The sequence below is a fragment of the Xenorhabdus japonica genome (assembly GCF_900115195.1).
GTDB lineage: Bacteria > Pseudomonadota > Gammaproteobacteria > Enterobacterales > Enterobacteriaceae > Xenorhabdus > Xenorhabdus japonica.
Genome location: NZ_FOVO01000006.1, coordinates 1 through 115,343 on the forward strand (window position 1 = coordinate 1; position 115,343 = coordinate 115,343).

At 43.1% G+C, this 115,343-nt stretch carries 85 protein-coding genes, 8 tRNA genes and 3 pseudogenes (1 of these 96 running past the window's edge); 54 read left to right on the top strand and 42 right to left on the bottom strand.

Features of this window, described 5'->3' with window-relative positions:
- Nucleotides 1-115: 115 nt before the first annotated feature.
- On the bottom strand, nucleotides 116-1,102 hold the full coding sequence (pgl, locus tag BM135_RS03760) for a 6-phosphogluconolactonase (protein ID WP_092517968.1): 987 nt from the start codon (nucleotides 1,100-1,102) through the stop codon (nucleotides 116-118).
- 149 nt (nucleotides 1,103-1,251) lie between these two features.
- On the opposite strand from pgl, the gene BM135_RS03765 reads away from it, so the two are divergent.
- A complete protein-coding gene (locus BM135_RS03765; RefSeq protein WP_092517970.1) occupies nucleotides 1,252-2,067 on the top strand; it encodes a pyridoxal phosphatase in 816 nt (271 codons plus the stop codon).
- Between the two features lie 143 nt (nucleotides 2,068-2,210).
- Here BM135_RS03765 and modC read toward each other — a convergent pair whose 3' ends face one another.
- The 4 genes from modC to BM135_RS03785 all read right to left on the bottom strand — a co-directional run bounded on the left by modC (nucleotide 2,211) and on the right by BM135_RS03785 (nucleotide 5,134).
- Entirely contained in the window at nucleotides 2,211-3,275 is a 1,065-nt protein-coding gene (gene modC / locus BM135_RS03770) for a molybdenum ABC transporter ATP-binding protein ModC (RefSeq protein WP_175485951.1), read from the bottom strand.
- Nucleotides 3,269-3,961 carry a molybdate ABC transporter permease subunit gene (gene modB / locus BM135_RS03775; RefSeq protein WP_092517974.1) on the bottom strand — a complete coding sequence of 231 codons (693 nt, stop codon included), beginning with the start codon at nucleotides 3,959-3,961 and terminating at the stop codon, nucleotides 3,269-3,271. Before modB ends, modC begins: the two co-directional genes overlap by 7 nt.
- A 17-nt stretch (nucleotides 3,962-3,978) precedes the next feature.
- Complete coding sequence (gene modA, locus BM135_RS03780) at nucleotides 3,979-4,749, bottom strand: molybdate ABC transporter substrate-binding protein (RefSeq protein WP_092517976.1); 771 nt, start codon at nucleotides 4,747-4,749, stop codon at nucleotides 3,979-3,981.
- Between the two features lie 244 nt (nucleotides 4,750-4,993).
- Nucleotides 4,994-5,134 (bottom strand): AcrZ family multidrug efflux pump-associated protein, encoded by a 141-nt coding sequence (locus tag BM135_RS03785; protein WP_092517978.1) that lies wholly within the window; start codon nucleotides 5,132-5,134, stop codon nucleotides 4,994-4,996.
- 210 nt (nucleotides 5,135-5,344) lie between these two features.
- On the opposite strand from BM135_RS03785, the pseudogene BM135_RS03790 reads away from it, so the two are divergent.
- The 4 genes and pseudogenes from BM135_RS03790 to gpmA form a co-directional block, all read left to right on the top strand.
- Nucleotides 5,345-5,533: pseudogene (locus tag BM135_RS03790) on the top strand (molybdenum-dependent transcriptional regulator); the annotation flags it as partial.
- 142 nt (nucleotides 5,534-5,675) lie between these two features.
- Nucleotides 5,676-7,160 carry a molybdate ABC transporter ATP-binding protein ModF gene (modF, locus tag BM135_RS03795; RefSeq protein WP_092517979.1) on the top strand — a complete coding sequence of 495 codons (1,485 nt, stop codon included), beginning with the start codon at nucleotides 5,676-5,678 and terminating at the stop codon, nucleotides 7,158-7,160.
- A gap of 211 nt (nucleotides 7,161-7,371) precedes the next feature.
- Complete coding sequence (locus BM135_RS03800) at nucleotides 7,372-8,229, top strand: CPBP family intramembrane glutamic endopeptidase (RefSeq protein WP_092517980.1); 858 nt, start codon at nucleotides 7,372-7,374, stop codon at nucleotides 8,227-8,229.
- Between the two features lie 235 nt (nucleotides 8,230-8,464).
- Nucleotides 8,465-9,217 carry a 2,3-diphosphoglycerate-dependent phosphoglycerate mutase gene (gene gpmA / locus BM135_RS03805; protein ID WP_092517981.1) on the top strand — a complete coding sequence of 251 codons (753 nt, stop codon included), beginning with the start codon at nucleotides 8,465-8,467 and terminating at the stop codon, nucleotides 9,215-9,217.
- 75 nt (nucleotides 9,218-9,292) lie between these two features.
- On the opposite strand, the gene aroG is transcribed toward gpmA, so the two are convergent.
- The 23 genes from aroG to sdhC all read right to left on the bottom strand — a co-directional run bounded on the left by aroG (nucleotide 9,293) and on the right by sdhC (nucleotide 31,136).
- Nucleotides 9,293-10,345, bottom strand: a complete 1,053-nt coding sequence (gene aroG / locus BM135_RS03810; protein ID WP_092517982.1) for a 3-deoxy-7-phosphoheptulonate synthase AroG — start codon at nucleotides 10,343-10,345, stop codon at nucleotides 9,293-9,295.
- Between the two features lie 264 nt (nucleotides 10,346-10,609).
- Nucleotides 10,610-11,311 carry a nicotinamide riboside transporter PnuC gene (gene pnuC / locus BM135_RS03820; RefSeq protein ID WP_092517984.1) on the bottom strand — a complete coding sequence of 234 codons (702 nt, stop codon included), beginning with the start codon at nucleotides 11,309-11,311 and terminating at the stop codon, nucleotides 10,610-10,612.
- A 281-nt stretch (nucleotides 11,312-11,592) separates the two neighbouring features.
- Nucleotides 11,593-11,668, bottom strand: a tRNA-Lys gene (locus BM135_RS03830).
- A 31-nt stretch (nucleotides 11,669-11,699) separates the two neighbouring features.
- Nucleotides 11,700-11,775, bottom strand: a tRNA-Lys gene (locus BM135_RS03835).
- A 155-nt stretch (nucleotides 11,776-11,930) separates the two neighbouring features.
- Nucleotides 11,931-12,707 (bottom strand): cell division protein CpoB, encoded by a 777-nt coding sequence (gene cpoB / locus BM135_RS03840; protein WP_092517985.1) that lies wholly within the window; start codon nucleotides 12,705-12,707, stop codon nucleotides 11,931-11,933.
- A 9-nt stretch (nucleotides 12,708-12,716) separates the two neighbouring features.
- A complete protein-coding gene (gene pal, locus BM135_RS03845; protein WP_092517986.1) occupies nucleotides 12,717-13,223 on the bottom strand; it encodes a peptidoglycan-associated lipoprotein Pal in 507 nt (168 codons plus the stop codon).
- A 42-nt stretch (nucleotides 13,224-13,265) separates the two neighbouring features.
- Nucleotides 13,266-14,564, bottom strand: coding sequence for a Tol-Pal system beta propeller repeat protein TolB (gene tolB / locus BM135_RS03850; protein WP_175485953.1), 1,299 nt, complete (start codon nucleotides 14,562-14,564; stop codon nucleotides 13,266-13,268).
- A gap of 190 nt (nucleotides 14,565-14,754) precedes the next feature.
- Nucleotides 14,755-15,834, bottom strand: a complete 1,080-nt coding sequence (gene tolA, locus BM135_RS03855; protein WP_175485939.1) for a cell envelope integrity protein TolA — start codon at nucleotides 15,832-15,834, stop codon at nucleotides 14,755-14,757.
- A 35-nt stretch (nucleotides 15,835-15,869) separates the two neighbouring features.
- Nucleotides 15,870-16,301: a colicin uptake protein TolR gene (gene tolR / locus BM135_RS03860; protein WP_092517999.1), complete on the bottom strand. Its 432-nt coding sequence runs from the start codon at nucleotides 16,299-16,301 to the stop codon at nucleotides 15,870-15,872.
- Nucleotides 16,302-16,325: 24 nt separating this feature from the next.
- Entirely contained in the window at nucleotides 16,326-17,015 is a 690-nt protein-coding gene (tolQ, locus tag BM135_RS03865) for a Tol-Pal system protein TolQ (RefSeq protein ID WP_092518001.1), read from the bottom strand.
- The gene (ybgC, locus tag BM135_RS03870; RefSeq protein WP_092518003.1) at nucleotides 17,012-17,416 is read right to left on the bottom strand and encodes a tol-pal system-associated acyl-CoA thioesterase; all 405 of its coding nucleotides are present in this window, start codon (nucleotides 17,414-17,416) and stop codon (nucleotides 17,012-17,014) included. Before ybgC ends, tolQ begins: the two co-directional genes overlap by 4 nt.
- A gap of 114 nt (nucleotides 17,417-17,530) precedes the next feature.
- Nucleotides 17,531-17,818, bottom strand: a complete 288-nt coding sequence (gene ybgE, locus BM135_RS03875; RefSeq protein ID WP_092518005.1) for a cyd operon protein YbgE — start codon at nucleotides 17,816-17,818, stop codon at nucleotides 17,531-17,533.
- A complete protein-coding gene (gene cydX, locus BM135_RS03880; RefSeq protein WP_092518007.1) occupies nucleotides 17,818-17,934 on the bottom strand; it encodes a cytochrome bd-I oxidase subunit CydX in 117 nt (38 codons plus the stop codon). The genes ybgE and cydX overlap by 1 nt, the downstream gene beginning before the upstream one ends.
- Before the next feature lie 11 nt (nucleotides 17,935-17,945).
- Nucleotides 17,946-19,085, bottom strand: a complete 1,140-nt coding sequence (cydB, locus tag BM135_RS03885; protein ID WP_092518009.1) for a cytochrome d ubiquinol oxidase subunit II — start codon at nucleotides 19,083-19,085, stop codon at nucleotides 17,946-17,948.
- A gap of 14 nt (nucleotides 19,086-19,099) precedes the next feature.
- Nucleotides 19,100-20,671, bottom strand: coding sequence for a cytochrome ubiquinol oxidase subunit I (cydA, locus tag BM135_RS03890; protein ID WP_092518011.1), 1,572 nt, complete (start codon nucleotides 20,669-20,671; stop codon nucleotides 19,100-19,102).
- Nucleotides 20,672-21,321: 650 nt separating this feature from the next.
- Nucleotides 21,322-22,191 carry a succinate--CoA ligase subunit alpha gene (gene sucD / locus BM135_RS03895; RefSeq protein WP_092518013.1) on the bottom strand — a complete coding sequence of 290 codons (870 nt, stop codon included), beginning with the start codon at nucleotides 22,189-22,191 and terminating at the stop codon, nucleotides 21,322-21,324.
- On the bottom strand, nucleotides 22,191-23,357 hold the full coding sequence (gene sucC / locus BM135_RS03900) for an ADP-forming succinate--CoA ligase subunit beta (RefSeq protein WP_092518015.1): 1,167 nt from the start codon (nucleotides 23,355-23,357) through the stop codon (nucleotides 22,191-22,193). Before sucC ends, sucD begins: the two co-directional genes overlap by 1 nt.
- Before the next feature lie 159 nt (nucleotides 23,358-23,516).
- A complete protein-coding gene (odhB, locus tag BM135_RS03905; protein ID WP_092518017.1) occupies nucleotides 23,517-24,728 on the bottom strand; it encodes a 2-oxoglutarate dehydrogenase complex dihydrolipoyllysine-residue succinyltransferase in 1,212 nt (403 codons plus the stop codon).
- 13 nt (nucleotides 24,729-24,741) lie between these two features.
- On the bottom strand, nucleotides 24,742-27,549 hold the full coding sequence (sucA, locus tag BM135_RS03910; RefSeq protein ID WP_092518019.1) for a 2-oxoglutarate dehydrogenase E1 component: 2,808 nt from the start codon (nucleotides 27,547-27,549) through the stop codon (nucleotides 24,742-24,744).
- 335 nt (nucleotides 27,550-27,884) lie between these two features.
- Entirely contained in the window at nucleotides 27,885-28,601 is a 717-nt protein-coding gene (locus BM135_RS03915; protein ID WP_092518021.1) for a succinate dehydrogenase iron-sulfur subunit, read from the bottom strand.
- A gap of 37 nt (nucleotides 28,602-28,638) precedes the next feature.
- Nucleotides 28,639-30,405, bottom strand: a complete 1,767-nt coding sequence (gene sdhA / locus BM135_RS03920; protein ID WP_092518023.1) for a succinate dehydrogenase flavoprotein subunit — start codon at nucleotides 30,403-30,405, stop codon at nucleotides 28,639-28,641.
- Entirely contained in the window at nucleotides 30,406-30,753 is a 348-nt protein-coding gene (gene sdhD / locus BM135_RS03925) for a succinate dehydrogenase membrane anchor subunit (protein ID WP_092518025.1), read from the bottom strand.
- Nucleotides 30,747-31,136: a succinate dehydrogenase cytochrome b556 subunit gene (gene sdhC, locus BM135_RS03930; protein WP_038237426.1), complete on the bottom strand. Its 390-nt coding sequence runs from the start codon at nucleotides 31,134-31,136 to the stop codon at nucleotides 30,747-30,749. The genes sdhD and sdhC overlap by 7 nt, the downstream gene beginning before the upstream one ends.
- Before the next feature lie 621 nt (nucleotides 31,137-31,757).
- Here sdhC and BM135_RS03935 point away from each other — a divergent pair.
- On the top strand, nucleotides 31,758-33,041 hold the full coding sequence (locus BM135_RS03935) for a citrate synthase (RefSeq protein ID WP_092518027.1): 1,284 nt from the start codon (nucleotides 31,758-31,760) through the stop codon (nucleotides 33,039-33,041).
- 214 nt (nucleotides 33,042-33,255) lie between these two features.
- On the opposite strand, the pseudogene BM135_RS03940 reads toward BM135_RS03935, so the two are convergent.
- Nucleotides 33,256-33,936, bottom strand: a pseudogene (locus BM135_RS03940) (helix-turn-helix domain-containing protein).
- 119 nt (nucleotides 33,937-34,055) lie between these two features.
- On the opposite strand from BM135_RS03940, the pseudogene BM135_RS03945 reads away from it, so the two are divergent.
- Nucleotides 34,056-35,193, top strand: a pseudogene (locus BM135_RS03945) (MFS transporter).
- A 48-nt stretch (nucleotides 35,194-35,241) separates the two neighbouring features.
- Here BM135_RS03945 and BM135_RS03950 read toward each other — a convergent pair.
- Nucleotides 35,242-35,985 (bottom strand): type 2 GTP cyclohydrolase I, encoded by a 744-nt coding sequence (locus tag BM135_RS03950; RefSeq protein WP_092518029.1) that lies wholly within the window; start codon nucleotides 35,983-35,985, stop codon nucleotides 35,242-35,244.
- 342 nt (nucleotides 35,986-36,327) lie between these two features.
- Nucleotides 36,328-36,537, bottom strand: a complete 210-nt coding sequence (locus tag BM135_RS03955; RefSeq protein ID WP_092518031.1) for a YbfA family protein — start codon at nucleotides 36,535-36,537, stop codon at nucleotides 36,328-36,330.
- A gap of 349 nt (nucleotides 36,538-36,886) precedes the next feature.
- Here BM135_RS03955 and kdpF point away from each other — a divergent pair, with 349 nt between their 5' ends.
- Genes kdpF through kdpD form a run of 5 tightly spaced genes read left to right on the top strand, consistent with a single transcriptional unit; the run spans nucleotide 36,887 to nucleotide 44,131 of the window.
- Nucleotides 36,887-36,976 (top strand): K(+)-transporting ATPase subunit F, encoded by a 90-nt coding sequence (gene kdpF / locus BM135_RS03960; RefSeq protein ID WP_092518039.1) that lies wholly within the window; start codon nucleotides 36,887-36,889, stop codon nucleotides 36,974-36,976.
- Nucleotides 36,977-38,677: a potassium-transporting ATPase subunit KdpA gene (kdpA, locus tag BM135_RS03965; protein ID WP_092518040.1), complete on the top strand. Its 1,701-nt coding sequence runs from the start codon at nucleotides 36,977-36,979 to the stop codon at nucleotides 38,675-38,677.
- A 31-nt stretch (nucleotides 38,678-38,708) separates the two neighbouring features.
- Nucleotides 38,709-40,775, top strand: a complete 2,067-nt coding sequence (gene kdpB / locus BM135_RS03970) for a potassium-transporting ATPase subunit KdpB (protein WP_092518041.1) — start codon at nucleotides 38,709-38,711, stop codon at nucleotides 40,773-40,775.
- A 56-nt stretch (nucleotides 40,776-40,831) separates the two neighbouring features.
- On the top strand, nucleotides 40,832-41,413 hold the full coding sequence (kdpC, locus tag BM135_RS03975) for a potassium-transporting ATPase subunit KdpC (RefSeq protein ID WP_092518042.1): 582 nt from the start codon (nucleotides 40,832-40,834) through the stop codon (nucleotides 41,411-41,413).
- 3 nt (nucleotides 41,414-41,416) lie between these two features.
- Complete coding sequence (kdpD, locus tag BM135_RS03980; RefSeq protein ID WP_092518043.1) at nucleotides 41,417-44,131, top strand: two-component system sensor histidine kinase KdpD; 2,715 nt, start codon at nucleotides 41,417-41,419, stop codon at nucleotides 44,129-44,131.
- 182 nt (nucleotides 44,132-44,313) lie between these two features.
- On the opposite strand, the gene pulA is transcribed toward kdpD, so the two are convergent.
- From pulA to seqA, 3 genes are all read right to left on the bottom strand, one after another.
- Complete coding sequence (gene pulA, locus BM135_RS03985; protein WP_175485941.1) at nucleotides 44,314-47,262, bottom strand: pullulanase-type alpha-1,6-glucosidase; 2,949 nt, start codon at nucleotides 47,260-47,262, stop codon at nucleotides 44,314-44,316.
- A gap of 232 nt (nucleotides 47,263-47,494) precedes the next feature.
- Nucleotides 47,495-49,135 carry a phosphoglucomutase (alpha-D-glucose-1,6-bisphosphate-dependent) gene (pgm, locus tag BM135_RS03990; RefSeq protein ID WP_092518044.1) on the bottom strand — a complete coding sequence of 547 codons (1,641 nt, stop codon included), beginning with the start codon at nucleotides 49,133-49,135 and terminating at the stop codon, nucleotides 47,495-47,497.
- Nucleotides 49,136-49,269: 134 nt separating this feature from the next.
- Nucleotides 49,270-49,803, bottom strand: a complete 534-nt coding sequence (gene seqA / locus BM135_RS03995; protein ID WP_092518045.1) for a replication initiation negative regulator SeqA — start codon at nucleotides 49,801-49,803, stop codon at nucleotides 49,270-49,272.
- 269 nt (nucleotides 49,804-50,072) lie between these two features.
- Here seqA and ybfF point away from each other — a divergent pair, with 269 nt between their 5' ends.
- Both ybfF and BM135_RS04005 read left to right on the top strand, forming a co-directional pair.
- A complete protein-coding gene (gene ybfF / locus BM135_RS04000) occupies nucleotides 50,073-50,852 on the top strand; it encodes an esterase (RefSeq protein WP_092518047.1) in 780 nt (259 codons plus the stop codon).
- 270 nt (nucleotides 50,853-51,122) lie between these two features.
- Nucleotides 51,123-51,857 (top strand): class I SAM-dependent DNA methyltransferase, encoded by a 735-nt coding sequence (locus BM135_RS04005; RefSeq protein WP_092518049.1) that lies wholly within the window; start codon nucleotides 51,123-51,125, stop codon nucleotides 51,855-51,857.
- A 46-nt stretch (nucleotides 51,858-51,903) separates the two neighbouring features.
- Here BM135_RS04005 and BM135_RS04010 read toward each other — a convergent pair whose 3' ends face one another.
- On the bottom strand, nucleotides 51,904-52,215 hold the full coding sequence (locus BM135_RS04010; RefSeq protein ID WP_092518051.1) for a hypothetical protein: 312 nt from the start codon (nucleotides 52,213-52,215) through the stop codon (nucleotides 51,904-51,906).
- A 97-nt stretch (nucleotides 52,216-52,312) separates the two neighbouring features.
- A complete protein-coding gene (locus BM135_RS04015; protein ID WP_092518053.1) occupies nucleotides 52,313-52,597 on the bottom strand; it encodes a hypothetical protein in 285 nt (94 codons plus the stop codon).
- Nucleotides 52,598-53,142: 545 nt separating this feature from the next.
- On the opposite strand from BM135_RS04015, the gene BM135_RS04020 reads away from it, so the two are divergent.
- Nucleotides 53,143-54,303 carry an alpha/beta fold hydrolase gene (locus tag BM135_RS04020; RefSeq protein ID WP_245737289.1) on the top strand — a complete coding sequence of 387 codons (1,161 nt, stop codon included), beginning with the start codon at nucleotides 53,143-53,145 and terminating at the stop codon, nucleotides 54,301-54,303.
- 339 nt (nucleotides 54,304-54,642) lie between these two features.
- On the opposite strand, the gene rtxA is transcribed toward BM135_RS04020, so the two are convergent.
- The 3 genes from rtxA to rtxH are packed head-to-tail and all read right to left on the bottom strand — an operon-like array spanning nucleotide 54,643 to nucleotide 69,756.
- The gene (gene rtxA, locus BM135_RS17285) at nucleotides 54,643-68,871 is read right to left on the bottom strand and encodes an MARTX multifunctional-autoprocessing repeats-in-toxin holotoxin RtxA (RefSeq protein ID WP_092518055.1); all 14,229 of its coding nucleotides are present in this window, start codon (nucleotides 68,869-68,871) and stop codon (nucleotides 54,643-54,645) included.
- A 26-nt stretch (nucleotides 68,872-68,897) separates the two neighbouring features.
- On the bottom strand, nucleotides 68,898-69,359 hold the full coding sequence (gene rtxC, locus BM135_RS04030) for an RTX toxin-activating lysine-acyltransferase RtxC (protein WP_092518065.1): 462 nt from the start codon (nucleotides 69,357-69,359) through the stop codon (nucleotides 68,898-68,900).
- 34 nt (nucleotides 69,360-69,393) lie between these two features.
- Nucleotides 69,394-69,756 (bottom strand): protein RtxH, encoded by a 363-nt coding sequence (gene rtxH / locus BM135_RS04035; RefSeq protein ID WP_092518066.1) that lies wholly within the window; start codon nucleotides 69,754-69,756, stop codon nucleotides 69,394-69,396.
- 519 nt (nucleotides 69,757-70,275) lie between these two features.
- Between rtxH and BM135_RS04040 the strand changes: the two genes are divergently transcribed.
- From BM135_RS04040 to fur, 9 genes are all read left to right on the top strand, one after another.
- A complete protein-coding gene (locus BM135_RS04040; protein ID WP_092518067.1) occupies nucleotides 70,276-72,408 on the top strand; it encodes a peptidase domain-containing ABC transporter in 2,133 nt (710 codons plus the stop codon).
- The gene (locus BM135_RS04045) at nucleotides 72,401-73,756 is read left to right on the top strand and encodes an HlyD family type I secretion periplasmic adaptor subunit (protein ID WP_092518068.1); all 1,356 of its coding nucleotides are present in this window, start codon (nucleotides 72,401-72,403) and stop codon (nucleotides 73,754-73,756) included. Before BM135_RS04040 ends, BM135_RS04045 begins: the two co-directional genes overlap by 8 nt.
- A gap of 2 nt (nucleotides 73,757-73,758) precedes the next feature.
- Nucleotides 73,759-75,969, top strand: coding sequence for a type I secretion system permease/ATPase (locus BM135_RS04050; protein WP_092518069.1), 2,211 nt, complete (start codon nucleotides 73,759-73,761; stop codon nucleotides 75,967-75,969).
- Between the two features lie 151 nt (nucleotides 75,970-76,120).
- Nucleotides 76,121-77,116, top strand: coding sequence for a GlxA family transcriptional regulator (locus BM135_RS04055; RefSeq protein ID WP_092518176.1), 996 nt, complete (start codon nucleotides 76,121-76,123; stop codon nucleotides 77,114-77,116).
- A 144-nt stretch (nucleotides 77,117-77,260) separates the two neighbouring features.
- Entirely contained in the window at nucleotides 77,261-77,890 is a 630-nt protein-coding gene (locus BM135_RS04060; protein WP_092518071.1) for a tyrosine-type DNA invertase, read from the top strand.
- A 352-nt stretch (nucleotides 77,891-78,242) separates the two neighbouring features.
- Nucleotides 78,243-78,428 carry a hypothetical protein gene (locus BM135_RS04065; RefSeq protein WP_092518073.1) on the top strand — a complete coding sequence of 62 codons (186 nt, stop codon included), beginning with the start codon at nucleotides 78,243-78,245 and terminating at the stop codon, nucleotides 78,426-78,428.
- 513 nt (nucleotides 78,429-78,941) lie between these two features.
- Entirely contained in the window at nucleotides 78,942-79,232 is a 291-nt protein-coding gene (gene ybfE / locus BM135_RS04070) for a LexA regulated protein (protein ID WP_092518075.1), read from the top strand.
- 175 nt (nucleotides 79,233-79,407) lie between these two features.
- Nucleotides 79,408-79,941 carry a flavodoxin FldA gene (gene fldA, locus BM135_RS04075; protein WP_092518077.1) on the top strand — a complete coding sequence of 178 codons (534 nt, stop codon included), beginning with the start codon at nucleotides 79,408-79,410 and terminating at the stop codon, nucleotides 79,939-79,941.
- A 183-nt stretch (nucleotides 79,942-80,124) separates the two neighbouring features.
- Nucleotides 80,125-80,586, top strand: a complete 462-nt coding sequence (gene fur, locus BM135_RS04080; RefSeq protein ID WP_092518079.1) for a ferric iron uptake transcriptional regulator — start codon at nucleotides 80,125-80,127, stop codon at nucleotides 80,584-80,586.
- 98 nt (nucleotides 80,587-80,684) lie between these two features.
- Here fur and BM135_RS04085 read toward each other — a convergent pair whose 3' ends face one another.
- A complete protein-coding gene (locus BM135_RS04085) occupies nucleotides 80,685-83,390 on the bottom strand; it encodes a beta-N-acetylhexosaminidase (protein ID WP_092518081.1) in 2,706 nt (901 codons plus the stop codon).
- Between the two features lie 249 nt (nucleotides 83,391-83,639).
- Entirely contained in the window at nucleotides 83,640-85,307 is a 1,668-nt protein-coding gene (gene glnS / locus BM135_RS04090) for a glutamine--tRNA ligase (protein ID WP_092518083.1), read from the bottom strand.
- A 513-nt stretch (nucleotides 85,308-85,820) separates the two neighbouring features.
- Between glnS and BM135_RS04095 the strand changes: the two genes are divergently transcribed.
- From BM135_RS04095 to BM135_RS04145, 11 genes are all read left to right on the top strand, one after another.
- Entirely contained in the window at nucleotides 85,821-87,107 is a 1,287-nt protein-coding gene (locus tag BM135_RS04095) for a glycosyltransferase (protein WP_175485943.1), read from the top strand.
- Nucleotides 87,108-87,303: 196 nt separating this feature from the next.
- Entirely contained in the window at nucleotides 87,304-88,818 is a 1,515-nt protein-coding gene (nagE, locus tag BM135_RS04100) for an N-acetylglucosamine-specific PTS transporter subunit IIBC (RefSeq protein WP_092518103.1), read from the top strand.
- A 371-nt stretch (nucleotides 88,819-89,189) separates the two neighbouring features.
- Nucleotides 89,190-89,996, top strand: a complete 807-nt coding sequence (nagB, locus tag BM135_RS04105) for a glucosamine-6-phosphate deaminase (protein WP_092518105.1) — start codon at nucleotides 89,190-89,192, stop codon at nucleotides 89,994-89,996.
- Between the two features lie 24 nt (nucleotides 89,997-90,020).
- Complete coding sequence (gene nagA / locus BM135_RS04110) at nucleotides 90,021-91,178, top strand: N-acetylglucosamine-6-phosphate deacetylase (RefSeq protein WP_092518107.1); 1,158 nt, start codon at nucleotides 90,021-90,023, stop codon at nucleotides 91,176-91,178.
- A 12-nt stretch (nucleotides 91,179-91,190) separates the two neighbouring features.
- The gene (gene nagC / locus BM135_RS04115) at nucleotides 91,191-92,414 is read left to right on the top strand and encodes a DNA-binding transcriptional regulator NagC (protein ID WP_092518109.1); all 1,224 of its coding nucleotides are present in this window, start codon (nucleotides 91,191-91,193) and stop codon (nucleotides 92,412-92,414) included.
- A 156-nt stretch (nucleotides 92,415-92,570) separates the two neighbouring features.
- Nucleotides 92,571-92,647, top strand: a tRNA-Met gene (locus tag BM135_RS04120).
- A 5-nt stretch (nucleotides 92,648-92,652) separates the two neighbouring features.
- A tRNA-Leu gene (locus tag BM135_RS04125) sits at nucleotides 92,653-92,737 on the top strand.
- Nucleotides 92,738-92,805: 68 nt separating this feature from the next.
- Nucleotides 92,806-92,880: transfer RNA gene (locus BM135_RS04130), tRNA-Gln, on the top strand.
- 84 nt (nucleotides 92,881-92,964) lie between these two features.
- A tRNA-Gln gene (locus BM135_RS04135) sits at nucleotides 92,965-93,039 on the top strand.
- Nucleotides 93,040-93,083: 44 nt separating this feature from the next.
- Nucleotides 93,084-93,160 (top strand) — tRNA-Met (locus tag BM135_RS04140).
- A 14-nt stretch (nucleotides 93,161-93,174) separates the two neighbouring features.
- Nucleotides 93,175-93,249, top strand: a tRNA-Gln gene (locus BM135_RS04145).
- Between the two features lie 276 nt (nucleotides 93,250-93,525).
- Here BM135_RS04145 and ubiF read toward each other — a convergent pair.
- The gene (gene ubiF, locus BM135_RS04150; protein ID WP_092518178.1) at nucleotides 93,526-94,713 is read right to left on the bottom strand and encodes a 3-demethoxyubiquinol 3-hydroxylase; all 1,188 of its coding nucleotides are present in this window, start codon (nucleotides 94,711-94,713) and stop codon (nucleotides 93,526-93,528) included.
- Nucleotides 94,714-94,918: 205 nt separating this feature from the next.
- Between ubiF and miaB the strand changes: the two genes are divergently transcribed.
- From miaB to dacA, 19 genes are all read left to right on the top strand, one after another.
- Entirely contained in the window at nucleotides 94,919-96,349 is a 1,431-nt protein-coding gene (gene miaB, locus BM135_RS04155) for a tRNA (N6-isopentenyl adenosine(37)-C2)-methylthiotransferase MiaB (protein ID WP_092518111.1), read from the top strand.
- Between the two features lie 93 nt (nucleotides 96,350-96,442).
- A complete protein-coding gene (locus BM135_RS04160) occupies nucleotides 96,443-97,420 on the top strand; it encodes a PhoH family protein (protein WP_092518180.1) in 978 nt (325 codons plus the stop codon).
- The gene (gene ybeY, locus BM135_RS04165) at nucleotides 97,417-97,884 is read left to right on the top strand and encodes an rRNA maturation RNase YbeY (RefSeq protein WP_092518113.1); all 468 of its coding nucleotides are present in this window, start codon (nucleotides 97,417-97,419) and stop codon (nucleotides 97,882-97,884) included. The genes BM135_RS04160 and ybeY overlap by 4 nt, the downstream gene beginning before the upstream one ends.
- Before the next feature lie 72 nt (nucleotides 97,885-97,956).
- On the top strand, nucleotides 97,957-98,835 hold the full coding sequence (gene corC / locus BM135_RS04170) for a CNNM family magnesium/cobalt transport protein CorC (protein ID WP_092518115.1): 879 nt from the start codon (nucleotides 97,957-97,959) through the stop codon (nucleotides 98,833-98,835).
- A 10-nt stretch (nucleotides 98,836-98,845) separates the two neighbouring features.
- A complete protein-coding gene (lnt, locus tag BM135_RS04175) occupies nucleotides 98,846-100,393 on the top strand; it encodes an apolipoprotein N-acyltransferase (RefSeq protein WP_092518116.1) in 1,548 nt (515 codons plus the stop codon).
- Between the two features lie 456 nt (nucleotides 100,394-100,849).
- Complete coding sequence (locus BM135_RS04180; RefSeq protein WP_092518117.1) at nucleotides 100,850-101,737, top strand: glutamate/aspartate ABC transporter substrate-binding protein; 888 nt, start codon at nucleotides 100,850-100,852, stop codon at nucleotides 101,735-101,737.
- Nucleotides 101,738-101,893: 156 nt separating this feature from the next.
- Nucleotides 101,894-102,634 (top strand): amino acid ABC transporter permease, encoded by a 741-nt coding sequence (locus BM135_RS04185; protein WP_092518118.1) that lies wholly within the window; start codon nucleotides 101,894-101,896, stop codon nucleotides 102,632-102,634.
- Nucleotides 102,635-102,638: 4 nt separating this feature from the next.
- Nucleotides 102,639-103,313 (top strand): glutamate/aspartate ABC transporter permease GltK, encoded by a 675-nt coding sequence (gene gltK, locus BM135_RS04190; RefSeq protein WP_092518119.1) that lies wholly within the window; start codon nucleotides 102,639-102,641, stop codon nucleotides 103,311-103,313.
- The gene (locus tag BM135_RS04195) at nucleotides 103,313-104,038 is read left to right on the top strand and encodes an amino acid ABC transporter ATP-binding protein (RefSeq protein ID WP_092518135.1); all 726 of its coding nucleotides are present in this window, start codon (nucleotides 103,313-103,315) and stop codon (nucleotides 104,036-104,038) included. Before gltK ends, BM135_RS04195 begins: the two co-directional genes overlap by 1 nt.
- Nucleotides 104,039-104,236: 198 nt before the next feature.
- Nucleotides 104,237-106,819, top strand: a complete 2,583-nt coding sequence (leuS, locus tag BM135_RS04200; RefSeq protein WP_092518136.1) for a leucine--tRNA ligase — start codon at nucleotides 104,237-104,239, stop codon at nucleotides 106,817-106,819.
- Between the two features lie 26 nt (nucleotides 106,820-106,845).
- Nucleotides 106,846-107,436, top strand: a complete 591-nt coding sequence (gene lptE, locus BM135_RS04205) for an LPS assembly lipoprotein LptE (protein ID WP_175485947.1) — start codon at nucleotides 106,846-106,848, stop codon at nucleotides 107,434-107,436.
- Nucleotides 107,433-108,464: a DNA polymerase III subunit delta gene (gene holA, locus BM135_RS04210; protein ID WP_092518137.1), complete on the top strand. Its 1,032-nt coding sequence runs from the start codon at nucleotides 107,433-107,435 to the stop codon at nucleotides 108,462-108,464. Before lptE ends, holA begins: the two co-directional genes overlap by 4 nt.
- Nucleotides 108,465-108,516: 52 nt before the next feature.
- Nucleotides 108,517-109,200 (top strand): nicotinate-nucleotide adenylyltransferase, encoded by a 684-nt coding sequence (gene nadD / locus BM135_RS04215; protein WP_422646139.1) that lies wholly within the window; start codon nucleotides 108,517-108,519, stop codon nucleotides 109,198-109,200.
- A gap of 95 nt (nucleotides 109,201-109,295) precedes the next feature.
- Nucleotides 109,296-109,622 carry a ribosome silencing factor gene (rsfS, locus tag BM135_RS04220; RefSeq protein WP_074018466.1) on the top strand — a complete coding sequence of 109 codons (327 nt, stop codon included), beginning with the start codon at nucleotides 109,296-109,298 and terminating at the stop codon, nucleotides 109,620-109,622.
- 2 nt (nucleotides 109,623-109,624) lie between these two features.
- Complete coding sequence (gene rlmH / locus BM135_RS04225; protein ID WP_092518139.1) at nucleotides 109,625-110,095, top strand: 23S rRNA (pseudouridine(1915)-N(3))-methyltransferase RlmH; 471 nt, start codon at nucleotides 109,625-109,627, stop codon at nucleotides 110,093-110,095.
- A gap of 36 nt (nucleotides 110,096-110,131) precedes the next feature.
- Complete coding sequence (mrdA, locus tag BM135_RS04230) at nucleotides 110,132-112,030, top strand: peptidoglycan DD-transpeptidase MrdA (RefSeq protein WP_092518140.1); 1,899 nt, start codon at nucleotides 110,132-110,134, stop codon at nucleotides 112,028-112,030.
- An 8-nt stretch (nucleotides 112,031-112,038) separates the two neighbouring features.
- The gene (mrdB, locus tag BM135_RS04235; protein ID WP_092518184.1) at nucleotides 112,039-113,151 is read left to right on the top strand and encodes a peptidoglycan glycosyltransferase MrdB; all 1,113 of its coding nucleotides are present in this window, start codon (nucleotides 112,039-112,041) and stop codon (nucleotides 113,149-113,151) included.
- Nucleotides 113,152-113,163: 12 nt separating this feature from the next.
- Nucleotides 113,164-114,087 carry an endolytic peptidoglycan transglycosylase RlpA gene (rlpA, locus tag BM135_RS04240; protein ID WP_092518141.1) on the top strand — a complete coding sequence of 308 codons (924 nt, stop codon included), beginning with the start codon at nucleotides 113,164-113,166 and terminating at the stop codon, nucleotides 114,085-114,087.
- A 223-nt stretch (nucleotides 114,088-114,310) separates the two neighbouring features.
- A protein-coding gene (gene dacA / locus BM135_RS04245) for a D-alanyl-D-alanine carboxypeptidase DacA (protein WP_245737291.1) crosses the window boundary here: on the top strand, nucleotides 114,311-115,343 show its 5' portion. 251 nt of this gene lie beyond the right edge of the window; 1,033 of the gene's 1,284 nt are visible here — the first part of the coding sequence; its start codon is at nucleotides 114,311-114,313; its stop codon lies off the right edge, out of view.

Here is a 115,343-nt window from a genome sequence, read left to right on the forward strand (position 1 = left end):
CCTGTTATTCGTACAAGTAACAGGCACTAAAAAAGGGGATATGGGCTCAACTTGACACGTTGAAAAAATGACCTCCCCCCTTTTGCGACACCCTCAAAAATAGCGCGGCTCAGGTTTACAATGCCAATACCGTAACCCACATCGGAGATTTTCCAACCGGATAACGTGCCAGTTGAGTCAATTTTCCGGAATATTTATCAATATGTGACACTGAAATATGATCCGATTTCTGCCCTGACGCAATCAGGAAATGACCACTGTGATCAATGGCAAAACCACGAGGCTGGGTTTCTGTCGGATAATGTCCCGCTAATGTCAGATGATAGCCATCTTCTGAAATACGGAAATGGCTGATAAGGCTCTCTGAACGTTCACTGGTATAAAGATGTCGACCATCAGGTGTAATGTGAATATCTGCCGACCAACGAACGTTGGAAAAATCTGTTGGCAACGAATCGATTGATTGCACAATACGGTATTTTTCCCATTTACGCAGAACGTCAACCGCTGAATCCAATTCATTAAGGCAGTAGGTCGCTTGCTTTTTCGGATGAAATGCCATATGGCGTGGGCCTGCATCCGCTGCTGTGGTAATTTTATCTGCTCGGTTTTCTGTCAGATAACCCTGTTCGTCCAAATTGAAAATACGAATATGATCTTCTTTCAGGCATGGAACCAGTAATTGTCGATTTTCACGATCAATATTGGCAGAGTGTGGCGCTTGCAGGCCTTCTACAATTTGGCACGCTGCTTTGACGATTCCAGTTTCATCAATAGGATGGACACTTAAGTTATTGAAGCTGTAAGAAGCAGAAAATAAAAAACGTCCTGTTCTGTCAGTGGATATATGGGTCGGACTACCCGGCAATGGTGCAATGGCCTGCTGTCTAAGGCGTCCATCTTCCTCAATCGCATAAGTCACGATACTGAATTGAGGACGAATTCCTACATATAAATGTTTGCCATCAGGATTAACGACCATTGGCTGTACTTCACCTGGCACGTTCACGGTCTGGAGAAGCGAAAGTTCTCCTGCCACATTAAGCGACCATACGTGAATTTGTCGGCTGCTTGGGCTGGCTGTATAAACCACCTGTTTCATGTTCTCTCCTTAATGCTTCATTGCCATTTCATTGATCTATAAAGATTCTTGAAAAGTTTTGTCTGCTAAACTGCTCATATGACAGTTTAATTATGTTCAACTACTGTATATTATTTTGTTTATATCATAGACAACCCAGAGGCCAACTCATGTCATATCGCGTTATCGCGCTGGATCTAGATGGAACACTACTCGATCCACAAAAACGTATTTTGCCAGAATCACTGGCTGCCCTAAATGAAGCCCGCCAATCAGGTATCAAAGTTCTGATTGTGACTGGACGCCATCATGTCGCCATCCATCCTTTCTATCAAGCGCTGCAACTTGATACTCCTGCCATTTGTTGCAATGGAACTTATTCATATGATTATCATGAAAAGAAAGTCTTGGCCTCTAATCCACTCTCTATCCAAGAAGCCTCTCAAGCACTTTCCTACCTGCAAGATACGGAAATTCAGCATCTGATGTATGTTGATGATGCCATTTTATATCAATTTCCTCACACTGTAGCCCGAACCCTTGCATGGTCGGATTCTCTGCCGGAGCACCAACGCCCTAATATCCAGCAAGCAGAAAACTTTCAAGATGCAATCCACAATGTGAATTTCATTTGGAAATTCGCTACCAGCTCACCCAATTTAGTAAAACTACGTGAGATTAGTGAACAAATTGAGAAAAATATTGGCCTTGAGTGTGAATGGTCATGGTTTGATCAGATAGATATAGCTAAAAAAGGTAATAGCAAAGGTATGCGGTTACAGCAATGGGTGGAGTCGCAAGGTATGAGCATGAAAGATGTGATTGCTTTTGGTGATAATTATAACGATCTCAGCATGCTGGGAAGCGCTGGACTGGGAGTCGCTATGGGAAATGGCGTCGATGCTGTCAAAGACCGGGCAGATATTGTCACACGGGATAATACCCAGCCCGGCATTGCTGAAGTCCTTCGAAAATACGTTCTGTAATTACCTTTGGCATTATTGGGAGTGGGTATAAAATGGGAGTGAATCAGTCATGAGATGGTCACTGCTGCACTCCCTACATACATAACTCTATATACATCATTTCCTACGTATATACTTTCCTATGAATACAGTTTCCTGCGTACTCATAAGTGACGATTTAAGGAAATACTCTTTATCTGCGCATACAGCCATTGTCCTACCCGCAGATTAAGCTCTTCCCGCGCCCAAGGTGTAATTCTCGCCCATAGGCTATGTTCACTCAGTGCCAATTTAACATCAACCTGACCATTTTCTTCAAAAAATTCAATGATTTTTACTTGTAAAGTATTACGGATGCTGCTGTTTTTTGGAGGCTCCAAAACTAAGGAAACGTCTGATGCATCAATGCGGATACGCAAATCAGTTCCCGGAGAGGCATTAGTTTGTGGTAGCCAAAGAATTTTGTCAGCCACCGCAACTGCGGTCATTTGATAACGCTGATAGTGTTCCATGACCGATACTTTCAGTATGCTGCCAAGACTCTCTTTTTGCAGCCACGGACGCAGTGCACTGCTTGACCAAACGTCTTCCAAAGTCCCTGTCGCCCTGATTTTTCCATCGTCCATGACAATGACATTATCTGCCAAGCGTAAAATTTCATCCAAACTATGGCTCACATACAGGATCGGAATTTTGACATCTTCGGACAATTTTTCGAGATAGGGTAATAACTCGCGCTTACGTGGTAAATCTAATGATGCCAATGGCTCATCCATCAGCAAGATTTCAGGTGCAGTCAGTAATGCACGACCAATCGCTACCCGCTGTTTTTCTCCGCCAGATAATGTGATGGGAAAACGTGACAGTAAATGCTCAATCCCCAATAAGCCAATGATGCTGTCAAACTGCGGTTTCATCTCTGGTGCCATACCGTATTGTAAGTTTCCCTTCACACGATAATGCGGGAAAAGGCGTGCATCCTGAAATACATAACCAATCCGGCGCTTTTCTGGCGGCAGAAAGATATTTTGTTCGGTATCCACTAAAGTGGAGCCATTTAAAACAATGCGACCTTTTTGTGGACGGCTCAATCCCGCAATGGCGTTGATTAATGAGGTCTTTCCTGCTCCCGAAAGCCCAAATATGGCGGTAATGCTTTCTGTTGGCAACGTAGTATCAACCTGCATATGCAGCTCACCCAAATGCTGCTCAAAATCCACTTCTAACATGCTGCCCCCAAACGTTTTCTCCCCCAACGTGTCAGCCATTCGGAAAGCATCAATGAAATCAGCGCTAATGCAATTGCAATTACGCACAGACGGGCTGCGGCTGTTTCCGCACCAGGCGTTTCTATCAAGGTATACATGGCAAGGGGAATAGTGCGGGTTTCCCCCGGAATATTCGACACAAAGGTAATGGTTGCCCCAAATTCCCCCAACGATCGGGCGAACGCCAATACCGCACCAACAATGATGCCGGGTAATGACAGCGGCAGGGTAATGGTGAAAAAGACTTTAAGCGAATTCGCCCCCAAAGTACGAGCGGCCTGTTCCAAACGCCGATCTATGCTCTCCAGCGACAACCGAATGGCTCTGACCATCAGCGGAAAAGCCACTACAGCCGAAGCTAACGCAGCGCCTATCCAATTAAATACAAAACTGACACCAAGCCAGTCATAAAGGAATTCACCAATTACTCCACGACGCCCCATGCTGATGAGCAACAGATATCCCACTACCACCGGTGGTAATACCAGTGGCAAATGGATAATGCTGTCAAGCAGGGATTTCCCAAAAAACTGGCAACGAGCCAGCATCCATGCCATTAATATCCCGAATGGCAAACTGAATAACACAGCAATCCCTGAGATTTTTAAGCTCAGTAAAATTGCCTGCCATTCATATTCACTTAACATCTCCAAAAGATCAGTTCCTACAGAGGACTAAAACCGTAGCGTTTAAAAATTGCAGCGGCTTCAGGGGTTTTAAGATAATCATAAAAATCATGAACAGCCTGTTTTTCATGGCCTTTGATTATTGCAACCGGATATTCCACCGGTTTATGGCTTTCCGGTGGGAAAACACCCACAACTTTCACCTTATTGCTGGCAACGGCATCAGAGCCATAAACAATGCCCAGCGGGGCTTCAGCTCGTTCCACCAGCGCCATACCACTACGCACATTGTTAGTGCGTGCCATTAGTGGGTTGACCGTATCCCATGCATTCAAATATTGCAGCGATTCCTTGGCATAAATACCAACTGGCACATGATCAGGATCGCCAACAGCTAAGCGCTCTCCCGTTAGTAAAGATTTCCATTTTGTTTCTCGGTTGATGTCAATTTTGTCTAATTTGCTCCCTTTGGGAGCTATCAGTACAAGCTGATTACCCAATAAGGTATGACGGGTATTCTCAGCAATTAATTGTTTATCAGTAGCATAATTCATCCACTGCTGATCGGCAGAAATAAAAATATCCGCAGGTGCTCCCTGCTCTATCTGACGAGCTAGGGTCGAAGATGAAGCGTAAGAAGCAACAATATCTCCCTGTTTTTCTTTTTTGTACTGTGCCGCAATATCATCAAGTGTGTTAGTTAATGAAGCAGCCGCAAAAACCGTCACTTTATCTGTTGCCCAGACGTTTCCAACAAGCGCAAAAGAGACCACAGCCCCTGTCAGCAACTGATAAACTTTCTTTTTCATTTGACACTCACCTAAGATAACCAATATGGTGCGTTGCATATAACAAAATACAACGTTAAATGAAAATGCTATTCCAAGATTAATCGGCAAGTTGTGAGCCAGTTTTAGCTTTTTATATTAATTAAATGAAAAAACAAACCCTGTTGTTTCAAACGGGGTTTGTCAGCGGGCTGAATCCAGGATATACAGGCCTATGAAGAAGAAACCAGATAGAGATAGAAATAGAGATAAAATTAGACCAAAACTACCGTTCAATACCTTTTGTTTCTCTTTTGGAAATAATATTAAACAATCCTCCAAGCCCGTAAATCAACGCCAAAATAGCAGCCATTACGACGGGAACCATAATCAGTGAAAATCCCATACTTTTAAGCAATTCAAACATGCTAACCTCATTCCTGAATGACTAACAAATTAACTGTGTCATAACTGATTCTGATATACACAGACGCTAATCTAGCTATTCTAGACAATAAAAAAGTAACAGTAACCGACGAAACGTGCGATTCTTAGGGTTCTGTTGTGAAAACTCTCAAATATTTGCCTGAAATGAATCACTATGCAAGCCCAAATATTATTAACACTGAAATTGCAACAACGCCTGTTGCAACTTTATGATCTGCTGTAAAAAATTCAACAAAAAGCGTTTGATGCCCTGAAAGAAGATTCTCTACCCTTGGACAGCTTACTCGCCGCTATATCTCGCTTTTCGTTACAAACCAGTGCCCGAAATCAATTCTTCGGTACGATCATTAAACGTAACCACGAGAATATTCAACAATATGGTATCCCGCTAAAACTATGCTCAATCGATTTCAAAAATTATTAACCCTCAATGAATAACAGACAGCTACGCATTGACATTGAACATTATTCCGCTTATTTCTGATGATCCTTTAGTTGATGTTGCTTAAAAAGGAAGAAGAATGTCTGAATTGCAAATAACGCAAGGTAGTTTCCGTTTAAGTGACACCCGTACCCTACGGCTACCGTCACTAAAAATTATTTCTGAGGAAAATTGGGCTTTTGTTGGCGCAAATGGTAGTGGAAAATCTTCGTTAGCCCGTGCTCTGTCCGATGAGTTAATTCAACTGGTAGGTGAACGTCATTGTTCGTTTCATACACCAATACGTCTATCATTCGAACAATTGCAAAAACTGATTGATGAAGAATGGCAACGCAACAATACAGATTTACTCAGTGAAGGAGAAGAGGATACCGGACGCACGGCTGCGGATATCATTCAACTTCATCATAAAGACAATGAATTGTGCCTTGAATTAAGCGAGTATTTTGGTATTAAGGATTTGCTCTCGCGACGATTCAAGTACCTCTCAACGGGGGAAGTTCGTAAGGTTCTGCTGTGTCAGGCATTGATGGTAAATCCTGACCTGCTTATTCTTGATGAACCTTTTGATGGACTGGATGCTTATGCACGAGATCAACTTGCCCAGTTATTGAATTCTCTGGCTACAAAAGGCATTACTTTAGTTTTGGTGTTGACCCGATTCCATGAAATTCCTGATTTTGTCGAACAAATTGGTGTACTGGCGGATTGCCACCTGACGTTGAGCGGGAAAAAAGAGCGTATTTTGGCAGAATCTCTCGTGGCACAGTTAGCACACAGTGAGGAACTGAAAAATATTCACCTTCCCGAAACAGATGAATTACAGGCTGATGAACAACGCCCGACTAATCAGCCATTGGTGTCAATGCATAATGTTATTGTTCAATACAATGACAAACCCATTTTGCATGGCTTAAGCTGGCAAGTGAATCCCAGTGAACACTGGCAGGTCATCGGTGAAAATGGTGCTGGAAAATCGACACTTCTTAGTCTGATTACAGGCGATCATCCCCAAGGTTACAGCAATGAATTAATATTATTTGGCCGTCAACGAGGAAGCGGGGAAACGATTTGGGACATTAAACGCCACATTGGTTATGTCAGTAACAATGTTCATCTTGAGTATCGTGCCAGTACCAGCGTTCGAAATGTCATTCTTTCAGGTTTCTTCGATTCAATAGGACTTTATCAGGCTGTTTCAGATCGTCAGCAACAGTTAGCTGATAATTGGCTGGACTTATTGGGATTATCTGCTTCAACAGCAATTAGCCCTTTTCATAGTTTGTCATGGGGACAACAGCGGCTTGTTTTAATTGCCCGCGCTCTAGTGAAACATCCCGCATTATTGATTCTGGATGAACCTTTGCAGGGGCTTGATCCCTTAAACCGCCAGTTAGTTCTGCGCTTTATTGATATCATGATTTCCAGCGGTGATACGCAGCTCCTGTTTGTTTCCCATCATCAGGAAGATGCGCCAAAGTGTATTACTCATCGTCTGCGATTTATACCTGATGGTGATATTTATCGATATAAAACCGAGAGTGTTTCCCTAGAATCGCTGTAATCTTCTTTTCTACTTCTGCACGTTACTGTGGTTCCTCTCTTGATAGAGGGGAATCCAGTGTTATCGCTCTTTCCAATCATTCTTTCTAAAATCAAGTAATATTTTTTTGATATTTTTTGTTATTATTTTTGAATTTTTTAACCATTACTATAAAATCACCGCCTATTTTTAGACTATTTCATTGGTTTTTTCAAAGATAACAGGGAATTATATGGCTTGGGCATTACTTGCCGCTTCATTGGCTCTTTTAGATCGTTGCCAGAAAATTGCTTTTTTCATCGCACTCTTCGCTATCATTGCGGGGATCAGCACTAACGTACTTACCTATCCCGCTATCATCACGCTGACAGTGATGACTCTATTAGGTGTGGCACACATTTATTGTAAAAAAAATAGCGGCTGTAAAAAAAACAGCAAAAAATATTTTGCCATCAGAATTATTATCGAGTTGTTATTGCTTACTGGCGGTATTTTGCTATTTATGCATTACATTCCAGGATTTCATAATCTCAAATATCTGGACAAAGTACAGACTGGCTCGCTCAGCGCACCTTTTTCAATGTATTTCAACTTTGATAAGGCATTACTGCCATTTGTCCTAATATTCTGTATGCCTACTCTGTTCACCCGAAAACCTTTGGTTGAGGCACCTCCTCATGGATGGGCACTGTTGATCGTAGCCATCCCGGCATTATTAGGGCTTGCAACAGCATTAGACGGATTATCGGTTGAACTTCATTTACCTAGTTGGTTCCCTGCTTTTGTCATCGCTAATATTTTCTTTGTCTCTTTGGCTGAAGAAGCGCTGTTTCGTGGCTATATTCAGCAAAAGTTAAGTCAATGGATGAACCCTTACTTAGCTCTTGTCATTACCTCTCTGATTTTTGGCGGAGCCCATTTTGCTGGTGGTGGTTTACTGATGATTTTCGCCACTCTGGCAGGGTTAATTTATGGTGTGACATGGATGTGGAGCGGTCGTTTATGGGTGGCTGTTGCTTTCCATTTTTCCCTCAATCTGATACACCTGCTGTTTTTCACCTACCCAATAAAATCAGTAGTCATACATTAAACTGAATTCTATTTGATCTGAATTGTCACACTCTATTACCGGGATACAGTTCAGATCAAACACCGCCTTTCATTCCTTTCTCCTCATCAAATATGTGATCGCCGTAATTATCAGCAAACATGATTTAAAACAGAAGATACGAGACTATTGTTTGCCGTTTTGGTCTATCGCGCCATATAATGCCCGCAGCGATCTTTTCATTTCGTATTAAAAAGTACTGATAGGAGTTTAAGCTATGGCTGTAACTAAACTGGTTCTTGTAAGGCACGGAGAAAGTGAGTGGAACAAAGAGAACCGTTTTACTGGCTGGACTGATGTTGAATTGTCAGACAAAGGCCGCTCTGAAGCACAACAAGCTGGTCAACTGCTGAAAGAAGAAGGCTTCACTTTTGATTTCGCCTACACTTCCGTTTTAAAACGTGCCATTCACACTTTGTGGAATATTCTGGACCAGGTCGATCAGCAATGGCTGTCTGTTGAAAAAAGCTGGAAATTGAATGAACGTCACTACGGTGCATTGCAAGGTCTGGACAAAGCAGAAACCGCAGCTAAGTACGGTGATGATCAAGTTAAATTGTGGCGCCGTGGCTTCGCGATTACTCCTCCTGATTTGACCCAAGATGATGAACGTTACCCAGGCCACGATCCTCGTTACGCAAATCTTAAACCTGAAGAACTCCCAGTAACTGAAAGCCTTGCAACCACTATTGAGCGTGTTGTCCCTTATTGGGAAGAAGTTATCAAGCCACGCGTAGAAAAAGGTGAAAAAGTTATCATCGCTGCTCATGGTAACTCCCTGCGTGCACTGGTGAAGTATCTGGATAATATGAGCGAAGAAGCAATTCTTGAGCTGAATATTCCAACTGCTGTACCACTGGTTTACGAGTTTGATGAGAACATGAAACCTATCAAACACTATTATTTGGGCAACGCTGATGAAATCGCAGCAAAAGCGGCAGCAGTTGCAAATCAGGGTAAAGCGAAGTAATTCTCAAGGATCACGCAAAAGAAATGTTAAAAGCCGGATTGATTTCCGGCTTTTTTATGATGTTATTACAATAAATTAGCTTCTGCGGCTCTTGATAGCCTGAGATAATTGACGCAGTAAGGTTTCTGTATCTTCCCAACCAATACAAGCATCTGTCACACTCTGACCATAAACCAAAGGCTTATTACTCTCCAGATTTTGATTTCCTTCAACTAAGTGGCTTTCAACCATAACACCAATGATCGCATTTTCGCCGCCTGCAATCTGACCACAGACATCCACACCTACATCCATTTGTCGTTTAAACTGCTTTGCACTATTTGCATGGCTAAAGTCAATCATCACGCGAGGAGCTAAACCAGCTTTCTCTAACCCTTCTTTAACCTCACTGACATGCTTGGCGCTGTAATTAGGCTCTTTGCCACCACGCAGAATAATATGGCAATCGTGGTTACCTGTCGTATTAACAATCGCAGAGTGACCCCATTTCGTGACAGACAAGAAACAATGTGATGAGCTGGCTGAATTGATAGCATCAATGGCGACTTTAATTGTTCCATCCGTGCCATTTTTGAATCCAACCGGACAAGACAGCCCAGATGCCAATTCGCGATGAACCTGAGATTCTGTTGTACGTGCTCCTATCGCACCCCAGCTCATGAGATCTGCTAAATATTGGGGGCTAATCATATCAAGGAACTCGCCAGCCGCAGGCAACCCCATATTATTAATATCAAGCAATAGATTACGGGCAGTACATAATCCATCGTTGATATCAAAACTGCAATCCATGTTTGGATCGTTGATCAGTCCTTTCCAGCCTATAGTTGTGCGGGGCTTTTCAAAGTAAACCCGCATAATGATTTCCAAATCATCTTTCAGTTCTTCACGTAATTGATTCAAGCGCCTTGCATATTCTAATGCCGCTTGTGGATCATGAATTGAACATGGACCAATCACTACTAATAGACGATCATCTTCACCAATTAAAATATTATGAATAGATTCACGTGCCTTGCGAACTGTAATAGCACTATCTTCTGTCGCAGGAAATTTTTCGAGTAGCGCTACTGGTGGTAGTAATTCCGTTATTTTTCTTATTCTTATATCGTCATTCTGGTAATTCATTATCCTTTCACCCAATGTATTTACAGTTATTTGAAATAATTTTGTGATTTCAATCTAACTGTTAGGCGTTGTGCTGTAAATAATCTTTGTGAGTAAAAATAGGGTACTTTTTTGATATAAAAAATCATCGAACGTAAAAATGATGTTAATTCAAATAAATAGACTGATAAGAAGAAAATACTTTGCAGCAAAGATGCCAAATAACAGGCCATAGATTAATCCTATGGCCGATGATCAGTGTTAATTTATATTTTATTTTGCTTGTTATCCGTTATGTTTAGCTGCCTTGATCCACAGGTGAGCACCATTTAGTGCGATACCTGTCAAAATAATATATTGCAGCGACATCGCCAGAACACCTTGATAATAATAAATCACTACACTGATAACATTGATGATGACCCAAATCAGCCAGTTTTCTACATGCTTACGAGTCATCAGAATCATAGCTACTATGGATAATACCGTCATTACTGAATCCCAGAATGGGAAAGCATCTGGCTGTAGCTCAGGCATAGTGATATTAGACCCCATTCCCTGTAGAGCAAGCACCACTATTTTTGCCATATAACCAAATACTTGATCGATATTGAATGTCATGATCAATATGGCAAAAATTGAAATCGCGGCAACAGTAGCCATCTGTTTAGGATTAAGCCAACGAATTTTAAGCTCTACTTGTTTTTGCTCATTCACTCGGCTCCATGCATACCAACCATAGATATTGGCCGCGAAGAAAAAGACTTGCAAAATGAGGCTGGCGTAGAGTTGAATTTGGAAGAAGATGACGGCAAACAGTGAAACATTAATTAGCCCAAATAGGTAATTAATGATTTTCTCCTGACTGGCGAGCCAAATACATAATAACCCTGCTATCGTACTAATCGCTTCAATATATGAAAGGTCATAACCGTCTGTTCCTAATGGTATATGTACTAATATGTTATTGATATTGAAAAAATCCATGCTTTCTTATCCTTACCATAAATAATGTTTAGTATATCTATATAACAAACGTGAAATTACGAGACAAATAGGTTATTTTGCTCTTTTTGGTTTTACATACTAAACACGATAGCGAATTTAAATAAAAAAGTCTTTAAGTATTTTAAAGGTCTTAGGCCGATGCTGGCGCATCGTTGTCTCGCTTCGCTCGACTCGAACCTGCGACCTATTGATTAAAATTCAACTACTCTACCGACTGAGCTAACGACCCATCTAAGGAGTGCATGAATTGAGAATTTAAATGGTGGGTCGTGCAGGATTCGAACCTGCGACCAATTGATTAAAAGTCAACTGCTCTACCGACTGAGCTAACGACCCATCTAAGGAGTGCATGAATTGAGGATTTAAATGGTGGGTCGTGCAGGATTCGAACCTGCGACCAATTGATTAAAAGTCAACTGCTCTACCGACTGAGCTAACGACCCATCTAAATCTGTTTGGCAGTTATCCTTGCCAACGGCGGCATATATTACTGATTTCTCAGTAGGGCGCAACATTTATTTTAGAAAAATTGTTTGAATGTCTATTAATCAGACAATTACCCCAAAAAGACCGATATTTGATCTTTTGGGGATAATTATTACATCCCAGAAAGCTTTTTCTCAGCCATTTTTGCTGCATTAGTACCAGGATATTGCTTAACCACCTGCTGATAAACAGCTTTCGCTTTAGCCTTTTGTCCCTTTTCCTGCATGATTACACCAACTTTATACAGGGAGTCACTGCTTTTTTGCGACTTAGGATAATCTTTCACAACAGTGGCAAAATAATAAGCCGCATCGTCTTTTTTGCCTTTGTTGTAATTCAATTGTCCTAACCAATAATTAGTATTCGATAAGTACTTAGACTTAGGATAGATTTTGACAAAATTTTGAAATGCCACAATCGCTTTATCATATTCTTTGGTATTAATAGCCAAAGAAACGGCAGCATCGTAATCACCCTTTTCACTTCCCGTACTCACAGGTGCGGCGGATTGCCTATTATCACCTTGTGCCGAAGGCGCTGCATTACGATTTTCTGAGTCTGAACTTTCCGCACTTGATGGATTGGTTATTTTATCTAACTGTAAATAAAGATTTTTTTGACGTTCAATGACCTGATTTAATTGATACTGACTCTCCTGAATTTGACCACGGAGCATATCAATATCACGTTGGGAATCAGAAAGCTGTTGCTGGAGTTGAGTTAATAATTGACTGTGAGCGTCAGAAATACGCTCTAATTGGGAGAGGCGTTCATCGGTGGAGCCTGAGCCGACATTATTGATTGGCGCTCGGGCAGTAGCGACCCAAGGAGCCGCTACGCCAACCAATAACGACAGACCCAACATATAACGTCTGAAGTTACTGTTCATGCATTACTCTTAGTATACGATTACAGCGCGACGGTTTTTAGAGTACGCTGCTTCGTCATGGCCAAGTACAGCCGGTTTTTCTTTACCGTAAGAAACGATAGCGAGCTGATCAGCAGAAACGCCTTTGCCTTGCAGATACATTTTCACTGCGTTTGCACGGCGCTCACCCAGAGCGATATTGTACTCTGGAGTACCACGCTCATCTGCGTGACCTTCGATAGTAACTTTAACAGATGGGTTAGTGCGCAGGAATGCAGCGTGGGCATCCAGCATCTGAGCAAATTCGCTGTTGATATCATACTTATCGAAACCGAAGTATACGATGCTTTTGTTCTGCAGCTCTTGCATCTGCTGACGTGCTAATTCTTCAGCAGACAGACCTGTTGATTTAGAAGAATTATCAACAGTGCCTACACTAGACTGATCATTGTTGCCATTTTTGTTAGTAGTACACGCTGCTACGGCCATGATTGGTAAAGCTAACATCAGCCCTTTTAGCACTTTGTTCAGTTGCATCTCTTTGATCCTTTTATAGTTTGCCATACATATTATTATGCATCACAGATACGGCGACCAGGCAGGAGATTTTACCTGTCCATTGGTAGCCGGAAGACGCGCTTTGAAACGCCCATCAGTCGAAACTAGCTGCAATATAGTTCCCCACCCTTGAGTAGAGCTATAAATCACCATAGTGCCATTAGGTGCGATACTCGGCGTTTCATCCAGAAACGTATCTGTCAAAATTTGGACAGATCCCGTTGCCAGATCTTGTTTAGCGATATGCTGACTGCCACTTGCCGAGCTAACCATCACGACAAAACTACCGTCAGGGCTAACATCTGCATCTTGGTTCTGTGATCCTTCCCAAGTTAGGCGTTGTGGAGCACCGCCATTAATATCAATTTTGTACAACTGCGGACGACCGCCCTGATCTGAGGTATAGACCAATGTCTGGTTATCCGGCATCCAGCTTGGCTCAGTATTATTACTGCGGCCATCAGTGACCTGACGGATTTGGCCAGAAGCTAAATCCATCACATAAAGATTTAAACTACCTGTTTTAGATAATGCAAAGGCAAGTTTAGTCCCATCCGGGGAAAATGCAGGTGCTCCGTTATGACGAGGGAATGAAGCTACCTGACGTACAGCACTTGTTGCCAAAGTTTGAATAATCAACGCAGAGCGACCACCTTCAAACGTAACATAGGCAAGTTTGGAAGCATCTGGAGACCATGCTGGTGACATCAGTGGTTCCGGTGAACGGTGTATCCGAGTTTGGTTATAGCCATCATAATCAGAAACATACAGCTCATATGGAAATTTACCCTCATTGCTGTTTTTGACGACATAAGCTAGACGGGTACGAAATGCACCTTTAATACCTGTCAGTTTTTCAAATACCTGATCACTGACTGTGTGTGCTGCAAAGCGTAACCATTTTTTATCGATTGTGAACTGATTTTGTTCCAACACAGTTCCCGGTGCACCAGCAACATCAACAAGCTGATAAGAAACAAGAAATTTACCATCCGCACTTGGCTGAATATGTCCGACAACCACTGAGTCGATTCCAAGAGCAGACCAAGCAGCAGGCGTTACTTCTGAGGCAATCGCCGGTTGTTGCGGCATACGATTTGGATCAATCGGATTAAATTTCCCACTGTTTCTTAAATCCGCAGCAATAATTGAACTAATATTTTCAGGGGCGTCTCCTGCACCAGACCATTTAAATGGGACAATCCCAATAGGACGAGCAGAATCAACACCTTGTGTAATTTCAATACGGACTTCTGCATGAGCAAACACAGCCCACATCATCAGAAAGCTCAATATTATTCTAAACTTCTGTTTAAACATTTGTTCAAAAGTTTGCTTCATCATTTCTCCCTTATCGCGATCTTTTATATGCCCGCAATAATCCGCCGGATTCTAACAAACGCCAACAAACAAAACTAGATACCTAAATAAAATCTAATAATTTTGTTTGTACATATAAATAATTCGAAGATTTACCTAACAAATAACACGTTCACACTAAATATTTACTTTACTGTGGCTTAAAGTCTAGAGTGAAACTCTTGAAATGTTCATAAATCTCGTTACTTGGTGGACGTGGCATTTTCTTTGCCTGATTAGCCGCTGCAAGCGCTGCTCTACACAAAGCTGGATCACCAGCCCCTGCTTTGATATCAATCAGCAATCCATCTGGTGCCAGTTTTATATTTAAATCACAAGTACGTCCGATATACAGAGCTGGATCACGAAAATTATGTTGGATCGCAGCCTGAATTTGTCCCTTGTAATTACTAATATCGGAATCAGAAGGACCGCTTTTCTTAGCCCCACCTTTTCCTGCCGCAGCTGCGCCGCCCAGCTTAGGTGTATTGGAGGTCAATCCACCTAATAAATCATCAACTGCTTGAGCCTGTTTCGCTGCTTCTGCTTTCGCCTTAGCTTCTGCTTTCGCCTTAGCCTCTTCTTCTGCTTTCGCTTTAGCTTCCGCCTCAGCCTTTGCTTTAGCTTCTGCTTTAGCTTTTGCCTCAGCCGCTGCTTTACGTTTTGCAGCCTCTTCCGCTTCTTTCTTTGCCTGAGCTTCTGCTTTCTGTCGAGCTTCCGCCTGTTCTTTTAAGATCCTGTCTTTTTCTGCCAGTGCTTTTGCTGCCGCTTCTTCCGCCTGTTTTTGCTCTTCACGGGCTTTAGCAGCAGCGGCATCAGCCTGCTTTTGCTCTTCAAACGCTTTAGCAGCGGCTGCCTCGGACTGTTTTTTCTGCGCTTCAGCCGACTGCTGTGCTTTAATTCGCTCTTCTTCAGCTATTTTCAAACGTTCCTGTTCTTCCGCCTGCTTTGCACGCAATTCAGCAGCCTGCTGTTCAGCCTTTTTCTTCCGCTGTTGTTCCGCTAACTTTGCATTGGCCTGTTGCTGTTGCTGCTGATTATATTGTTGAACTACAGCATTCGGATCAACCATCACAGCATCAATGACAGTACCGTCTTTTCCACCACCACCCATTTCCATTTTTTGCACCAAAGAACCCCAAATCAGAAAACCGATCAGGATAATGTGCAATATTACAGAAATGATAATGGCGCGATTCAGCCTATTGTTTTGTTCGCTTGTCTTTCCCACGCTCGACATCCAGAAACTTTAAGTGACAGCCGCTATCAGGCTCCGATAGGTTGAGTCATTAAACCCACCGATTTTACACCCGCCTGGCGAAGCATATTCAACGCTTTGATAATTTCATCATAAGGAACTTCCTTAGAACCACCAATCAGGAAAATTGTTTTCGGATTAGCTTTAATCAAAGTTTGAGCTTCTGCAACAATTTGCTGTTCAGGTAACAATTCCAAACGCTCCTGGTTAACAACCATGTTGTATTGCCCTACCCCAGAAACTTCCACAATGACCGATGGATTCTCAGTGCTGGAAACTGTTTTTGAATCCACCGCTTCAGGTAAATCGACTTCTACGCTTTGCGTGATAATCGGTGCTGTTGCCATGAAAATAAGCAGCAATACCAGCAACACGTCCAGCAAGGGGACGATATTGATCTCGGATTTTAGCTCACGTCTGCGACTACGAGTGCGCGCCATTCGCTGATTTCCCCTTACGATTTATTACGACTTATTGGTATTGGAAGCAAAAGCCTGACGGTGCAGAATAGCCAAGAATTCTTCCATAAAATTATCGTACATTTGTTCTAGTTTGTTAACACGTTGGTTCAGGCGGTTATAAGCCATCACCGCAGGAATTGCTGCAAACAGACCGATAGCTGTTGCAATCAGGGCTTCAGCAATACCTGGGGCAACCATTTGCAGAGTCGCCTGTTTAACGGCTCCCAAAGCAATAAAGGCATGCATGATCCCCCACACCGTACCAAACAAACCAATATAAGGACTGATAGAACCCACTGTCCCCAAAAACGGGATATGATTTTCCAATGTTTCCAGTTCACGATTGAGTGAAATACGCATCGCACGGGAAGCACCTGTGATAACAGCTTCTGGTGCATGGTTATTTGCCTGGTGTAAACGAGCAAATTCTTTAAACCCGGAATGGAATATCTGCTCAGTACCACTTAACGAATCACGGCGCGACTGACTTTCTTTATAAAGACGAGATAATTCAATACCAGACCAAAACTTATCTTCAAATGCTTCTGCCTCACGGCTCGCAGCATTAAGGAGCTTTGTTCGTTGGATAATGATTGCCCAAGAAACGACAGAGAAGCCAATCAAAATCAACATGATCAGCTGCACTAAGAAACCTGCCTTAAGGAATAAATCAAGGATGTTCATGTCAGTCACTGCTTAAACTCCGCGACAATAGACTTTGGAAGCGCAATAGGCTTCATTTGAGATGAATTCACACAGACAACCAAGCATTCTGCGCTGCTGATAGTTACGCCATTGCAATCAACTATTCGTTGAATAAATGTCAGAGAAGCGCCCCGGATATTTGTAACTTCGCTTTCAACAACCAGCTGATCGTCCAACTTTGCTGGTTTCCGATAGTCAATCGTCATACGACTAACAACAAAACCAACTTGTTCATCTAACATATACTGCTGGTGAAAGCCTTTTTCACGCAACATCTCTGTACGAGCTCTTTCGTAAAAGAACAAATATCGAGCGTGATAAACCACACCACTAGCATCTGTGTCTTCATAGTAAACACGGATAGGCCAACGGAATAACATATTACTCATATAATCCTAATTAGGCGAATTGACGTTGTCACTATACTTAAGACAATAGCGCTTTGGAATGACTTGTTAGTAAAAAAATTTTATCGGCTGTCAGCCGATAAAATCGTAATTAGTTTACTTAAAGAAATGATATAAACCAAAAAGAAGAATGAAAAATGCAGGTAATGGATGAAAAAACAAACGCCAGATAATACGTTTAGGATGAAAACCGACACCAAAAGTGACACCAGAACAAACTGCCCAAATCAATAAGATACCCTGCCATATTTGTAGGGAACTGGTATTCGCAGCAAAACGCGCAGGGTCCCAAAACATACATGCAGCAAGCGTTAAAGCCATGATGAGGATAAGAGCCCTCAATAGGCTCTTATCCATAAGCTGGTAGCATTTATCAACCAACATTATTTTTTGTCACTCTCAGACGCTTTTCGTGATTCATTATGCTCAAGTGCCAAAGCAGCAATGACAGCGAAGCTACAAGCCAAGAGCGTTCCGAGAATCCAAGCAAAATACCACATGCCTATGCTCCTTAGTACAGTGAGTGTTTGTTGTTTTCAATATAGTTCTTATCCAAACGCCCGAATGTTTTGTAATAACACCAAATGGTGTAAGACAACACAATAGGAATGAAGATAAGTGCAACAACGAACATAATTTGCAACGTCCACTGGCTGGATGTTGCATCCCACATGGTCAGACTGACATTCGGATCAAGACTTGATGGCATCACAAACGGGAACATAGCAATACCTGAAGTCAGAATAATGCAAGTTACTGTCAATGATGAGAACAGAAATGCCCAACCACCTTTATCCATCCAAGTAGCCAGCATAGTCAGCAGAGGGAGAAGTACTCCCAGCACAGGTATAGACCACAGAATCGGATAATTATTGAAGTTGGTCAACCATGCACCTGCCTGCTGAACCACTTCCTTATGCAACGGATTAGATGCTGCATTAACATCCAACCCTCCCGTTACAACATAGCCATCAATGCCATAAATCAGCCATATACCTGCCAACAGAAATGCAACTGCCGTTATCGCTGCACAAACATGAGTCGCGGTACGGGAGCGAAGGTGCAATTCACCGATTGTACGCATCTGCAAGTAAGTTGCACCTTGCGTCACAATCATCATCAAACTAATCACACCAGCCAGTAATCCATAAGGATTCAGCAGCCCAAAGAACGAACCTTCATAGGAGACGCGCATGTCAGAATTCACAGCCAGCGGTACGCCTTGCAGTAAATTACCGAATGCAACCCCGATAACCAATGCAGGTACAAAGCTACCGATAACCAGTCCCCAATCCCACATATTTCGCCATTTACTGCTTTCTAGTTTTGAACGGTAATCAAAACCAACCGGACGGAAAAATAATGCAGCCAAGACTAGAATCATTGCCACATAAAAGCCAGAGAAAGCAGCAGCATATACCATTGGCCATGCTGCAAACAAAGCACCACCAGCGGTAATTAACCAAACTTGGTTACCATCCCAGTGCGGGGCAATTGAGTTAATCATGATGCGGCGTTCGGTATCATTTTTACCAATGATTTTCAGCAGGATACCTACTCCCATATCGAAACCATCAGTCACTGTGAAACCGATAAATAACACACCGATCAGCAGCCACCATATAAATCGTAATACATCATAATCAAGCATAAGTGGACTCCTGCTTACCCAATATTATTCGCTGAAGAAGTTGTTTTCTGTTCAAAATGGTAACGTCCGGTCTTGAGGCTACTTGGGCCAAGACGGGCAAATTTGAACATCAAGAACATCTCTACGATCAAGAATAAAGTGTACAGACCACAAATCAGCACCATTGAGAAAATCAGATCGCCTACACTACGTGTTGAAGCCGCAACAGCAGTTGGCAACACCTCACCAATCGCCCACGGCTGACGACCATATTCCGCGACAAACCAACCTGCCTCAACGGCAATCCACGGCAATGGAATACTGAACAATGCAGCACGCAGAAGCCATTTATGCTGACCGATACGGTTTCGGAGCACGCTCAGGAACGACAACCCGATAATCAACAGCATAATAAAGCCTGCTGCCACCATGATACGGAATGCAAAATAGAGCGGAGCTACGCGTGGAATAGAATCTTTCGCTGCGGCTTTAATTTGCTCTTCTGTTGCATCAGTTACACTTTGGGTATAACGCTGCACAAGCATGCCATAGCCAAGATCTTTCTTACTTTCGTTGAATGCACTACGAACATTTGGGTCAATATTGCCCGAACGCAGTTCTTCCAGTAATTCATAAGCCTTGATACCGTTACGGATACGTTGTTCATGCTGGCTCATCAAGTCACGCAGACCAACGACAGGCGTATCTGTGGAGCGGGTAGCAATCAGACCTAAAATATAAGGAATTTGGATGGAATATTTATTTTCCATTTTGTCCTGATCAGGAATACCAATCAGCGTGAATGAGGCTGGAGGCGGCTGAGTTTCCCACTCTGCTTCAATTGCTGCTAATTTAGTTTTTTGCACGTCCCCCATTTCATATCCAGATTCATCACCCAGAACAATGACAGACAATATCGCAGCCATACCAAAACTCGCTGCAACAGCAAAAGAACGTTTGGCAAATGCTAAATCGCGCCCTTTAAGCAGATAGTAAGAACTGATGCCCAATACAAAAATGGCACCTGTCACATAACCGGCAGCGACGGTGTGAACAAATTTGACCTGAGCAACGGGGTTAAGTACCAGTTCGCTGAAGCTCACCATTTCCATTCGCATGGTTTCAAAGTTAAAATCAGACGCAATCGGGTTTTGCATCCAACCATTCGCAATCAGAATCCACAATGCAGAGAAGTTAGAGCCTAATGCAACCAGCCAAGTTGCCGCCAAGTGTTGTTTCTTACTCAGTCGATCCCAGCCAAAGAAAAACAGACCAACAAATGTGGACTCGAGGAAGAATGCCATCAGACCTTCGATGGCCAGAGGCGCACCGAAAATATCACCAACATAATGTGAGAAATATGACCAGTTGGTTCCGAATTGGAACTCCATAGTCAAGCCCGTTGCGACACCCAGAGCAAAGTTAATACCAAATAACTTACCCCAGAATTTTGTCATATCTTTATAGATTTGTTTGCCAGAAAGGACATATACCGTTTCCATGATCGCAAGCAAAAACGCCATACCTAGCGTTAATGGTACAAACAAAAAATGGTACATGGCAGTTAAGGCAAACTGTAATCGTGACAGTTCGACAATATCAAACATCTTGACTCCTTGCTCCCAGCAGGAAGACACCGATTTGCGGCAACCCGACTTCGTAAAACGAAAGTCTCATAACTACCAGCAATAAATGCCTCAAACATAATTAATAAATTATTAACAAAATGGAAAATTCATAGCTACCACAATAATATTACGCCTATATTCACATACAATAAATAGATTTTACGTGACTCAGCTTAGAATTCCTGAATATAAGTCAACAAAGCCATAAACTCTCAGGCTAATATCTATATATACTGGCTCAATTCAATCAAGTTTAGCGAATAAAATCTAGAGTAATAAATTGATTTTAGTCACTTTTTCCTTGTTTTGTTAAGCTTTACATCTATTATTTCATTATGGTTTACCGAGTGTTAATAAATTGTTATTTTCAATAGATCTTAATTTATTTTTTGCTGTAAAAAGCATTAAAAAAATTAACCTTTCATTTTCATTCTTTAAAAAATATATTTTTTTCAATATCTCAGATTTAATTAATCAGATAAATAGATTTTTCTAGAATCCAGTTAAATTAAATTGAAAAGTAACGCATCATTATAAATGAACTAACCTACTGTTAATATTATAAATAAAAAATAAAAGGCCACCCTAAGGCAGCCTTTTTCTATAAAAATAGTTTATTTTTGTGCTTCTTATGCCAATAACGCTTTTACAGCATAGCCAATGTCGGCAAGACTACGAACAGTCTTCACACCCGCAGCTTCCAGTGCAGCAAATTTTTCATCTGCTGTACCTTTACCACCCGCAATAATCGCTCCAGCATGACCCATACGCTTACCTTTAGGTGCAGTCACACCTGCAATATAAGCAACAACAGGTTTAGTCACATGTTCTTTGATATAAGCAGCAGCTTCTTCTTCGGCTGTACCACCAATTTCACCAATCATGACAATTGCTTCTGTCTGTGGATCTTCTTGGAACAGTTTCAGAATATCGATGAAGTTTGAGCCTGGAATCGGGTCGCCACCGATACCAACACAGGTAGATTGCCCTAATCCAGCATCAGTGGTCTGTTTAACGGCTTCATAAGTCAATGTACCTGAACGAGAGACAATGCCCACTTTACCCGATTTGTGAATATGACCAGGCATGATACCAATCTTACATTCATCAGGTGTAATGACTCCCGGACAGTTAGGACCAATCATACGGACACCCGCTTGATCCAGTTTTACCTTAACTGTCAGCATATCGAGTGTCGGGATACCTTCTGTTATAGTGATGATCAGTTTAATGCCTGCCTCAATCGCTTCCAAAATGGAATCTTTACAGAATGGTGCCGGAACATAGATAACAGAAGCAGTTGCGCCAGTTGCTTCAACCGCTTCACGTACGGTATTGAATACAGGTAGCCCCAAATGTTCAGTACCACCTTTACCCGGTGTTACGCCACCAACCATTTGAGTACCGTAAGCAATTGCCTGTTCGGAGTGAAAAGTACCTTGGCTGCCAGTAAAACCCTGACAAATCACTTTGGTGTTTTTATCGATTAAAATAGACATTATTTATTCCCCACTGCTGCTACTGCCTGTTTAGCTGCGTCTGTCAAACTGGTAGCTGCAATGATGTTCAAACCACTGTCTGCCAGTTTTTTAGCGCCCAGTTCAGCATTGTTGCCTTCCAGACGAACGACTACTGGTACGTTAACTCCAACTTCTTCCACCGCACCAATAATGCCGTCAGCAATCAAGTCACAGCGGACGATACCACCAAAGATATTGACCAAAACAGCTTTGACATTTTCATCTGACAAGATGATTTTAAATGCTTCAGTAACACGCTCTTTTGTTGCACCACCACCAACATCAAGGAAGTTTGCCGGTGCACCACCGTGCAGTTTAACAATGTCCATAGTTCCCATTGCCAGACCTGCACCATTCACCATACAACCAATATTGCCATCCAGTGCAACATAGTTCAGTTCCCATTGTGCAGCCTGAGCTTCACGTGGATCTTCCTGTGAAGGATCGTGCATTTCACGCATTTCGGCCTGACGGAACATCGCATTACCATCAGCGCCCAATTTTCCATCCAAACAAACCAGATCACCTTGAGTTGTGATCACCAGAGGGTTGATTTCGACCATTGCCAAATCACGCTCTAAGAACAATTTTGCCAATCCTAAGAAAATCTTGGTGAATTGACCAACTTGCTTACCAGTCAAACCGAGTTTGAACGCCAATTCACGGCCTTGATACGGCATAGGGCCAGACAGTGGGTCGATAATTGCTTTATGAATCAGCTCGGGCGTTTCTTCCGCCACTTTTTCTATTTCGACGCCACCTTCAGTAGAGGCCATGAACACTACACGACGTGTACCGCGGTCAACAACAGCACCGAGATACAGCTCCTTGGCAATATCGGTTGCTCCTTCTACCAAAATCTGATGAACAGGTTGCCCCTGTGCATCTGTCTGGTAAGTGACCAGTCGTTTACCCAGCCATTGTTCAGCAAAAGCACGGATATCTTCCTTGCTGTTGACGACTTTCACGCCACCAGCCTTACCGCGACCACCTGCATGAACCTGACATTTAACGACCCAAGGGCCTGAACCAATCTTGGATGCTGCTTCTTCTGCTTCGCGCGGAGTGGTACAAGCATAGCCAGCTGGTGCTGGTAAACCATACCGTGCAAAAAGTTGTTTTGCCTGATACTCGTGTAAATTCATGATGTTCTATCCATAATTTGATCTAAGAAAGGTAAATTACCTTCTATTTTGTTGCTCTGGATATGACCAGCCCAAAGGGCTGGCCTGCATATACATTTTTACATCAACATCGTACTACTTCAGACTTGGCGGAGTTAACACCCTCCGCCGATAGTGATGCTATACATCCAGCAACAAACGTGTTGGATCTTCCAGCATTTCTTTGATGGTCACCAGAAAGCCGACTGACTCACGGCCGTCAATCAGACGGTGGTCATAGGACAACGCCAGATACATCATAGGAAGGATCTCAACCTGACCATTGACTGCCATTGGACGATCTTTAATGGCATGCATACCAAGGATCGCGCTTTGTGGTGGGTTAATGATCGGGGTGGACATCAGGGAACCGAAAACACCGCCGTTAGTAATCGTGAAATTACCGCCAGTAAGTTCTTCAACGGTCAGTTTACCGTCGCGGCCTTTAATCGCCAGCTCTTTGATATTTTTCTCAATGTCAGCCATGCTCAATGCATCTGCATCACGCAATACAGGTGTAACCAGACCACGTGGTGTAGATACAGCAATACTGATATCAAAATAGTTGTGGTAAACCACATCAGTGCCGTCAATAGAAGCGTTCACTTCTGGGTAGCGTTTCAATGCCTCAACAACTGCTTTCACATAGAAAGACATGAAGCCCAGACGCATACCATGACGTTTCTCAAATACATCGCCATACTGCTTGCGCAATTCCTGAATTGGCTTCATGTTGACTTCATTGAAAGTCGTCAACATCGCAGTATTATTTTTCGCTTCAAGCAAACGTTCTGCAACCCGTTTGCGCAGACGGGTCATTGGGACGCGTTTTTCACTACGATGTGGCAATAAGGATGACTGTTCAGCAGACGCAACAGGTTTACCACTCTCTTTTTTATTCGCAGCGATATATTTTTCTACATCTTCACGAACAATGCGGCCACCAACACCACTGCCTTTAATTGCAGCAGGATCTAAATCATGTTCTGCAATCAGACGACGAACGGCTGGGCTTAATGCATCGTTGCTTTCTTCTTCCAAAGACGCAGTCTGACGTTGTGCTGGCGTTGCTTCTGTTTTTTCTTTTACGTCAGCAGGAATGCCAGTGCTGTTACCCAGACGAATACGGCCCAGCAGTTGCCTGGACAGTACAGTTGCGCCCTCTTCTTCCAAAATAGCTTCCAAGACGCCCGCTTCACTTGCTGGCACTTCCAGAACAACTTTATCGGTTTCAATTTCAACCAGCACTTCATCACGCTCTATGGTGTCACCTGGTTTTTTATGCCATGTGGCAACAGTGGCATCTGCAACAGATTCAGGAAGGTCTGGAACCAGAATTTCTACGCTACTCATTTTCTATCCTTATTTATTCAACGTTCAGTGCGTCATTAACCAGTGCTTGCTGTTGCTGCTGGTGAACAGACGTATATCCCACAGCCGGGGAAGCAGATGCTGGACGACCTGCATAACGTAAAGAAGCCCCAAATGGGATCGCTTCACGGAAATTATGTTGACTACAATACCAAGCCCCTTGGTTCAATGGCTCTTCCTGACACCAGACAAAGTCATGAACATGCGCATACTGCTCAACCTGAGCTTGCAAATGCTGACGTGGGAATGGATACAGCTGTTCAATACGCACGATAGCGACATCGGTTTGTCCATTCTTACGACGCTGTTCCAGCAGATCGTAATAAACTTTACCGGAACACAGTACAACGCGCTTAACACCTTTTGGATCCAAAGCGTCAATCTCACCAATCACTGGCTCGAATTTTCCGTTCGCCAATTCATCCAGATTAGATACTGCCAATGGATGACGCAGCAATGACTTAGGAGACATAACGATGAGTGGACGGCGCATACCACGCAGAGCCTGACGACGCAGCATGTGATAAACCTGAGCCGGAGTCGATGGCACGCAAACCTGCATGTTTTGTTCAGCACACAGTTGTAGATAACGCTCCAGACGTGCCGATGAGTGCTCAGGGCCTTGCCCTTCATAACCATGTGGCAACAGCATAACCAGGCCACACATACGGCCCCATTTCTGTTCGCCAGAGCTGATGAATTGGTCAATTACCACCTGAGCCACGTTGGCGAAGTCACCAAATTGCGCTTCCCAAATCGTCAGGGCACGAGGTTCAGTTGTTGCATAACCGTATTCAAATGCCAGTACAGCTTCTTCTGAAAGTACAGAATCCCATACATTGAATACGCCTTGACTATTGTGAATATTTGCCAAAGGTACGTAAACAGAAGCGTTGGTTTGGTTATGAATAACCGCATGACGATGGAAGAAAGTACCACGACCTGCATCTTCACCAGAAAGGCGCACAGGAATGCCTTCGTCAACCAGAGTCGCGTAAGCCAGTGTTTCCGCACCACCCCAGTCAAGCAATTTATTGCCATTAGCCATTTCTGCACGGTCGCCATAGATTTTCGCAACACGTGAGTGCATTTCTACTTCGGCAGGAATAGTACTGATGCGTTTGCCCAGATCTTGCAGACGTTTCATATCCACTTGATGCGGATACTCTTCATCCCATTCGTGATTCAGGTAAGGTTCCCATGTGAATGAATGCAACCCCATTGGACGCCATTCATCAACAACACACTCACCGTGATCCAATGCGTCACGATACAGATTTACCATCTCAGTAACATCATTGGCAGCTAGCAAGCTTTCTGCTATCAGTTTATCTGCATAGATTTTACGTGCAGTTGGTTGTTTCTTGATTTGCTGGTACATCAGAGGCTGGGTTGCACTTGGTTCATCAGCTTCGTTATGACCATGGCGACGGTAACAAACCAGATCAATCATTACATCACGTTTAAAGGTATTACGGAAGTCAAGCGCCAGCCGAGTAACAAATGCGACAGCTTCCGGATCATCCGCGTTAACGTGGAAAATCGGTGCCTGAACCATTTTCACAATATCAGTACAATATTGTGTTGAACGAGAATCTTTCGGGTTAGATGTGGTGAAACCAATCTGGTTGTTAACTACGATACGAACAGTACCACCGACTTCATAACCGCGAGCCTGAGACATATTCAGCGTTTCCTGAACAATCCCTTGCCCTGTTACTGCAGCATCACCGTGGATGGTGACAGGCAGAACCATGTTACTGCGACCTTCATCAAGGCGATCACGGCGAGCACGTACAGAACCGATAACAACAGGGCTGACAATCTCAAGGTGAGACGGGTTAAAGGCCAATGCCAAATGCACCAAACCACCTTCGGTCTCAAAATCAGAAGAAAAACCTTGATGGTATTTTACGTCACCCGTCCCCAGATGCTCTTTATGTTTACCTGCAAATTCGTCAAACAGATCAACAGGTTTTTTACCCAAGAGATTGACCAGAACGTTGAGGCGGCCACGGTGAGCCATACCCAACACAACTTCGCGGGTATCTTGTTTACCTGCGTGACGGATCAATTCTTTTAACATAAGGATAAGTGCGTCGCCACCTTCGAGGGAGAAACGTTTCGCCCCCGGGAACTTAGCACCTAAATAGCGTTCCAAGCCTTCTGCGGATGTTAATTCTTTCAGGAAACGACGCTTTTCTTCTGCATTAAATTGTGAACCAACTGTCACAGACTCCAGACGTTGCTGAATCCAACGTTTTTCTTCTGTATTGGTGATATGCATATATTCCGCACCAATTGAACCGCAATAAATGCTTTTCAGTGCGTCATATAGATCCGCCAATTTCATTGTCTCTTTACCAACGGCAAAAGAGCCCACATTAAACGTTTCTTCAAAATCCGCTTTTGTTAAATTATGGAAAGCAGGATCGAGATCGGGTACAGGTTCCTGTTTCCATAATCCCAATGGATCAAGGTTTGCATCTTGGTGTCCGCGGAAGCGGAATGCATTGATGAGCTGCAAAACTTTGACTTGTTTTGCATCCATTGCTGGATCGCTGACTGAAGTGTGGTAACGCGTAGTATCTTTTGCCAGACGACGGAAGTAATCGCGTGTCTGTGAGTGAAGTTGTTCCCCGCTAAGTCCTGCTTCCGGTAATTGTTGGAAAATTTCTCTCCAACTTGCATCAACGGAATTAGGATCAGTTATATAGTCTTCATAGATTTGCTCTATGTAAGACTGGTTTGCACCAGCCAGAAAGCTTGAGTCCAGCCAGTCCTTCATTGCGCCGTTCTGCATTGTGATCCCTTAAGCTTTAAAAGCTTTAGTTTTCGCCGTGGTTAACAAATACCGCTTAATTAGCGGTGTTGATAAAAGGTTCATTTGGACGTGCTTAATGCATGTTCTTTTTTGGGTTTTCCTACCCTTCAAGGAACCTTTAAAAACTGCATATTAGTTTTTAAAGGTTCCTTTATTTGGAAACATGTCGTGTCTTTAGCAGTAGGAAATTTATCATTTTTCATTCTTTATGCCCTCCACCGATTTGATATTTATTTCAAAATTGTGGAGGGGCAACATTATATGCATTATTTACACACTATTTATGTGTTATTTATGCACGAAATCTCACTTTATTATGCGCTATGTTTCAACAACATAGACTTAATATGACCAATCGCTTTTGTCGGATTCAGCCCTTTAGGACATACATTGACGCAATTCATGATCCCATGACAACGGAAAACACTGAATGCATCATTAAGATTATCCAATCGTGAAGTTATTTCAGTATCACGGCTGTCAATCAGGAAACGGTATGCTGCCAGAAGACCGGCTGGACCAATAAACTTATCCGGATTCCACCAGAATGATGGGCAGGACGTTGAACAACAGGCACATAAGATACATTCATACAATCCATCCAGTTTTTCTCGCTGTTCCGGTGATTGCAGGTGCTCACGCGCGGGTGGGTTTTTATTGTCATTAATCAGATAAGGACGAATTTTCTCATATTGCGCGTAAAACTGCCCCATATCGACAACCAGATCACGAATCACTGGCAGCCCAGGCAATGGACGAATAACAATTTTCTTATTGCCACGACGCAACGCAGAAACTGGCATAACGCATGCTAATCCGTTTTTACCATTCATATTCACGCCATCAGAGCCACAAACCCCCTCACGACAAGAACGGCGGAATGCCAGAGTTGGATCTTGCTCTTTTAGCTGGATAAGAGCATCCAACAACATCATGTCGCGCCCTTCCTGTGCTTCCAGTGTGTAGTCCTGCATACGGGGTGCGTCATCTACATCTGGATTATAACGATAAATTGAAAATTCAAGTTTCATAATCTATTTCTCCGCAACTGGAATATCAGCAACTCAATTAGTAAGAACGCACTTTCGGCGGGAAAGCTTCACGCAGCGTTGGCTGCATATTCACTTCACGGCGAGTCATACTCTCAGTTTGCGGTAAATACAGGCTATGGCACAGCCAATTAGCATCATCACGTTCTGGATAATCAAAGCGGCTGTGAGCGCCACGACTTTCTGTACGGAAATTCGCAGAAACTGCTGTCGAATAGGCCGTTTCCATCAGATTATCCAACTCCAGGCATTCGATGCGCTGGGTATTGAATTCTGATGAAGTATCATCCAGACGAGCATTTTTCAGACGTTCGCGGATCACTTTCAGCTCTTCCAATCCTTTTGCCATCGCATCACCTTCACGGAATACCGAGAAATTATGCTGCATACAAGATTGCAGGGCTTTGCGGATTTCAACCGGATCTTCACCTGAACGGGTACTATTCCAACGGTTCAGACGTTGAAGTGCTGCATCGATATCAGATTCGCTGGCATCACGGCTAGTACCCTGTTCCATCAAGCACTCTTTCAAATGCAGGCCTGCGGAACGACCAAATACCACCAGATCAAGCAGTGAGTTACCACCCAGACGGTTTGCGCCGTGAACAGATACACAAGCAATTTCACCCACAGCAAACAGACCAGGAATCACTACATCTTCACCTTTTTCATTTAATGTCAATGCCTGACCGGTGATCTTAGTTGGAATTCCCCCCATCATATAGTGACAGGTCGGGATAACAGGAATCGGCTCTTTCACAGGATCTGCGTGAGCGAAAGTACGGGATAATTCAAGAATACCCGGGAGACGAGATTCCAATACATCTTTGCCCAGATGATCCAGTTTCAATTTGACGTGAGGACCCCACGGGCCTTCACAGCCACGACCTTCACGGATCTCAATCATCATAGAACGTGCGACCACATCACGGCCAGCAAGGTCTTTGGCATTTGGAGCATAACGCTCCATAAAGCGCTCACCATCTTTATTCAACAAGTAACCACCTTCACCACGGCAACCTTCTGTGACCAAAACACCTGCTCCGGCAATCCCGGTTGGGTGGAATTGCCACATTTCCATATCCTGAACAGGAACACCTGCACGCAATGCCATGCCCACACCATCACCAGTATTGATATGCGCATTAGTTGTGGATTGGAAGATTCGGCCAGCACCACCGGTTGCCAGAATAGTTGCTTTAGCTTTGAAATAAACGACTTCACCAGTTTCAATGCAAATAGCGGTACAACCAACAATCGCGCCATCCTGATTCTTAACCAGATCTAACGAATACCACTCAGAGAAGATAGTCGTGTGGTTTTTCAAATTCTGTTGATACAGAGTATGCAATAGAGCGTGACCAGTTCGGTCAGCAGCGGCAGCAGTACGAGCGGCCTGCTCACCACCAAAATTTTTGGACTGCCCACCAAATGGACGTTGATAAATGCGGCCATTATCCAGACGAGAGAATGGCAAACCCATGTGCTCCAATTCTAAAATTGCTTCTGGGCCAGTCTTACACATATATTCGATGGCATCTTGGTCACCGATATAATCGGAGCCTTTCACCGTATCATACATGTGCCATTCCCAGTTATCTTCATGGGTATTACCCAGCGCAACAGTGATTCCACCCTGCGCTGAAACAGTATGGGAACGAGTCGGGAACACCTTGGAAATCAAGGCACAGGATAAACCCATTTGTGAAATTTGCAGTGCAGCACGCATACCTGCGCCACCAGCACCAATAACAACAGCGTCAAACTCTCTTACTGGCAGTTTCATTTATGCACCCCACACAACACATGTTCCGTAAATCAAATAAGTTAACAACGCTACAATAATCACCAGTTGCAGAACCAAACGCAGTGCAAGCGGTTTGACATAATCTGTCAATACCTGCCACATGCCAATCCATGCATGAACCAGGATGGAAAGCAGAGTCAACACAGTGAATACTTTAGTGAGGGATGAAGAGAAGAAACCACGCCAGACTTCATAGGTAATATCCGACGTTGTTGCGACGAAACCAACGAGGTAAAGGACATACAAGACAATAATAATTGCGGATGCACGCAGTAGCAGCCAGTCCTGAATACCCGTACGACCCAATGCGGATGCGTTGCTTACCATAATAATACCCCAGCCAGAATAGACAGAATAACCGCGATTACTATTGCTACTTTGGCAGATGCACTACCGGTAGCGAGGTTTTCTTCCAAGAAACCAAAATCCATCAACACATGGCGTATGCCCCCACAGATATGGTAAGCCAGCGCCGTCAATATCCCCCACAGGATAAATTTGGCGAAAAAGCCAGTCATGATTTCAGATGCTTGTAGAAAGCCCTCCTGCGAAGACAGTGACATACCCAATAACCACAGCAAAATACCGACTGCGATAAAGGTGATGACGCCTGAGATACGGTGCAAGATCGATGCTATTGCGGAGACGGGTTGGTTAATCGTCCGCAGATCAAGGTTGACAGGTCTTTGTTTTTTCACAATTTTGCCCACAAAGCTTTTTTTTATTTTCCATCCTCCGGTCCTGGGCGGGAATCAGACAGCGCTAAGAGGATACAAAGACACAACATAATTAACTCAATAATCCTTACTGTTCATCAAAAGTTGTGATTTGGTTACGCTGGGTGCTCCTACATCAGGGTAATCCGGAGACCTCACGGAAGTATAAGTACTTCACATTGTTATTACAATTCCCACACAATATGATTGTTAACATTTAGCTTGAACAGTGAGAAAGATCACGCTTCAAACATTTATCATAAAAACTATTATGTTGTTTGACAAAGATTAAACATTTATCTTACATATATGTCGTTATATATTATTTGGCGTCATCGTATGACGAAGAATTAATCTTCACGAAAAATAAAAGTTATGTGGGAGTATCATACAAGCACAAAATGTTAACATTTTATGTAAATAATACTTCAAACATAATTCCCAAAAACTTTTTAACAACCTGAAAACCATTGTCATCCGTAATGAGATTTCAGCGTTAAATGTGATACCTGCCTGATTTTAAATTCTCTCCGGTAGCACAATGCTTTCGGCACAGTATAAATTGCGCCTATCTGGTTGTTAGGGGTTATAAAAATAAGCGCTAAGGAGATGTAAATGGCTGATAAAAAGGCTACGTTGAACATAAATGGTTCAGCTGCTATCGAACTAGACGTACTAACGCCGACTCTAGGTTATGAAGTGATTGACGTTCGTACCCTCGGCTCAAAAGGCTTCTATACCTACGATCCTGGCTTTACTTCCACTTCTTCCTGTGAGTCAAAAATCACCTATATTGATGGCAATGAAGGCATTTTGCTACACCGTGGTTTTCCCATCGATCAGCTTGCAACGGAATCAACCTATCTGGAAGTCTGTTACATTCTGCTATACAGCGAACCACCAACACCCGAAGAATACGAAAAATTCAAAACAACGGTGACTCGCCACACTATGATCCATGAACAGATCACTCGTCTGTTCCACGGTTTCCGCCGTGATTCTCATCCAATGGCTGTACTTTGTGGTGTTACGGGCGCATTGGCTGCCTTCTATCATGATGCTCTGGATGTCCATAACCCCCGCCACCGTGAAATCACTGCTTATCGCCTGCTGTCCAAAATGCCGACTGTTGCGGCAATGTGTTACAAATATTCTCTTGGTCAGCCTTTTGTTTATCCACGCAACGATCTGTCTTATGCAGCCAACTTCCTGCACATGATGTTCTCAACACCGTGTGAAGAATACAAGGTTAATCCAGTATTAGAACGCGCCATGGATCGCATTTTTATTCTGCATGCGGATCATGAACAAAATGCTTCAACATCAACGGTACGCACTGCGGGCTCTTCTGGTGCCAATCCATTCGCCTGTATTGCTGCGGGTATTGCATCTCTGTGGGGGCCAGCACATGGTGGAGCAAATGAAGCCTGTCTGCGAATGCTGGAAGAGATCCAAACTGTTGACCACATACCTGAATTCATCGCTCGCGCCAAAGACAAAAATGATTCTTTCCGCCTGATGGGCTTTGGTCACCGCGTTTACAAAAACTACGATCCGCGCGCAACAGTGATGCGTGAAACCTGCCATGAAGTTCTGAATGAACTTGGCCTGAATGACAGTCTGCTGGAAGTGGCGATGGAATTAGAACGCATTGCCCTGAACGACCCATACTTCATTGAGAAAAAACTGTATCCAAACGTCGATTTCTATTCTGGTATTATCCTGAAAGCCATGGGTATTCCATCGTCCATGTTCACCGTGATTTTCGCCATTGCCCGTACTATTGGCTGGATTGCGCACTGGAATGAAATGCACGATGAAGGCTTGAAGATCGCACGTCCGCGTCAGCTTTACACTGGCCACAATAAACGTGACTTTAAGAGCCAGTTAAAAAAATAATTTAGTCACTCCAATCACACTATTCATATTTTGAATATGTGTATTTCTACACCTCTCATATCAGTTTTACCCTGATATCAGGGGTGTAGTTTTTTTTATAGCTCGATATCAACTATTTGTTTAAAAACAGTTTTAATAACGAAAAGAATATACGAGTAGTAGGAATTCAAGCGATAGCGGTGTATTTACCTTGATGGAGTACGCACAAATGCCTTTATCTCTCTGAACCCATCATATATTCCCTCGGTGGCCTCCCCATAGCTTTGCGGAAAAACGTCACAAACGCACTATCATTGGCAAAACCGAGTTCCTGTGCAACATAGGACAAGGTTTTGTCCTGTGCCAGTAACTCTATTGCCTTTACCAATCGCCATTGCTGCCGCCATTGTTGGTAATTCATTCCTGTTTCACGTTGAAATATCCGAGTAATCGTTTTCTCGCTGGCACCAATATAAGTCGCTAGTACGTTCAACGATGGTGGAATTGCTCAAATGACAAACGCGCTAAACGCCGATCAGATGGCAACCGTAATAAAGTCGGTTCCCTACGCGCCTCACGGATTTCATCAAAAAAGACTGCCAACAAATTTTTTCCTTTTCCCTGATACCAATCAGAGTCGAAAGAAGATATAGCTACCTACCGAACTACGCATTTCTGCCCGATGCTGTGTTTTCGGAGGTATCCATGCCACTCTGGTTGGCGGCAGAATAGAAATCTGATTAGCCAATGTGATCTTGATACAGCCCCGTTGGGTAAATAGCAATTGCCCCATATTATGCTGATGAAAGCCTGAGTCGTGTTGTCCCGTCTCTGCTGCGATCCCTACCACCGGCACATTCAAACTATCATTCAAACGATCAGGATCAAAATGATCACTTTGTTGCAGCCACGCCATGTGCCCCCCTAATTCAATGTCCGATTAAATAAATAATCTGTCTTTATTATCATAAAAAGACAGCAATCAGAATGCTAACCTTTCGAGCCATTACTCACTTATCATCAGAAGAAAAAATCATGCAAACTAAACCATCACTTTGGCTCGCCATTGCCTTGATGATGTTTCCGCAGATCGTAGAAACTATCTATAGTCCTGCATTAACCAATATTGCTAATGGATTTTTGGTTAGTTCAGAGCAAGCCGCTCAAACATTATCACTCTACTTCTTTGCTTTTGCCCTCGGTGTTGTCGTCTGGGGGCGCATGTGTGATGTGATTGGCAGACACCCGACTATCATTGCTGGCCTGTCACTCTATGGCTTAGTTTCCCTGCTGGTATTGTTAACACAACAATTCTGGTTACTACTCGGCCAGAATGTTGTCTGCTTTCGGCGCAGCAGTTGGCTCTGTCGGTACACAAACTATGATGCATGATACTTATCGTGGAGAAGAATTGGCGCGCGTCTTTTCCATCATGGGTATTGCCTTAGCTGCCAGCCCTGCCATTGGTATGCTTAGCGGCTCAACACTGAACTATTTTGCTGGCTATAAAGCAGTTTTTTCTGGGCTAACCATTTTGGCAATTATCCTGACTGGTTGGTCTATCGCTCGGCTACCAGAAACCCAGCCAATTAACGTGACAAAAGTACCTTTATTCAGCACTGCAATCATGATGCTCAAAGATATCTCAATTTGGCGAAATGTATTCTTGATCGCATTTTTCAATATTTGTTTGTTCAGTTACTACCAATTAGCACCATTCCGTTTTGAACAACTGGGAGTATCACAAGAAACATTTGGTTATACTGGCTTATTAATGACTTTCGGGGCTGGGCTAGGTTCTTTATTAAACAAATACCTATTAAGACAACAATGGATATCTGCCAAATTAGTCACACTCGCTTCATTGATTAGCCTACTGAGTGGGAGCGGTGTATACCTACTCGAAAATAGCTGGCTCTTTATTTTTCCAATGTTGGGGATCGTCATCGCTTATGGACTGGCTATTCCAAATATTCTGGCTTCTGCATTAACCAACTATTCAGAGCAATTAGGCACTGCGGGTGCTTTACTAGGATTGTTTTACTATTTGCTACTGAGCCTTGGTCTAGCATTGGCAGGCTGGAGTCAAGCATTGGGTTGTGTACTGATTTTTTGTGGGATCGGCATGATTGTTTTGTCCCTTGTTCAAACGTCCCTTTTTAAACAAAGATAAAAAGCCCCCAGCTCCCAAAATGGAAATAAAATCTGGGGGCTATATAGATTAAGCCGGATTAGGAATATCGATGAAAGTCACATCCAACCCATAATTATTCGCCAGCCACTCGCCGAGCGCTCTGATACCAAAGCGCTCAGTTGCATGATGCCCCGCAGCAAAAAAATGCAGTCCCATTTCACGGGCAACATGGATAGTCTTTTCTGATACTTCTCCCGTCACAAAGGCATCAACACCAAATTCAGCCGCCTGTTCAATAAAACTTTGGCCGCCACCTGTACACCATGCCAGTGTGCGGATTTCTTCTGGCGCATTATCGCCGCAATACAGAACTTTTCTCTCCAGATTTTTTTCAAGGCGTTCAGTCAATTCTGCGGGCGTAATAGGTTGATCAAAAGCACCATGAGGAAGAAGAGTATCAATCTCACCTATAACCTTCACACCCATCTGACGTGCCAATTGGGCATTGTTACCCAAAGCAGGATGGGTATCTAACGGGAGATGATAGCCATACAGGTTGATATCATTGCAGAGTAGTGTTTGCAAACGACGGCGTTTCATGCCGCGGATAACAGGAGATTCATTCTTCCAAAAATATCCATGATGAACGATGACAGCATCTGCTTCAAGGCGAACAGCTTCATCTAATAATGCCTGACAAGCTGTCACGCCAGTAATCACCCGCTGAACATGGGAACGACCCTCTACCTGTAATCCATTCGGGGCATAGTCTTGAAATTCACGGACTCTCAATTCCGTATTGAGCACATGCTCCAATTCAACATTGTTCATCACATTCCCCTTGTTACTTAGCCTTTTATTCACCATAAAATACATACCTGCCATGAATTAAGTCAATTCACTCGCCAAATTGCCTATACCCGTCATCTTCCAAGCTAGGCTCGAAATAGATTGGATATAAAGATCTTGGGTTATAAATGTACGCCTTAATTACATACAAAACAAAACACCTCGCCAACATAAATCGGCAAGGTGTCAAAACGATATTCAAGGTGCTGTATTCAAGATGCTATATTCAAAGCGCTATATTCAAAATACTCGCTCAAGCAGAAAAAACCAAGAATGGAAACCTGAGAGACGGGAAAGGTTATTAGGCTACGTCATAATGCTGTTCTAGCGATTTCGAGTACCTGAAGCTATTTCTAAACATTCCAGCCACACTGGCTTATCACTGGTTTTTATCCATACTTTATGCAGATAGCTATAAAAACGGGCCCGATCTCGACGAAACAGCATGACAGGAAGCGCAATGACGCCCAATGATACAGCGCCAATACGCCGTAAGAGAATCTGGTGCAAAGAGTATTCACGATATATAGACATTGATATCCTCCTCATGGGCATAACCTGTAAGATGCACAAAATTTTATCTGATAAAGTGAAAATTTACCACTCATCCGACCACTTTTTTAGTGGTATAAATCACCTTTTTTTTTAGTTGCGTAATTTAATTACAAAATAATTCTTAAACAGAAACAAAACCAACAATTTTAAAACAAAAAATTAACTATGAATTGTTTGCTACACTTGCCTTAATGATACTTTATCGATGAATTCCGCAGGTTATTTATACTTTTTTACACTTTTAGGAACTCTTTTAACAGCTTCTTTGTATGGTCATTCCTATGCTGTAACCGACTATTTCTTAAAGAAATAAGCAAGGAGATAAACCATGAATATATACCTAATCCTTGGCATTTTTCTGGTGACGCTATTACTGGGCTATCTAATTTATGCGTTGATGAATGCGGAGGATTTCTAAATGGCAGCATCAGCTTTTTTACTGATTACCAGCTTCTTACTCATACTGGTTCTATTGAGCAAGCCTCTTGGCAATCTGATCGCCAGACTCGTCGAAGGAGAATTGCCTCGCTGGCTGACAAAAACAGAAATCATTCTATGGCGTTGTTGTGGCCTGCAAAAACCCGGCCACGATGTCAAAGAAATGAACTGGTGGCAGTATGCACTTACGATCTTCATATTCAATATAGCGGGGCTATTGCTCCTGTTTACCCTGCTGATCAGCCAAAGTCACTTGCCATTGAATCCACAACATTTTGCTGGTATGAAATGGGATCTGGCACTGAATACCGCAATCAGTTTTATTACTAATACTAATTGGCAGGCTTATAGCGGAGAAAATACCCTCAGTTACCTGAGCCAAATGGCCGGATTGACTGTTCAGAATTTTCTGTCTGCGGCAACTGGCATTTCTGTGGCTTTTGCCTTGATGCGGGCGTTTTATCGCCAAAGCACGAAAACCGTGGGAAATGCGTGGATTGACATCACACGTATTACTTTATATCTTTTACTTCCGCTTGCGATCATCCTTGCCTTGTTCTTTGTCAGTCAAGGTGTTATCCAAAATTTCTCTTCCTATGTACTCACCCACTCGCTTGAAGGACAACAGCAATTAATTCCTATGGGGCCAGTTGCTTCTCAAGAGGCCATAAAACTTCTGGGCACCAATGGCGGAGGATTTTTTGGGGCAAACTCAGCCCACCCATTTGAAAATCCAACTTCACTCAGTAACTTTGTCCAAGTCCTGGCTATTTTCTTGATCCCCTGTGCATTATGTTTCGCATTCGGCCTGGTTGTTGGAGACAATCGCCAGGGATATGCTCTGCTCTGGGCAATGAGCATTGTTTTCATTATTGCCGCCAGTATAGTGATGTATGCCGAAACCGCAGATAACCCTCATCTCATCCAGTCCAATATCAGTAACCACTTTTTTAATATGGAAGGAAAAGAATCCCGCTTTGGTATCCTTGCCTCTTCCCTTTATGGCGTTGTTACGACAGCCGCTTCCTGTGGTGCCGTAAATGCAATGCATGATTCTTTTACTCCGCTAGGCGGCATGATACCGCTCTGGTTGATGCAAATTGGTGAAGTCATATTCGGTGGGGCTGGTTCTGGTCTTTATGGCATATTGTTGTTCGTCCTGCTTGCCGTATTTATTGCAGGTTTGATGATTGGCCGGGCACCAGAATACTTAGGTAAAAAAATTGATATCCATGATATGAAAATGGTCGCACTGGCGATTTTAGTTACCCCTTCGCTTGTTTTATTGGGAACTTCTCTGGCTATTTCAATCGACGCAGGTCGCAACGCTATTGCAAATCCCGGCGCCCACGGCTTCACTGAAGTACTTTATGCTTTCTCATCCGCAGCCAATAACAACGGGAGTGCCTTTGCCGGACTAGATGCCAACAGTGTCTTTTATAACCTGCTGTTGGGGGTAACCATGTTTCTTGGGCGTTTTGGCATCATTCTGCCTGTTCTGGCCATCGCTGGTTCCATGGTTAACAAAAAACGCCAGCCTATTAGCAATGGCAGCTTACCGACCCACGGTTCCCTCTTTATTGGATTATTAATTCTGGTCATTTTACTGATCGGTGCTCTCACGTTTATTCCTGCCCTAGCTCTTGGCCCTATCGCAGAACACCTACAACTTTGGCCATGAGAGTTGAGGTAAAAAGAGTGCGAGGTAAGATATGAAAAATAAACCACAAGTATTATTTGAACCGACTTTGATTCTCCAGGCACTTATCGACTCGTTAAAAAAATGCCATCCGGCTCAACAATGGCGAAATCCGGTCATGTTCGTTGTTTATGTCGGAAGTTGCCTGACCACCGCATTATGGATTGGCATATTAATAGGGCAATTAACGGGCAATATGCTATTTACCGGAGCCATTGTGCTCTGGTTATGGATTACCGTACTGTTTGCCAACTTCGCAGAAGCACTGGCGGAAGGACGTAGTAAAGCCCAAGCATCCAGCCTGAAAAATATAAAAAAAACCAGTTGGGCGATCAAACTAGCATCATCCAGCCGTGAAGCCGTAAAAGAAAAAGTCACTTCTGACACTTTGCGTAAAGGGGACATCGTGCTGGTGGAGGCAGGAGAAACCATTCCTTGTGATGGTGAAATCCTTGAAGGAGGGGCTTCCGTTGATGAAAGCGCCATTACAGGAGAGTCTGCACCAGTTATCCGCGAATCAGGGGGTGATTTTTCCTCTGTCACTGGAGGTACGCGAGTTTTATCAGATTGGCTAATCGTCGAATGTACAGTCAATCCGGGCGAAACCTTTTTAGACAGAATGATTTCAATGGTTGAAGGGGCTAAGCGACGTAAAACACCAAATGAAATAGCCCTCACCATTTTACTTACTGCACTAACCATTATTTTCTTGCTGGTCTGTGTAAGCCTTCTGCCTTTTTCCTTGTTCAGCGTCCAAGCCAATCAATCTGGCGCGCCCATTACACTCACTGTATTGATTGCCTTATTGGTTTGCCTGATCCCCACCACCATTGGCGGATTATTGTCAGCCATTGGTGTTGCCGGTATGAGCCGCATGTTGGGAGCCAATATCATCGTCACCAGCGGACGCGCTATTGAAGCCGCTGGAGATGTGGATGTCCTGCTACTCGATAAAACTGGCACTATCACACTCGGAAACCGTCAGGCATCTCAATTTTTACCTGCTCCGGGCGTAACAGAGCGACAGTTAGCTGATGCTGCCCAACTCTCTTCTTTTGCAGATGAAACACCGGAAGGGCGCAGCATCGTAATCTTGGCAAAACAACGTTTCAATATGCGTGAGCGAGATCTTCGAGAATTAAAAGCCACATTCGTTCCTTTCTCTGCCATGACACGCATGAGCGGAGTCAATATTGATAATCGCATGATCCGCAAAGGCGCTGTCGATGCTATTCGTCGCTATATTGAAGCCAACCACAGTCATTTCCCTGATGAGATTGATCATTTGGTACAGCAAGTCGCATATAAAGGAGGAACACCATTGGTTGTTGCTGAAAATCAGCAGGTCTTGGGGGTCGTCGCCTTAAAAGATATTGTGAAAGGCGGGATTAAAGAACGCTTCACTGAAATGCGCAAAATGGGAATCAAGACCGTCATGATTACAGGTGATAATCACCTTACTGCTGCAGCCATTGCAGCCGAAGCGGGCGTTGATGATTTTCTGGCAGAAGCCACTCCCGAAGCGAAACTCGCCCTGATCCGCCAATATCAGTCTGAAGGGCGTCTGGTTGCCATGACTGGCGATGGTACAAACGATGCACCAGCGCTGGCACAAGCAGATGTTGCCGTTGCTATGAATTCAGGTACACAGGCAGCAAAAGAAGCAGGCAATATGGTTGACTTGGATTCCAACCCTACCAAGTTGATTGAAGTTGTACATATTGGCAAACAGATGCTAATGACCCGCGGTGCTTTGACAACATTCAGTATTGCCAATGATATTGCTAAATATTTCGCCATCATTCCCGCCGCTTTTTCGGTTACGTATCCACAACTTAATGCATTGAACATCATGCACCTTCATTCTTCGGAATCTGCGGTACTGTCTGCTGTTATTTTCAATGCGATAATCATAATCTTTCTACTGCCATTGGCACTGAAAGGCGTCAGCTACCGCCCAATGAACGCATTGTCACTCTTGCGCCGAAACCTATGGATATATGGTCTTGGCGGTTTGCTTATACCTTTTATCGGCATTAAGCTCATTGATATATTGCTCACTGCCTTAATTTTTAACTGACGATCTTTAATTAATCTGCATTTAAATAATCAGGCCTTCAAATAAGGTGATGAAAAATGATCTGGTTACGTTCTTCCATTATTCTGCTGACATTTCTTAGCGTAATCACTGGCATAGCCTATCCATTATTGGTGACAGGAATATCAGGATTTTTATTTCCTCATCAAGCTAAAGGATCGCTAATAGAGCAGAATGGCAAACTCGTTGGCTCTGAATTAATTGGTCAAAATTTTACTAAACCCATCTATTTTCATGGCCGCCCTTCCATGACGACCGAGAAACCGTATAACACTCTGTCATCAGGGGGTAGTAATCTCGCTATGACCAATCCTGAACTGAAAAACAAAATAGACCAAAACATTATCCGGGTAAGTTTATTCAATCATCCGCAAAAATATCCGATCCCCGTTGATTTAATCATGGCATCCGGTAGCGGACTCGATCCCCATATATCCCCAGAAGCCGCTGAATTTCAGGCATCACGTGTAGCGGTAGCCCGTAACATATCACCCGAAGTCATTCATAAACTCATTGAGCAGCATATTCAACATCCCCTGCTGGAATATATGGGAAGGCCTATAGTCAATGTACTGGAGCTGAACCTAGCATTGGATAACCTAGACCCACAAGGCAAATAATATATGGTGCAAAACGAGCCAAAACGCCCCGATCCTGATGACTTACTGATACTGGCAAACGAAAAACCACGTGGCAAACTAAAAATATTTTTCGGTGCTTGTGCGGGTGTCGGTAAAACTTACGCCATGCTGCAAGAAGCTCAACGGTTGCTGGCACAAGGGTTAGATGTCATTGTCGGCATTGTTGAAACCCATGATCGACAAGAAACCGCAGCCCTACTTAAAGGGTTGCCCCAATTACCACCAAAATATTTCCACTACCATCAGCGCAGGATAGCAGCATTTGATATTGATGCAGCCCTTGCCCGCCATCCGGCCATTATTTTGATGGACGAACTGGCATTCAGTAACCCTAAAGACTGCCGCCATCCGAAACGCTGGCAAGATATAGAAGAATTATTGGAAGCCGGCATTGATGTACTGACTACCATCAATGTGCAGCATTTGGAAAGTTTGAATGATGTTGTCGGTGGTATTACCGGTATTCGTGTTCAGGAAACCATTCCCGACCATATATTTGATCAGGCCGATGATGTTGTTCTGGTTGATCTGCCTCCTGATGATCTGCGTCAGCGGCTCAATGATGGCAAGGTTTATATTTCAAGTCAGGCTGAGCGTGCCATTGAACATTTTTTTCGCAAAGGAAATCTGATTGCCCTGCGTGAATTGGCACTACGTTGCACGGCAGATCGCGTAGATGAGCAAATGCGCGCTTTTCGTGATACCAGAGGAAAAGAATCCGTATGGCATACGCGAGAAAATTTGTTGCTATGTATTGGCTATAGCGCAGGTAATGAAAAACTGATTCGGAAAGCCGCTCGCTTGGCAGCAAAACTCAATTGCATCTGGCATGCTGTTTATGTTGAAACTCCCAAATTACACCAACTGCCAGAAAGCAAACGACGTACTATCTTACAAGCCTTGAAACTGGCCCAAGATTTGGGAGCTGAAACCGCAACACTCTCCGATTCCCATGAAGAAAACGCAATCCTGCACTACGCCAGAGAGCATAATCTGGGGAAAATCCTTATTGGCCGCTATTACGATTCCCATTCAACTCTCTTTGGCTTTAAATGGCGCAGTGACTTTTCAGAACGACTGGGAAAACTCGGCCCTGATTTAGATCTGATTATTGTTGCGTTGGAAGATAAAAAACGCGGGGACAAAGAACCAAAAGATAACCGAACATTCTATGACAAATGGCGAGTCCCGACTCAGGGCTTTTTGATGGCAATTGTACTCTGTGCCCTCATTACTCTTTTTTCCCGGACGTTCTTGTTGACTCTTGATAAAGCCAACTTAGTGACACTCTACATGCTCGGCGTTGTCATCATCGCCCTGTTTTATGGTCGTTGGCCATCCGTCTTTGCCGCTTTCATCAATGTCATCAGTTTCGACATTTTCTTTGTCCAGCCACACTGGTCATTGGCAGTCAAGGATATGCAATATTTGCTCACACTGACTGTAATGCTGATTGTCGGGGCTGTTGTCGGAAACCTCACCGCAGGCATACGCTATCAGGCCAGAATAGCCCGTTATCGCGAACAGCGAACACGACATCTATATGAAATAACTCGCGAATTGAGCAAGGCCCTGAACGAAGAAGACATAGCCCGTATCAGCTATCATTTTCTATCCAATAGTTTTCAGGCAAAAACGGGGTTACTGCTGCCAGATAGCGGCCATCATTTATATCAAGTGAAATCCAGCAATGGTGGTCAAATGCAAATTGACGAAGCGATTGCCAAATGGTGTTTTGATAAAAAACAACCGGCTGGGGCAGGCACTGACACATTACCGGGAGTATCTTACCAACTATTGCCGATCGCCACACCTTCGCAGGTCTTTGCCGTTCTTGCCATTGAATCCCCTAACCTGCGCCAATTATTGATACCGGAACAACAAAGGTTATTACAAATTTTCACAGGACTCATCGCCAACGCACTGGAGCGATTACACCTTGCACGCAGCACAGAATCCGCCAAACTGGAAACTGAGCGGGAGCAATTGCGTAATTCATTGTTGGCAGCGTTATCCCACGATTTACGTACTCCGTTAACCGTACTATTCAGGCAATCAGAAATACTGATGTTGGATCTATCCGCCGAAAATTCGCCGCATATACAAAAAGTTAACCAAATTCGCCAGCAAATCCTCAGCACTTCACGACTGGTCAATAACCTGCTTGATATGGCACGGCTCCAATCAGGTGGCATTCAGCTCAATCTTGAATGGTATTCACTGGACGAAATTGTCGGCAATGCCTTGCGTTCTCTGGAATATACCCTCAATCGTTGCACAGTAGAGCTTTCCTTGCCCAACAATTTATTACTACACTGTGATGCCGTTTTACTGGAACGTGTTTTTTTCAATCTGCTGGAAAACGCTATTAAATACACCAATGAACAGACTCCCTTGGGCATACAAGCCACAATAGAGAAGAAAACCCATCAAAAACAGGTGCATATTGAAGTCTGGGATGCGGGAACAGGAATTCCATCAGGGCAAGAAAAACTTATTTTTAATAAATTCTCCCGCGTCAACAAAGAATCAGCTATATCTGGTGTCGGGCTAGAATTGGCGATCTGCCGATCTATTATTGAAATCCACGGCGGAAAGATATGGGCGGCTAACAATAAAAAAGGTGGAGCTAGTTTTCATTTTATTCTTCCGTTGGAAGATCCACCCAAAATTGAAAATGCTTTCAAGGATATGTGAGTACCACTAATGTGAGTACCACTAACGTGAATACAGTTAATATCAATACGATCAAAAACCAGAAACCGACCCCGCTTGTCCTAAGCATTTACTGACAGAAACAGGAATCGGTTATCGATTTATGTCTGACGAGTGAATAACGTATTCAGGCTCAAGAGGATCAAACAATTTGCCTGATTACGTTATTTCCTGCGAACAGGCAAACCTGTTCCACGAATCCCTTCTTGTGGCAAAACCAATACGGCTGCCGACCATGCAGGCATTATTACCTCGCCATTTTCTGTTATTCTCACCCCCGCAGCCAAAGATGCCTTATCCAATTCACGTTGAATATCATTTAATTTCAACCCGTTGATATTAAGATCTTTGACAGTCACAGACCAAGGTGCGGCATTAATAGCAACTACCAAGCCATCAAACCGCCAATCACGATCACTCTGGGTCATATTGCCATCATCAATCGTCATTATCAGTAAACCCATTTGCTGGTGGGGGCCAACATTAACAAAATCGACACGTTGCCTGATAGCAGCACCATCACCAAGAGTCATCAATGGTGAAAATTGACGTAACCGCAATAGCTCCTGATAAAACGCCATCATCTGTAATAATTCATTTTGACTTGGTTTTTTCACCTGATTCTTCACACGATAAATCAATGGATAATTCTTGCCATCATTACTGTATTCGGGTAGCCCTACATCATAATTATTGTCTTTATAGCTATAACTAACACGATTAAACCAATCACCAGCGTCATAGGAATCGCGGGTAAAGGATTTTGAACGCAATAATTCTGAACCCTGTTGATCGAAAGCCAAACCTTGTCCAAGAAATACCGTAGCAAGAGAGATCGCCTGCATACGAACCCTCGTCATCAGACTCGCTTCATAGGCAGCTTTATAGTTGATAATGTCCCACAATGTTTGATTATCGTGCTTGGATACATAATTCAGCACTTCAATCGGATCTAACGCATAACCCGCAGCAGTCCCCTTGTAATCAATTTCGCTGCCTGTTTTCACTGCCCCATCTTTATCGATCATGACAAAATCAGCCAAATTGCCAACCATGCCAATACGTACCAAATCCCATAAATGACGAACGTTATCCGCATCTAATCTGGAAATTTCATTAGGCAATATTTCAGCACCATTGCCTACTCCCTGATTACTGCGAATACTATCGGCTACATCAAATGGCCCGCCGCCACGTACCGCATCCCGTAGCCTGTCAGAGAACGTACCAATGCCTGTCCCCTTAAGATTGAGCTGAGAAGCGGTTTCGAATCGATCATCCTGCCCAGAATTCCACCCCTCTCCGAAAAAGTAGATCGATGGATTAATAGCTCGCACTTTTTCTAGTGCCGATAGAATTTGTACTTTGGGGTGGTAAGCCATTAAATCAAATCGAAACGCATCTATCTTATAATCTTTAACCCACGTCACCAGCGAATCTTCGATCAATTTGGCAAACATGCGACGTTCCGGCGCAGTGTCAGAACAACAAGTATTATTTTCAACCTTGCCTGTTATTTCATCCAAACGGTGGTAATACCAAGGCACTATCTTATCCAACACCGACGTTCTGGCTGTCGGGCCTGCCGTATTAGTATGGTTATAGGCAACATCCATGATCACATTCATGCCCAAGTGTTGCTTGATAGCCTGTACCATGGCACGAAATTCTTTTATGCGGCCGGAACCTTCCGGATTAGTGGCGTAAGAACCTTCCGGCACTGAATAGTGAAATGGATCGTAACCCCAGTTATAGGAATCAGTTTTTGCCACTAGCGTATTTAGTTCTTGCACCTGCGGATTATTGATATTGTCATCACGCAGCAATTCCTGCAAAACCTCCCGCACGGTCAATGAACTATGACAATAATCGGCAAAACGACTGTTTTTAACCATTGGATTGATTTGACACAGACGACTAAAAGGGTGTTCAAGGTCAGCCACCTGCTGGCTAAATTCATTAACAGAAGCAATATCAAATACAGGCAGCAACTCCATATGAGTCATTCCAGCCTGACTCAACGCCTTAAGATGCTTGAACATATCACTGTTATTATCAGTCAGTGCCAGATACTTACCACGCCAGGCTTCTGGTATCGTACTGTCTGCAACGGAAAGATCACGGATATGCGCTTCATAGATAGTCATACGTGCAATATCCGTCGGTGTATTTTGTGAGTGCGGCACCAACAGATTATTCCAGTTTAGTGGCTTCAGGGATTCATCATCCAGATTGACGACCTGACTGTATTCCGAATTAGTAGACAGGCTGTAAGAATAAGGATCAGTAGCCTCATAGTGTTCCACATTGCGAGATTGCGGGTGGTAAACCTGTAAATCATAGCGGTAATAAGTGCCAATCAACTCCTTACCACCTTGCCATGACCAAGAACCACTCGCTGCGTCACGTTGCATTGTGTGATTGGCGATAGCCTGTTTATTTTGATCATAAATAACCAAACCGACATTTTGTGCCGTGGGTGCCCACAACCTGAAAATCACGCCCTTATTATTTATCCGCGCCCCATATTCCAATTTATCGGCAGCATCAGAGAAACGATCATCCAGCACACCAGCCGTTTGTACTTGGGTTGCCGATAGAAATATGCCTTGCTCGTTGGCCGACAAAACTACCAAATCCCCGGTCAGCAGTCGATCAATATCCACATTCTCAGGTAAACGAAAAGCCGCCCACTTCGCCAGATGAGGGAATTTTTTTGCTGTTTCCTGACTTAAAATCGTCGGTGTGAGCGTCAAATAGCTATCAGTAAAATAACCTTGGTCATTGACCTCCACCTTATTATTTTGGTTGTAATATAGGCGAACAATAAATTTACCTTCATCACCTGACCACGTTTTATTGTCTGACAATAATAACGTCTGTCTATCAACCCAGTGAGCAGAAGCTTGAGAAATTACGGATTCAAAATCAGCAATTCCTGTACGGTGGAGATAGATGTGTTGACTATCTGATAACTGATCCAAGCTATGTACCATCACTTTCTCCTGATTTTTCAACAAGTCAGTTTTATTTGGAATGCAATGTGCCAGTAATGAAATCAATAACCCGCAACCTAAAATAAGGTAAATCTTTCTCCAAAAGTCAGATTTCATAGTCAAACCCTTTTAATGAAAGATAACAGTAATCCTTTAACTTTTAATAAAAATAAAAACAGTGATTAAATAGGGGAATAAGCACTCTTACCTCATCCTTTTATTAATAAAAATGGGGATGAGAATAAAGGATGAATTATTTTTTGATGTATATCCAATAGATTTGCGGCGGCAACAAAAAAGCCGTAGCAATTGCTACGACTTTTTTTCCATTCAGAAACAGGGGGTTCAATCAACCAGCAGCAAATACCTGATTAACGATTTCCTGTGCTTCTTGCTCAATTTTTTCCCGATGTTCCGCACCGAGGAAACTTTCGCAATAGATTTTATAGGCCTCTTCCGTGCCAGAAGGGCGGGCAGCAAACCAGCCATTATCACTCATTACTTTCAGGCCACCAATGGAAGCGCCATTACCCGATGCGGTTGTCAGGCGAGCGGTAATCGGATCGCCTGCCAATACATCGGCCTTGACCATTTCTGGTGACAGCTTAGACAACAATGCTTTTTGCTGATGAGTAGCCGGAGCCTGAATGCGACTATAGCTTGGTGTACCAAATCTGGCAGCCAGTTTGTCGTAACGTTGCTGTGGATTCTCACCGGTAATTGCGGTCATTTCAGCAGCTAACAAACAAAGGATGATGCCATCTTTATCGGTTGACCACGGAGTGCCATCAAAACGCAGGAAAGATGCACCAGCACTTTCTTCTCCACCAAAGCCCAACTCGCCTTTATATAATCCATCCACAAACCATTTAAAACCGACGGGAACTTCTACTAATTCACGTCCCAAATCAGCGACAACCCGATCAATCATGGCGCTGGAAACCAGTGTTTTACCCACGGCGATATTTTCAGGCCATTGAGGACGGTGGCGGAATAAGTAATCCACAGCCGTTGCCAAATAATGGTTAGGATTCATCAAACCCGTTGGTGTAATAATCCCGTGACGGTCATAATCGGGATCATTGGCAAAGGCCAAATCAAATTTACCACGCAGCTCCAACAATCCTGCCATTGCCCAACGAGATGAACAATCCATGCGGATCACACCGTCATGATCCAGTGTCATAAAACGGAATGTCTGATCGATCTTATCATTAACCAGTGTCAGATCGAGATCGTAATATTCCCCAATCCGTTGCCAGTAAGCAATCCCGGAACCACCCAGCGGATCGATACCAATTTTCAAACCGGCTTTCTGGATCGCTGCCATATCCACCACTTCACCCAGCGCAGTAACATAAGGATCAATCAAATCTTGAGGATGCAGGCATTCACTTTTTAATGCCAATTCATAAGGCTGTCGCTTGATCCCGTTGAGATCGTTCGCCAGTAATTCATTGGCGCGCTGTTCAATAATTGCAGTCAGATCGGTATCGGCAGGCCCGCCGTTGGGGGGATTATATTTAATGCCGCCATCTTCTGGTGGATTGTGGGAGGGCGTGATCACTATCCCATCTGCTAGATTTTTCCCCTGACGGTTGTAGCATAAGATGGCATGAGAAATAGCAGGAGTCGGTGTGAATCCATTATTTTCCTGCACAATCACATCCATGCCGTTCGCCGTTAATACCTCCAATACAGAGATAAATGCTGCTTCTGAAAGCGCATGGGTATCTTTACCCACATAGCATGGCCCAGTAATCCCATGTTGCGAACGAACTTCGACAATAGCCTGAGAAATAGCCAAAATATGCGATTCGTTGAAACTATTGCGTCCAGAACTGCCACGATGACCAGAAGTGCCGAATTTGACTTTATGTGCTGGATTTTCAGGATGTGGTTGTAAGGTGTAATACTGTGAAGTGAGTTGGGCAACATTAATTAAATCATGCTGCTGGGCGAGTTGCCCTGCTCTTGAATGAATTACCACTTTAGTATTTCTCCTGGGAGACTGCACTGGTGATAAGCCAGTACAGTATAAATAAGTCAAACGATTAGATTAGTAGGGTAACTCGCTGAATTTCGCTAACTTAAGAAGTTCACTAAATTAAGAATCTCATTAAATTAGATAGTGCCACACACTTTCTCAACCAAATTTGCCGGAAACTTCATATCCTGCATAACATGTTCAATCATGCTGCGTTTACGGTCAGTATTAGTATTGGTGATTACCCAAAAAGGCGTACCGGGGATATGACGAGGCTTAGTTTGCTTGCCGCTGGCTAATAAAGTGTGCTCATCACCCGCGAAATAGGTGCGGGTACGCCCGTGCATCGCTTCCGTTGTTTTGGAAAAACTCTCACTGTTCAGGCTATACAGTGTAGACAGGATCAGCATAAAGCGCTCAACAGATTTTTTCTTTTCAGCGTACTCATCAGAAAGCAATAATTCACGAATAACGCGGACAGCATCACGGGAACGGGCAACCGGGACTTTAACAACAGGTGCAGGATCGTTGGCAGACTCTGTAATTTGTACTGGCTGCCCGACGTCCAATTTCAATATGCGCCGTAAAATATCAGATGCACTTTCACCGATATGCAGAGTTTGGCTTGCAATAAAGCGGTAAAGGTCTTCATCAACTTCTATCGTTTTCATTTCTATCCAGTACTGTTCTTAATGAAAAATTATCTTGGGATTATAAGATATAATACCAAAAAACAAAACAATTAAACTTTCAATAACTTAAAGTGATTCTTTTTAAAATTGATAATCATTAGAAAAGCGACTTCCCTTTAAAATAAATCAATCAGTTACAACTATTTTATCTCATTTCCGTCCCATTGAGTTTGTCACTGTTCACGTGTCATGATATTAAACATCTCAATATTAAACATTATATAAATGGTATTAAATTCAGGCAAATCATGAAATCAAATAGTCAATTAAATTATCATTTTCACACGCCGGAAAATCCACAATCTTCAACACCTATTGTCCTGATTCATGGGCTTTTTGGAGATTTAAACAATCTGGGAGTATTGGGACGTGATTTACAACAACATTATCCGGTGATTCAAATTGATGTACGTAACCACGGTATTTCACCACCTATGGAAAACATGGATTACCGTGATATGGCGCAGGATGTCCTGACGCTCCTTGATGAGCTAAATGTACCCAACGCCACTATTATCGGGCATTCCATGGGAGGCAAAATCGCCATGACCATGACAGCCATTGCGCCAGAACGCATCGAAAAAATCGTGGTGATTGATATGGCTCCCGTTGCTTATCCCGTTCGCCGCCATGACAGCATTTTTGCAGCATTGAATAAGGTTACAGCAGCCGGTGTACAAACCCGACAAGCTGCGACAGATGTTATGTACCAAGATATTTCGGAAGAAGGTGTTATTCAATTTTTACTGAAATCGTTCCGTCAAGGGGAATGGAAATTCAACCTACCCGTTTTGCAAAGTGAATACGAAAAAATTATCGGTTGGGAAACTATTCCTGCATGGTATAAACCTGCCCTGTTTATTCGTGGAGGAAATTCAGATTATATTACTGAAGAATACCGAGAAGACATTATCCGCCAATTCCCACAAGCAACAGCCTGGGTTGTAGCAGGTTGCGGACATTGGGTTCACGCAGAAAAACCTGAAGCTGTACTCAGGGCAATTCGTCGCTTTTTAGAAAAAGAATAATTCTGTTATCAACCCACATTTAGTGGGTTGATAAAAACAGGACATACTCAATATTATTATCAAGAAATTAATTCTTCTTAAAAATAATCCCGTCTTTATTTCTTATACTTAACCAAAAAGCAGGATCAATATAAAAATAATTATATCTAATTCATTAATTACATCCTAATATATGTAAAGAAAATATAATCAGAAAACATTACACCAATACTAAATAATATATCCCATCGACAAATAAAATGTTTTAACTTTAATTAAGGACAAAAAATAATGAACGATAATATTTTATATAATCCTATTGCACACCTTTATGAGAGCTTTTCAGACTCAGCTCCTCATATCGAAGTGGAAATTAGAACAATCCTCAATCTAGCCGGTGATATACAAGGAAAATCAGTGTTAGATTTGGCATGTGGATATGGTCTTTTTAGTCGGAAATTCAAAAATCTTGGTGCTTCAAAAGTTGTTGGTGTCGATATATCAGACAAAATGATAGAAATTGCCAGAAATAAATCACAGCAATACAACGATGATATAGAGTTTCATATAAGAAATGTCTGTGAAATGGAATCATTTGGGAAATTTGATCTAATAGTCGCGGCCTGGTTATTTTGCCATGCGGAATCACTTGAAGATCTTACGACAATGTTTCGTGTAGTTGCAGATCACCTTAAACCTTCCGGTAAACTCGTAGCTTATACCTTTGAACCTGATTATCGATTAGCAAAAGGGAACTATGAAAATTATAAAATAAAGGTTCTGAGTGAAGAACCAGTAAAAGATACAACCCTCTTAAAGGCTGAATTTATTACTACTCCTCCCACTCCTTTTACGATGTATCGTTGGAGCCGTGAACAATATGCAGATGCAATCAATAAAGCAGGTTTACAATTTGAATGGCATAAACCAATGTTGTTAGAGAGTGATATTAAAAGCCATCCTCCAGGTTTTTGGGATGATTATCAACGCAACTGTCTTGATACAGCTCTTGTTTGTCACTTCTAACAAAAATAATCCCCCATAATTCAGGGGGATTATTTCATTAAATATTTTATTCTCCGATTAATCCTACACTGTCTATATAAATTGTACCTTCATGTACATGTATTACTAACTTCACTTGTTTGTTATTTACCAATGCTAATTCTAAGGCCGTCAACATCTGGTTACCAGGACTTGAATTTATCCCATAGGTTAACAGTGCATTCTCAAGTCGTTTATTACCATAATCATCACTTATTTCAACAGTTACATTACTGGAAACAGGAGATGCTATATGAAGATTAGAAACATATCCAGCGACTGTAGATTGGTTTTGTTGTATTTCAGTATCATTATTAGAATTCGGTTTATTTTCTTGCATAATTAATCTCACTTAATATCATGTTTTATTAATAATATTAAAATCATTTAAATCACATAAAATAAAGCTGTGAAAACAATAAAATATTGTTCTATTATTACTTATATATAGCTACAGATTTTATAGCCTTGTCTTCCCCAAACACCCTCACTTTTTTCTTATAGATAACGGCTAATTCTAAAACCGTTAGTAGTTGCTCACCAAGACTTTCAGTTAGATTATAATACAAATGAGCATCATGAATTGCTGACCTATCACCTATTACAGTAACAGATATATTATTTACACCATATGGGATATCTAAAAAACTAACATAACCCTCTACTGTAAATGAATCATATTGTGTCCCAACATCATTAGAACTCTCTGTGTTTTTATGCATACTAAACCTCGCTCAACATCACATATATTAACGGAATAAAACGGGATTTATCATTAATAAAATGATAGCAGCATTAATATATAGAAAAACCATTCGGACAACATGAAATTACCGCCTCAATATTCATTATATAATAATATAAATTACCGCCCTTCATTTGTTCTTATATTTATATTTTACATACACTTTAATTATGTTATTTGAATATTAAATATCATTAACTTTAAACGAAATTAATAACATATTATTAATATATTTTGGTAATATAAATTATTCTGATTTTTTAATTAGTTACTGATGTAATGTATCATTCAAAACTAGCTCATATATCCTTGTAGTTAACATTAAAACTTACTGAGATCATTTTATGTTTCAACAGATATCGGTATCTAATCGAGATTAGCTGCTATCTCCGCCATCTTATTGATAACAAAAGTGATAGTTGCCACTAGTTATCTTACTATCAAAAATAGTTTGTACTAAACTTCTAGTAACTAATAAAGGCTTCCCAATTCAAAAGCAATATCAATAATAGGAGACTAAATATGACTATGTCATCACTACAAAGTCAAAATCACAAATTAAATAACACTGAAAATGAGGTATTGAAGATATGTAAAGAAGTTTTACTCGTAGAATCGATGGATACTAAAGATGACTTCTTTAGTCTTGGTGCTGATTCTATTTCCTTAGTTGAAATACAAATTTTTATTGAGCAAAACTTAGGAAAGAAAATAGATTGGAGTGACGTACTCAGATTCAGAAATGTTGAATCTCTTGCGGCTTTTATTGACTCAACTCACCGCCTTCCACCTCAAGACAAGAGAAAGATTGAATGGCGCGGAGTAAAATATGCTTTCCGTGTCATTGGTGATATTAATACTGATACTACAGCCCTGGGAGCAAAAACCGCAGTACCAAAGCTGATTATAGCTGGCGGTTTTCAAGATATGTATTCTTTACCACATCTTGAATATCTCCTTAAAGATGATGGTCCTCTAATCATGGTTGACTTACCCGGAACTGGGTCTGCGGACAATATACCAGACAATGAGAGTTTTGAATTTCTTGCCGAATGTGCCAGACATGTTCTAGATGTACTTTCTTTACAAACGATAAATCTTATTGGTATTTCTTACGGTGGCTCCACTGCTTTGGAATTTGCTTATCGATGGCCTGAAAGAATCAATAAAGCGGTGTTAATTGGCGTTGCATTAACTCAGCCACCTCATATTCAAGACAGATTAAATACTGCGTTACAATTACTCAGTGAAGGAAAATATGATGAATCCATTGAGAAAATTATTTCAAGCATTCTTTGCCTTGAACCTGGTACTGACATATTAGGAAAAGATACTACATATAGACTGCTAAAAACGACACTACAGGAATCAACCCAACAACAAGGAGAACGATATGAGAGTCTCCAAACGCGCCTTTTGAACCAAAAGAAATACGAGAGAGCTGACAACTTCAACAAACCCATGTTATTTACAACGGGTGAATACGATATCATTACACCACCTGAAAATGTCAAATATTGCGCTTCTATTTTTCCAAACTCAACATTCACCACCATCAAAAAATCGGATCATCTCGTTATGGTAGAGCGCCCAGATGTGCTGGCTGATCTGCTTATTCGTTTTTTCAATGGGAAGGATTTTACTAATACTAATTACTTGAATGAAATTGAATTAGTTAACTAACACTTCAGTAAAAATCCATCTATAAACAATAAATTAGTTTAATACACTCTGTTACATTAAAATTAATCGGGTGATATGTTGAATTTTTCCATATGTTACCCGGTATTCGGCTAGACAAACAACAACACCTTGAATGCATCAACTAAATCCCTTACCCTTTAATAGAGTAGTTCATTATCTCCACCACATTATCAAGTAGTTTTGGCGTACATGCTGATATCAGACTGCCACCAAACATCACTTTTTCCCGATCGCCATATATAATGGTTAAAAAAATGGCCCACCATAGTGAGCCATTTTTCATTAATAAAAAGATCTAATTAAAAACCCTTCCAGCTATCAACCCAGTTTGGATTTCCCATTCGTTGTATCCGACCAGGCGGTTACAATGGCTGATTTCTTTTGGCTATCAAGCGAATCAATAAAGCCACTGTCTCCCATATTAGGCGCGAATCCACTCATGGCCTGTACCAAAGAGTCTACTGCATTGGCAGAGAGTGCCGTATACTCACGCTCGCCTTGCGTATCTTTATCTCCCCTTTGGGTGATGATATCCGCACGATTACCATTGAAGTAATTATTGAAGGTTACTGTTCCCATAGCTTCAAACTGCCCCTGTGCAGAGCTGTCTTTGACATTGCGGTGAGTCAACAGCACCAAATCGTAACCGCTGCGTTGGAACCACAGGTTTTTCCAGTTGATGTCGTTGAAAATAATTTTGTCACCTTGCTTGATATCTTCAACCACGTTGTCGATGACATCACCGCTGACCACAAAGCTATTCACACCCGTGCCGCCCTTGAAGCTGTTTTGATATCCACCCAGTACCAGCAGATCATCACCATCACCGCCGTTAATCTGGCTGAATTTCGATACCACATCAGCAATCAGATGGTCGTCACCTGTGCCACCATTGATTACAGCGTGATAACCCATCAGTTTGATGGAATTGTTGCCCGCATTGCCATCGATCCGGTTATAGTTGCCGAATACTGTAGCAAAATCGTTGCCTTTTCCTAAATCAACCTGATTGTTATTGCCGATGGTCACAACGTAATCCTGATCTTCTCCGGCATCAATGCGATTGAAGTTACCGGAAGCCACGATATAGTCACGTCCCTTACCGCCGTCGATCACCCCGCCTTCACTAAAGGCAAAGACCTGATCATCACCGTCTCCCATGTAAGCGTAGTTAATGCGTCCGGCCAATACACCAACATCGTTGCCTGCACCGCCAAACATCATGTTTTCACGTCCCATCATAACGCCTACATCCTTACCTTCACCGCCTGTGAAGATATTCGAGGTTCCTACAGAGTAGAAGACGTCATCACCACGGCCACCCCAGAAGTTGTTGTTATCTCCCAGATAAGCGCCGAGATCTTTACCATCACCACCCCAGTTAAAGTTGTAGTTACCGAGGGAGATATTGATATCACCATCACCTTGCAGATGACCGCTGTTACGCAGGAAATCGAAGGTTTTATCCTGCATGTTCAACAAATCAGCCGTCAGGTTCTTTTTCAGATTAGTGACCAGCGATTTCATCTCGGCCTGCTTATCCTGATTGAACAGCGTTGCAAACAGGTTTGGCAGGTTCAGGGAAGTCAACCCAACGGGACGATCTGCCTGTGCATCTGCTGCTTCCGGTGCTGGCTTACCTTCTTGTGCGGGTTCACCCTCTTTAGTAATGGTTACATGCTCTTCTTGTTCTTGCTTTTCATCAGGTGCTTTTGCTTTCAGACCATGACTTTCAGCAAAAGATTTCACACCATCTTTCCCCATATTCAAGCCGGCTTTCAAACCATCGAGCAATTTCTCCGGATCAGCGAAAGCTTTCAGTTGATCACCACTGAATTCACCAATGATTTCCAGCATGTCACGCAGAATGGCAACGCCATCAACAGATTGACCTGAGCGGGAAACAATACCGCCTTGCGGGGTATAATCCACGCCAAAGATATCCGCCAGAGTAGTATCTGCACCAACATCGGCAAGGTTACCCAACAGTTTATTTTTGATCTGACGTGGCAGATCCGTCGGACTAAAGGTAAACGTGGTTTTTGCCATGCCCGTTGAGGTATATTCCTGCGTCATCAAACCAAACAACGAGCCCAAATTGGTATCCAGAATCGACTGGATATTGTCACCGAACATAACGTTCCAGTTACCTGCCGTTACCTGAATATCAGCACCCTGCCCACCAACGGCAAAGTTGAAGGCCAGTTTTTCATTCTCTTGACGGAATTTATCTGCCCGACTGATTTTACCCATTTCAGGAGTATTGCCATTTCCACCCAACCACTGGTTATATCGCTTGTTCAGTGTAGTTTCGAGATCACTTTTCAGGCCACGGCTGCTACGTTCATTTTGAGAATCGAGATCAGTCAGGGTCTTATAGTCCACACTACTGGTCAAATCGAGACCGGACAGATCACTGACATATTTCTTCGCACTTTCCAATGTCCACTGCTGGTCTTGTGTCGTCAGCCAATCTGGTGAGTTAAACGATCCTGCAATGTTTTGCAATACGCCAGAAATACGGGCTGCGCCATCAAATGGGTTAACCAGAGGTGGGGTTGGAATGGATTTATCCAACATGACGAGCAGATCGTTACTACGTCCCATGTTAAAACTGATGTTACGGTTGCCTACAAACAGTTGCGCCCCTTCCAACGCCTGATAACCCGCAATATCAACACTGTGTTTGCTGTTACCATCGCCAATGTGAACCATCACATTGTTATCACCAAAGGCCATGGACTTAAAGCCGCCTGTACCGACCTTGATACCTACATTGGTCGTTCCCCAGTTAATGACCGTAAACTCACCATTACCAGCTTGTACCTGAATATTGCCGGAATAACTCAATTGGTTATTTGATGACTCCGCTGGAATTGCAGGTTTATTGTCATCTTTTGCATGGTCAGGTTTTTCATGATTAGCTTTTGGTGCATGGAATGTTTCTGTATTGTCCGCAATAGCGCCTTGCGCTTTTGCATCAACACCAGTCTGACCTACGCGGGACAAGCTGATGTCATTTTCAGAAATACCGCGACGGATTCGATCCGTGTGGCTTTCTACTTCACCTTTATCATTCCACCCTAATACGATCTTGTTATCCGTGAGCTTGTGAACCCACTGTTCCCGCGCATCTTTCGTATATTTGCGGCCAATGCTGTCTACCGCAACTTCACTACTGCGCGCCGATACTGTGGTATGGATACCCTGCTTATCCAGTGCCGAAATAAAGCTGTGGGCAAAACCATTTCGGTTGTCATCGCCTATCAAAGAACAACCCACGAGGCTGATATGGTCTGGTGTGCCGGCCTGTTGGAAATCAGTACGGAACTGTTTCAGTTTCAGGGCCAGTTCATCTGCACTGTAACCGCTCATGCGCGTATGATTCTGCGCGGACTCTTCACGTCCATGCCCAACAATCTGCCAGCGTAATTTGCCGGACTGCGATTTATCAGACTGTAATTTATCGGACAATATAGCCGGATCGCCATATACCACGCGATATTGACCGTTGGCATCAAGCTGAACAATCACGCTGGAATCAGGGTGCTTGCTCGCCAGATTTGCGGCGGCTTTAGCAACAACCGGGTCATTTTCCGTCTGGATAATGATCTGACCGCTAAAGCGGCTGTCGCTATTTTCAGGCTGTGGTTTGACATCAACATTGACCCAAGAGTCAACATCCTGGTTATTCACGTGAATACGGCTTTCCGGCGAGTTATCACCTAATGGTTTTTTCTCACCATTAGGTGCCTCAATCTCAGTCGGTTTCTTGATTGGGGTATCATCAAATACCGGCAATTCTAACATGTCTCGCATGGTGATTTTATCAGCCGCTCTTGGACGATAAGTTGCCAAAACCTCACCATCAATGACTGCTACACGCTCGAAAACGCTCTCCCCTGCTGCATTCTTCGGCAACCTGTAGCTTTGTGCCATATTTAGATCGGATTCACCGAAGAAACGGGTCACGTAAGCACCAAACTTCTCCGCTGACGAGAATTCAACAATTCCCACATTTGGATCATAGAAACCATAAGCGCGACTCTCACCACTGCCTTTCGCCCACGCCGCCATTGCATGGTCTGGTCCATCCAGTTCAAGCAACACGGGTTTACCTTCTGTATTGCCAGCGGCAATTCTCTGGATAACGCCATCTACTGTCAGTGCATTCGCATCTTCCAGTTTCTCTTTCCACACTTTGATAAATGTGTCTGCCATCGGGTTCTTGGCATGGAGTGCAGCTAAAGAGCCCAACAGCTTATCTGCGTTGGCGCGCTCAGTTGCAGAATACAGATCTGGATTGCTGAATACGGCTGCCGCGGAATACATTTTTTCCAGCAATTGACGGGCAATACCATCCTGACCATCATTTTCAAGTTGTTTTGCTACCAGAACCAGTTTCGACAATGGATCACAACGTCCACCAAAACCATCATTTGACAGATTCAACAATAACAACTGTGGTGCCAGTTGTTCGCTTGCCTTAGTATCAGCAATGCCCGTTGAAGCAATATCTCGGAACAAGCGATTGTATTTCTCAGCTTTTGGCTGGAAGATGACTTTTAAGGCGCGGCTTTCAATTTCCCAGGCCAAAGCCCCTTTTTGTTCTGGACTCCAGTTACCTTTAACCAGCAAATCTACCAATTGCTTGATATTCATGTTTGGACGGAAGCCATCCACCACCTGCCCTGCATGACCCTGCTTGTAGCCCGCCAAAAAATCCTCCGTTGTGCGAATATCTTTCGGTTTCTTACCTGGGCTGGATGGCTGTGGTTTCAGTGCTTCGTCGTAGCGTTTCAGGTCGCTCTTGATGCCTTTGAGTACTTCTGATTCATCAGACTGAGGTTTCATATCAAACGAATCAGTCGCACTCTGCCCTGCATTTGGTTGTTTGGTAATATTCTCCGCTGACGCTTTGAGTGTGAATTTACCATTTTCCGAATTAGCAACGACTTTATCGATATTCGACTGCACAAGGTTAGCCGCCTGCCTGAAATTGTTACTTTCAACCTCAACCAGAACTTTCTCACCTTTCTTCGTTGTCACTTCTAACGTCACGGCATCGTTACCATAATCAACCACTCGTCCCGTGACATTTGAACCCAGCTTAAAGGCCTTACCCTGCTCTTTCAGTGCACGCAATACGTACTGTTGTTCACCTGCACGCGCCTTTTGCCAGACTCCGTCATAACGAGTAATGGCACTGTCTTCAAACGTATTGTAGTTAACATAGAAACTTTGATTTGCCTCCATGCTGGCTTCATATTTATAGCCAAGCTTGGATTGATAACCCGTTATCATTCCCTTATGGAAAGAGTCCATAAAGTGTTCGAAGTCTTTATAGTTATCAAATGACTTGATACCAAAGTTAGGATCATAGAATGACCAAACAGTTTGATTTTCCTCTTTATGCACAACAACAGCCATTGCATGATCTTCAGACATAAAGGACATATATGTCGTCTTATCCACATTACGCAGCTGCTCCATAACAGACTCATAGCCAGCAATATCATTGCTCAAAGAACGATCGATTCTATCTCCCGTCAGACCATTGGCTTTCAGCTTGCCACCATAAGCTTTATTGGCTTTATCGCGGTCTGAATAGGACATATTTTGAGTTCGGCTATACTGCATTGATAGCAGATCTTGAATTGCCGGGCCGATATGTTGGCGGTGATACTGATTAAGCAAAGAAGATTCAATTGAATTGATATCACTCTTTTTATTCAAGCTGTTGTCATTGTAGGCTTTAACCGCATCCGTCAACCACGACAGATACTCTTTACCCCCACCCAGCCCATGTACCCGCTCTTCCATCAAATAACGGGCGGACAAGGCGAAACAAACACCTTCCAGAAACTCTTTTGACTCCACGTGATTTCCATTAGTCAGGAGTACATTGCCAATTTCCGGTACCAATTTCTTAAGATTATTTAGCAGAGACTCTCCCTGAGTGAAATGGAATGAGTATTTATCCAACTCTTTTCCACCTGATTTCACATCAAACAGGGTATAAACTATTTTTTCCAACAAGCCTGCCTTCACGCTACCATTTTCACGCTTAGGTTCGGAAAGTGTTGAGACAATCAGATCGGCGTATTGGCTTATCAACCCACTGTCTTCATGGCCATAGAAGGTCTGTTCACCCGATACCTGATAACCTGCCACAACCAGCTTGGCACGCAGTTTTTCCCCTTCTTTGCCCAATCCTTCATTATCGGTCAATAGCATGATTGGCGTCTGTTTCGAGATGCCTTGCAGATTTTTCTCCAACGAGAACTGACCATTAACAAATTTAGCCAGCCCCGCCGTGATCCCCGCAGGGTTTGGTACTTCATGGGCGGTAATCGCTTTGGTCATGCTTGGCATTGGCCTGTCAAGCAACAAACCCGAAACTGGCTGTCCGTTGCGCTCTGCATAACGGGCAAGATCCGCCGCTACGGCCCCACCCATGGAATAGCCATGGATAATAATATTCTCAGGCTTGATGCCACGGTCATTAACCAAATAGCTGAACATGGTACGGGCATCCTGATAAAGCCCTTTTTCGCTAGGATTACCATCACTGGAGCCGTAACCCCGCATGTTCACCGCCAACATATCCACACCCTGTTTTTGGTAATGATTTTGGATAATGCTGGTTTGCTCTTCCGCAGATGAACCGGAACCGTGAATGAAAAGTACAACTTTTTTCGCTGGACTATGTTCACCCTGATCTTTTTGAGCACCACTATGGTAATAACCCGTTAGACGCCCGGCTTCACCCTGTAGTGTGATCTTATTCGCTGCACCTTTGGCGACAGCCGCATCCAATATTATTTGGGTGTGATTATCAATGTTACGGCGATCTTCTCTGGAGCCATAAAGCTCATCGTTCAGGAAACGAGTCACTGGATTGAACGGTTCTCTGTCACGTGGTGGCGTACCATCATTATTAATGGCAACTTTTTCACCACTTCTCACCGTAAATTCCGTCAGTACCAGTGATTCTTCCAGACGGACACTCACTTGTGATAACAAATTTTGTAGCGCAGGAACTCGTTTTGAATCTGGATGCCCTTTCAAATAACTTTCAACCTGATGAAACAGATCGGTTAATTTTTCCACTGTTTCAAAATCATAATCCTTGCTGTTTTGCAAAGTATTTTGGTAGTTACTGAGGGCATCTAACACATTCCGATAGCTGTCACCAAGGATCTTACCTTTAACGTAAGCGGCTTCCCGTAGCTCCCCTACAGACATCAAATCGGTTTTCGGTTTATAGCTCCAGCTACCGTCGATTTTTTCCGCAATAATACGAGTACGCCCATGATCGTGGGAAACAATACGATCTTTCACCAGATGCAACTCATCAGGCAGTTGGTCGTAATTGTGATAGTTGGCGAGAATAAAACGCTCAATAGATTTAATTTGAGCTGAATCTTCTGGGTTTTCCATAATAATAGTTTTGAAACTATCACTGTTACTACCCGGCCACGGACGAACTTCAAAGCCTTTAGTATCAGATGCACGTACCAGCAAATTGCGTTCTGTACGCAAGCCATAGAATGGCAATGCTTGACTCAGTAGGTTGTCAATGGCACTGGTTTTAATATCCAGATCAATCAATGTATCCGGCCTATATTTATCGGGATTCAATGCCAGCAATCTTTCCTGCTCTGCAAGACCGAGTGAATCAAAACGTGCTTTTACAGAAACACCCGCTTCCGTCAATCTGCGTCCAATGGATTCAGGTGACACACCTTGATACTCTTTGGCCGCTTTATCCAGCAGGCGAATTTCCCCTACCAAGCCTTCACGCTGCAATTGACGCAATACAGGTAATTCAACATTCCAGAAGTAGTTTCCAAGACGCAGACCCCCTTCCGCAATGACATACACATCATCACGTGATCCGGTTGCATAGAGGGAACTCCAGAATCCGGTATTGCTGCGTGCAGAAGCGATAATGGCCGATTGCTGGACTTCCTGTTCCATAATACGAGAATCGAGGGTTTCATAACTCCACTGCATCAGCACTCTGTTCAGAGCAATAGCAAAATCGTTACCTTTTACATCAATATCGTAAACTACCTTCTTGCCATCAGTCTGTATTGCATCAAGAATGTTACGGGATCGCTCAAGGCCTTTAGGACCTTTGCCAGACCAAAATGAAACAATACTCTTATCACCATGCACAGGTTCGAAGCTATAACCATAGCTTTCCAGTCTTGAGACGAATTCAGCGCGCTTATCCCAGTCGTAATCAATTGTGGCATCAACAAAGAGTCTTACCAGTGCAGTGAACTGCTCTTTCGGTATACTCGTATCCCTTACCTTTTGAAATAGTTTTTCCAGTGAAGCAAGCTGGTTTTTCGATAGACTAGTATCCTCTAACTTTGGATCAATGATAAAAGCTACCATTTCCTGTCTGAGGTTATCCGGAATATCTGCATCTACACGCTCAAATTTTGGCACAGGAATATATTTTTCAGTGGCAAGATCATTATCACTATCCAACCAGCGATAAATATCAGCTACTTTCTGTGCTCTGATGGCAGCGGAAGATTCGGTTTCAGAAGTATTTACCGATGCTTGTTGAATATGTTCTTCACCCAGTGCTTTCAGTCCACTAAGATCCAGTCCCGAAATTTTCGGGGTGTTCCTGACCCATTCCGTTACGACATTAGCGGGCTGACTAACAGGTTGATTGACTGGCGTTTCGGTATGTACAGATGTCGGCGTAGAACTGCCAGACACGTTCTTATTTCTAGTGCGTATCCCCGCATTGATCTGCAAACGATTCAATGCCTTTTTGGCATCGCTCAGTTCATCCAGATCTTCATCCAGAGATTGTAATTCTTTACTGAATTTACCATCAGCCTGAACAGTCGATTCAGGATTGATGTGACTCTTGGATTTTTCTGCTTGTTCAATGTCTTCAGAGTCGTTGGATTTATAAACGTTACCTGACAGACGACCACTACCCGTTACTCCTGTGCGAGTCGGCTTATAATTGCCATCAAGTTTTGAGTCTTTAGCATTCTTTTGCACTTGCTCGGTCTTATTGTCTGCCGCGGATACTTCATTCTGACCGTGCTGTTCCGCCTTCTGCGAGGCTGATTTGCCATCGTGTTCTGCCTGTCTAGCCCTTAGCTCACGGTCAAGGGCTTCTTTATCCCTGTTTTTGTATTGAATAAACGCTTCTTCAACATCCTGCTCGGCATGTTGATGATTTTGCTCAGCCTTCAATACACCTACTTCTGATTTGGCAACAGCATCTTTGATATCACCCAAACGTCCAGCCGCTGCTTTTTGTGAATTATTTAGCTGGTTTTGCGCAATTTCGCTAGCGTTGTTCAATTCGGTCTGAACACTTCCCAATAATCCATCAGCAAACTGATCACGCCATTGCTGACCGGATTCCCCATGATATGTAGCATGGCTGTCCAGTGCTTCCAGACCCTTGGCTTTCGCCATCAGATCATCTGTCACCTCTTGGGCTTCATCCTTGATCGCATCGCGTTGTTTCTCTCCATTGGCGTTCAGGGCATCCAAATCCGTGGTTTCCAACTGTTTCTGTGTGCCAGAAACGGCTGCCAGTTGTTTATCTCTTTCCTGCTCTAAACGCTGACGATCAGCTTCCGCTTTTTCCTTATCCTGCAAGGCGTTATGGGCGGCTTTGTCCTTCTGCACATGTTCAGTAATGGCGTTATCTGACATATGAGATGATGAAGTTGCAGAAACGTTATCCAGAATATAACCCAAGCCATCATTCGAGCCGATTCCAGAAAATTGCAGTCGGTTTTTGCCCGCTTTGGCGGTTAAAGTCAATGTTTTGTTTTGCCACTCACTTTTGCCATTGGCGTCCACATAAAAAACCTTATCATTCCACCACACTTCCAGCCCTTTATCGGCCGAGCGGCCAGCACGCCTTGCAAAATCGAATTTGACGGTAATTTCTTCGCCCGCTGTCAAATTCTGGATATTCTGCCAGATAAGCGTTTTTCCGTTAACATCAAACCCACTGACACGATCGCCATGCCCTTCAACACTGAAGCCATATGCCTTAGCTGAATGCTCGACTTCAATGTCATTGATGTATTCCCATCCCTTGGCACCTTGTTCAAAATCACCATTGACGATCAAGTTGCGTAACTGATTTGGATCCAGGCGTTTTTCATTGCCGAGTGTATTCTCGATATTACTAGTATCCGGGGTATCAACGCCTGTTACAGAACCTTTCAGGCTGTCCTTCAAGTCAGAAGTGACTTCATCCATTTCTGTCAGCTTAAAGCCATTCAGAGAGGAAACTTCCGGCAGATCAATGGATCCGCGTCCTTTATGGGTTCCCGATGTATTGGCCTCATCACCATTCACCAGATAATTGATGCCCTGACTACCCGCACTGCCAAGCACTGTCTGCTTGATATTATCGAACAACGCATTCAGTTTATTACTCTGGGTATTGCTTTCCGCCACTGCAAGGCTATAGAAATCACCGTTACCCACCTGAATTGCCACGTTGTTGCGAGCATAAGAGGCGTTGATATTCAAGCCATCACCCACACGGATATTGGCATTGCCCTTGCCTTTCATGACTGAAACATTCAGGCCGTCACCCACACGGGTATTAACGTTGAATTTGCCCCAAGCCACATTGACGGAAACACCATCACCCACTTTGGTGTTGATATTCTGGTCACCATGAGCAGCCGTCACGCTAAGACCATTACCCACAGTGGTCGTGATATTGCCCTTGCCTTTAGCGGCTGTGACCTGCATGCCATCACCCACTTTGGTGACAACATTGCCCTGACTCCATAAGGCATTGAAGCTATCCCCATCACCGATTTGAGTCACAAGATTGGCTTCGCCCTTGGCGAGTACGACATTGCGACCTTTGCCCACTTTGGTAATTACGTTGGCTTTACCCCAAGCACCTGTGTAGTCATCACCATCTCCGACATGGGTCACGATGTTGGCTTGCCCTTGAACGACGGTAACTTCCTGACCATCGCCAACTTTGGTAATGATATTCGCATCACCTTTAGCAAAGTTATAACGTTCACCTTTACCAACATGGGTCATAATATTGGCTGTGCCCCAAGCCACATTGATGCCCAATCCACCACCGACTTTGGTGATGATATTAGCTTTACCTTTCGCAAGCCCGACCGTAGTACCGTTACCAACATGAGTCATGATATTGCCGATTTTGGAAATCAGCAGACCGACTGTGGTTCCATCACCTACTTTGGTCAGAATATTGCCTTCGCCAGCCAACAAGGCCGCTGTAGTACCATTGCCGACATGGGTCACCACATTGGCTTTAGAAGCCGCCACAACTCCCATGAAATCATTACCGACTTTCGTCACGATATTGGCTTTGCCTAATGCCAGTACACCCGTCAGGCCATCACCAACATGGGTCATAATATTGGCTTCGCCAAACATGGCAGACAATGTTGTGCCATCACCCACTTTCGTCATGATGTTGGCTTTACCTACAAACAAACCAATGCTGGTACCGTTTCCGACATGGGTATAAATGTTGGCTTCACCCACCATCAGTGCCGCTGTCAGATCATCACCCACTTTGGTCAACACGTTTGCACCGCCAATCATGGCCGCAAAAGTGGAACCATCACCAATCTGGGTAAAGACGTTGCCTTTGCCAATCATGGCAGACAGTGCATCACCATTACCAACTTTGGTCGCAATATTGCCTTTGGCGATCATCAAGGCAACACTCTTGCCATCACCAATGTGTGTGTATACGTTGCCGAGCGCCAGCATCAATGCCAATGCATCGCCATTGCCGACTTTGGTAAAGACATTACCAGCTCCACCCATCAGCGCCCAGGCATTTCCTTCACCAACATGAGTGAAAATATTGCCCACACCGATCATGGCCGCAATCGTTGTGCCATCACCAACTTTGGTGAAGATATTACCTGCCGCAGCCATTACTCCCAGTGTTTGCCCATTGCCTACATGGGTCAAAATGTTGCCGAGGCCCAACATGATGCCGGTGGTATCGCCATTGCCGACTTTGGTCAGAATATTCGTACCACCCAGCATAACGCCGGTGGTTTTGCCATTGCCGACATGGGTCAGGACGTTGGATCCACCGCCCATGACAGACAGAAGGTCGCCTTTGCCCTTTTTCGTCAGGACATTTGTACCACCCAGTGCGATTACCGACGTATTTGAAGAACGAGTATTTGAAGAGTCGACATTGGAAGCATCAGTATTATTGCTGATATGGCTAATGATATTGGCACCGCCAAACATAGCTGATTCCAGATCACCTTCACCGATTTTGGTCAGAACGTTTGCGCCACCTACAAGAATGGAGGAAACGTCACCATTCCCTACTTGAGTCAGGACATTGGCTCCACCAACACCAGACCACAATGCGTCACCGTTGCCAATCTGGGTATGGGTATTGAAACCACCGCCCATAGCGATTCGGCTATCACCATTGCCTTTATGAATAGAGATATTACCTACGGCCAAAAGATGGGCAAGATAGCGGCCATCGCCAACGCGAACCAGTACGTTTGCCGCTCCGCCAGCATTGACCTCCATATCACCACGTAGCCCCTGATGAAGCAGTACGTTGGCAATACCGGCACCATTGAACTTAAGATTGCCTTCTTTGCCTTTTTTGATGATGACGTTCGCACCACCAGCACCGTCGAATTCGGTGCTACCAAACTCAGAGCTATGTTCAATCACATTTGCAATGCCGGCACCTTTAAAACTGACATTACCACGGGTGACATTGGATTTGATGATATTGCCACCACCTGCACCTGCATAATGAATATCACCGGAACTGTCACCGCTGACAGCTGCCGATTTGAACAGATCAAGCTCACTGTATTCATGCATATCAGGCACACGACTGGCAGTTGTGCGCACAGTATTAACGCTGTAATGAATATCACTCAGCGAGTAGCCCCCGGTTTCCATAGCGTGATAACCGTTAGCAACAGAGATATTTTCATTTTCCAGATTTTTTGTATGGTTACCTGTTTTATACCAAGGACGGGCGATATATTGCAGCACTCCTGTTTCTGGATCGTTCCTTAGCTCAACCACCACGACCTTGGTATATCCGTCATGTTGCCTACCATAAACATAGGTGTTTGACATCCGGTTGTATTTCACAGCCTTTACATCAATGGTGGTTCCATCGCGGTAAATGGCATGACCGCCCATTTTGGCATCAGACAAGGTGATATCTGCCGCGTCAATCTGGATATCACCGCCATAATTCACCCATTTGTTTTCTGTCAGTTTTTCCTCAACTGCATAAACCATTACCTGTTTCCGTTGTTCAACAGACAGGTTTGACAATGTGTAAGCGCCATCCTCATCAATAGGATTAAAGTCACCGTTAGTAGAAATATCTTGCTTTTCCAGCCCCTTGAGATGCTTCCCTATTTTAAACCAAGCTGTCGAGTAGTATCTCAGTTTGCCAGTTGCAGGATCATTGCTGAGTTGAACTTTGTTGATTTTAGTGTGGGTACCATCCTCAAATGCAAACAGGTAAGTATTCGGCTCCCGTGTGTATTTAATCCCCATGACCTGATGGGAAGCGCCAATCCACGTACCGCTCATAGTTGCATTTGTCAGCACAACCTCTTCGGCCTTGGCATATTCCATTCCTTCGCTGCCGAAGTCATTGGCTGCGCCCTTGCGGGTAATCTCGTTATAGCTACCCATGCCAGAGAACTGGATATTACCACGTGCCACATCAGAATAAAGTTTGTTATAACCGCCAGCGCCTTCGAACTTAATATCGCCATGAGTTTCGGAATAAACATCATCCATCTGACGAATACGTTCAATAAGGTTAAAAGCACCAGCCCCCTGCAAGGAGACATTACCAATTTTTCCCTGACGGACAATATGGTTAGCGAGCCCCGCCCCTTTAAAGTCAATATTGCCACTCTCAATCCGTGAGCTGATAATATTTGCCGCACCAACACCGTCAAAGGTTACGTTGCCGCGGGAGCCTTGATAACGGTTGAACCATGTACGGTCAATATTGTTTCCGCCACCGGCCCCTTTATAAGAGAAATTGCCCTGATTGGTTTCATGCCAGATTTCATTATACGCTCCGGCACCATCAAAGCTAACATCACCCTGCAAGCCTTTGCGGGTGATACTGTTATATCCAGCAGCCCCAGAATAAATGATGCCACTTTCTTCACCGGTATGATTAATTTTCACTCCACCGGCGACCCCTTCAAATTTTATCTGCCCACTCTGTGTCTTATTGATTGAAGTGTAACCACTTCCCCCTTTTACCGTCAAATCGCCGCATGTATCATTGACTTTCAGATACCCGGTAGCACCTACAACAGTGTCGTTACCCCAGGTTGTATTGACGATCGCACTAATAGAGCCGACGACGATATAGTCATTTCCGCCATAAGCGTTGATGACTCCACCAACACCGATAGCATGTATTGTGTTTCCTTCGTCGTCATCTTCATATTTACCGGTAAATAAATATGCTGTACTCCGGTTGGATGATTTTCCCATAAAATAATCCTGGTATTGATTAAAAATTAAACAACAAACCACTGTACCCGACGGATACAGCGGTCATTTTGAACATCCAGAGTTCCCCTGACAGTACAGGCTTTTTGTCCTTTCCATGCGGCAAAGACACGTCGACGGAGATCGCAGGCAATGTCACGGGCATGTCCGAAAGGCGCAATCATTTCCGGAAAAAAGATGTACTGGCCGGAACGCCAATCTTCCCGCGAAATTTCCCGTTCACCAGCAAGAATCGCTTGCCGACTGCTGTCAGACAAAAAAGCCCAATTACAAAAAGCAGCTGGGCGTTGGTGTTCATCTTGGTAATAGCAAAACTGATTGAGCTGGAATGAAGGCAAGATACGCTGTTGCCATTCAGCAACCAAATAACGCCGATGCAAAGGGGAGTGTTGACAAAGCAACATCACCCCACCAATCATTGCCTGTATTTCAGTTGTACTCAGTGCTGCCGATTCATGTTTGATCTTCATGGACTAGCAACTACCTGATAAAATTTTGTTGATATTATTTTGATGTATCAGAATGACGTTTTGAGCGCTTTTTTGATTCAGCCGTTTCCGGAGCAATTGCTTCTGGATTAATAACTTCCGGATCAATTACTTCTGGAACAGGTAAAAAACCAGCGGCGATCAGTTTATTGAGTTCAGCTTCCATTCTTGGATCTTCAAGCATACTTTTGACCATGGAAACCATATACATAAAACCAGAAGCTGGCATATGAATAACTTGTTTTAATTGTAACTCCTGGTCATTTTCTGCCAGCGCACCATTAGCCATTCGATTAGGCTCTTGCCCCACAAAATAAAGAGAGAATACGCCTTTGTTATAATTAACACTTGAGATGGTTTGAACAAATTTTTCAGACATAATATTATCCATTAAATTAAATATTAATTTAACATTAAATCAATGTTTTTTTAATGTTAAATTTGCATTAAATTAAGTAAATCATAAATGAAGCCATATTCATCATGGTCTCATTTATGATTAAACTTTATTGCTATAACTACCTGAGTCAGCTAAAGTAATCCACTTTATATTTCAAGATGCTGCTTTCAAGCTCTATCCAAAATGGCAAGTACAGTATGAACCAATTGAATATGGAGTGATAAATCAAATGATTCACTGACTGCGGTTTACTAGTTATGTTAGGTTATCGGTTACCTTGGACAGAAATATAACCATTTATATGATAAAATCAATATATAAATAATAAAATGTCTATTTAGACTCTACATTTTGTCCCAATTACCAACAACCATATATTCTTTAATAACAGATAATATCCTTTGATAAATTTATTAAAATCACTTAATAAATAAATAGCCCATTCGTTTTTAGGTTATTTTCTTAAGCAGAAATTTTATTTAAAGTAGATTTAATTTAATGAATGAAATAGAAAAAACAACAATATCATTAATTAATTTAATAATTATGATATCTAATGAAAAGCATAAAGACACATCAAATAAAAACTTAAGAGATGGTGATGATTATATTTCCGCCTTAAACAAAATACAAAAAGAATGCAATATTAAAATAAAAAATAAATACTCTATAAATAAGAAGTTAACTGACATTTCCTTACCTGCCATTTTGTTCAGCAATGATGGGCAACCTTTCATTTTGGCAAAATATGATGAACAACGGGTATTAATCCAGAAACAAAACCAAGACAATCCAGAGATATTAAATAAAGAAGAATTTATCAATATATGGAGTGGGAAGTGGCTAAAAATAAAACAAAAAAACAGTCAATTTAATATTCGCTGGTTCATTCCTGAATTTGTCAGGCAAAAGAAAAACCTTACGGAGATACTGCTGTTTTCCTTCGTTCTACAGATTCTGGCGCTTATCTCTCCTCTGGTCGTGCAAGTTGTCATGGATAAGGTGCTCGTTCACCAAGCATTTTCTACATTGGATGTACTGATTTTTGGGCTGGTAGCTGCCGGATTGATCGAAGTTATTCTGCGGGGATTGCGTGAGTATCAGTATGCCCACACTGCCAACCGGATTGATATAAAACTCGGTTTGAAGCTGGTTAAGCACTTGTTTGGCCTACCATTGCTGTTTTTTAAAACCCGTCAAGTGGGCGCGATTGTGACACGAGTGCGGGAACTGGAAACGGTTCGGGAATTTTTAACTAGCTCTATGTTCACACTGTGTATCGACGTTTTGTTCATGTTTGTATTTATTTATGTCATGAGCCTGTTGTCCGGTATGCTGACGATGGTCTTCCTGCTTACTATTCCCTGCTATGCCCTGCTTGCTTGGTGGGTAACACCAAAAATTGAAAAAGCGGTGGAAAAACAATTCACTCATGCAGCAATCAATACTTCTTTCCTGACTGAAACCGTTGCAGGTGCCGAGACACTGAAAAGTCTCGCTGCTGAACCCCGTTTTATTCGCCGCTGGGATAGCCAGACCGAAAAAATGGTCAGCACCAGTTATGATGTACAGCAATGGGATAATCGTTCCGGTCATCTGGTGATGATGCTGCAAAAAGTCACTAGTGCTGTCATTATCTGGCTGGGCGCCTCGGAAGTGCTTTCCCTGCATATGACCATTGGTCAATTGATTGCTTTCAATATGATGGTCAGCCATACCCAACAACCTTTGGCGAAGTTGGTACAACTCTGGGGGCAATTTATCCGATCGCGCATTGCCATCGATAAGCTGGGAGATATGCTGAACCTGCCAACAGAGCAACAATCAGGCAACGAACAGGTTGCATTACAAGGAGCTATCTCATTCTCCGATGTTGTCTTTCGCTATCAACCCGATCTCCCGCCAACCATCAACCGTTTCGCGCTGGATATTCGGGCTGGGGAAACCGTGGGCGTAGTCGGAACCTCAGGTTCTGGAAAAAGTACTCTGGCACGTTTGCTGCTACGCCTTTATACCCCAGAAAGTGGCTCTATCACTCTGGACGGCATTCCCTTGCAAAATTTCAATATCGAATCCATCAGGCAGCAGATCGGTATCGTTCTGCAAGAAAACTTTTTATTTAATAAGACCGTATATGAGAATTTGTCTCAATCATGCCCTGATACTCCGTTATCTGCGGTGATTGAGGCGGCAAAGCTGGCAGGGGCACATGATTTTATTCTCAAATTGCCGATGGGATATGACACGGTGATCGCCGAAGGAGGACAATCTTTATCAGGCGGTCAACGACAACGGTTAGCCATTGCCAGAACTCTGCTGTCAGATCCCAAGGTTCTGATCCTTGATGAAGCCACCAGCGCACTGGATGATGAATCACAAGCCATCATTCAATCCAACATGGCCGATATTGCTCAAGGAAGAACCGTTATCACCATTGCCCATCGGCTCTCCACGGTACGTCAATGTGACCGGATCATTGTGTTGCATCAAGGGCAAATCATTGAACAAGGTAGCCATGAACAGCTTCTGCAACAAGGCAAACACTATCGGAAACTCTGGCAGCTACAGCAAGAGTTAAAACAAGAAGAGCTAAAACCAGAAACAAAACAGGAGGAGCCTACACGTGCTTAAGGCTATCTTACGCAAAGGGATCAAACGGTTACGTACTGCTCCCCACCATTATGATTTTTTACCGACACACTTAGCGTTATCACAACGACCACCTTCCCCATTTGCCCGTTATACGGCAATAACGCTGAGTATTGGCATTCTGATTGCCTTGCTATGGGCCTATATGGGGAAATTGGATGTGCAGGCAACCGCCACCGGACGTTTGATCGCTTCTGGTCGTTCGCAAATCATTCAGGCTTATGAACAGAGCCGCCTGATTGCTATTCATATCACAAATGGTCAACACATTGAGAAAGGTACACCACTGCTTACGCTCAATACGCTTGGCGTCAATCAGGATATTGCCCGTTTGATCGAGCAACGCGAATATCTGATGGAAGAGGAAATCCGTTATCAGGCACTGCTTAGAAAGCAAGAGCCGCAATCTCTGCCGCTTTTCCAGCAGCAATCCGCAGATAAACAGGAAAAAATTCTGGCGCATTACTCACATGAAAAGCAAGAGTTCGATACAGTTGTCACCAATATCCACGCGGAAATGGACGTGAACCTGACGTCTCAAAAGGCACGGAACAGCGATATACGGTCATTGACTAATCTGCGCGAAAATATTAATCAGCGTTTGCAGGCTCGCAAGACATTGAGCCAAAAGCAGGTCATCAGCAAGGTGGAATATCTGGAACAAGAAAAGGAATTTCTGGAAACAGAAAGGATGATCGCTCAGCAAAAATCAGAACTCGGTATTCTGATGACTCAATACAAGAGTCTGGAGGAACGCTTAAAAAGCCTCAAAGTACAAAAAAAGCGGGAATGGTTTGAGAAAAGAAAACAGGCAGAGATGCAATTGGCGGTAATAAAGCAGGAAATTTCTAAAATGCAAGAGCGGGAAGAACTTGAAGTTGTACGTTCACCCGTGACAGGTACAGTTCAACAATTAAGTGTCCATACTCTCGGCGCAGTTCTGCAACCCGCCCAGAATTTGATGGTGATTGTTCCTGATGAACATGTACAACTTGCCGAAATCCAGATCCTGAACAAAGATGTCGGTTTTGTACATCCTGGTCAGCACGTTACCGTCAAAGTCGATGCTTTTCCTTATACCCGCTATGGCACGATTGAAGGGGAATTACTCAGCGTTTCACGGGATTCCACCAACGATGAGCGGCTGGGTCTGGTTTTTCCCGCACAAATCAGCCTCAAACAGAACAATATTATGATTGATGGGAAACCTGTCGAAATCACAGCGGGTATGTCCATTGTTGCGGAAATCAAGACAGACCAGCGAAGAGTGATTGATTATCTGCTCAGCCCGATTCAGGAATATCAATCTGAAGCATTGAGGGAAAAATAATCATGGCTGATATTTTCTCCTTCACCAGTAATACAAGCGAAAAACACGACAACGAAATAAGTAATTATGCTTTGGATTGTATCGCCCATTTAGGGAAACAGTTTCATAAAGTGGCTTCTGTTGCGCAATTACACCATGCTCTGGGGCTGGATTCTCTTGCGCTGACAGATCCACAGCTTCGTGAAGCAGCGGACGCCATTGGGCTGCACAGTAAGTTTGAACACCTGACAGCCGATACGGCTGCCACACTACCTTTACCAGCGTTGATTAAATTAGATAAGCGCTGGTGGGTATTATCAGAAATCCGTCCTGACGCATTTACGGTGTTTGATCCTGTCACCGGAAAATACGAAATACATGCATTAATTCCTTCTAAATATGATGAATCTAAACATGATGAACCTAAACATGATGAGCAAACAAATCCTGACGAATATAATTTTCATGGATATAACGTACTGCTGGTGGCTGACAAATCCCTGACCAAGCAGGAAGTTAAATTTGGCCTGAGCTGGTTTTATCCCTCCATTTTCAGACAAAAAAACCAGTTACGGGATATTTTTCTGTTTGCTATTGTGCTTCAACTTTTTGCGCTGGCATCCCCTTTGCTATTTGAAAATGTCATCGACAAGGTGCTGGTTGGGCGGAGTATTTCCAGCCTGCATATTCTGGGGATGGCGATGCTGGCTCTGGCCTTGGCGGAACCCCTGTATGGATTCCTGCGCAATACTGTGTTCGGGCATATGGCGAGTCAAATAAATGCCGAACTTTCCGGCAGGTTGTATCGGCATCTGGTGGGTTTGCCCCTGCCCTATTTCAAGCAACGGCAAACAGGGCAAATTATCGCCAGAGTCCGGGAAATGGCACAGATCCGCCAATTTCTGACCGGCTCTACTCTGATGCTGTTGCTTGACCTGATTTTCATCATTTTGTTTCTGGGGGTGATGTTCCATTATTCCTCCCTGCTGACATGGATCGTAATCAGCTCGCTGGTTCTCTATTTTTTGCTCTGGATTGCTGTCGGGCCAATCATTCGAAGCAAAGTAGAAAAAGAATATGAAGCCGATGCCAATGCCACCACTTTTCTGACAGAATCTGTTACGGGTATTGAAACCATCAAAACCACCGCAACAGAAAAACGTTTTTTGCAGCAATGGCAAAAAGTATTGAGCCAACAGTTAATTCGACGTTTTACTGCCCAGAAAAGTGGGCTGGCAGCGGGACAAGGGATCGAGCTGATCCAAAAAGTGGTTGCCGCTCTGCTGCTTTGGTGGGGAGTCCGTAATGTTCTTAATGGCGATTTATCTCCCGGTGAATTAATTGCTTTTAATATGCTGGCAGGGCACGTTACCCAACCCATCCTGCGATTGGCACAAGTCTGGCAAGACTTTCAGCATACCCTGATCGCTCTGCGTCGGGTGGGAGATATTCTTGATGAACCGATGGAAAACAGTAAACAGGGGCTGGCATCGGCACCTGAGCTGGCGGGTCAGATTGAGTTCAAAAATATACGTTTCCGCTATCATGCCGATACGCCGGAAGTGCTGGCAAATCTGTCACTGGATATTAAGGCCGGGGAATTTATTGGCATTACGGGGCCATCAGGTTCCGGCAAAAGCACACTGACACGATTGTTGCAGCGCCTATATGTGCCACAACACGGACAAGTATTGGTGGATGGCATGGATTTAGCCATTGCTGATCCTGTATCACTGCGCCGTAATATGAGCGTCGTCTTGCAGGAAAGTATTCTGTTTTCCGGCAGCATTGCGGACAATATCCGCCTATGCAAACCCAATGCCAGTGATGAGGAAGTCTATAAGGCCGCGACCTTGGCCGGTGCCATTGACTTCATCAATGCGTTTCCACATAAATTTGCCCATCCGGTTGGTGAAAAAGGATGCAGCCTTTCCGGCGGACAACGACAGCGCATCGCATTGGCAAGGGCATTGCTGAATGATCCCAAAATTTTGATCCTTGATGAAGCCACTTCCGCACTGGATTATGAATCTGAAGCAGCCATCATGAGCAATATGGACGAAATATGCCAGAACCGAACCGTGATCAGCATCGCTCATCGACTGAATACTATCCGTCATGCTGATAAGATTTTTGTTTTAGATCTGGGGAAAATCGCTGAATCAGGTTCACACTATGCTCTGGTACAGCAAGAGGGTTTATATGCACAACTTTGGCATCAACAAACTAAATAATGTATTTGATTTATTATTACATTGATTATTATCTCAATTGCTACAAAAAAAGAAATTCATTGAAGACATGAGGCTTGTTTCACCTTAAAATTAATTTCATAACGAAATTAACACAGTATGAAAAAATGCTCTTAAGGAAGAGATTATGACTATGAAACAAGTCTCTATTACAGCATTGGTTTTTTCTCACACATCTGTAACGTCGGTTGCCATGCCGATTGAAATTCTCACCATCGCCGCCAACGCCATTGGCGGCCCGATTCCTCATGTCAACATTATCTCTCCGACCAATCAGGGAATGACCAGTCAAAAAATCAATAATACAGATAGCCTGTTTATGGATTCAGATCCCATCACCCACGGTTCTCTTTATACTTCTCTCGATTACGAGCAGCAACCCGATATTATTCTGGTCGGCTCACTGGGTTTTCCTAAATGGGAACCACGGCATTGTACACCTGCAATCATTGAATGGCTTAGAGCGATGGATGAAAAGCACATCCCTATCGTTTCAATATGCTCAGGCACATTTATGCTTGCCAAAGCAGGGTTACTAAACACCGGCGCTATAATCCACCCTTACTTTTCCCCTGAATTCAAAAAAATTTTTCCTCATATCCCTCTCTATACCGACAAAAAAATCATCAGCAATAACCACCGTTTCTGTATCTCCAGTGCCTATGGCTGTGGGAGCAGTATGTTGAATATCGTTGAGTTGATATACGGACAATATGCCAGAGAACAATGTGCAAAATTTCTGTTAGACGAAAATGATAATCAAACCTTGTTCGATTCCGCCTGTTTTGCCCCTTATCGCCAGCACTCCGATTCTCTGATCCACAAACTGCAAGATTGGATGCACGCTTTCCCTTCTGAAATTTTATCTGTTGCCGATTTAGCCAATAAAATTCATCTGTGTGAACGCCAAATGAAACGTCGCTTCAAGGTCGCCACAGGAAAAACACCGATCCAATATATCCAACAGCTCCGTTTGTCACAGGCAAAACATTGGTTAGAAAAATCCCAGAAATCCATTGAAGAAATCAGTCATGAGGTGGGTTATGAAGATACTCGTTATTTCAGAGAATTATTCAAACGTTGCAATGGACTGACGCCAAAAGAGTACCGACAAAAATATCATCACTGACGGAGCTTTTCTGTACACAAATTTTGCACTCTGTAAATAATCAGCAACACTAATAGGTGATACGTTTTATTACCCTCAAAAGCCTATCCTTGTAGGTTTCCATTTATGGGACAGGCTCTTCATCGCTTTCTGGAGATGAATATCATGTTAAAACGCAAGTACCTAACCCAACCTGAGATAGAAATATTGCTCAGGGAGCTGGGTAAAAATGCACATGCAGAGCGCAATATCTGCATGATGTTTATGGGATTTATTCACGGTTTCAGGGTATCCGAACTGTTGAACCTGAAACTGTCTGATGTGGATTTGGACGGCCGCAGCTTGCGTGTTCAGCGCCTGAAAAATGGCTTTTCCACCATTCATCCGATAGTGCCGCGCGAAGTCCAGCTTATCCGTCATTGGCTGGTGGAACGGCAAAATTATTTACCCAAAACACGACAATACGAACAACTCGCAGATGAATCCGTCGACTGGCTATTTCTCTCCCGCAACGGGCAACGCATATCACGCCAGCAGGTTTATAAAATCATTCGCCAGACCAGTCAAAAGGCCAGATTGTCGATTTGCGCGAATCCGCACATGCTGAGGCATGCCTGTGGTTATGCACTGGCAGACAACGGTGTCGATACCCGGCTGATTCAGGACTATTTAGGGCACCGGAATATTCGTCATACCGTACGCTACACCGCGAGTAATGCGGGTCGGTTTGAGACGATTTGGCATGAAAAAGGAAAACGCAAAAAATTGACAATTAGTACCAAACTGTCAACTTAGGATGATTCATCTAAAAAAAACTATGTGTTGGACAAAATGACCATCATAGATGGACTAATTCAGATAATTTCTCTTTCGAAATGGAATGTTGAAAAGTGGTTATGAAATTTACAGAAAAATCAATAGGAAATAATTGGTGGGATGTTATCAGGAAAATTAAATGTAAATTAAATTTTATGTTTAACAATCAATAAACTAGAGTGATTTTTGTAAGGGAAGAAGGCAATAAACTAGGTTTAAGAAGAGTTGTTTTATATGACTTGACAGTTTGGTACTAAATGTCAACTCATGTTGTAAATAACAAATTGTAAATAACAACATGTGGATAGCAACACTGCTCTGGGATGAGTCAATGGCATCAGGGACATTGCAAGGTGAAGGCAAAGATCCACAAATCGATGAAGTGAAAGAGGTGTCAGACGTGGTTGCGGATAAGGGCAAGGTGAAGTACACCATTGAGCGTAGTGATATTGGTAATATACAGAGAGAAGTCCCCTCACCAGGGAGATATCGGGATATTATATGGTTGGCCTATTAAATGGAGTTATTCTTCATCTGGCTATGACCTGAAAATTGGAGAACAATAGTAAACCTCAGTACAGGTACACAAAAGGATGCTAATAGTAATCAGCCAATTATTTGTGTTAATTAAAAACCAATTATCTGATTATTAATAAAACCACACAGCCGCTTAGTTAACCCTACCGGTAACTAATCGGCTGTTTTTGTATGACAACATAACCAAATATCCAAGAGAAAATACGTGGCTTAACTACAACTATACAAGCACTCTTATTGGTTACCGCAAATGAAACGTAATTAAACGATTTTAAGCCGCAGGGTTAAATTGGGGCAATTATGTGTATTAGCTCAGACTTGACCCACCAGCACCAACACGCCCACTATCAAGTAAAACGGTAAAATAATCTTCCTTTGCCTTACCTCATTAACAATCCCCCGGAAAAACCAGACTAGCCAGTGGCGGCACGCGTCCAGCTAAGGTATTATTGCCCGCTATATTGTTGGTACACGCCCATTATCAATTGAATTTATGGCAAAAGAACAAACTGATCGCACCACACTGGATTTGTTCGCAGATGAACGCAGGCCAGGGCGACCGAAAACAAATCCTCTGTCCAGGGATGAACAGCTCAGGATCAATAAACGCAACCAGCTGCGACGAGATAAAGTCAAAGGACTGCGTCGAGTGGAACTCAAGCTCAATGAAGATGCCGTCGATGCACTGAATCATCTGGCAAAACAGCGCAACATCAGCCGCAGTGAACTGATTGAACAAATTCTGTTAGCCCAACTGGCAGAAGAAAATCACTCTGCCGATTAACGGCTTTTATTCAACTGCAATGAAGCGGCATCACCACACAAATCTGACAGATTTGTCATTGATGTTTGGTCAAAATAACGCTTTTCATTTTACTGAAAACAACATTTTTCTAGCTGATTTCAGCGTGATGTGTATGGATTTAATACACTGATAAAACAAGAGGTGAACCCATTTTATGGCAATAATAGGTATATTCTTCGGCAGCGATACAGGCAACACAGAAAATATCGCCAAAATGATCCAAGAAAAATTGGGCGGTGCTGATGTTGCTGAAGTCCACGATATTGCCAAAAGCAGTAAAGAAGATATTGAAGCCTTCGATATTCTGCTGCTAGGCATCCCAACTTGGTATTACGGCGAAGCTCAATGTGATTGGGATGATTTCTTCCCAACATTGGAAGAAATTAATTTCGAAGGGAAACTGGTTGCTTTGTTCGGCTGTGGTGATCAGGAAGATTATGCAGAGTACTTCTGTGATGCTATGGGAACTATCCGCGATATTATTGAGCCTCATGGCGCGATTATCGTAGGACACTGGCCAACTGAAGGATATCACTTTGAAGCCTCCAAAGGCATGGCCGACGATAACCACTTTATTGGTCTGGCCATTGATGAAGATCGTCAACCAGAATTGACGGATGAGCGCGTTACAGCCTGGGTACAACAAATTAAGGCTGAAATGAGTCTGTCAGAGATTCTGGGTGCGTAAGGGGAATTAAGCGCTTTCATGCAGGATTATTCTTGCGTAATGTGTCATGATGTCGGGATAGGTGTGGTTTTCATTTTGAATATCCATGCCTATAATCAGCAACGTGAAACAGAATCATGATTCCCTCACGATACCCCCAAGTATCATAAGTTCACTTAACCCAAGTTACAGGACTGAATCCGCATGACCGACAACAATAAAGCATTGAAAAATGCTGGACTTAAAGTAACACTTCCACGCTTAAAAATTCTGGAAGTGCTACAGGACCCAGAATGCCATCATGTCAGTGCGGAGGATCTCTACAAAAAACTGATTGATATCGGTGAAGAGATTGGCCTCGCCACTGTCTATCGCGTGTTGAACCAGTTCGATGATGCCGGCATTGTCACACGCCACAATTTTGAAGGCGGTAAATCGGTTTTTGAGCTCACTCAGCAACATCACCATGACCATCTGATTTGTCTTGACTGCGGTAAAGTCATTGAATTTAGTGATGAGTTTATTGAGGAGCGTCAGAAAAATATCGCTGACCGTTATGGAATTAAGCTCTCAAACCACAGTCTTTATTTATATGGTCACTGTACTGTTGGTGATTGTCGCAAAGATAGCGCATTTCATGATAAAAAGCATGATAAACAAGCGTAATGAAGTGATTAAAGTAATTAGTCCACTTCTGGTATTTGAATTAGTCTGAATAAGCTTCTGCCGATTAGTTTGAACTAATCGGCAGATTGCTTTAAACGTTAAAATTTCACTTCATCCATACGGCTAAAACGTTTTCCATCAGTACTGATTGAACGAATTTTCACATTACTGCTGACATGGGGCCGCAATCTGTCATTGTAAACTTGCCATGTTTTTCCATTATCCAATGAGTATTGGATAACAACTCTCGGTAATGCGATATTTGCTTCAAGTGTTCCAGAAACAATTCTGCCACCCGGCACCGGCAGACGATATGAGATTTTAGCTTTATCTAACTTAGCCAACTCACGCTGCCCAATCAGATTGGCAAAGCGCTCCCAATCATGTTGAAGGAGAGCTGTGTCAACATAGTGTGTTACTCCTCCTTTATATTCCCTGCCCTGCTGATATTTCTGCTCCCAGCCCGCTTTGTGCCATGCTCGTTCCGCCAACGGTAATAAGCGTGGATAAATCATATATTCCATCTGCTCATCGGTACGCACGGTTTCACTCCATGATTGCCCGGACATCCCATAAGCCCCCGGCCAATGTTTATTACTATGGGTGTTAAAACGGTTGCCATCACGATCTACCGAGGTCTCAGCATTTTGTGGCATGTTATTCGGAGCAAAGCTGAAAATTTTCTCTTCATCATTAAAGCGGGTTGCCCAATAGTAGCCCCGCTCTTTCGGATTAACTTCATATGGCATATCCAGATAGACATAATCAGGGCTGGAAACAACGACTCGATATCCCTTATTCGCCCAATCATTGGCGGAATCATAGCCTCCCCAATAAAGGGTATCCCAGAAATTCACCGCAACATGTTTAGTAGCGAAATCTTTTGCCGATTTAGCATGTTTCAAACCATCCTGCCATGCCTGCATAGTACTGATACCGTGGGCATTGACGATTTTGCTGACTTCCATGGCAAAATAACTGGCGAGTTCATCAACATCTTTAATGACACCTTGCGTTATCATTTTCTGACAAACCTGAGATTTGGCCCACGGCTTGTCTTCGATTTTTTGGTTGATAATTCCTTTACCCGGCACAATCGGCCCATCTTTGTCCTGATATCCTGCACCCAAACGGATATTTTTCGCCTCATCACCACCAAAATGCCATGTATTCAACGGCAGTCCGGCTTCTTTATGCATGGCAACGACTTCACTAATAACTTTATCAATAAACCGTTTTGAGGAATCCATGCACGGGTTAAGATAACTATGGCGATCATAGAACTGGACAGATGTTGTATTCGAGGTATCTGCCGGATCAAGCAAACGATATTCATTAGCTTCTTGCTCTTTGCCCTGCGCCATAAGCTTCTTATAACGTGCTTCCATCGACACAACTGCGGCACGAGCATGAGCAGGTATATCAATTTCTGGGATAACTTCTATTTGACGGGCTTTGGCATAGTTCAGAATATCAATGTAATCCTGACGGCTAAAATAGCCACTTCCCATATTATTGCTATCCGGCCCTGATCCTAATTGTGGCAATAAACATTGAGTTTCACTTAAGTCATGACAACGTTGACTGCCGATTTCTGTCAATTCCGGTAAACCAGGTATCTCCAAACGCCAGCCTTCATCGTCGCTCAAATGGAAATGGAATTTGTTCAGCTTATAGTTGGACATTTGATCCAGCAGGCGCAAAACAGCTTCTTTGCTATGAAAATTTCGCCCAACATCAAGGAACACACCACGATATTCAAACCTTGGTGCATCTTTTACCGTCAGTGTAGCAATATTTGGAATGCCATTAGCGGGAAGTAAGGAAAACAGTGATTGCAGACCATAGAATACGCCAGATTGATCAAACGCGACGATTTGTGCTCCCTTGGTAGTAATCTCCAACGAATACGCCCCCTTGACTCGCCAAGATCCAGTAAATAGGTTTGCGTTTATTTGCGTTGCTATGTGATAACCGCTATCTGTTAAATTAATGTCATGGGCTTTGAAACGTTCCCTGATCACTTTAATAGATTCGCTGCTTAATCCTCCCAACTCTAATTTCACTCCACGGGATAAATTCACATCCTGAGAATGAATGGAAAGTTCTTTCGGTGTCGGAATAATCTGTCCACGTAGTTTATCCTCACGGATTGTTGCCAGCTGTTGATTTTTGACAAAACGGTTTTCAGGTGTCATCAGGATATTGTTATCCGTTGTAGTGCGTTTCCACTGCTCACCTTCCAGATCAGATAAAAATTCACTGATGTTTTCAGTATCGGTATTCACCAATACTTTGGGTATAGCATCACCGGAAGTCGCATACCAACGTGGCATAAAATCGGTACTGAAAATCTGCCAATATTCACCAATAATCGGCAGCACGACCTTTTCATTAGCCTTGATGCCTTTGAATTTCTCCGTCGGTTCCAGCTTATGTAAATCTCCCGTGATATGGGTGATTTTGTAATGATCATTGTCCAGTTTCAGGATTTGGCGAATACTGTGAAAATAGAGTGCCCAATCAGAAGAATTGATCACCTGATTGCCATTGCTCAAGATAATGTTGACCCGATTACAGGCAGCCGAATCCGCACCAAGAATGGCGCAATCTGTACCATGTGAACCAGCCTGATTATCAATGACTTTGAAATTGACCTTTAATTGACTCAATAAATCCACAATCTGCTGTGATGGCATTGATTGCTGCAATGGCACTAATGATGCCGTTTCTGCATGGATACTGCCTATAAATCCAACTGTCGTGATAAGTGCTGCCAAGGTACGTAATTTAATGATTTTCATAAATTACCTCGTCCAAATTTATTATTTTTTCGATGGGCAAACTTTGGGTAAATAATGTACAGATTTGGCCAGCCAATAACCCTACACAATATAGGACTATAAGGCAATTTCTAATCTTAGCTATAAGAGTTAATTTTCATTACGATTCTATTAAGCATAAAAAAAGCGTGAAAATAATCACGCTTTTTAATGTATGAATTAATAGTATATGGGTTAAATAACCGGAGTCACATTATCTTTGTGAACTCGTTATTCTTGTGAGATTTTTGCCCAAGTATCACGCAGACCAACTGTTCGGTTAAAGACCAAACTTTCAGCACTTGAGAAACGGCTGTCAGCACAGAAATAACCTTCACGCTCAAACTGATAGGTTTTTTCTGACAAGGCATTTACCAACCCTGGTTCTACAAATCCTTTACGAATCACCAGCGACTCAGGATTGATAGTCGACAAAAAGTCATCTTCTGCCCCCGGGTTTGCCACACTGAACAGACGGTCATACAGATAAAATTCTGCTGGTACGCCGTGTGAAGCACTTACCCAGTGAATGACCCCCTTAACTTTGCGGCCATCAGCTGGATCTTTGTTCAGGGTTTGCTCGTCATACTGGCAATAAATTGTAGTAATATTGCCTTCCGCGTCTTTTTCAACACGATCAGCTTTAATCACATAGGCATTGCGCAGACGTACTTCTTTGCCCAAAACCAGACGCTTATATTGACGGTTTGCTTCTTCACGGAAATCAGCACGGTCAATATACAGTTCACGACTGAATGGCACTTCACGGCTGCCCATTTCTGGTTTATTCGGATGATTAGGCATTATCAGAATAACTTCACCTTCCGGTATGTTCTCAATTACCAGTTTCACTGGATCAAGAACCGCCATAGCGCGCGGGGCATTTTCATTCAAGTCATCACGGATACAGGATTCCAACGCCGCTATTTCAACGTTGTTATCCTGTTTAGTCACCCCAATGCGACGACAGAATTCGCGGATAGAAGCCGCGGTATAACCACGACGACGTAACCCCGAAATAGTCGGCATACGTGGATCATCCCAACCATCAACGATGTTTTCTACCACCAGCTGGTTAAGTTTACGCTTTGACATCACCGCATATTCCAGGTTCAGGCGAGAAAACTCGTACTGACGCGGATGGCAATCAATTGTAATGTTATCCAATACCCAATCGTACAAACGACGGTTATCTTGAAACTCCAGCGTACAGATGGAATGTGTGATCCCTTCCAGCGCATCGGAAATGCAGTGCGTAAAATCGTACATCGGATAGATGCACCATTTATTGCCTGACTGGTGATGCTCAGCAAATTTGATGCGGTAGATTACCGGATCGCGCATAACAATGAACGGGGAAGTCATATCAATTTTGGCACGCAGACATGCCTTACCTTCAGCAAGTTCACCGGCACGCATTTTTTCAAACAGAGCCAGGTTTTCTTCTACGCTGCGATCACGATACGGGCTGTTTTTACCTGGTTCTTTTAAGGTACCGCGATATACACGGATCTCTTCAGGACACAGTTCATCTACATACGCCAGACCTTTATTGATTAATTCAATGGCGTATTGATACAGGGTATCGAAATAATCAGAAGAGTAGCGAATATTTCCACTCCACTGGAAGCCCAACCACTGTACATCAGTTTTAATCGACTCAACGTACTCAATATCTTCCTTAACCGGGTTTGTGTCGTCAAAACGTAGGTTGCATTGTCCCTGATAGTCTTGAGCGATGCCGAAATTCAAGCAGATCGACTTAGCATGGCCGATATGCAGATAACCGTTAGGTTCAGGTGGGAAACGGGTATGTACGGATGTATGTTTACCAGTTGCCAGATCTTCGTCAATAATCTGACGAATAAAGTTTGTCGGGCGGGCATCTGCCTCACTCATCGTTTTTTTCCTCAATGCAAAAAGCGCTTTAACATAACCTTCTATAATCCAATAAGCTGAACCGAGAAACAATACTTTGTTCGTGGGAAATAGTGGAATGGGTAAAGTTAGTGCGGAAAAGCGGGAAACAGCTTTAATCTTATCCAGTTGGAGAAATCAAATAAAAACATGCCCCATATCAGCTCCCGGAGATTCTCTCCCTTGCCGCCACAACATATCTTGAAATCCATTAGATATATAAAAGATAACATACACTTTATATATAATATTATTTAATCTCATTGATTGCGCGAGTATATATTAAAAACATCAGCTTCCCAAACACACAATGAATAGTGTAGGGAGTTGATTAAAGAGAAAAGATCATTACCTGGTTTAATTTCATTCAGAAAATGAAGAACAGCTACTTGATTTTTATTCCATTCAGCATATCCACACAACTGGAAATTTTGCCTTTTCTATTATTACCACATCAACATTAGAATATATTTTATATATCAATAGAGAATGAACATGAAGAATCTATCATCAGGCAATAAAAAGATGATTATGGCAATAGTCATTAATGAAAAATACATATCAAATCACTATACAGATGGATTTAAGGTAGGCGCAACATCATTCACATTAAAAATGGCTAACTACTTTATTAAACAACAGATTTTTGCTGGATTTATCTTATATAAAAGAGATGAATCACTATTAGCGCCCAAAATCGAACAATTAGAAATAAATGAAATAAAATATATAAAAATTTTCTTTAATTTTTCAATGAATTCAGAAGATATCAGAGAAGCCTTAGCTAAAGGTTTATCATTTCTTTCTATAAATAACAATCAAAAATACAATATTTTCGCCTATTATCAAACAGATACACTATTATCCTATCATCCATCAAACATCCCATGTGGCGTAACACATCATGGACCTTTTGTTGAAGATTTTCAGAGAAATTATTCACAAGAAGGGGCTTATCAAGCATTTGAAAATAAAGATAAAGCGATTCATCTTTATAAGCAACAATCCATAGGTATTAATACTTTGATTGATAAAGGATATTTTGTTATACAACACTCTAAACTACAGGGTGATTATCTAGTAAGCAAAGGCGTTCATCGAGAAAAAATAAAACAAGTTAATCCCCCTATGTTTTCTTGTGAAAATCACCAATGCAGTTCATTAAATCCTAATGTAATTCATTTTATAAACACGAATAAAGATGATATCTTGTTATTCACTGCTGTTGCCAGATTAGATTATTTTAAAAATATCGAATTGTTAATTAATTCCTCAATTAGTTTATTAGAGAAAGGTATTCCAACAAAAACATTAATTTTAGGTGATGAAGAAAAACATGATCACAGAAGAGATATACTAAATTTCATGATCCCTGTGGAATATAGAAAATACTTTTTAATCTCGCATAAACTATCGCACACTGAACTATTTAAAATTTTTAATGAAATAAAGAAAAAAGCTATTTTTGTATGTACATCACGTTATGAAACATTGGGAATTACGCCTTTAGAGGCAGCACTAAATGGGATCTATACAATTGTTCCAAATTTAAGCTCAGTAGAAGCTTCAACTTATTTTTCTTCGGAAGATAAGTTTAATTATGACATAGTTTCACTGACGAAAAAAATAATTTCCATATATGAGAAAAATTTATTTATATCCGATACACAACAACAAAAACTCAGAGCGTTACTGTCAAAAGATATCTTCGAAGAAAGTGTCAATAAAATTTATAATGAAATTTCAGAAAGTTACATGATTCCACTTCTATCCGCTATCTAAATAGCGTTTACAATAACATGTATAAATAATTTCAAGTAAATGAGTACAGTAATGTGCTCAATCTTAATTTGATCAAAATCGTTACAATGATCACAATTATTTATTTAACTGTGGCTTTTTCTTATTTTTCAATTAAAAATAAGTTATATCAATCGTGAAAAGTCTCCAATAATATTTACTACAATAGGTGAGCACCATGGGTATATTTAATTACTTACAGCGTTTGGGAAAAGCACTCATGCTTCCGATCGCTTCACTTCCAGTCGCCGCGTTACTACTGCGGCTCGGTCAACCAGATGTATTCAATATCGCTTTTATTGCCAGCGCAGGTGGAGGAATTTTTGAAAATTTGCCTTTATTATTTGCACTGGGAATCTCTATCGGCTTGGCGAAAGATAATGGCGGAGCCGCGGCACTCGCTGGTGTCGTTGGTTTTTTCATTCTGACAAAAGCAACCGCTGTTATTGATCCTAAAATCAATATGTCATTTTTTGCAGGTATTATTTCGGGGATCGTTGCCGGCCACTGCTATAATCGCTTTTCTGAAACCCAATTACCCGAATTTTTAGCATTTTTCGCTGGTAAACGTTTAGTACCCATTATAACCGGAATTATTTGCCTTTTTCTTGCATGGGTTTGTGGGCATATCTGGCCATATATACAGCATGGCATTGATAATTTCAGCCTATTGGTATCAAAAAGTGGTATGGCTGGATGGTTTACTTATGGTGTTCTTAATCGTGCCCTGATTCCGTTCGGCTTACACTATATCCTGCATTCCGTTTTCTGGTTCAGCTTAGGTGATTGTATAAAAATTACTTACGATCTGGCAGGATCAATACATAATATCTGTTTGGCTCCTGATGTAGCACGCTCTCTCACTATGGGAGTAGCTATACCCGGAATAGAAGGTTCAAACATTACTCAAATAGCGAGTGACCTCTCTCGTGGTGATTTAAATCGCTTCTTTGCTGGTGATCCCAACGCAGGGGTCTATATGGCATGGGCCTATCCAATATTTATGGGTGGTCTACCTGGCGCGGCTTTAGCCATGTATTTGGCTGCACCAAAATCACGTCGTCCTCAAATTGGTGGGATGTTATTTTCTGTCGCCTTAACTTCATTCCTGACGGGTATTACTGAACCGATAGAGTTTTCATTCTTGTTTTTAGCACCTGCATTATATGTTTTACATGCAATTCTTGCGGGCGTTAGCATGGTGATTACAAACTCTTTAGGTGTCTTACACGGGTTTGGCTTCTCTGCTGGTCTTATCGATTTAGGATTAAGCTGGGGATTGGCAACAAAACCATGGATATTGATCCCACTTATTATCCTATTCTTTGTTATCTATTTCGTTGTCTTTACCTTAATGATTCGCATTTTCAATCTAAATACGATCGGCAGAGAAGAAGAAAATTCTGACAAAGCAACTTCTGCATCTCAAGATAAAGAAGCTATTACACATTATATCAGTGCCCTCGGCGGGCCTAACAATATTCGTACAGTTGATGCTTGCATCACTCGGCTCCGTTTGACTGTAGAAGACAATACCCAATTAAATGAGGCTCAATTGAAGAAATTAGGCGCTAAAGGAGTCTTAAAAATAGGTAAACAGAGTATTCAAGTTATTCTCGGCCCACAAGCTGAAAACATCGCTGAACAAATAAAAGCTCAGTTGAAATTAAGTTACGCAGATAAAACTGAATAATTTATACCGATCAAGATAAAAAGGAACGTGATTACGTTCCTTTTTATTACAAAAAAACCATACTAATCTATTTTTAAACAGAAAAAATGCAAAAAACTTATTTAATAACAGAAAAAAACATCTTGAAAAAACCTTGATTTTAGTCATTAAAACTACTGATACAGCTAAAAAACTAGCCATTACACCAATCTTATTTTAATATTAAAAATATCTTCCTGTATTAAATGGGACGAAGCCCCATACAGGACAAGTATAATGCATAATTTTACCCTACTGCTTTCGCGTATCACATTGAGATATCAGGCATAGCATATACGTGACGTGAATAGCCTTACATAATTAAATTATTGAATTATTTTTAAGAGGTAATCATGAGGCTGATCCCCCTAACTACCGCAAGTGATGTCGGTCAATGGTCTGCTCACTATATTGTCAGCAAAATCAATAAGTTCAATCCAACTACTGATCGCCCTTTCCTGCTGGGACTTCCTACCGGTAGCACACCACTGGCAACCTATAAGGAACTTATTTCTCTATACCAAGCTGGAAAAGTCAGCTTCAAGTATGTGGTGACATTTAATATGGATGAATATGTCGGTCTGCCGGAAGATCATCCTCAAAGCTATCATTCATTTATGTACCAAAATTTCTTTAATCACATTGATATTCTAAAAGAAAATATCAACTTATTAAACGGAAATGCAGAAGATATTGATGTTGAATGCCAACGTTATGAAAATAAGATTAAAGCATATGGCAAGATCCATTTATTTATGGGAGGCGTCGGTAATGACGGACATATTGCCTTTAATGAGCCGGCATCTTCTCTTTCTTCACGCACACGAATCAAGACACTGACCATTGAAACACGGACAGCTAATTCCCGTTTTTTCAATAATGATGTAGAACAAGTTCCCAAATATGCGTTAACCGTTGGTGTAGGTACTTTAATGGATGCTGAAGCAGTAATGATTCTGGCAACCGGTATGAATAAAGCACAAGCTCTGCAAGCAGCGGTAGAAGGGAATATCAACCATATGTGGACAATAAGCTGCCTCCAGATGCATCCAAAAGCACTCATCGTTTGTGATGAGCCTGCCACCATGGAATTGAAAGTGAAAACAGTGAAGTATTTCCGCCAGTTAGAGGCCGGCATCATCAATGAATTTGCCAGCTAAACTGATTTAGGAGTTAAGATCTCAATGTACGCATTAACCAATGGAATTATTTATACAGGATATGACAGGCTCGATAACCATGCCGTCATCATTGCAGATGGTTTGATTAAACAAGTTTGTCCGATAAGCGAGTTGCCGGAAGAAATTGAAAAACACGATCTACACGGCACAAACCTCGCACCAGGATTTATTGACCTACAAGTCAATGGTTGCGGAGGAGTCCAATTTAATGAACGATTGGAAGATATTTCAGAAGAGACTCTGCATACCATGCAGAAAACCAATCAGCTTTATGGTTGTACCAGTTTTCTGCCTACCCTCATCACCAGCCCCGATGAATTAATGATAAAAGCCATTGAAGTGATGCGCACCTACCTGAAAAAAAATCCCAATCAGGCATTAGGATTGCATCTGGAAGGGCCTTATATCAATCCAATAAAAAAAGGGACTCACAATACAGCTTATATCCGTAAACCTACTCCCGAAATGGTTAATTATCTGTGTCTGAATGCTGATGTCATAACCAAGATCACCCTCGCCCCTGAAATGGTAGAAAGCAAATATATTCAACAGTTGGCCGAAGCAGGTATTACTGTTTCTGCTGGTCATTCCAATGCCACTTATGAAGAAGCTCGCCATAGCTTCCGAAATGGCATTACATTCTCTACCCACTTATATAATGCCATGCCTCCGATTTCTGGCCGCCAGCCCGGACTGGTCAGTGCCATTTATGATTCTTCAGAAGTCTATGCCGGCATTATTTGTGATGGGATGCATGTGTCATGGCCAAATGTCCGTAACTCCAAGAGATTAAAAAATGAAAAACTTATCTTGGTAACGGATGCCATTGTTCCTGCCGGGCTTTCCCCCGATGCCATAGAGCAATTTACCTTTGCTAATAAAACAATATATTATCGAAACGGTTTATGTGTTGATGAAAATGGAACACTGAGCGGCTCATCAAGCACAATGATTGATTGTGTCAAAAATAGTGTAGAGCATGTTGGTATTGCTTTGGATGAAACGTTGCGAATGGTGACGCTTTACCCAGCCCGAGCAATCGGTGTTGATAAACACCTCGGCACGATTGAATCCGGCAAGGTAGCGAATCTGACCGCATTTACTCACGATTTCAAAATCTGCAAAACCATTGTTAACGGGAATAAAGTTAAACTATCGTGAGTATACAAACAGATGAGTAATGAGAACACACAGAAGCAAATTGGTAATATTGATCTAGTCAAACAGCTAAATAGTGCTGTGGTCTATCGGTTAATTGATCAGCATGGGCCAATATCACGTATCCAGATTGCAGAAGAGAGCCAGCTTGCACCTGCTAGTGTAACCAAAATTACTCGTCAGCTGTTGGAACGTGGCCTGATAAAAGAGGTTGAACATCAGGCTTCCACCGGAGGAAGGCGCGCAATCTCCATCATTACCGAAACACGCCATTTCCATACGATTGGCATCCGGCTCGGGCGTCATGATGCAACTGTGGCGCTGTTCGATATGAGCGGCAAAACGTTAGTGGAATCGTACTATCCCGTGCCGGAAAATACTCAGCAGGAAGTCGAGAAACGGATTATTGACGCCATTGAAAGTTTCATCGCCAAAAACCAGCGTCGAATCCGTGAATTGATCGCAATTTCAGTCATTCTTCCCGGTCTGGTTGATCCTGACCAAGGCGTCATCCGCTATATGCCACACATTAAGGTAGATAACTGGCCTCTGGTTAAGAATCTCAAAGAACATTTCAATACCTTCTGTTTTATTGGGCATGATATTCGCAGCCTTGCATTAGCTGAAAATTATTTCGGGGCGACTCGCGATTGTGAAGATTCTATTCTGGTACGTATCCATCGCGGCACAGGGGCTGGTGTCATCGTTAGCAACAATATCCTGCTCAATAAACGGGGCAATCTGGGTGAAATAGGTCACATCCAAATCGATCCTCTGGGTGAACGCTGCCATTGCGGTAATTTTGGTTGTCTGGAGACCATTTCTTCCAATTCAGCCATAGAAGCCAGAGTACAACATCAGCTACGTCAAGGTTTCCCAAGCCAACTTGCCTTGAACAATTGCAATATCCATGCAATTTGCCTTGCAGCCAATGCGGGCGATCCGCTGGCAACAGAAGTCATCAAGCAAGTAGGACACTATCTTGGTAAAGCTATTTCAATAGCAATTAACTTGTTTAATCCTCAGAAAATAGTTATTGCAGGGGAAATTACAGAAGCAGAACAGGTATTGCTGCCTACCATTAAGAGCAGCATCAATACCCAAGTACTACCGGCATTCCGCGAAGACCTTCCCGTTGTAGTTTCTGAATTAAATCACTGCTCAGCGATTGGCGCATTCGCACTAACGAAACGGGCAATGCTTAATGGTGTACTGTTGCAACATCTTCTTGGAGGATAATTTCAACTATTTTTGCCGGGTTTGTCGACAAAATGATTACGAGACGAACAAACAAACGATTTTGTGCATAATTATTTAAAAAAGCAGTTGACGCATCTGTCTGATATACGCATAATGCGCCCCGCACCGCCGATGAAGGCAAAGCGAAAAAAAGATGGCTACGTAGCTCAGCTGGTTAGAGCACAGCACTCATAATGCTGGGGTCACAGGTTCGATTCCCGTCGTAGCCACCATCTTTGCGGGAGTGGCGAAATTGGTAGACGCACCAGATTTAGGTTCTGGCGCCGCAAGGTGTGCGAGTTCAAGTCTCGCCTCCCGCACCATTTCTTTATCGGGTTGTACTTAGAATATGTTTTAGTGACAATTTCAAGTTTTAGTGTGTTGTTTCAGGTGGGGTATCGCCAAGCGGTAAGGCACCAGGTTTTGATCCTGGCATGCCCTGGTTCGAATCCAGGTACCCCAGCCATTTAACTGGAACAAATAAGTTAAAACGACATAAATTTAACTAAGCATTCTCAGGATAACAAAGGTCGCGGTGATAACACTCAGTTGGGGTATCGCCAAGCGGTAAGGCACCAGGTTTTGATCCTGGCATACCCTGGTTCGAATCCAGGTACCCCAGCCATATCACTGAAAGTTATCACACTTCTTATTACGATTATCGTAAATGGCTACGTAGCTCAGCTGGTTAGAGCACAGCACTCATAATGCTGGGGTCACAGGTTCGATTCCCGTCGTAGCCACCATTTAAAAATCCAGTTGGGGTATCGCCAAGCGGTAAGGCACCGGATTCTGATTCCGGCATTCCCAGGTTCGAATCCTGGTACCCCAGCCATATTTGTCAATTAAATACCACCAGAAGAGGTGGTTTTTTGTTTTCGAAATATCCAAAATATCTCCATAAAAACCACGCCAACGATGACCAAGCAAGCATTCGGTTACCTACATTTCCAATTAAACAACATTAGTTGGATGAAAATAATACCCTTACTTGTATAAATCCCAAATCGGGACACCTGAATTTGATTACATGGAACAATCAGGGTTGACCATGCAATCAAACTACACAAATAACAGGGCATTGATCCTACCCAATAGGAAGAAATATCAATCACAATCCCAATGCATATTTCAAAGCAAGATTTTTCATCACTCCTGAACGTTGCGCCGCCATCAATGCCAGATTTCGTACCATCTGCAATCCCGGCAAATCATTACTGAATGCAGTATGGAAAAGATCCATTCCCGCTTGCATCACCAAATTATCCGGCATCCTGCGACGCTGATAACGCATCAGAACTGTCAAAGAATCCCATTCTTCCAATAACTCTTTAGCATTGGTCAATACCTTGAGTAAAACATCAACATCCCGATAGCCTAAATTCACCCCCTGCCCTGCCAGTGGATTGATGGTATGAGCCGCATCCCCTAACAGAACCAATCCTTCTTGCACATAACGGCTGGCATGATGACGAGCCAGTGAGAACGAACCTGCGGCAATCGGAGTAACTTTACCCAAACGATTGGGGAATGCCTGAAAAATTTCTCGTTCAAGCTGCGTCATTGTCATCGATTGCAATTGGCGAATGCGAGCAGGAGAATCGTACCAAACCAATGAAGCCCATTGATCAAACAACGGCAGGAAAGCTCTGGGGCCAGAAGGAAAAAATTGTTGCCATGTTGTATCTTGTTGAGACTGGTTAGTCTTAACTGTTATCAGCATACACGACTGCCGATATTGCCACCCTTTGCTGCCAATACCTACCAATTGGCGAACTTGAGAACGGGCACCATCTGCACCAATAATCAGCCGGGTATCAATTTCCGTGCCATCAGCCAATACCACCAGCCACTTTTTATTCTCATGCTGGCAATGCATAGATTTCAATGCTGTAGGACAAAACAAGGTCAGGTTTGAATAACGCCCAAACTCCTGCCACAATGCCAGTTGCAAGACACGATTTTCTATCATGTACCCTAACTCTGGCACTCCCAAGCTTTCAGCGTCGAAAATGACGTTAGAATCATTTTGCTCCCATGTTTCTAATTTCCGGTAAGGGGCACAACGCATCCGTAGTACGTTTTCCCATGCCCCCAATTGTTTTAATAAATCTACCGAAGCGCAGCTGATAGCAGAAATGCGAACATCGGGTTCACTATTCGCATCGTAAGGTGTAGGAAGTTGATGCTCCAATAATGCAACTTGCCAACCTTCCTGCGCTAATCCCAATGCTGTCGCAGCGCCAATCATACCCGCTCCAACGACAACGATATCGAATTTTTGTTGTGAATTATTCATATTCATTACGTTATTAACTTATTGATTAAAATAGTGTACCGGAATTTTCCCTTTCCGGCTGTGAATATCCGATGTTACAGTCTGGTCACTGGTGCCTCAAATGACTACAATAGCTAACAATATTATGCTAAATACACTATGTGCAATAAATTGCGCTTTTCAGTGTTGAAGCATCATTCCACTGGAAACACCGGATACACAAAAAATGTCGACGATAAAAAAACTGTATATCAAAACCTGGGGCTGTCAGATGAACGAATACGATTCATCCAAGATGGCCGACTTGCTGGAAACCACTCACGGTTATCAGTTAACCGATGTCGCCGAAGAAGCAGATATCTTACTCCTGAATACTTGTTCAATCCGTGAAAAGGCTCAGGAAAAAGTCTTTCATCAACTTGGTCGCTGGAAAGGTCTGAAAGATAAAAACCCTGAAATCATAATTGGTGTAGGTGGTTGTGTTGCTTCTCAGGAAGGGGATTATATTCGCCAGCGCGCACCTACTGTCGATATTATTTTCGGGCCACAAACTCTGCACCGCCTGCCAGAAATGATTAATCATGTAAAAGGCACCCACAGCCCAGTCGTTGACATCAGTTTCCCTGAAATTGAAAAATTCGACCGTCTGCCATCCCCTCGTGCAGAAGGCCCAACAGCCTTCGTTTCCATCATGGAAGGCTGCAATAAGTACTGCACATTCTGCGTTGTACCTTACACCCGCGGAGAAGAAGTCAGCCGCCCTTGTGACGATATTTTATTCGAAATTGCTCAACTTGCTGCACAAGGTGTACGTGAAGTTAATCTGCTCGGTCAAAACGTTAATGCCTATCGTGGTGCAACGTTTGATGGAGATATTTGTACATTTGCAGAACTATTGCGTTTGATTGCGGCTATCGACGGCATTGACCGGGTCCGCTTCACCACCAGCCATCCAATTGAGTTTACTGACGATATTATTGCAGTCTACGAAGATACACCTGAATTAGTCAGCTTCCTGCATCTGCCAGTCCAGAGTGGTTCTGATCGTATTCTTACCCTGATGAAACGTGCCCATACTGCGCTGGAATACAAAGGCATTATTCGCCGTTTACGCAAAGCCCGCCCAGACATTCTGATCAGCTCTGACTTCATCGTGGGCTTCCCGGGTGAAACACAAGATGATTTTGAAAAAACCATGAAACTGATTGCCGATGTTAACTTCGACATGAGTTTTAGCTTCATCTATTCAGCGCGCCCAGGAACACCAGCAGCCGATTTGCCAGATGACGTCAGTGAAGAAGAAAAAAAACAGCGTTTGTATCTGCTCCAACAGCGTATTAACCAACAAGCCATGAGCTTTAGTCGTGCAATGCTTGGCAGCACACAACGTATTTTGGTTGAAGGTCCATCACGTAAAAATATCATGGAACTCTCTGGCCGTACTGAAAATAACCGCGTGGTTAACTTTGAGGGAACGCCTGACATGATTGGCAAATTTGTTGATGTCGAAATTGTTGACGTATACGCCAACTCCCTGCGTGGAAAAGTCATCCGTACTGAAGATGATATGGATCTGCGTATTCATGAATCACCTGAATCAGTCATTGCCCGTACTCGCAAGGAAGATGAAATCGGCGTTGGCTTTTATCAGCCTTAACAGGCCCTAACATAGAGATAACCAGTGACACAAATAAACCAACAAGTAGCAACACAAGAGATCTTTCTGGAACCCGCAGATAATCAACGTCTGATGATCCTGTGTGGATCACTTGATGACAATCTGAAACAACTTGAGCGTCGTTTGGGTATTGAGATCAACCGCCGCGATAACCGTTTCAAACTGGTAGGTAAACCACTGTGTGTTAATGCGGCAGCAGGAATTTTACGTCACCTTTATGTCGATACTACACCTGTACGCGGAGTGATACCCGATCTTGAGCCTGAACAGATTCATCTCGCCATCACCGAAAGCCGGATACTGGAACAAACAGCAGAAAGTATCCCTGAATATGGTAAGGTAGTGAATATCAAAACCAAGCGGGGTGTTGTAAAGCCCCGTACTCCCAATCAGGCACAATATATTGCCAATATCCTCGGTCACGATATCACGTTCGGGGTTGGGCCTGCAGGTACAGGAAAAACTTATTTGGCCGTTGCTGCTGCGGTTGATGCACTAGAGCGCCAAGAGATCCGCCGGATCCTGCTGACCCGCCCTGCGGTCGAAGCCGGCGAAAAACTGGGCTTCCTGCCCGGTGACCTAAGCCAGAAAGTCGACCCTTACCTGCGCCCGCTTTATGATGCCCTGTTTGAGATGATGGGTTTTGAAAAAGTTGAGAAGCTGATCGAAAGAAACGTTATTGAAGTGGCTCCACTGGCTTATATGCGTGGACGTACTCTCAATGACTCCTTTATTATTCTCGACGAAAGCCAGAATACCACCATCGAACAGATGAAAATGTTCCTGACCCGCATTGGTTTTAATTCCAAAGCGGTCATTACGGGTGACGTGACTCAGATTGACCTGCCAAGAGGCCAAAAATCTGGTCTGAGTCATGCGGTAGAAGTTTTATCTGATGTTGATGAGCTAAGTTTTAACTTCCTATATAGTGAAGACGTTGTTCGTCATCCGGTAGTTGCAAAAGTCGTTATCGCCTATGAAGCATGGGAAGCCGCAGAGCAAGAACGTAAAAAAATGCTCAATGAGAAACGCAGACAGGAAGTAAAATGAGTTCAGTTATATTAGATTTGCAAATTGCATGTGAAAACCCCGAAGGGCTTCCCGAGGAAGCCTTTTTCCAACGCTGTCTGGAAGGTGTTTTGCCACAATTTCAGGCAGAAAGTGAAGTCACCATTCGCGTGGTCGATGAAGCAGAAAGCCATGATTTAAACCTCACTTATCGTGGGAAGGATAAACCAACTAATGTGTTATCCTTTCCATTTGAAGCTCCGCCTGAAGTTGAATTACCCTTACTCGGTGATTTAATTATCTGTCGTCAAGTTGTTGAAAAAGAAGCAGAGGAACAACAAAAAATTGTCGCGGAACACTGGGCACACATGGTGGTTCACGGCAGCCTCCATCTTCTGGGATATGATCATATCGAAGACGATGAAGCGGAAGAAATGGAGTCTTTGGAAACAGAGATTCTGAAAAAAATGGGTTATCCTGATCCCTACCTAATGGAAAAAGAATAACCGTTGCCAACATTTTTATGTTAAACATAACAATCTACGATTTTATTAATGGGGAATTTTCATTAAAACGCCATGAGCGACGACCATCCTTCAAGTAGCGATAGCCTTGGCCCTAAGAAAGGCTTTTTTGCGCTTCTTAATCAGCTTTTTCACGGTGAACCGAAAAACCGTGATGATTTGGTTGAACTGATCCGTGATTCTGAGCAGAACGACCTAATCGATCCCGATACCCGAGAGATGCTCGAAGGTGTCATGGATATAGCTGATCAACGAGTGCGTGACATTATGATTCCACGCTCACAGATCGTTACCTTAAAACGCAACCAATCTCTGGACGAATGTCTGGATGTTATTATTGAATCGGCCCATTCACGCTTTCCTGTGATCAGCGAAGACAAAGATCACATTGAAGGCATATTAATGGCGAAAGATCTGCTACCTTTTATGAGTACAAATGCAGAGCCTTTCAGCATTGATAAAGTACTTCGTCAGGCTGTTGTAGTGCCGGAAAGTAAACGTGTTGACCGTCTGCTGAAAGAGTTCCGTTCCCAACGCTACCATATGGCGATTGTGATCGACGAATTTGGCGGTGTTTCAGGGTTGGTCACCATTGAGGATATTCTTGAACTGATTGTGGGTGAAATCGAGGACGAATACGATGACGATGACGATAACGATGTTCGTGCTTTAAGCCGCCACTCCTATTCAGTGCGGGCATTGACTCAAATTGAGGATTTCAATGACATTTTTGGCACCAACTTCAGCGATGAAGAGGTTGATACCATTGGTGGGCTAGTCATGCAGGCATTTGGACACCTGCCTTCCCGTGGGGAATCCATCACTATTGATGGTTACCTTTTCAAAGTGGCAATGTCTGATAGCCGTAAAATTATTCAGGTGCATGTAAAAATACCTGATAATGCTGACGTTCCTAGCCTTGATAAACCATAATAGGATCTAGATGAACAAAGCCTCATTCATGAGTTGCCAGCGGCTGCGTGCTGTGCTGGCACTTTTCTTCGGAGCCAGTGGAACGCTGGCTTTTTCACCTTTTGATTTCTGGCCAGCAGCACTTGTTTCTCTTTTCGGCCTGCAAATACTTTCCTTGCACAGAACAACCCGTCAGGCTTGCTTTATTGGTTTCTGCTGGGGTCTTGGCTTGTTTGGCAGTGGCGCAAACTGGGTTTATGTCAGTATCGCCGACTTTGGAGGCATGCCTACCACCATTAACATCTTGTTGGTGATCTTGTTCTCTGCCTATCTTGCTCTTTATCCTGCGCTATTTGCTGGTTTATTAAACCGCTTTTTCCCAAGTACTAACAGCATCAGACTGGTTATTGTCAGCCCGGCACTATGGCAAGTCACCGAATTCTTGCGTGGTTGGATACTAACAGGATTTCCTTGGTTACAATTTGGCTACAGCCAGATTGATGGTCCGATGAAAGCCATTGCGCCCATTCTGGGTGTAGAAGGCATTACCTTCCTGCTTATGATGATTAGCGGGCTGCTGGTGATTACCACTGTTCACAAAAAGCTATCAGCTCACAAAAAACTGTCAGCGGCCATTATTGCCATTCTTCTGCTGTTGTCGCCGTGGCCAATGAGACACTACCAGTGGTACACTTTACAGCCGGAAAAAACGACCGATATCGCACTGGTTCAAGGCAATATTCCCCAGTCCATGAAATGGGATCCCGCCGTTCTTGATAAGACACTGGATATCTATTTAGATAGCAGCCATCCTTTCATTGGTAAAGCGCCAATCATCATCTGGCCGGAATCTGCCATTCCTGATAACGAATATAATCAAAGTTATTTCCTGACCAAATTGGACACCCTGCTGAGGGAGCACAATACTAGCTTGATCACTGGTATTGTAGATGCCCGACCAACGTTGGAAGGTTATAAATTCTATAACAGCATTATCGTCTTGGGAGATAAAACGCCTTACCAATATCCTGCACACACCCGTTATGACAAACACCATCTTGTACCTTTTGGTGAATTTGTTCCGCTGGAATCAATATTGCGCCCATTGGCACCTTTCTTCAATTTGCCAATGTCTTCCTTCAGTCGTGGTGTTTATATCCAGCCACAACTTTCTGTTGCAGGGCACAATATTACCGCTGCTATCTGCTACGAAATTATTTTGGGTGAACAAGTACGTGATAATTTCAAGCCTGATACAGAGTTTCTGCTAACCGTTTCTAATGATGCTTGGTTCGGGCGTTCCATTGGCCCGTGGCAGCATTTCCAAATGGCTCGAATGCGCTCCCTTGAACTGGGTCGTCCTCTACTAAGAGGAACAAATAATGGTATTACAGCGGTAATCAACCCAGACGGTTCTATTCAGGCTAAAATTCCCCAATTTACTCGGCAGGTATTAGAAGCCAAAGTAATACCAGCCACAGGTGTAACACCTTATTTTCACTTCGGAAACTGGCCAATATGGGGAACCAGCGCTCTGTTTTTCATCTTTGCTTTTATGAAAAAGCGCCAAAAAACTTAATTACCTACAATTGATGAAACGTTGATAAGAGTCAGGGTATATTACTAATTGCCCTGACTTTATATATCTTTTAGCTAATCCCATAAACAAGTTCAATAATTCCCCTTAATCATCGCCCTCACCACCGAAATAACGCAAATTTACAATATATACAGCCAAAAATAGAGCAAAATAATAGATAATTACTTCAAATCGTTCAAAATGCGAACAACATTCAATATTATTTGCTTTTTAATCACATATAAATGGAATTGTTTATTTATAGTGCGATGCAAGTCCCGAAAATGAAACATTGTAGTTTCAAAAAAGTAACATTATGAATTATTTTTTTACCGTATATAAACAAAGCAACTCAGAAAATCGTTTCTACAGACAATTTTTTTTCATCCAAGTAGAAACATAATTCTCTGTAAAAAATCTAATTTCACAAATAACAACCAGATACAGGAGCTATATATGCGTAAGTTGATGTTAACCATGATATTGCTTAGCGCAGTTGGAGCTGCCCATGCTGAGGAACTGACTGGAACACTGAAAAAAATTAAAGATAATGGCATTATCATAGTTGGACATAGAGAATCTTCTGTCCCATTCTCTTACTATGATAATCAGCAAAACGTCGTGGGTTATTCTCAAGATTATTCCAACCTGATCGTTGATGCTGTCAAGAAAAAACTGGATATGCCTAACCTACAGGTCAAGCTGATTCCCATTACCTCTCAGAACCGCATTCCCCTGCTACAAAACGGTACATTCGATTTTGAATGTGGATCTACAACCAACAATCATGAACGGCAAAAACAGGCAGCATTCTCCAATACCATTTTTTCTGTCAGTACTCGCCTGCTGACTAAAGAAGATTCAGGCATCAAAGGATTTGATGATCTGGCAGGAAAAAACGTCGTAGTGACTTCTGGCACAACCTCTGAAATTTTGTTGAATAAACTTAACGATGAGAAGCAAATGAAAATGCGTATCATCAGTGCCAAAGATCATGGCGATTCATTCCGTACTCTGGAGTCAGGCCGTGCTGTCGCCTTTATGATGGACGATGCCCTGCTTGCCGGAGAACGTGCAAAAGCGAAAAAACCCAATCAATGGATCATTGTTGGTAAACCACAATCAGAAGAAGCGTATGGTTGCATGCTGCGCAAAGATGATTCCCAATTCAAGACATTGATTGATAACACCATTGTCAAAATACAGACCTCCGGTGAAGCAGAAAAAATGTTTGATCACTGGTTCAAAGAACCAATTCCACCTAAGAACCTGAATTTGAACTTTGCCATGTCAGATAAGATGAGAGCCTTGTTTAAATCGCCGAACGATAATGCATTGAATTAAGAAAGGAACTAAAAAATCCCGGTTTTATTGGCATGACGGGTATGAGGTAGTCGTTCCCTACCTCATTTTTTTCAGATCATTTTGGGTTCAATAAATTACAATAAATGAATCATTTTAAGCATTACCGCCACCCCCCCCCTTTCAGGGAGCACATTTATGTCTGTTGATTGGAATTGGGGCATCTTTTTACAAGCTGCTCCTTTTGGTAATACCACCTATCTGGGATGGATTATTTCTGGTTTTCAAGTAACGGTTGCACTTTCCGTCTGTGCGTGGATCATTGCACTCGTTGTCGGCTCATTGTTCGGTATTCTCCGTACCGTCCCGAATAAATTCCTCTCTGGGCTTGGAACCTGTTATGTTGAGTTATTTCGTAATGTTCCTCTCATTGTCCAATTTTTTACATGGTATCTGGTGGTTCCCGAATTCCTGCCTAAGAACCTGAGCGATTGGTTCAAAATGGAGCTGGATCCCAATATCCAATTTTTTATTTCCTCCGTCATTTGCTTAGGGCTATTTACTGCTGCCCGTGTATGCGAACAGGTTCGTGCAGCAATCCAGTCACTCCCAAGAGGGCAAAAAACCGCAGGGCTGGCAATGGGCTTAACCTTGCCACAAACCTACCGCTACATTCTGCTGCCAAATGCCTACCGAGTGATAATTCCTCCAATGACATCGGAAATGCTCAATTTGGTAAAAAATTCTGCCATTGCTTCCACAATCGGGCTGGTTGATATGGCTGCCCAAGCAGGTAAATTATTAGATTATTCCGCACACGCCTATGAATCATTCACAGCGATCACGCTGGCTTATGTGGGTATTAACCTCGTGATCATGCTTGCCATGAGCATACTGGAGAAAAAAGTACGTTTACCGGGCAATATGGGAGGGCGATAAAAAAATGTATCAGTTTGACTGGAGTTCTATTATACCAAATTTGCCCTTTCTTCTGAGTGGGTTGATGATAACGGCAAAAATTACCGTGATAGCCATTATCATCGGTATTGTCTGGGGAACCATTCTGGCGATTATGCGCCTCTCATCCATCAAGGTACTGAGTTGGTTCGCTGCCCTGTATGTTAACCTTTTTCGCTCAGTTCCATTGGTGATGGTATTACTGTGGTTTTATCTGATTGTGCCTAATTTATTACAAAATGTTCTAGGTATATCACCAAAAACCGATATCCGTTTGATTTCTGCAATGGTAGCGTTCTCGCTCTTTGAAGCAGCTTACTATTCCGAAATAATTCGAGCAGGTATCCAGAGCATTTCCCGTGGGCAATCCTCTGCTGCGATGGCATTGGGTATGACTCATATGCAAAGCATGCGTCTGGTCATACTGCCACAAGCATTCCGAGCAATGATCCCATTGCTGCTGACACAAGGCATTGTATTATTTCAAGATACTTCTCTGGTATATGTACTCAGTCTGACGGATTTTTTCCGTACAGCGACGAATATTGGTGAGCGCGACGGAACTCAGGTTGAAATGGTTCTGTTTGCCGGCTTTGTTTATTTTGTGATTAGTTTTTCCGCTTCTATGCTGGTTAACTATTTGAAGAAAAGGACTGTTTGATGATTTCCCTGAAAAATGTATCCAAGTGGTATGGCCAATTTCAGGTTCTTACTGACTGCTCGACTGAAGTCAAAAAAGGCGAAGTAGTCGTGGTATGTGGGCCTTCTGGTTCCGGTAAATCCACTCTGATAAAAACGGTCAATGGCCTTGAATCTATCCAGCAAGGTGAAATTCGAGTAAACAACACAAAAGTCAATGACAAGAGCACCAATCTGGCACAATTGCGTTCCAAGGTGGGAATGGTATTCCAGCACTTTGAGCTTTTTCCTCATTTATCCGTCATTGAGAACCTGACGCTGGCTCAGGTTAAGGTATTAAAGCGTGATAAGAAAGAAGCTACCGAAAAAGGCTTGAAACTCCTGGAGCGGGTTGGTTTATCCAGCCATGCGGATAAACTCCCCTCACAACTTTCTGGTGGCCAGCAACAACGTGTCGCCATCGCCCGCGCACTCTGTATGGACCCTATCGCCATGCTGTTTGATGAACCTACTTCCGCACTTGATCCCGAAATGATTAATGAAGTGCTGGATGTTATGGTTAAACTGGCGGACGAAGGGATGACCATGATGGTTGTAACCCATGAGATGGGATTTGCCAAAAAAGTGGCACACCGGGTTATTTTCATGGATGAAGGAAAAATTGTCGAAGACAGTAAGAAAGAAGATTTCTTTGCTAACCCAAAATCAGAGCGTGCACGTGACTTCCTAGCTAAAATTCTGCACTAATTTTTCTTCGTCGGCGGATGGCAAAACTACCGCCGACCTTAAATTTTCCATCAAAATAAGTAATTTTCCGCATTCCTCCTTTAACAAGAGTTGTTGCCTCTATCCCTTATCAGCTATGCTATGGAATCTTTGATTTCATAAACAAACTATGCACACTAAAGGCGTAGCTTTATTACTCACCATAGGATTATCGGTGCCATGCAAGAACAATATCGTCCAGAAGACATAGAACAACAAGTCCAGCTTCACTGGCAAGAGAAGCAAACGTTCAAAGTGATAGAAGACAGCAGCAAAGAAAAATACTACTGCCTGTCCATGCTACCTTATCCTTCTGGTCGACTACACATGGGCCATGTCCGTAACTACACCATTGGTGATGTGATTTCCCGTTATCAGCGCATGCTAGGCAAAAACGTACTCCAACCTATTGGTTGGGATGCATTTGGCCTGCCGGCAGAAGGTGCTGCTGTCAAAAATAATACCGCTCCTGCCCCATGGACTTACTCCAATATCGAGTACATGAAAAACCAGTTAAAAACACTGGGTTTTGGCTATGACTGGGATCGTGAAGTCACTACTTGTACGCCAGAATATTATCGCTGGGAACAGTGGTTCTTCACTAAACTGTACGAAAAAGGTCTGGTATACAAAAAAACCTCCGCAGTTAACTGGTGTCCGCATGACCTGACTGTTCTGGCTAATGAGCAAGTGATTGATGGCTGCTGCTGGCGTTGTGATACCCAAGTTGAACGTAAAGAGATCCCTCAGTGGTTTATTAAGATCACAGATTACGCAGAAGAACTGCTGAACGATCTGGATAAACTGGACGATTGGCCTGAGCAGGTCAAAATCATGCAGCGTAACTGGATTGGCCGTTCTGAAGGTGTTGAAATCACGTTCAATGTTGCTGACAGTCAAGAAAAACTCACCGTTTATACCACTCGCCCAGATACATTTATGGGAGCAACCTATGTCGCTGTAGCGGCAGGTCACCCTCTGGCACAACAAGCCTCGGAAAATAATCCGGAACTGGCAGAATTTATCAACGAATGCCGCAATACCAAAGTTGCCGAAGCTGAAATGGCAACTATGGAGAAAAAAGGCATGCCAACAGGCATGTTTGTTATTCATCCATTAACTAACGAAAAGATCGCTATCTGGGTTGCTAACTTTGTCCTGATGGAATACGGCACAGGTGCGGTTATGGCTGTTCCTGCACACGATCAACGCGATTGGGAATTTGCCACTAAGTACAATTTGCCAATAAAAGCCGTTATTCTCGACAACGATGGCAATGTACCAAGCGTTCAGGAAGCGGCTGTCACCGATAAAAATGCACTGGTTAACTCTGGTGAATTCAGCGGACTGAGCCATGAAGAAGGTTTCAATGCTATCGCTGACAAGCTGGTTGCAATGGGTGTTGGCCAACGTAAAGTCAATTACCGCCTGCGTGACTGGGGAGTTTCCCGTCAACGTTATTGGGGCGCCCCAATTCCAATGGCAACACTGGAAGACGGTACTGTAGTTCCTGTTCCAGAAGATCAATTGCCGGTTATTTTGCCAGAAGATGTCGTGATGGATGGTATCACCAGTCCAATCAAAGCTGATCCTGAATGGGCAAAAACAACTATCAACGGTCAGCCTGCACTGCTTGAAACGGATACCTTTGATACCTTTATGGAATCTTCATGGTATTACTCACGCTATACCTGCCCGGATTACGATAAAGGCATGCTGGACCCGGCTGCGGCCAACTATTGGTTACCTGTGGATCAATACATCGGTGGTATTGAGCACGCTATCATGCACCTGATGTATTTCCGTTTCTTCCACAAATTGATGCGCGATGCGGGCATGGTCAACTCTGATGAACCCGCCAAACGCCTTCTGTGCCAAGGCATGGTTCTGGCTGACGCCTTCTATTACACTGGCAATAGTGGCGAGAAAGTCTGGGTATCTCCAGCTGATGCTATTGTTGAGCATGACGAGAAAGGCCGCATTGTGAAAGCAACGGATCAAGACGGTCATGTACTGGTTTATACCGGCATGAGCAAAATGTCGAAATCCAAGAATAACGGTATTGACCCACAAGTTATGGTCGATAAATATGGTGCCGATACTGTTCGTTTATTCATGATGTTCGCCGCACCACCTGAACTGACACTGGAATGGCAAGAATCTGGTGTGGAAGGTGCAAACCGCTTCCTGAAGCGTATTTGGCGTCTGGTTTACGAGCACAGCAACAAAGGTGCAACCCAGCCACTGGATGCCAGCAGCCTGACCACTGAACAAAAAGATCTGCGCCGTGACTTGCACAAAACCATAGCGAAAGTCACTGATGATATTGGCCGCCGCCAAGCGTTTAATACCGCCGTTGCAGCAATCATGGAACTGATGAATAAACTGACTCGCGCTCCACAAGAATCTGAGCAGGATCGTGCCCTGATGCAAGAAGCAGTAACTGCGGTTGTACGTATGCTGTCACCTATCACACCACACGCTTGCTTTATCATGTGGAAAGCACTTGGTAATGAGAACGACATTGATACTTCGGCATGGCCACAAGCTGATGAGCAGGCAATGGTAGACGATACTAAACTGGTAATTATCCAGGTTAACGGTAAGGTTCGTGGTCGTATTACCGTACCGGCAGATGCAACAAAAGAGTATGTCCAAGAAATGGCTACACAAGAGTACAGCGTGACGAAATATCTTGAAGGCGTCAGTATCCGCAAGGTCATCTACGTTCCGGGTAAGTTACTGAATCTGGTTGTAGGCTAATAACAGTAGGCTGATAACAGGAGACCATGTTTGTGGTAAAACGTGTAACAAGAAGTGTGGTAGGAAATAATCTACGGCATCGTATTTTCACGTTGTTGCTCGGGTTAGCGGTGCTAGTCACCGCTGGCTGCGGCTTTCATCTTCGGGGCACAACACAAGTACCAAAAGAGCTGCAAACATTGCAGTTAAGTTCTGGTGACCCATATGGGCCTCTGGCACGGGCAGTACGTCAACAACTTCGTCTGAATGATGTCAAAATTGCTGAACATGGCGATGCTTCAATCCCTATCCTGAAACTTGTTGGTTCTAATGAGAACAAAGAGACGGTTTCTGTTTTCCAGGATGGCAAATCAGCTGAACGTCTGTTAGTACTGAACGTGGATGCTCAAATTCTGATGCCAGATGGCAGCATTTATCCATTGCGGGCAAAGGTTGATCGTTCTTTCTTCGACAACCCATTGGAAGCATTGGCAAAAGATGCAGAAAATGAACTTGTTCAACAGGAAATGCGCGAGCAGGCTGCCCGTCAGCTTATGCGCCAATTGCTGACCGTTCATAGTGCAGAACTCCAGAAAGCTGAAGAAAAACAAAAATCTGCGGCTATACAGAAGCAATGATCCGACTTTATCCTGAACAACTTCCCTCGCAGCTTAATGACGGGCTGCGAGGCAGCTACCTGTTATGGGGCAATGAACCATTACTATTGCAGGAAAGTCAGGACAGCATCCGCAAGGTGGCTGAACAACATGAATTTCTGGAGCATTTCACCTTCACATTGGATAACCATACCGATTGGGATGAAATCTTTAGTCTGTGTCAGTCACTTAGCCTGTTTGCCAGCCGTCAGTCTCTTATCCTGCTGCTTCCGGAAAATGGCCCAAATGCCGCAATGTCAGAACGGCTGACCAAGCTGTCAGGATTGCTGCATTCAGATATCTTGCTGATATTGCGTGGACATAAACTCACCAAAGCACAGGAGAATAGCCCGTGGTTCAAAGCGATTGGGCAAAATGGAGTCTACGTCAGTTGTTTGACACCTGAGCAAAATCGTCTGCCGCAATGGGTAGCGCAACGAGCCAAAAATATGGGCCTATCACTGGAAGATGAAGCCAATCAATTACTGTGCTATTGCTATGAGGGAAACTTATTGGCACTGGTTCAGACTCTGGAGCGTCTTTCCCTTCTCCATCCAGATAACCGATTGACACTTCTTCGCGTAGAAGAAGCCGTTAACGATGCGGCTCATTTCTCTCCCTATCATTGGGTTGATGCTTTGCTGGCAGGAAAAATAAAACGGGCATGGCATATACTGAAACAGCTTCGGCAAGAAGATATCGAGACCGTGATTTTGCTTCGTACCATACAGAGGGAATTAATGCTACTTCTGGCACTTAAGCGCCAATATACAACTGTCCCTTTGAAGACCTTGTTTGATCAACACAAGGTTTGGCAGAACCGCAGACCATTGCTGTCAACCGCACTACAGCGTCTGTCACAGCGAGAACTGCAATCTGCCATACATTTGTTAGCCCAGATGGAACTGCGTGTCAAACAGGATTATAGCCAATCCATTTGGGCTGACCTGGAAACGCTTTCCATGCTGTTATGCGGAAAATCATTACCAGAGAGCTTCTTAAATGCTTGATTCTATTGTTCCAGCCAATATTGATCTCCAAAACATTACCCTAGAAAATACGGTGCCAATAAATACCGTTGATTCTGCAACCAATGTGGACTCTCCGGTTATTCAGGCTCTATTTGGTGGCACATTCGATCCCATCCATTATGGTCATTTGCGTCCTGTAGAAGCATTGGCTCAATTGGTGGGACTCAAGCAAGTTATCTTATTACCTAATCACGTTCCCCCGCATCGCCCTCAACCAGAGGCAAGCGCTCCGCAACGGCTGGAGATGGTTCGCCTGGCTGTACAGGATAACCCTCTGTTCACCGTAGATACCCGCGAGCTGGAACGGCAAACTCCATCTTACACAGTAGAAACACTGAAATCCTTTCGTCAGGAAATCGGTGAGCAATATTCGTTAGCATTCATCATTGGACAAGATTCATTACAAGCCATTCATACATGGTATAAATGGGAAGAATTGCTCGATATTTGTCACTTGTTGGTCTGCTCCCGTCCGGGTTACCAAAGTCAGCTTTCCGCCCCAGAAATGCAACAATGGCTTGAAAAACACCAAATTGTTTCTCCACTCCCATTGAGCCAAAAACCACACGGTTATATTTATTTGGCTGCGACTCCGTTATTAAACATTTCGGCAACCGATATTCGTCAACGCCACCAGCAAGGGATAAGCTGTGATGATTTACTTCCTCCAACGATAAAAAAATATATCGATTCACATAGGCTATATAAGAAATAGCAAAATCATGTGGTTATTTGCAGCTAACTCGCTTACTTTTATAGAGATTGGCATGCTATTATTCTGAGTTACTTAATCAATTTTATGAAATAAAGGTGATCCTTTTGCAAGGCACAGAACTACAACAATTTGTTATTGATAAACTTGAAGACTCCAAAGCACAGGATATTGTTTCTATTGATGTTCGCGGAAAATCCAGCATTACTGACTGCATGGTTATCTGTACCGGAACATCAAACCGTCACTTGATGTCTGTGGCAGATAACCTAGTAGATGACTGCCGCCAAGCAGGCATCATGCCTCTAGGCGTTGAAGGACAGGGTATTTCAGACTGGATAGTCGTGGATCTTGGCGAAATCATGGTCCATGTTATGCAAGAAGACAGCCGCCGTATGTACGAACTGGAAAAACTCTGGAGCTGAGTTTGAAGTTACAACTGGTCGCTGTAGGAACAAAAATGCCGGACTGGGTACAGACCGGCTTCATGGATTATCTGAACCGTTTTCCCAAGGATATGCCTTTTGAGCTCATTGAAATTCCAGCGGGAAAACGAGGTAAAAATACTGACATCAAGCGAATTCTGGAAAAAGAAGGTGAACAGATGCTAGCCGCGGTTGGTAAAGGCAACCGTATTGTGACATTAGATATTCCAGGCTCTCGCTGGGATACTCCGCAGTTGGCACAACAGCTTGAACGCTGGAAGCTGGATGGCAGAAATGTCAGTCTATTAATTGGTGGCCCTGAAGGTTTGGCCCCAGCCTGCAAAGCCGCAGCGGAACAAAGCTGGTCACTCTCTCCTTTAACCATGCCACATCCTCTTGTCCGGGTTCTGGTTGCGGAGAGCCTTTATCGAGCATGGAGCATCACTACTAACCACCCTTATCATCGGGAATAAATAGGGTAATCCGACACCGTGAATTCTGGTAATGGGATGAAGAATAAACGAACGCCTTTTCGTGATCACTCGGCTGAATCGGCTCTATTCATACGCCGCGCACTTGTGGCGTTTATAGGCATTATTATTTTAACAGGCATCTTAATTGCCAATCTCTATAATCTCCAGATAACACGCCACGAAGATTACCAGACTCGCTCGAATGGAAACCGCATTAAGATCGTTTCCATAGCCCCAAGCCGGGGCATCATTTATGACCGCAATGGCACACCACTAGCAACTAACCGAACTATTTATCAGTTAGAAATTGTGCCACAAAAAGTTGCTGACCTTGATAAGACATTAAATGAACTGCGCTCTATCGTTGGACTTACTGATGAAGACATTGAAACTTTCAAAAAAGAACGTCAACGTGCGCGTCGTTTTGCTTCTGTTCCTCTTAAAACTTCACTGAACCCAGTTCAGGTTGCTCGGTTTTCAGTCAATCAATATCGCTTTACAGGGCTGGAAATCAAAGGTTACCAACGTCGCTATTATCCTTATGGTTCCGCTCTCACCCATGTGATCGGCTACGTTGCCAAAATCAATGACAAGGATGTAGAACGACTAGAAAAAGAAGGAATTCTTTCAAACTACAAAGCTACCCATGATATCGGGAAACTGGGCATTGAACGTTATTATGAATCTATCCTACACGGCAAACCGGGTTATGAAGAGGTCGAAGTCAACAACCGAGGTAAAGTGATCCGCCAACTGCAAGAACAATCACCACAGGCCGGAAAAGATATTTACCTGTCAATCGATTTAGAACTGCAAACCTATATTGAAAAGATACTGACAACCAGCCGTGCAGGTGTTGTTGTTACCGATCCCCGTACCGGGGAAGTTTTGGCAATGGTATCCAACCCAAGTTACGATCCGAATCTATTTGTCGATGGTATTTCGAGTAAGGACTATAAGTTCCTGCTCAACGACCCAAATCGCCCCTTAATTAACCGGGCTACGCAAGGTGCTTATCCACCTGCATCAACAGTGAAGCCTTTTATTGCCGTTGCAGCTCTCAGCAGTGATGTCATTACAAAGAACACCACGACAAATGATCCTGGTTGGTGGCAGCTACCAAACTCAGAGAAACGTTACCGTGACTGGAAACGCTGGGGACATGGCAAGCTGAATGTACATAAAGCGATTGTCGAATCAGCGGATACTTTTTTCTATCAAGTCGCCTATGAGATGGGCATCGATAAAATGTCCGAATGGATGACAAAATTTGGTTATGGTCAATTTACAGGCATTGATTTAAAAGAAGAAAATCCGGGCAATATGCCCACCCGTGAATGGAAGTCAAAACGCTATAAAAAACCATGGTATCAAGGTGATACGATCTCCATTGGTATCGGTCAAGGATACTGGACTGCAACTCCGATGCAGATGGCAAAAGCCCTAATGATCCTGATCAATGATGGCGAGGTGAAAACACCCCATTTCTTGCTGAATACTCGCGTAAATGGCGAAATGCAACCTTACCATCCCCCAGTAATTGAACCTATCGGAGATATTCACTCTGGGTATTGGGAAATTGCTAAAGATGGCATGTATGGGGTTGCCAATGCCCCAAATGGTACAGCTCGCAGATCCTTTGCCGGTACACCTTATAAAGCAGCCGCTAAATCCGGTACTGCTCAGGTTTTCAGTTATGAAACCTATAATGCAAGCAAACTTGCTGAGCACTTACGTGACCATAAGCTGATGATTGCCTTTGCACCTTATGACAACCCGACAGTTGCCATTTCCATTATTCTTGAAAATGGTGGTTCTGGGCCGCCTGTCGGTACTATCGTTCGTCAAATTTTGGATCATATTTTACTCAGGGATAACAAAAAAATCTCTCCTGCTGCAACAGGAGTAAACACGATCAGGACACCAGCTAATTGAATAAAGCCATGACAGACTCACAAAATAAGGTTCCTTTCTGGGCCAGACTACATATAGATATTCCATTACTACTGTGCGTTCTGGCATTACTGGCTTACAGTCTTTTCATTATGTGGAGTGCCAGTGGCCAAGATATTGATATGATGGAACGTAAAATCGGACAGGTCATCATAGGCCTCATAGTGATGTTAGTTTTGGCTCAAATTCCTCCACGCATATACGAAAACTGGGCACCTTATCTCTATATTGGCTGTGTCATCCTGCTAATCCTCGTTGATGTTTTTGGGCAGATTAGTAAAGGCGCGCAACGCTGGCTGGATCTGGGTATTGTTCGCTTCCAGCCATCAGAAATTGCCAAAATCGCCGTTCCCTTAATGGTGGCTCGTTTTATGAATCGAGACCTCTGCCCACCTTCACTGAAAAATACGGGTATTGCGCTGGTTTTGATCTTTGTCCCTACTCTATTGGTAGCAGCACAACCCGATTTAGGAACATCTATTCTGGTTGCTGCTTCTGGGTTATTCATCCTGTTTTTGGCAGGAATGAATTGGAAGTTAATTGGCATTGCCGTTTTACTGCTTGCCTGTTTCATTCCTATATTGTGGTTCTTCCTGATGCATGACTACCAACGCGCCCGCGTTATGATGCTATTAGATCCAGAAAGTGATCCATTGGGTAAAGGCTACCATATCATTCAATCCAAAATTGCTATTGGCTCAGGTGGGATATCTGGAAAAGGCTGGCTACAAGGCACTCAGTCACAGTTGGAATTCCTGCCGGAGCGACATACTGACTTTATTTTTGCTGTTCTGTCTGAAGAGTTAGGGATGATAGGTGTTCTAGTATTGCTAGGACTCTACTTACTGATCATTATGCGTGGTTTGTTTATTGCAGCCAAAGCGCAAAATACCTTTGGCCGAGTAATAGTCGGAGGGCTGATACTGATTTTGTTTGTTTATGTCTTTGTCAATATCGGCATGGTAAGCGGTATCCTACCAGTAGTCGGCGTTCCCCTGCCGTTGATTAGTTATGGGGGCTCAGCACTAATTGTCTTAATGGCGGGGTTCGGCATTATTATGTCGATACATACGCATCGTAAATTATTGTCCAAAAGTTTATGAGGAAGAAGTTTCATGCGTCAACAGTGGCTTATACTTAGTATCGTAGCAGTACTGATTTCAGGCTGTACCACAACAGGCAATAATCAGACATCTTCTCTTCCCCCAATTCCAACTCGTGATGTTTTGGGTGCAGAACCTCAATATGAACCTTATCATCCAAGCGCCAATCAAAATTATCAACGGGATGGGCAAACATATCACATCGTACAAGACCCTGCTCACTTTACTCAAACAGGTTATGCCAGTTGGTTCAGTGAAGAGTCCAATGGAAAACTGACTGCAATTGGTGAACAAGCCAGTCCATATGCTTTAACCGCCGCACACCCGACGTTACCTATTCCAAGTTATGTTCGTGTCACCAATTTAAGCAACGGACGTATGATGGTTGTCAGAATCAACGATCGAGGTCCTTACAATGAGCCAGGGAAAATCATTGAATTATCTCGTGCAACAGCAGAACGACTCAATTTGATGCCACAAAGCAAAGTGAAATTGGATGGTATTCTGATTTCATCTGATGGTTCATTATCTGGTTTAGGAACGGTTGGCTCAACGATCGTTAAACAGAGCTTTGCTTTACCTGACAGACCCGATATTGGTTCACAATCATCACTCCTTCCTTCCACGGCTGAACAAAACCTTTCTGGAAATACAACAGGCCAATCTGTTACGTTACCTCCTGCGACTACATCACCTGCTCCTGAATCGACAAATGGTTATATGGTACAAGTAGGAGCCGTCAGCGTTGAACAAAAAGCCAAAGAGTGGCAACAGTCATTGAGCCAGCGTTTTAACGTACAAGGGCGTATTATCCAATTTGGTAACGTCTATCGCGTCCAATTAGGGCCATTCGATAGCCGCCAGCAAGCTACGGAACTCCAAAAAAAACTAACGGATCAGATGCACCAATCTTTTATTGTTGCCCCTGATTCATGAAACTCCATCATGATAAATAGCACCATTGCCTGCTGATATTGACATATTTCATGACTGTCAGCAGGCAAATAGAATTTGTTGCGAACATTTGCTGTGAACAGAAACCGGGTAAAAAAGTGTAAACCTTCACCCCATTCAATTTTGTTTAATGTCAGCTTTTTTTGCATTTGTTATTATGTCATTTATTATCAATCCCTCTCTCACGGATGTTATCTAATCAATCATGAAATACATAGTTACTAAATACGTAGTTACTAAATACGTAGTTACTAAATACGTAGTTACTAAATACGTAGTTACTAAATACATAGTTACTTCCCGTTTTATTAAAAGTGCCACTTTAGGCCTTGCTCTGACCGCCAGCGTTTCCACATTCGCCAACGCTGGTGATAATTTCAAAACCATGATCCCTGGTGTACCAGAACTGGATTCAGAAGCCTATATTCTGATTGATTACAACTCAGGAAAAATATTGGCTGAAAAGAATGCAGATATCCGCCGCGATCCCGCAAGTCTAACCAAAATGATGACCAGCTACGTCATTGGTCAAGCCATTAAATCCGGGAAAATCGGCCAGAATGACATTGTTACTGTAGGTAAAGATGCTTGGGCTACGGGTAATCCGGTGTTTAAAGGTTCATCGTTAATGTTTTTAAAACCCGGTGACCAAGTTTCTGTTTCCATGCTCTCTCGTGGTATCAACTTGCAATCTGGCAACGATGCCTGTGTCGCCATGGCAGACTATGTGGCAGGTAGCCAGGATGCATTCGTCAGCTTGATGAATAAATATGTGCAAAGCTTGGGGCTGCAAAATACACATTTTCAAACTGTTCATGGCCTTGATGCCCACGGCCAATACAGCTCTGCCCATGATATGGCATTGATTGGTCAGGCGCTAATCCGCGATGTGCCGGATGAATATTCTATCTACAAAGAAAAAGATTTTACTTACAACAATATTCGCCAGCCTAATCGTAATGGCTTGCTATGGGATAAGAGCCTGAATGTTGACGGTATTAAAACAGGCCACACTAGCGGCGCGGGATACAACCTTGTTGCTTCAGCTACCGAAGGCAATATGCGCCTGGTTTCTGCTGTCATGGGCAGCTCAACTTTCAAGGGTCGTGAAACCGACAGCAAAAAATTACTGACGTGGGGCTTCCGTTTCTTCGAAACTGTCTCACCATTGCAAGTCGGCAAAGAATTTGCATCAGAACCGATTTGGTTTGGTGATACCGATAAAGTTCAGCTGGGCG

Coding starts and splice junctions, on each gene's coding strand:
- cpoB (WP_092517985.1), bottom strand. CDS start 12,707: ATGAACAGTAACTTCAGACGTTATATGTTGGGTCTGTCGTTATTGGTT.
- tolR (WP_092517999.1), bottom strand. CDS start 16,301: ATGGCGCGCACTCGTAGTCGCAGACGTGAGCTAAAATCCGAGATCAAT.
- BM135_RS04040 (WP_092518067.1), top strand. CDS start 70,276: ATGAATGAAATAGAAAAAACAACAATATCATTAATTAATTTAATAATT.
- cydX (WP_092518007.1), bottom strand. CDS start 17,934: ATGTGGTATTTTGCTTGGATTCTCGGAACGCTCTTGGCTTGTAGCTTC.
- BM135_RS04005 (WP_092518049.1), top strand. CDS start 51,123: ATGAACGATAATATTTTATATAATCCTATTGCACACCTTTATGAGAGC.
- BM135_RS03915 (WP_092518021.1), bottom strand. CDS start 28,601: ATGAAACTTGAATTTTCAATTTATCGTTATAATCCAGATGTAGATGAC.
- BM135_RS04180 (WP_092518117.1), top strand. CDS start 100,850: ATGCGTAAGTTGATGTTAACCATGATATTGCTTAGCGCAGTTGGAGCT.
- aroG (WP_092517982.1), bottom strand. CDS start 10,345: ATGAATTACCAGAATGACGATATAAGAATAAGAAAAATAACGGAATTA.
- modA (WP_092517976.1), bottom strand. CDS start 4,749: ATGAAAAAGAAAGTTTATCAGTTGCTGACAGGGGCTGTGGTCTCTTTT.
- BM135_RS04060 (WP_092518071.1), top strand. CDS start 77,261: ATGTTAAAACGCAAGTACCTAACCCAACCTGAGATAGAAATATTGCTC.
- ybgE (WP_092518005.1), bottom strand. CDS start 17,818: ATGTTGGTTGATAAATGCTACCAGCTTATGGATAAGAGCCTATTGAGG.
- gltK (WP_092518119.1), top strand. CDS start 102,639: ATGTATCAGTTTGACTGGAGTTCTATTATACCAAATTTGCCCTTTCTT.
- BM135_RS04065 (WP_092518073.1), top strand. CDS start 78,243: ATGGCATCAGGGACATTGCAAGGTGAAGGCAAAGATCCACAAATCGAT.
- modB (WP_092517974.1), bottom strand. CDS start 3,961: ATGTTAAGTGAATATGAATGGCAGGCAATTTTACTGAGCTTAAAAATC.
- cydB (WP_092518009.1), bottom strand. CDS start 19,085: ATGCTTGATTATGATGTATTACGATTTATATGGTGGCTGCTGATCGGT.
- pnuC (WP_092517984.1), bottom strand. CDS start 11,311: ATGGATTTTTTCAATATCAATAACATATTAGTACATATACCATTAGGA.
- ubiF (WP_092518178.1), bottom strand. CDS start 94,713: ATGAATAATTCACAACAAAAATTCGATATCGTTGTCGTTGGAGCGGGT.
- sdhA (WP_092518023.1), bottom strand. CDS start 30,405: ATGAAACTGCCAGTAAGAGAGTTTGACGCTGTTGTTATTGGTGCTGGT.
- BM135_RS04095 (WP_175485943.1), top strand. CDS start 85,821: ATGAAGAATCTATCATCAGGCAATAAAAAGATGATTATGGCAATAGTC.
- rtxH (WP_092518066.1), bottom strand. CDS start 69,756: ATGTCTGAAAAATTTGTTCAAACCATCTCAAGTGTTAATTATAACAAA.
- rlpA (WP_092518141.1), top strand. CDS start 113,164: ATGCGTCAACAGTGGCTTATACTTAGTATCGTAGCAGTACTGATTTCA.
- BM135_RS03800 (WP_092517980.1), top strand. CDS start 7,372: ATGGCTTGGGCATTACTTGCCGCTTCATTGGCTCTTTTAGATCGTTGC.
- kdpF (WP_092518039.1), top strand. CDS start 36,887: ATGAATATATACCTAATCCTTGGCATTTTTCTGGTGACGCTATTACTG.
- BM135_RS03955 (WP_092518031.1), bottom strand. CDS start 36,537: ATGTCTATATATCGTGAATACTCTTTGCACCAGATTCTCTTACGGCGT.
- kdpC (WP_092518042.1), top strand. CDS start 40,832: ATGATCTGGTTACGTTCTTCCATTATTCTGCTGACATTTCTTAGCGTA.
- pulA (WP_175485941.1), bottom strand. CDS start 47,262: ATGAAATCTGACTTTTGGAGAAAGATTTACCTTATTTTAGGTTGCGGG.
- tolB (WP_175485953.1), bottom strand. CDS start 14,564: ATGTTTAAACAGAAGTTTAGAATAATATTGAGCTTTCTGATGATGTGG.
- cydA (WP_092518011.1), bottom strand. CDS start 20,671: ATGTTTGATATTGTCGAACTGTCACGATTACAGTTTGCCTTAACTGCC.
- BM135_RS04160 (WP_092518180.1), top strand. CDS start 96,443: ATGATCCTGTGTGGATCACTTGATGACAATCTGAAACAACTTGAGCGT.
- BM135_RS04015 (WP_092518053.1), bottom strand. CDS start 52,597: ATGCATAAAAACACAGAGAGTTCTAATGATGTTGGGACACAATATGAT.
- sucA (WP_092518019.1), bottom strand. CDS start 27,549: ATGCAGAACGGCGCAATGAAGGACTGGCTGGACTCAAGCTTTCTGGCT.
- lnt (WP_092518116.1), top strand. CDS start 98,846: ATGAACAAAGCCTCATTCATGAGTTGCCAGCGGCTGCGTGCTGTGCTG.
- BM135_RS04185 (WP_092518118.1), top strand. CDS start 101,894: ATGTCTGTTGATTGGAATTGGGGCATCTTTTTACAAGCTGCTCCTTTT.
- mrdB (WP_092518184.1), top strand. CDS start 112,039: ATGACAGACTCACAAAATAAGGTTCCTTTCTGGGCCAGACTACATATA.
- kdpD (WP_092518043.1), top strand. CDS start 41,417: ATGGTGCAAAACGAGCCAAAACGCCCCGATCCTGATGACTTACTGATA.
- sucD (WP_092518013.1), bottom strand. CDS start 22,191: ATGTCTATTTTAATCGATAAAAACACCAAAGTGATTTGTCAGGGTTTT.
- kdpA (WP_092518040.1), top strand. CDS start 36,977: ATGGCAGCATCAGCTTTTTTACTGATTACCAGCTTCTTACTCATACTG.
- BM135_RS03785 (WP_092517978.1), bottom strand. CDS start 5,134: ATGTTTGAATTGCTTAAAAGTATGGGATTTTCACTGATTATGGTTCCC.
- nagA (WP_092518107.1), top strand. CDS start 90,021: ATGTACGCATTAACCAATGGAATTATTTATACAGGATATGACAGGCTC.
- fldA (WP_092518077.1), top strand. CDS start 79,408: ATGGCAATAATAGGTATATTCTTCGGCAGCGATACAGGCAACACAGAA.
- seqA (WP_092518045.1), bottom strand. CDS start 49,803: ATGAAAACGATAGAAGTTGATGAAGACCTTTACCGCTTTATTGCAAGC.
- gpmA (WP_092517981.1), top strand. CDS start 8,465: ATGGCTGTAACTAAACTGGTTCTTGTAAGGCACGGAGAAAGTGAGTGG.
- ybeY (WP_092518113.1), top strand. CDS start 97,417: ATGAGTTCAGTTATATTAGATTTGCAAATTGCATGTGAAAACCCCGAA.
- glnS (WP_092518083.1), bottom strand. CDS start 85,307: ATGAGTGAGGCAGATGCCCGCCCGACAAACTTTATTCGTCAGATTATT.
- modC (WP_175485951.1), bottom strand. CDS start 3,275: ATGTTAGAAGTGGATTTTGAGCAGCATTTGGGTGAGCTGCATATGCAG.
- miaB (WP_092518111.1), top strand. CDS start 94,919: ATGTCGACGATAAAAAAACTGTATATCAAAACCTGGGGCTGTCAGATG.
- BM135_RS03950 (WP_092518029.1), bottom strand. CDS start 35,985: ATGAACAATGTTGAATTGGAGCATGTGCTCAATACGGAATTGAGAGTC.
- modF (WP_092517979.1), top strand. CDS start 5,676: ATGTCTGAATTGCAAATAACGCAAGGTAGTTTCCGTTTAAGTGACACC.
- nagE (WP_092518103.1), top strand. CDS start 87,304: ATGGGTATATTTAATTACTTACAGCGTTTGGGAAAAGCACTCATGCTT.
- nagB (WP_092518105.1), top strand. CDS start 89,190: ATGAGGCTGATCCCCCTAACTACCGCAAGTGATGTCGGTCAATGGTCT.
- lptE (WP_175485947.1), top strand. CDS start 106,846: ATGTTTGTGGTAAAACGTGTAACAAGAAGTGTGGTAGGAAATAATCTA.
- ybfF (WP_092518047.1), top strand. CDS start 50,073: ATGAAATCAAATAGTCAATTAAATTATCATTTTCACACGCCGGAAAAT.
- ybgC (WP_092518003.1), bottom strand. CDS start 17,416: ATGAGTAATATGTTATTCCGTTGGCCTATCCGTGTTTACTATGAAGAC.
- pal (WP_092517986.1), bottom strand. CDS start 13,223: ATGCAACTGAACAAAGTGCTAAAAGGGCTGATGTTAGCTTTACCAATC.
- holA (WP_092518137.1), top strand. CDS start 107,433: ATGATCCGACTTTATCCTGAACAACTTCCCTCGCAGCTTAATGACGGG.
- BM135_RS03935 (WP_092518027.1), top strand. CDS start 31,758: ATGGCTGATAAAAAGGCTACGTTGAACATAAATGGTTCAGCTGCTATC.
- nagC (WP_092518109.1), top strand. CDS start 91,191: ATGAGTAATGAGAACACACAGAAGCAAATTGGTAATATTGATCTAGTC.
- BM135_RS04050 (WP_092518069.1), top strand. CDS start 73,759: ATGGCTGATATTTTCTCCTTCACCAGTAATACAAGCGAAAAACACGAC.
- kdpB (WP_092518041.1), top strand. CDS start 38,709: ATGAAAAATAAACCACAAGTATTATTTGAACCGACTTTGATTCTCCAG.
- pgl (WP_092517968.1), bottom strand. CDS start 1,102: ATGAAACAGGTGGTTTATACAGCCAGCCCAAGCAGCCGACAAATTCAC.
- rtxA (WP_092518055.1), bottom strand. CDS start 68,871: ATGGGAAAATCATCCAACCGGAGTACAGCATATTTATTTACCGGTAAA.
- odhB (WP_092518017.1), bottom strand. CDS start 24,728: ATGAGTAGCGTAGAAATTCTGGTTCCAGACCTTCCTGAATCTGTTGCA.
- corC (WP_092518115.1), top strand. CDS start 97,957: ATGAGCGACGACCATCCTTCAAGTAGCGATAGCCTTGGCCCTAAGAAA.
- sdhD (WP_092518025.1), bottom strand. CDS start 30,753: ATGGTAAGCAACGCATCCGCATTGGGTCGTACGGGTATTCAGGACTGG.
- BM135_RS04020 (WP_245737289.1), top strand. CDS start 53,143: ATGACTATGTCATCACTACAAAGTCAAAATCACAAATTAAATAACACT.
- BM135_RS04010 (WP_092518051.1), bottom strand. CDS start 52,215: ATGCAAGAAAATAAACCGAATTCTAATAATGATACTGAAATACAACAA.
- BM135_RS04085 (WP_092518081.1), bottom strand. CDS start 83,390: ATGAAAATCATTAAATTACGTACCTTGGCAGCACTTATCACGACAGTT.
- mrdA (WP_092518140.1), top strand. CDS start 110,132: ATGAAGAATAAACGAACGCCTTTTCGTGATCACTCGGCTGAATCGGCT.
- rtxC (WP_092518065.1), bottom strand. CDS start 69,359: ATGAAGATCAAACATGAATCGGCAGCACTGAGTACAACTGAAATACAG.
- fur (WP_092518079.1), top strand. CDS start 80,125: ATGACCGACAACAATAAAGCATTGAAAAATGCTGGACTTAAAGTAACA.
- leuS (WP_092518136.1), top strand. CDS start 104,237: ATGCAAGAACAATATCGTCCAGAAGACATAGAACAACAAGTCCAGCTT.
- BM135_RS04055 (WP_092518176.1), top strand. CDS start 76,121: ATGAAACAAGTCTCTATTACAGCATTGGTTTTTTCTCACACATCTGTA.
- ybfE (WP_092518075.1), top strand. CDS start 78,942: ATGGCAAAAGAACAAACTGATCGCACCACACTGGATTTGTTCGCAGAT.
- sucC (WP_092518015.1), bottom strand. CDS start 23,357: ATGAATTTACACGAGTATCAGGCAAAACAACTTTTTGCACGGTATGGT.
- BM135_RS04195 (WP_092518135.1), top strand. CDS start 103,313: ATGATTTCCCTGAAAAATGTATCCAAGTGGTATGGCCAATTTCAGGTT.
- BM135_RS03765 (WP_092517970.1), top strand. CDS start 1,252: ATGTCATATCGCGTTATCGCGCTGGATCTAGATGGAACACTACTCGAT.